The sequence below is a fragment of the Qipengyuania pelagi genome (assembly GCF_009827295.1).
Classification (GTDB): Bacteria; Pseudomonadota; Alphaproteobacteria; order Sphingomonadales; family Sphingomonadaceae; genus Qipengyuania; species Qipengyuania pelagi.
Genome location: NZ_WTYD01000001.1, coordinates 1 through 110,783, shown reverse-complemented (window position 1 = coordinate 110,783; position 110,783 = coordinate 1). Strand labels below are relative to the sequence as shown.

109 protein-coding genes and 4 pseudogenes (1 of these 113 running past the window's edge) are annotated in these 110,783 nt (G+C 63.4%); 60 read left to right on the top strand and 53 right to left on the bottom strand.

Annotated features, from left to right (window positions below):
* On the bottom strand, positions 1-777 hold the 5' portion of the coding sequence (locus tag GRI47_RS00560; RefSeq protein ID WP_160659478.1) for an isoaspartyl peptidase/L-asparaginase family protein. 312 nt of this gene lie to the left of the window's left edge; the window shows 777 of its 1,089 coding nt (coding positions 1-777); it begins with the start codon at positions 775-777; its stop codon lies off the left edge, out of view.
* A 104-nt stretch (positions 778-881) separates the two neighbouring features.
* On the opposite strand from GRI47_RS00560, the gene GRI47_RS00555 reads away from it, so the two are divergent.
* A complete protein-coding gene (locus GRI47_RS00555; protein WP_160659477.1) occupies positions 882-2,165 on the top strand; it encodes a mechanosensitive ion channel in 1,284 nt (427 codons plus the stop codon).
* A gap of 87 nt (positions 2,166-2,252) precedes the next feature.
* Here the strand turns inward: GRI47_RS00555 and GRI47_RS00550 are convergent, their stop codons facing one another.
* Entirely contained in the window at positions 2,253-3,254 is a 1,002-nt protein-coding gene (locus GRI47_RS00550) for a zinc transporter ZntB (RefSeq protein ID WP_160659476.1), read from the bottom strand.
* 44 nt (positions 3,255-3,298) lie between these two features.
* Positions 3,299-4,084 carry a hypothetical protein gene (locus tag GRI47_RS00545; RefSeq protein ID WP_160659475.1) on the bottom strand — a complete coding sequence of 262 codons (786 nt, stop codon included), beginning with the start codon at positions 4,082-4,084 and terminating at the stop codon, positions 3,299-3,301.
* Positions 4,085-4,284: 200 nt separating this feature from the next.
* Here GRI47_RS00545 and ispG point away from each other — a divergent pair, with 200 nt between their 5' ends.
* From ispG to GRI47_RS00530, 3 genes are all read left to right on the top strand, one after another.
* Entirely contained in the window at positions 4,285-5,448 is a 1,164-nt protein-coding gene (ispG, locus tag GRI47_RS00540) for a flavodoxin-dependent (E)-4-hydroxy-3-methylbut-2-enyl-diphosphate synthase (protein ID WP_160659474.1), read from the top strand.
* A gap of 45 nt (positions 5,449-5,493) precedes the next feature.
* A complete protein-coding gene (locus tag GRI47_RS00535; RefSeq protein WP_160659473.1) occupies positions 5,494-6,024 on the top strand; it encodes a retropepsin-like aspartic protease family protein in 531 nt (176 codons plus the stop codon).
* An 89-nt stretch (positions 6,025-6,113) separates the two neighbouring features.
* Entirely contained in the window at positions 6,114-6,842 is a 729-nt protein-coding gene (locus GRI47_RS00530; RefSeq protein ID WP_160659472.1) for a murein L,D-transpeptidase catalytic domain-containing protein, read from the top strand.
* Between the two features lie 28 nt (positions 6,843-6,870).
* Here GRI47_RS00530 and GRI47_RS00525 read toward each other — a convergent pair whose 3' ends face one another.
* A complete protein-coding gene (locus GRI47_RS00525) occupies positions 6,871-8,364 on the bottom strand; it encodes a L,D-transpeptidase family protein (RefSeq protein ID WP_160659471.1) in 1,494 nt (497 codons plus the stop codon).
* Between the two features lie 209 nt (positions 8,365-8,573).
* Between GRI47_RS00525 and GRI47_RS00520 the strand changes: the two genes are divergently transcribed.
* The gene (locus GRI47_RS00520) at positions 8,574-9,449 is read left to right on the top strand and encodes a DMT family transporter (protein WP_160659470.1); all 876 of its coding nucleotides are present in this window, start codon (positions 8,574-8,576) and stop codon (positions 9,447-9,449) included.
* A 154-nt stretch (positions 9,450-9,603) separates the two neighbouring features.
* The gene (gene acnA, locus GRI47_RS00515; protein ID WP_160659469.1) at positions 9,604-12,279 is read left to right on the top strand and encodes an aconitate hydratase AcnA; all 2,676 of its coding nucleotides are present in this window, start codon (positions 9,604-9,606) and stop codon (positions 12,277-12,279) included.
* A 141-nt stretch (positions 12,280-12,420) separates the two neighbouring features.
* Here acnA and GRI47_RS00510 read toward each other — a convergent pair whose 3' ends face one another.
* From GRI47_RS00510 to ruvA, 6 genes are all read right to left on the bottom strand, one after another.
* Positions 12,421-13,623 (bottom strand): MYXO-CTERM sorting domain-containing protein, encoded by a 1,203-nt coding sequence (locus tag GRI47_RS00510; protein ID WP_160659468.1) that lies wholly within the window; start codon positions 13,621-13,623, stop codon positions 12,421-12,423.
* Between the two features lie 221 nt (positions 13,624-13,844).
* Positions 13,845-14,882, bottom strand: a complete 1,038-nt coding sequence (gene ruvB / locus GRI47_RS00505; protein WP_160659467.1) for a Holliday junction branch migration DNA helicase RuvB — start codon at positions 14,880-14,882, stop codon at positions 13,845-13,847.
* Positions 14,872-15,174 (bottom strand): type II toxin-antitoxin system RelE/ParE family toxin, encoded by a 303-nt coding sequence (locus GRI47_RS00500; RefSeq protein ID WP_160659466.1) that lies wholly within the window; start codon positions 15,172-15,174, stop codon positions 14,872-14,874. The genes ruvB and GRI47_RS00500 overlap by 11 nt, the downstream gene beginning before the upstream one ends.
* On the bottom strand, positions 15,167-15,427 hold the full coding sequence (locus GRI47_RS00495) for a type II toxin-antitoxin system ParD family antitoxin (RefSeq protein ID WP_160659465.1): 261 nt from the start codon (positions 15,425-15,427) through the stop codon (positions 15,167-15,169). Before GRI47_RS00495 ends, GRI47_RS00500 begins: the two co-directional genes overlap by 8 nt.
* A 48-nt stretch (positions 15,428-15,475) precedes the next feature.
* Complete coding sequence (locus tag GRI47_RS00490; protein WP_202387121.1) at positions 15,476-15,985, bottom strand: DsrE family protein; 510 nt, start codon at positions 15,983-15,985, stop codon at positions 15,476-15,478.
* A gap of 11 nt (positions 15,986-15,996) precedes the next feature.
* Positions 15,997-16,596: a Holliday junction branch migration protein RuvA gene (ruvA, locus tag GRI47_RS00485; RefSeq protein ID WP_160659464.1), complete on the bottom strand. Its 600-nt coding sequence runs from the start codon at positions 16,594-16,596 to the stop codon at positions 15,997-15,999.
* A gap of 541 nt (positions 16,597-17,137) precedes the next feature.
* Here ruvA and GRI47_RS00480 point away from each other — a divergent pair.
* The 3 genes from GRI47_RS00480 (at position 17,138) to GRI47_RS00470 (ending at position 19,213) form a co-directional block, all read left to right on the top strand.
* Positions 17,138-17,443, top strand: a complete 306-nt coding sequence (locus GRI47_RS00480; RefSeq protein WP_160659463.1) for a hypothetical protein — start codon at positions 17,138-17,140, stop codon at positions 17,441-17,443.
* Positions 17,444-17,561: 118 nt separating this feature from the next.
* Positions 17,562-18,629, top strand: coding sequence for a chorismate synthase (aroC, locus tag GRI47_RS00475; RefSeq protein WP_160661219.1), 1,068 nt, complete (start codon positions 17,562-17,564; stop codon positions 18,627-18,629).
* Entirely contained in the window at positions 18,620-19,213 is a 594-nt protein-coding gene (locus GRI47_RS00470) for a ferric reductase-like transmembrane domain-containing protein (RefSeq protein WP_160659462.1), read from the top strand. The genes aroC and GRI47_RS00470 overlap by 10 nt, the downstream gene beginning before the upstream one ends.
* Here GRI47_RS00470 and GRI47_RS00465 read toward each other — a convergent pair.
* Positions 19,203-19,718: a ComEA family DNA-binding protein gene (locus tag GRI47_RS00465; RefSeq protein ID WP_160659461.1), complete on the bottom strand. Its 516-nt coding sequence runs from the start codon at positions 19,716-19,718 to the stop codon at positions 19,203-19,205. The two genes, GRI47_RS00470 and GRI47_RS00465, sit on opposite strands and share 11 nt — an antisense overlap.
* A gap of 243 nt (positions 19,719-19,961) precedes the next feature.
* Here GRI47_RS00465 and ahpC point away from each other — a divergent pair, with 243 nt between their 5' ends.
* From ahpC to GRI47_RS00445, 4 genes are all read left to right on the top strand, one after another.
* Complete coding sequence (gene ahpC, locus GRI47_RS00460) at positions 19,962-20,528, top strand: alkyl hydroperoxide reductase subunit C (RefSeq protein ID WP_160659460.1); 567 nt, start codon at positions 19,962-19,964, stop codon at positions 20,526-20,528.
* 278 nt (positions 20,529-20,806) lie between these two features.
* Positions 20,807-22,396, top strand: a complete 1,590-nt coding sequence (gene ahpF / locus GRI47_RS00455; RefSeq protein ID WP_160659459.1) for an alkyl hydroperoxide reductase subunit F — start codon at positions 20,807-20,809, stop codon at positions 22,394-22,396.
* 296 nt (positions 22,397-22,692) lie between these two features.
* The gene (katG, locus tag GRI47_RS00450) at positions 22,693-24,924 is read left to right on the top strand and encodes a catalase/peroxidase HPI (RefSeq protein WP_160659458.1); all 2,232 of its coding nucleotides are present in this window, start codon (positions 22,693-22,695) and stop codon (positions 24,922-24,924) included.
* 165 nt (positions 24,925-25,089) lie between these two features.
* Positions 25,090-26,670: a catalase gene (locus GRI47_RS00445; protein WP_160659457.1), complete on the top strand. Its 1,581-nt coding sequence runs from the start codon at positions 25,090-25,092 to the stop codon at positions 26,668-26,670.
* A gap of 60 nt (positions 26,671-26,730) precedes the next feature.
* On the opposite strand, the gene GRI47_RS00440 is transcribed toward GRI47_RS00445, so the two are convergent.
* From GRI47_RS00440 to GRI47_RS00425, 4 genes are all read right to left on the bottom strand, one after another.
* Positions 26,731-28,488 (bottom strand): methyl-accepting chemotaxis protein, encoded by a 1,758-nt coding sequence (locus tag GRI47_RS00440; protein ID WP_160659456.1) that lies wholly within the window; start codon positions 28,486-28,488, stop codon positions 26,731-26,733.
* 126 nt (positions 28,489-28,614) lie between these two features.
* Positions 28,615-29,190, bottom strand: a complete 576-nt coding sequence (locus GRI47_RS00435; RefSeq protein WP_160659455.1) for a Smr/MutS family protein — start codon at positions 29,188-29,190, stop codon at positions 28,615-28,617.
* A complete protein-coding gene (gene mltA, locus GRI47_RS00430; protein ID WP_160659454.1) occupies positions 29,187-30,398 on the bottom strand; it encodes a murein transglycosylase A in 1,212 nt (403 codons plus the stop codon). Before mltA ends, GRI47_RS00435 begins: the two co-directional genes overlap by 4 nt.
* Before the next feature lie 49 nt (positions 30,399-30,447).
* On the bottom strand, positions 30,448-31,101 hold the full coding sequence (locus GRI47_RS00425; protein ID WP_160659453.1) for a Tim44/TimA family putative adaptor protein: 654 nt from the start codon (positions 31,099-31,101) through the stop codon (positions 30,448-30,450).
* 297 nt (positions 31,102-31,398) lie between these two features.
* Here GRI47_RS00425 and secB point away from each other — a divergent pair, with 297 nt between their 5' ends.
* From secB to GRI47_RS00405, 4 genes are all read left to right on the top strand, one after another.
* Positions 31,399-31,932 (top strand): protein-export chaperone SecB, encoded by a 534-nt coding sequence (gene secB, locus GRI47_RS00420; protein WP_160661218.1) that lies wholly within the window; start codon positions 31,399-31,401, stop codon positions 31,930-31,932.
* A 64-nt stretch (positions 31,933-31,996) separates the two neighbouring features.
* A complete protein-coding gene (gene murJ, locus GRI47_RS00415) occupies positions 31,997-33,583 on the top strand; it encodes a murein biosynthesis integral membrane protein MurJ (protein WP_160659452.1) in 1,587 nt (528 codons plus the stop codon).
* Positions 33,584-33,592: 9 nt separating this feature from the next.
* Complete coding sequence (gene trpS / locus GRI47_RS00410) at positions 33,593-34,609, top strand: tryptophan--tRNA ligase (RefSeq protein ID WP_160659451.1); 1,017 nt, start codon at positions 33,593-33,595, stop codon at positions 34,607-34,609.
* Between the two features lie 183 nt (positions 34,610-34,792).
* Complete coding sequence (locus tag GRI47_RS00405) at positions 34,793-35,479, top strand: DUF4136 domain-containing protein (RefSeq protein ID WP_160659450.1); 687 nt, start codon at positions 34,793-34,795, stop codon at positions 35,477-35,479.
* Between the two features lie 54 nt (positions 35,480-35,533).
* Here GRI47_RS00405 and GRI47_RS00400 read toward each other — a convergent pair whose 3' ends face one another.
* Positions 35,534-36,583, bottom strand: a complete 1,050-nt coding sequence (locus GRI47_RS00400) for a winged helix-turn-helix domain-containing protein (RefSeq protein ID WP_160659449.1) — start codon at positions 36,581-36,583, stop codon at positions 35,534-35,536.
* Between the two features lie 147 nt (positions 36,584-36,730).
* Here GRI47_RS00400 and GRI47_RS00395 point away from each other — a divergent pair, with 147 nt between their 5' ends.
* On the top strand, positions 36,731-37,312 hold the full coding sequence (locus GRI47_RS00395; protein WP_160659448.1) for a hypothetical protein: 582 nt from the start codon (positions 36,731-36,733) through the stop codon (positions 37,310-37,312).
* On the opposite strand, the gene dut is transcribed toward GRI47_RS00395, so the two are convergent.
* On the bottom strand, positions 37,309-37,770 hold the full coding sequence (gene dut / locus GRI47_RS00390) for a dUTP diphosphatase (protein ID WP_160659447.1): 462 nt from the start codon (positions 37,768-37,770) through the stop codon (positions 37,309-37,311). The genes GRI47_RS00395 and dut overlap by 4 nt on opposite strands.
* Positions 37,763-39,403, bottom strand: coding sequence for a bifunctional phosphopantothenoylcysteine decarboxylase/phosphopantothenate synthase (locus GRI47_RS00385; protein ID WP_160659446.1), 1,641 nt, complete (start codon positions 39,401-39,403; stop codon positions 37,763-37,765). The genes dut and GRI47_RS00385 overlap by 8 nt, the downstream gene beginning before the upstream one ends.
* A 169-nt stretch (positions 39,404-39,572) precedes the next feature.
* On the opposite strand from GRI47_RS00385, the gene GRI47_RS00380 reads away from it, so the two are divergent.
* Positions 39,573-39,983 (top strand): hypothetical protein, encoded by a 411-nt coding sequence (locus GRI47_RS00380; RefSeq protein WP_160659445.1) that lies wholly within the window; start codon positions 39,573-39,575, stop codon positions 39,981-39,983.
* Here the strand turns inward: GRI47_RS00380 and GRI47_RS00375 are convergent.
* Genes GRI47_RS00375 through GRI47_RS00365 form a run of 3 tightly spaced genes read right to left on the bottom strand, consistent with a single transcriptional unit; the run spans position 39,934 to position 43,341 of the window.
* Positions 39,934-41,070: a hypothetical protein gene (locus GRI47_RS00375; RefSeq protein ID WP_160659444.1), complete on the bottom strand. Its 1,137-nt coding sequence runs from the start codon at positions 41,068-41,070 to the stop codon at positions 39,934-39,936. The genes GRI47_RS00380 and GRI47_RS00375 overlap by 50 nt on opposite strands.
* A complete protein-coding gene (gene ubiB, locus GRI47_RS00370) occupies positions 41,037-42,593 on the bottom strand; it encodes a 2-polyprenylphenol 6-hydroxylase (protein WP_160659443.1) in 1,557 nt (518 codons plus the stop codon). The genes GRI47_RS00375 and ubiB overlap by 34 nt, the downstream gene beginning before the upstream one ends.
* 4 nt (positions 42,594-42,597) lie before the next feature.
* Positions 42,598-43,341 carry a class I SAM-dependent methyltransferase gene (locus tag GRI47_RS00365; protein WP_160659442.1) on the bottom strand — a complete coding sequence of 248 codons (744 nt, stop codon included), beginning with the start codon at positions 43,339-43,341 and terminating at the stop codon, positions 42,598-42,600.
* Positions 43,342-43,397: 56 nt separating this feature from the next.
* On the opposite strand from GRI47_RS00365, the gene mutM reads away from it, so the two are divergent.
* The 6 genes from mutM to GRI47_RS00335 all read left to right on the top strand — a co-directional run bounded on the left by mutM (position 43,398) and on the right by GRI47_RS00335 (position 48,428).
* Positions 43,398-44,213 carry a bifunctional DNA-formamidopyrimidine glycosylase/DNA-(apurinic or apyrimidinic site) lyase gene (mutM, locus tag GRI47_RS00360; RefSeq protein WP_160659441.1) on the top strand — a complete coding sequence of 272 codons (816 nt, stop codon included), beginning with the start codon at positions 43,398-43,400 and terminating at the stop codon, positions 44,211-44,213.
* Positions 44,214-44,369: 156 nt separating this feature from the next.
* Positions 44,370-44,630 carry a 30S ribosomal protein S20 gene (rpsT, locus tag GRI47_RS00355; protein ID WP_160659440.1) on the top strand — a complete coding sequence of 87 codons (261 nt, stop codon included), beginning with the start codon at positions 44,370-44,372 and terminating at the stop codon, positions 44,628-44,630.
* A 544-nt stretch (positions 44,631-45,174) separates the two neighbouring features.
* Positions 45,175-46,587 (top strand): chromosomal replication initiator protein DnaA, encoded by a 1,413-nt coding sequence (gene dnaA / locus GRI47_RS00350; RefSeq protein ID WP_160661217.1) that lies wholly within the window; start codon positions 45,175-45,177, stop codon positions 46,585-46,587.
* Between the two features lie 82 nt (positions 46,588-46,669).
* On the top strand, positions 46,670-47,083 hold the full coding sequence (locus tag GRI47_RS00345; protein ID WP_160659439.1) for a DUF983 domain-containing protein: 414 nt from the start codon (positions 46,670-46,672) through the stop codon (positions 47,081-47,083).
* Positions 47,080-47,865: a HesA/MoeB/ThiF family protein gene (locus GRI47_RS00340; protein WP_160659438.1), complete on the top strand. Its 786-nt coding sequence runs from the start codon at positions 47,080-47,082 to the stop codon at positions 47,863-47,865. The genes GRI47_RS00345 and GRI47_RS00340 overlap by 4 nt, the downstream gene beginning before the upstream one ends.
* Entirely contained in the window at positions 47,862-48,428 is a 567-nt protein-coding gene (locus tag GRI47_RS00335) for a DedA family protein (RefSeq protein ID WP_160659437.1), read from the top strand. The genes GRI47_RS00340 and GRI47_RS00335 overlap by 4 nt, the downstream gene beginning before the upstream one ends.
* A gap of 22 nt (positions 48,429-48,450) precedes the next feature.
* Here GRI47_RS00335 and GRI47_RS00330 read toward each other — a convergent pair whose 3' ends face one another.
* Complete coding sequence (locus GRI47_RS00330; protein ID WP_160659436.1) at positions 48,451-49,158, bottom strand: NAD-dependent deacylase; 708 nt, start codon at positions 49,156-49,158, stop codon at positions 48,451-48,453.
* Between the two features lie 35 nt (positions 49,159-49,193).
* On the opposite strand from GRI47_RS00330, the gene dapB reads away from it, so the two are divergent.
* Genes dapB through GRI47_RS00315 form a run of 3 tightly spaced genes read left to right on the top strand, consistent with a single transcriptional unit; the run spans position 49,194 to position 51,028 of the window.
* Positions 49,194-49,922, top strand: coding sequence for a 4-hydroxy-tetrahydrodipicolinate reductase (dapB, locus tag GRI47_RS00325; RefSeq protein WP_160659435.1), 729 nt, complete (start codon positions 49,194-49,196; stop codon positions 49,920-49,922).
* Between the two features lie 3 nt (positions 49,923-49,925).
* Positions 49,926-50,591, top strand: coding sequence for an endonuclease III (gene nth / locus GRI47_RS00320; protein ID WP_160659434.1), 666 nt, complete (start codon positions 49,926-49,928; stop codon positions 50,589-50,591).
* 26 nt (positions 50,592-50,617) lie between these two features.
* On the top strand, positions 50,618-51,028 hold the full coding sequence (locus tag GRI47_RS00315; protein WP_160659433.1) for a hypothetical protein: 411 nt from the start codon (positions 50,618-50,620) through the stop codon (positions 51,026-51,028).
* 3 nt (positions 51,029-51,031) lie between these two features.
* Here the strand turns inward: GRI47_RS00315 and GRI47_RS00310 are convergent, their stop codons facing one another.
* Entirely contained in the window at positions 51,032-52,288 is a 1,257-nt protein-coding gene (locus GRI47_RS00310; protein WP_160659432.1) for a dicarboxylate/amino acid:cation symporter, read from the bottom strand.
* A gap of 95 nt (positions 52,289-52,383) precedes the next feature.
* Positions 52,384-53,517, bottom strand: coding sequence for a succinyl-diaminopimelate desuccinylase (gene dapE / locus GRI47_RS00305; RefSeq protein ID WP_160659431.1), 1,134 nt, complete (start codon positions 53,515-53,517; stop codon positions 52,384-52,386).
* Positions 53,518-53,546: 29 nt separating this feature from the next.
* Here dapE and GRI47_RS00300 point away from each other — a divergent pair, with 29 nt between their 5' ends.
* On the top strand, positions 53,547-54,014 hold the full coding sequence (locus GRI47_RS00300; RefSeq protein WP_160659430.1) for a cupin domain-containing protein: 468 nt from the start codon (positions 53,547-53,549) through the stop codon (positions 54,012-54,014).
* 8 nt (positions 54,015-54,022) lie between these two features.
* Here GRI47_RS00300 and GRI47_RS00295 read toward each other — a convergent pair whose 3' ends face one another.
* Entirely contained in the window at positions 54,023-54,889 is an 867-nt protein-coding gene (locus GRI47_RS00295) for a S1/P1 nuclease (protein WP_160659429.1), read from the bottom strand.
* Positions 54,889-55,557 (bottom strand): glutathione S-transferase family protein, encoded by a 669-nt coding sequence (locus GRI47_RS00290; protein WP_160659428.1) that lies wholly within the window; start codon positions 55,555-55,557, stop codon positions 54,889-54,891. Before GRI47_RS00290 ends, GRI47_RS00295 begins: the two co-directional genes overlap by 1 nt.
* A gap of 103 nt (positions 55,558-55,660) precedes the next feature.
* Between GRI47_RS00290 and GRI47_RS00285 the strand changes: the two genes are divergently transcribed.
* A complete protein-coding gene (locus GRI47_RS00285; RefSeq protein WP_160659427.1) occupies positions 55,661-56,077 on the top strand; it encodes a VOC family protein in 417 nt (138 codons plus the stop codon).
* Between the two features lie 136 nt (positions 56,078-56,213).
* On the opposite strand, the gene GRI47_RS00280 is transcribed toward GRI47_RS00285, so the two are convergent.
* Positions 56,214-56,918 carry an IclR family transcriptional regulator gene (locus GRI47_RS00280; RefSeq protein WP_160659426.1) on the bottom strand — a complete coding sequence of 235 codons (705 nt, stop codon included), beginning with the start codon at positions 56,916-56,918 and terminating at the stop codon, positions 56,214-56,216.
* A gap of 121 nt (positions 56,919-57,039) precedes the next feature.
* Here GRI47_RS00280 and GRI47_RS00275 point away from each other — a divergent pair, with 121 nt between their 5' ends.
* Both GRI47_RS00275 and GRI47_RS00270 read left to right on the top strand, forming a co-directional pair.
* A complete protein-coding gene (locus tag GRI47_RS00275) occupies positions 57,040-57,873 on the top strand; it encodes an antibiotic biosynthesis monooxygenase (protein ID WP_160659425.1) in 834 nt (277 codons plus the stop codon).
* 33 nt (positions 57,874-57,906) lie between these two features.
* The gene (locus GRI47_RS00270) at positions 57,907-58,257 is read left to right on the top strand and encodes an EthD domain-containing protein (protein ID WP_160659424.1); all 351 of its coding nucleotides are present in this window, start codon (positions 57,907-57,909) and stop codon (positions 58,255-58,257) included.
* A 161-nt stretch (positions 58,258-58,418) separates the two neighbouring features.
* Here the strand turns inward: GRI47_RS00270 and yihA are convergent, their stop codons facing one another.
* From yihA to GRI47_RS00240, 6 genes are all read right to left on the bottom strand, one after another.
* Positions 58,419-59,075 carry a ribosome biogenesis GTP-binding protein YihA/YsxC gene (yihA, locus tag GRI47_RS00265; protein ID WP_160659423.1) on the bottom strand — a complete coding sequence of 219 codons (657 nt, stop codon included), beginning with the start codon at positions 59,073-59,075 and terminating at the stop codon, positions 58,419-58,421.
* Positions 59,076-59,166: 91 nt separating this feature from the next.
* Positions 59,167-60,939: a membrane protein insertase YidC gene (gene yidC / locus GRI47_RS00260; RefSeq protein ID WP_160659422.1), complete on the bottom strand. Its 1,773-nt coding sequence runs from the start codon at positions 60,937-60,939 to the stop codon at positions 59,167-59,169.
* 97 nt (positions 60,940-61,036) lie between these two features.
* Positions 61,037-61,246 carry a membrane protein insertion efficiency factor YidD gene (gene yidD / locus GRI47_RS00255; RefSeq protein WP_160659421.1) on the bottom strand — a complete coding sequence of 70 codons (210 nt, stop codon included), beginning with the start codon at positions 61,244-61,246 and terminating at the stop codon, positions 61,037-61,039.
* Positions 61,247-61,248: 2 nt separating this feature from the next.
* On the bottom strand, positions 61,249-61,665 hold the full coding sequence (gene rnpA, locus GRI47_RS00250; protein ID WP_160659420.1) for a ribonuclease P protein component: 417 nt from the start codon (positions 61,663-61,665) through the stop codon (positions 61,249-61,251).
* Between the two features lie 288 nt (positions 61,666-61,953).
* On the bottom strand, positions 61,954-62,088 hold the full coding sequence (gene rpmH / locus GRI47_RS00245; RefSeq protein WP_067678623.1) for a 50S ribosomal protein L34: 135 nt from the start codon (positions 62,086-62,088) through the stop codon (positions 61,954-61,956).
* Positions 62,089-62,219: 131 nt separating this feature from the next.
* Complete coding sequence (locus GRI47_RS00240) at positions 62,220-63,137, bottom strand: alpha/beta hydrolase (RefSeq protein ID WP_160659419.1); 918 nt, start codon at positions 63,135-63,137, stop codon at positions 62,220-62,222.
* Positions 63,138-63,303: 166 nt separating this feature from the next.
* Here GRI47_RS00240 and GRI47_RS00235 point away from each other — a divergent pair.
* A pseudogene (locus GRI47_RS00235) lies at positions 63,304-63,939 on the top strand (magnesium chelatase domain-containing protein); the annotation flags it as partial.
* Positions 63,940-63,993: 54 nt separating this feature from the next.
* Positions 63,994-64,359: a recombinase family protein gene (locus GRI47_RS00230; protein WP_160659418.1), complete on the top strand. Its 366-nt coding sequence runs from the start codon at positions 63,994-63,996 to the stop codon at positions 64,357-64,359.
* Here the strand turns inward: GRI47_RS00230 and GRI47_RS00225 are convergent.
* The gene (locus GRI47_RS00225; RefSeq protein WP_160659417.1) at positions 64,341-64,562 is read right to left on the bottom strand and encodes a hypothetical protein; all 222 of its coding nucleotides are present in this window, start codon (positions 64,560-64,562) and stop codon (positions 64,341-64,343) included. The two genes, GRI47_RS00230 and GRI47_RS00225, sit on opposite strands and share 19 nt — an antisense overlap.
* A 140-nt stretch (positions 64,563-64,702) precedes the next feature.
* Between GRI47_RS00225 and GRI47_RS00220 the strand changes: the two genes are divergently transcribed.
* Positions 64,703-66,274 carry a hypothetical protein gene (locus GRI47_RS00220; RefSeq protein ID WP_160659416.1) on the top strand — a complete coding sequence of 524 codons (1,572 nt, stop codon included), beginning with the start codon at positions 64,703-64,705 and terminating at the stop codon, positions 66,272-66,274.
* A 121-nt stretch (positions 66,275-66,395) separates the two neighbouring features.
* Here the strand turns inward: GRI47_RS00220 and GRI47_RS00215 are convergent, their stop codons facing one another.
* Positions 66,396-66,947 (bottom strand): hypothetical protein, encoded by a 552-nt coding sequence (locus tag GRI47_RS00215; protein WP_160659415.1) that lies wholly within the window; start codon positions 66,945-66,947, stop codon positions 66,396-66,398.
* 413 nt (positions 66,948-67,360) lie between these two features.
* Here GRI47_RS00215 and GRI47_RS00210 point away from each other — a divergent pair, with 413 nt between their 5' ends.
* Entirely contained in the window at positions 67,361-67,651 is a 291-nt protein-coding gene (locus tag GRI47_RS00210; RefSeq protein ID WP_160659414.1) for a helix-turn-helix domain-containing protein, read from the top strand.
* Here GRI47_RS00210 and GRI47_RS15140 read toward each other — a convergent pair.
* The 3 genes from GRI47_RS15140 to GRI47_RS00195 all read right to left on the bottom strand — a co-directional run bounded on the left by GRI47_RS15140 (position 67,634) and on the right by GRI47_RS00195 (position 70,493).
* Positions 67,634-68,230, bottom strand: coding sequence for a LysR family transcriptional regulator (locus GRI47_RS15140; protein ID WP_160659413.1), 597 nt, complete (start codon positions 68,228-68,230; stop codon positions 67,634-67,636). The genes GRI47_RS00210 and GRI47_RS15140 overlap by 18 nt on opposite strands.
* A gap of 333 nt (positions 68,231-68,563) precedes the next feature.
* Positions 68,564-69,172 carry a hypothetical protein gene (locus GRI47_RS00200; RefSeq protein ID WP_160659412.1) on the bottom strand — a complete coding sequence of 203 codons (609 nt, stop codon included), beginning with the start codon at positions 69,170-69,172 and terminating at the stop codon, positions 68,564-68,566.
* A gap of 406 nt (positions 69,173-69,578) precedes the next feature.
* Positions 69,579-70,493, bottom strand: coding sequence for a LysR family transcriptional regulator (locus GRI47_RS00195; protein ID WP_237452580.1), 915 nt, complete (start codon positions 70,491-70,493; stop codon positions 69,579-69,581).
* A 174-nt stretch (positions 70,494-70,667) separates the two neighbouring features.
* Here GRI47_RS00195 and GRI47_RS00190 point away from each other — a divergent pair, with 174 nt between their 5' ends.
* From GRI47_RS00190 to GRI47_RS00155, 8 genes are all read left to right on the top strand, one after another.
* Positions 70,668-71,363, top strand: coding sequence for a type 1 glutamine amidotransferase domain-containing protein (locus GRI47_RS00190; RefSeq protein ID WP_160659411.1), 696 nt, complete (start codon positions 70,668-70,670; stop codon positions 71,361-71,363).
* Positions 71,364-71,365: 2 nt separating this feature from the next.
* Entirely contained in the window at positions 71,366-71,821 is a 456-nt protein-coding gene (locus GRI47_RS00185; RefSeq protein ID WP_160659410.1) for a VOC family protein, read from the top strand.
* Positions 71,821-72,927 carry an NADH:flavin oxidoreductase/NADH oxidase gene (locus tag GRI47_RS00180; protein ID WP_160659409.1) on the top strand — a complete coding sequence of 369 codons (1,107 nt, stop codon included), beginning with the start codon at positions 71,821-71,823 and terminating at the stop codon, positions 72,925-72,927. Before GRI47_RS00185 ends, GRI47_RS00180 begins: the two co-directional genes overlap by 1 nt.
* The gene (locus tag GRI47_RS00175; RefSeq protein ID WP_160659408.1) at positions 72,924-74,075 is read left to right on the top strand and encodes an L-dopachrome tautomerase-related protein; all 1,152 of its coding nucleotides are present in this window, start codon (positions 72,924-72,926) and stop codon (positions 74,073-74,075) included. The genes GRI47_RS00180 and GRI47_RS00175 overlap by 4 nt, the downstream gene beginning before the upstream one ends.
* A 76-nt stretch (positions 74,076-74,151) precedes the next feature.
* The gene (locus GRI47_RS00170; RefSeq protein ID WP_062344848.1) at positions 74,152-74,892 is read left to right on the top strand and encodes an SDR family oxidoreductase; all 741 of its coding nucleotides are present in this window, start codon (positions 74,152-74,154) and stop codon (positions 74,890-74,892) included.
* 111 nt (positions 74,893-75,003) lie between these two features.
* Entirely contained in the window at positions 75,004-75,297 is a 294-nt protein-coding gene (locus GRI47_RS00165; RefSeq protein ID WP_160659407.1) for a putative quinol monooxygenase, read from the top strand.
* Between the two features lie 453 nt (positions 75,298-75,750).
* The gene (locus tag GRI47_RS15225; RefSeq protein WP_160659406.1) at positions 75,751-76,890 is read left to right on the top strand and encodes an alcohol dehydrogenase catalytic domain-containing protein; all 1,140 of its coding nucleotides are present in this window, start codon (positions 75,751-75,753) and stop codon (positions 76,888-76,890) included.
* A 31-nt stretch (positions 76,891-76,921) separates the two neighbouring features.
* Entirely contained in the window at positions 76,922-77,467 is a 546-nt protein-coding gene (locus GRI47_RS00155) for a type 1 glutamine amidotransferase domain-containing protein (protein ID WP_160659405.1), read from the top strand.
* Between the two features lie 256 nt (positions 77,468-77,723).
* On the opposite strand, the gene GRI47_RS14880 is transcribed toward GRI47_RS00155, so the two are convergent.
* The 3 genes from GRI47_RS14880 to GRI47_RS00140 all read right to left on the bottom strand — a co-directional run bounded on the left by GRI47_RS14880 (position 77,724) and on the right by GRI47_RS00140 (position 82,730).
* Entirely contained in the window at positions 77,724-80,384 is a 2,661-nt protein-coding gene (locus tag GRI47_RS14880) for an excinuclease ABC subunit UvrA (RefSeq protein WP_425568487.1), read from the bottom strand.
* Positions 80,385-80,561: 177 nt separating this feature from the next.
* The gene (locus GRI47_RS00145) at positions 80,562-81,671 is read right to left on the bottom strand and encodes an S-(hydroxymethyl)glutathione dehydrogenase/class III alcohol dehydrogenase (RefSeq protein WP_067679738.1); all 1,110 of its coding nucleotides are present in this window, start codon (positions 81,669-81,671) and stop codon (positions 80,562-80,564) included.
* A 69-nt stretch (positions 81,672-81,740) separates the two neighbouring features.
* Positions 81,741-82,730, bottom strand: a complete 990-nt coding sequence (locus GRI47_RS00140) for a zinc-dependent alcohol dehydrogenase family protein (RefSeq protein ID WP_160659404.1) — start codon at positions 82,728-82,730, stop codon at positions 81,741-81,743.
* A 138-nt stretch (positions 82,731-82,868) separates the two neighbouring features.
* Here GRI47_RS00140 and GRI47_RS00135 point away from each other — a divergent pair, with 138 nt between their 5' ends.
* The 3 genes from GRI47_RS00135 (at position 82,869) to ygiD (ending at position 85,355) form a co-directional block, all read left to right on the top strand.
* Positions 82,869-83,447, top strand: a complete 579-nt coding sequence (locus GRI47_RS00135) for a TetR/AcrR family transcriptional regulator (RefSeq protein WP_229735549.1) — start codon at positions 82,869-82,871, stop codon at positions 83,445-83,447.
* Between the two features lie 138 nt (positions 83,448-83,585).
* Entirely contained in the window at positions 83,586-84,353 is a 768-nt protein-coding gene (locus GRI47_RS00130) for an aldo/keto reductase (RefSeq protein WP_160659403.1), read from the top strand.
* Positions 84,354-84,503: 150 nt separating this feature from the next.
* The gene (gene ygiD, locus GRI47_RS00125) at positions 84,504-85,355 is read left to right on the top strand and encodes a 4,5-DOPA-extradiol-dioxygenase (RefSeq protein ID WP_160659402.1); all 852 of its coding nucleotides are present in this window, start codon (positions 84,504-84,506) and stop codon (positions 85,353-85,355) included.
* 149 nt (positions 85,356-85,504) lie between these two features.
* Here ygiD and GRI47_RS00120 read toward each other — a convergent pair whose 3' ends face one another.
* Positions 85,505-85,723 carry a hypothetical protein gene (locus GRI47_RS00120; protein ID WP_156501971.1) on the bottom strand — a complete coding sequence of 73 codons (219 nt, stop codon included), beginning with the start codon at positions 85,721-85,723 and terminating at the stop codon, positions 85,505-85,507.
* 2 nt (positions 85,724-85,725) lie between these two features.
* Positions 85,726-86,232: a Rossmann-fold NAD(P)-binding domain-containing protein gene (locus tag GRI47_RS00115; RefSeq protein ID WP_067679723.1), complete on the bottom strand. Its 507-nt coding sequence runs from the start codon at positions 86,230-86,232 to the stop codon at positions 85,726-85,728.
* 404 nt (positions 86,233-86,636) lie between these two features.
* On the opposite strand from GRI47_RS00115, the gene GRI47_RS15125 reads away from it, so the two are divergent.
* A complete protein-coding gene (locus GRI47_RS15125; protein WP_272916488.1) occupies positions 86,637-86,765 on the top strand; it encodes a hypothetical protein in 129 nt (42 codons plus the stop codon).
* A gap of 79 nt (positions 86,766-86,844) precedes the next feature.
* On the opposite strand, the gene GRI47_RS00110 is transcribed toward GRI47_RS15125, so the two are convergent.
* From GRI47_RS00110 to GRI47_RS00085, 6 genes are all read right to left on the bottom strand, one after another.
* Complete coding sequence (locus GRI47_RS00110) at positions 86,845-88,026, bottom strand: zinc-dependent alcohol dehydrogenase (protein WP_160659401.1); 1,182 nt, start codon at positions 88,024-88,026, stop codon at positions 86,845-86,847.
* A gap of 1,518 nt (positions 88,027-89,544) precedes the next feature.
* On the bottom strand, positions 89,545-90,567 hold the full coding sequence (locus GRI47_RS00105) for a hypothetical protein (protein WP_160659400.1): 1,023 nt from the start codon (positions 90,565-90,567) through the stop codon (positions 89,545-89,547).
* Positions 90,568-90,884: 317 nt separating this feature from the next.
* Entirely contained in the window at positions 90,885-92,021 is a 1,137-nt protein-coding gene (locus GRI47_RS00100) for a hybrid sensor histidine kinase/response regulator (protein ID WP_160659399.1), read from the bottom strand.
* Complete coding sequence (locus GRI47_RS00095; protein ID WP_160659398.1) at positions 92,018-92,584, bottom strand: chemotaxis protein CheB; 567 nt, start codon at positions 92,582-92,584, stop codon at positions 92,018-92,020. Before GRI47_RS00095 ends, GRI47_RS00100 begins: the two co-directional genes overlap by 4 nt.
* Positions 92,581-93,405, bottom strand: a complete 825-nt coding sequence (locus tag GRI47_RS00090) for a CheR family methyltransferase (RefSeq protein ID WP_160659397.1) — start codon at positions 93,403-93,405, stop codon at positions 92,581-92,583. The genes GRI47_RS00095 and GRI47_RS00090 overlap by 4 nt, the downstream gene beginning before the upstream one ends.
* Complete coding sequence (locus GRI47_RS00085) at positions 93,405-96,848, bottom strand: response regulator (protein WP_419956990.1); 3,444 nt, start codon at positions 96,846-96,848, stop codon at positions 93,405-93,407. Before GRI47_RS00085 ends, GRI47_RS00090 begins: the two co-directional genes overlap by 1 nt.
* Positions 96,849-97,024: 176 nt before the next feature.
* On the opposite strand from GRI47_RS00085, the gene GRI47_RS00080 reads away from it, so the two are divergent.
* The 3 genes and pseudogenes from GRI47_RS00080 to arsC form a co-directional block, all read left to right on the top strand.
* Complete coding sequence (locus GRI47_RS00080; protein ID WP_160659396.1) at positions 97,025-97,366, top strand: ArsR/SmtB family transcription factor; 342 nt, start codon at positions 97,025-97,027, stop codon at positions 97,364-97,366.
* Positions 97,367-97,396: 30 nt separating this feature from the next.
* Positions 97,397-97,918 carry an arsenate reductase ArsC gene (locus GRI47_RS00075; RefSeq protein WP_160659395.1) on the top strand — a complete coding sequence of 174 codons (522 nt, stop codon included), beginning with the start codon at positions 97,397-97,399 and terminating at the stop codon, positions 97,916-97,918.
* A pseudogene (gene arsC, locus GRI47_RS14870) lies at positions 97,915-98,292 on the top strand (arsenate reductase (glutaredoxin)); the annotation flags it as partial. The gene GRI47_RS00075 and the pseudogene arsC, both read left to right, overlap by 4 nt.
* On the opposite strand, the pseudogene htpX reads toward arsC, so the two are convergent.
* A pseudogene (gene htpX, locus GRI47_RS00065) lies at positions 98,196-99,131 on the bottom strand (zinc metalloprotease HtpX); the annotation flags it as partial. The pseudogenes arsC and htpX sit on opposite strands and share 97 nt — an antisense overlap.
* 251 nt (positions 99,132-99,382) lie before the next feature.
* On the opposite strand from htpX, the gene groES reads away from it, so the two are divergent.
* The 5 genes from groES to GRI47_RS00040 all read left to right on the top strand — a co-directional run bounded on the left by groES (position 99,383) and on the right by GRI47_RS00040 (position 103,335).
* Positions 99,383-99,697 carry a co-chaperone GroES gene (gene groES / locus GRI47_RS00060; protein ID WP_160659394.1) on the top strand — a complete coding sequence of 105 codons (315 nt, stop codon included), beginning with the start codon at positions 99,383-99,385 and terminating at the stop codon, positions 99,695-99,697.
* Between the two features lie 52 nt (positions 99,698-99,749).
* Positions 99,750-101,369 (top strand): chaperonin GroEL, encoded by a 1,620-nt coding sequence (groL, locus tag GRI47_RS00055; RefSeq protein ID WP_160659393.1) that lies wholly within the window; start codon positions 99,750-99,752, stop codon positions 101,367-101,369.
* A 240-nt stretch (positions 101,370-101,609) separates the two neighbouring features.
* Positions 101,610-102,104 (top strand): Hsp20 family protein, encoded by a 495-nt coding sequence (locus tag GRI47_RS00050; RefSeq protein WP_190788892.1) that lies wholly within the window; start codon positions 101,610-101,612, stop codon positions 102,102-102,104.
* 220 nt (positions 102,105-102,324) lie between these two features.
* Positions 102,325-102,762, top strand: coding sequence for a hypothetical protein (locus GRI47_RS00045; protein ID WP_160659392.1), 438 nt, complete (start codon positions 102,325-102,327; stop codon positions 102,760-102,762).
* A 72-nt stretch (positions 102,763-102,834) separates the two neighbouring features.
* Complete coding sequence (locus GRI47_RS00040; RefSeq protein ID WP_160659391.1) at positions 102,835-103,335, top strand: Hsp20/alpha crystallin family protein; 501 nt, start codon at positions 102,835-102,837, stop codon at positions 103,333-103,335.
* Positions 103,336-103,410: 75 nt separating this feature from the next.
* Here GRI47_RS00040 and GRI47_RS00035 read toward each other — a convergent pair whose 3' ends face one another.
* Positions 103,411-103,725, bottom strand: coding sequence for an NADH dehydrogenase ubiquinone Fe-S protein 4 (locus GRI47_RS00035; protein ID WP_160659390.1), 315 nt, complete (start codon positions 103,723-103,725; stop codon positions 103,411-103,413).
* Positions 103,726-103,830: 105 nt separating this feature from the next.
* On the opposite strand from GRI47_RS00035, the gene GRI47_RS00030 reads away from it, so the two are divergent.
* A complete protein-coding gene (locus tag GRI47_RS00030; protein WP_160659389.1) occupies positions 103,831-105,624 on the top strand; it encodes an SLC13 family permease in 1,794 nt (597 codons plus the stop codon).
* A 10-nt stretch (positions 105,625-105,634) separates the two neighbouring features.
* The gene (locus GRI47_RS00025) at positions 105,635-106,870 is read left to right on the top strand and encodes a cation:proton antiporter domain-containing protein (RefSeq protein ID WP_160659388.1); all 1,236 of its coding nucleotides are present in this window, start codon (positions 105,635-105,637) and stop codon (positions 106,868-106,870) included.
* Positions 106,871-107,227: 357 nt separating this feature from the next.
* Here GRI47_RS00025 and GRI47_RS00020 read toward each other — a convergent pair whose 3' ends face one another.
* Together GRI47_RS00020 and GRI47_RS00015 are read right to left on the bottom strand one after the other, a co-directional pair.
* Positions 107,228-108,814 carry an ABC1 kinase family protein gene (locus GRI47_RS00020; protein WP_160659387.1) on the bottom strand — a complete coding sequence of 529 codons (1,587 nt, stop codon included), beginning with the start codon at positions 108,812-108,814 and terminating at the stop codon, positions 107,228-107,230.
* Between the two features lie 4 nt (positions 108,815-108,818).
* Positions 108,819-109,310, bottom strand: coding sequence for a MarR family winged helix-turn-helix transcriptional regulator (locus GRI47_RS00015; protein ID WP_160659386.1), 492 nt, complete (start codon positions 109,308-109,310; stop codon positions 108,819-108,821).
* Positions 109,311-109,435: 125 nt separating this feature from the next.
* Here GRI47_RS00015 and GRI47_RS00010 point away from each other — a divergent pair, with 125 nt between their 5' ends.
* Both GRI47_RS00010 and GRI47_RS00005 read left to right on the top strand, forming a co-directional pair.
* On the top strand, positions 109,436-110,563 hold the full coding sequence (locus tag GRI47_RS00010) for an HlyD family secretion protein (RefSeq protein WP_160659385.1): 1,128 nt from the start codon (positions 109,436-109,438) through the stop codon (positions 110,561-110,563).
* Positions 110,560-110,783, top strand: a pseudogene (locus tag GRI47_RS00005) (EmrB/QacA family drug resistance transporter); the annotation flags it as partial. The gene GRI47_RS00010 and the pseudogene GRI47_RS00005, both read left to right, overlap by 4 nt.

Here is a 110,783-nt window from a genome sequence, read left to right as displayed (position 1 = left end):
GCCCCAGCCGGTGGCGGAGACCGCGCAGCTGCGATTGTCGGCATAGGTGCCCGCGCCGATCACCGGGGCATCGCCGATCCGACCCCAGCGCTTGCCGGTCATGCCGCCCGTGGAGGTGCCCGCGGCGAGATTGCCCGCCATGTCGAGCGCGACGGCCCCGACCGTGCCGAACTTGCGGTCCACATCCAGCGCGGAGACCTGCTCCGCCTTCATCCGCTCCAGCGCCTCGCGCCGCGCATCGGTGGCGAACCATTCGGGGCCTGCAGTCTCCAGCGCATGGTCGCGAGCGAACTGCTCCGCGCCCGCCCCGCTCAGAAAGACATGGCGGCCATCGGCCATCACTTCGCGCGCCAGCCGGATCGGGTTCTTCACGCTGGTGACCCCCGTCACCGCGCCCGCCGAACGATCGCGTCCGTCCATGACCGCCGCATCCAGCTCGTTGCGCCCATCCCAGGTGAACACCGCGCCGCGCCCGGCATTGAACTTGGGATCGTCCTCCAGCCGCACGATCACCGCCTCGACCGCATCCATCGCCGCGCCGCCATTACGCAAAACCTGCGCGCCAGCATCGAGAGCGGCCTGCAAGGCTGCTTCATACTCCGCCTCGCGCTCGGGCGTCATCGCATCGCGGGTCAGCGTGCCCGCACCGCCATGGATTGCCAGCGACCAGCGCGGCTCGGGCGAAGACGCATCCTGCGCGACAAGTGGCGGAGATAATGCACAGAACGCGAGAAGGGCGGTGAGCGAGGCGGCGATGCGGGCGGGCGTTCGGGTCATTCCTGTCGGATAGCACGCGGAACCGTGCGGTGCATCCGCGCATTTCAAATCCGGGGATCGAGGCGAAAAACGCACGTCCTCGCATGAAAATCAGGGGAACAGCCATGCAAGTCGGAAGATACCGCTACGATCAGGACGTCGCGATGATGCTGCTCGAAAGAGTTGGTCTTGCGCTCGTCGTATTACTCGTCACCTGGGCCTTGGCGAAAGCTGCCAAATGGGCCTTCGCCAAGCTAGTCGACAATATCGGTTTCTTCCAGCGTGGGACCGGAACCGGATCTTCGCTGGGTGAATCGCTCGGCAAGATCGTAGGCCTCGTCATCTGGCTGTTCGGCCTGCTCATCATCCTCACCGTCCTCGGCCTCGGCTCCGTCGCCGGACCGATCGACAGCCTGCTCGAAAACTTCATCGAATTCGTTCCGCGCCTGGTCGGTGCGGGCCTGATCTTCTTCATCGGCATGATGGTGGCGCGCATCGTTCGCGACATCGTGCAGACGACGTTGCAGACTGTCGATTTCGACAAATGGGCCAATCGCGGCGGCGTCGAAACCGTCACCGGCAACCACGCCATAAGCAAGACAATCGCCACGATAGTCTATGCGCTGATCGTGATCTTCGTCGCGATCATGGCCCTCGACGTGCTGGACATCCGGGCGATCAGCGAACCGGCTTCGGACATGCTGCGCATGATCTTCAACGCCATTCCGAACATCATCGGCGCCGCGATCCTGCTCGGCATCGGCTATCTCATCAGCAAGTTCGTGGTTCAGATCCTGAAGGAAGTGCTGCCCGGCCTCGGCGTCGACCGGGCGCTGGCGGAAACGGGCATGGTCGGATCGTCCACCACCGCTTCGGGCATCATCGCCCGCGTGGTGCAGGTCGCGATCATCCTGTTCTTCGCGATCGCGGCGACGCGGCTGCTGGGCTTTGCCGAACTGACCCGCATCCTCGACCAATTGCTCGAACTGGGCGGACGCGTGATCTTCGGCGCGGTGGTGATCGCCTTCGGCTTCTTCATCGCCAATCTGCTGGCACGCCTCATCGCCGGGGACAGCCGCAACGAGAGCGGCGAGGGCACTGCGGCGCTGATCGTCAAATGGGCGACCATCGTGCTGTTCGTGTTCATGGGCCTCCAGTTCACCGGCATCGGCGGAATGATCCCCGGCACCGCGCTGACGATCCTGATCGCGGGCGTATCGGTGGCCTTCGCTCTCGCCTTCGGGCTCGGCGGGCGCCAATGGGCGGCGCGAAAGCTCGAGGAGATGGACGACAGCATCGCCAATGCCTCGGCGGGCGAAACGTCGGTCACCTCGACGAAGACCGGCAGCGCGGCCAGCAGGCCCGCCGCCGCGCCGACCGACGACGATCCCCTGCCCCCCGGCGCGTGATCGTCCTGACACGACACGAAGCGGCGCGCAGGCTCGACCTTCGCGCCGCTTTTCTTTCAGGCGATAGTCTCGTCCCCGTCCCGCCCGCTACAGCCAGCGCAGGCGCCGGAACACGGCGATCAGCCCCACCATCAGCAGGACGCACCCTGCGACCACGACCCAGAAGGCGCGCGGATCGTCCATGCCCGGCATCCCGCCGACATTGATGCCCAACAGGCCCGTCAGGAAGCCCAGCGGAAGGAAGATTCCCGCGACGATGGTCAGCATATAGGTCGCGTGCTCGCTCGATGCGGCGCTGCGCGAGCGGATCTCGTCCTGCAGGACCACGGCGCTTTCCTTGCTGATATCGATATCGTCGAGATAGCGACGCAGCCGCGCGATGCTCTCGGCGATCTCGCGGCGGTCATGGTCTTCGAACCAGCGGGGCGCATCGCGGCTGATCTGCTCCAGCGCCTCGTGCTGCGGCGCCATGTGGCGCTTGAGGCCGAGGCAGTTGCGCCGGATCATCGAGATCTGCTTCAGCATCGATTCGGCCATCTCCTCGGGATCGGTCTCTTCCAGCTGGTCGAGCACCTCGTTCATGTCGACGATCGACTGGCTCATCCGCCCGATCAGCAGTTCGGCGAGCAGCGTGATGGTGGCACCAGCGTCCGGCGGCCCGCTGCCCCGGTCGATCTGCGCCAGCACCTCGCGCGGCGTCTGCAAGGGGTGGCGCCGCAAGGTTATCAGGCGGTCTCCATCCGACCAGGCCTGCATCGAGATCATGTCTTCCGGCTCGGCACCGGGGTTGAAATTGATGCCTCGCAACGTCGCGACCAGCGTATTGCCTTCACGAAACGCGCGCGGCCGCGTCTCGTCGCTGGTCAGCAGTTCGGCGGTCGGTTCGGGAATCTCGAGCGCGCTTTCGAGCCATTCCTGAACGCCCGGACGGTTGCGGCACAGATGCAGCCACAGGACTTCGCCCGGCGCGGCCTTCCGCCATGTCTTCGCCTCGGCCCACAGGATCGGGCGCCCGCCCCCTTTCCCGTCGAGGACGCGGCCGAACAGCAGCGGGGTATCGGTTTCGGTATCGTCGGTCTGAACAGGCATTTGCCGGTCATGACGCGGATCGCCGCGTTTGGGAATGGGTTCGCTCAGGCGGTGCGGGCAACGGGCATCAAAGCGGGGCTGTCGGCGCGCGTTTCGCGAGCGCCCGCTCCGGCACCGGCCTCTGCCCGCCAGCGCCGCCGCGCCGCGTCGTAGATCGCCACGGTGAACAGGAAGGCGAGGATGATCATGGCGAATTCGCCCGCGTCCTCGATAAACGCTTCCGCTTCGATCATCACATCGCTGTGCGTTCCGTAGCTCACCACCGCATCCTCGACCACGCCGAACATCGCGGTCGCGCCGATGCAGCCGACGATGATCAGCGAATTGAGCATCGAATCGATCCGCGCCCCGCGCAGCGCCAGGCCCAGCCCGGCGAGCCACAGCGTGCCGATCCCGGCGAACATCAGGGGTTCGCCCAGATGGTGCGCCGCGATCGGCAGGCTCTGCGGCAGGATCGGCGCTACCCAGAACCCGAAGGCTTCGTGGATTTCCAGCGCGTTATCCAGCGTCAGGATCACGAACAGGATCGCGTTGACGAGATAGAGAAGGGACCCGTCACGCCGCCACATGCGCAGCAGCATCACCGCCATCGCGATCATCAGCGCGTATTCGAGATATTCCCCGAAGCTGCGATCCTGCGAAAGCATGAAATCGCGCGGCAACAATGCCCCCGTCAGCTCGCCATAGCGGGTCGCGATGTCGAGCCCCACCAGCAGGCCGGCATAGGGCAGGATGAGCAGCGCGGCATGACGAAAGGCGGGCGAGCAGACCAGATCGCGCACCAAAGTCACGAAGTGGCGGGAGTGGCGGACGAGGTCGGAGTGCGTCATGGCGGAGCCTGCGTGTCGGGATATGCGGTCAAGCGATCGATCCGCCTGCCTAGCCCGATCGGGGCCGCAGCCCAGCCCGAATAGCGGCGTCTTTCCAATTCGGGACACACTGCGCGACAAGTCTTACCACCGTGCCGCGTCCCGCCACGCCATGCGATCCACGCCTTTAGTTCCGCCGCGATCCACCCTATAAGGGGCCCATGTCCTCTATCCGTCCCTGGCGCACCATAGAGCGCCGCCAATCGCGCCAGATCATGGTCGGCAATGTCGCCGTGGGCGGCGATGCGCCGATTTCGGTCCAGACCATGACCAACACGCCGACCGAAGATGTCGGCGCCACGCTCGACCAGATTCGCCGCTGCGAGGATGCGGGGGCGGATATCATCCGCGTCTCCTGCCCGACCGCAGAATCGACCGAACATTTCGACAGGATCACCAAGGCCGCGAAGGTCCCGATCGTCGCGGACATCCATTTCCACTACAAACGCGCGCTCGAAGCCGCCGACAAGGGCGCGGCGTGCCTGCGCATCAATCCTGGCAATATCGGCGACAGCAAGCGCGTGGCCGAAGTGGTGCGCGCCGCCAAGGCGAACGGGTGTGCCATCCGCATCGGCGTCAATGCCGGCAGCCTCGAAAAGGACCTGCTCGAAAAATACGGCGAGCCCTGCCCCGAGGCGCTGATCGAAAGCGCGCTCGACCATATCAAGCTTTTGCAGGACCACGATTTTCACGAATACAAGGTGGCGGTGAAGGCCAGCGACGTGTTCCTCGCGGTCGCCGCCTATCACGGCCTTGCCGAGGCAGTCGATTGCCCGCTCCATCTCGGCATCACCGAAGCGGGGGGATTGATCGGCGGGACGGTCAAAAGCTCGATCGGCCTCGGCAGCCTGCTCTGGGCCGGGATCGGTGACACGATCCGCGTCTCGCTCTCGGCAGAGCCCGAACGCGAGGTGAAGGTCGGCTTCGAAATCCTGAAAGCGCTCGGCCTCAGGACGCGCGGCGTGCGCGTGGTCTCCTGCCCCAGCTGTTCGCGCCAGGGTTTCGACGTGATCCGCACGGTCGAGGCGCTGGAAGCGCGGCTCGAACACATCAAGACGCCGATGAGCCTTTCGGTCCTTGGCTGCGTGGTCAACGGGCCGGGCGAAGCGCGCGAGACCGATATCGGGATCACCGGCGGCGGAGCGGGCAAGCACATGGTCTATCTGTCGGGCGTGACCGACCACCACGTCCAGTCCGACGACATGCTCGACCACATCGTCAGACTGGTCGAGGAAAAGGCCGCTCTGATCGAGGCGGGCGAGGCGAGCGCCTTCGATCCTCATGCCGGGCCCCAGGCCGCAAACCAACGCGAAGCCGCGGAATAACATCCTTAACGGCCTGCTAACCATGTCGGACTATACCCGGCAGTCATGCGGGAATCTGCCCTCCTCATAGTCGCGATAGCGGCCTTCATCGCCTCGGCCTTCGTGCCGGGCGGGCCGGTCGATACGGCGACGCATACGGAAGCCAGCGTCCCGGTCCCTGACGCGAACCTCGTCGGCGAACCCTCGCCGACACCGACCTATCTCGCACCGGGCGAAATCGCCGTGCCGCGCGCTGCCGACGGGCAATTCTACGCCGATGCGCGCGTCAACGATCGCGCGGTCCGCTTTCTGGTCGATACCGGAGCGACCGGCGTGGCGCTGACCGGTGACGATGCCCGCAATGCCGGTATCTTCTGGTCGCCGACCGATCTGCGGATCGTCGCCCATGGGGCCAGCGGCCCGGTCGAAGGCGTCAGAGTCGAGATCGAGAGGATTGCGCTGGGCGATCACGAGATCCGGGATCTGGAGGCGGTGATCGTCCCACAAGGCCTTCCGGTTTCCCTCCTGGGCCAGAGCTTCCTCACCGAAATGGGCGCGATGCGGATCGAAGGCGATCGCATGGTCCTGGGCGATTGAGCGCGTTTTCCCGGCGTTTCATCCGCATCTGTCGCGCCACACCCGGATCGTTCATGGCCCGGCCACGCCGAGGCTGCTAGGACACAAGCATGGCCCGAACACTTGATCGTCGCACCCTCATCAAGACCGCCGTCGCCGCCAGCGCGGCCTTCGCCGCGCCCGCTGCCCTCTCGGCCCAGACCGGCGGGACGGGCGAGCGCGATCGCAGACTGCTCGCGCTGGCACGCGAGGAGGTCGCGCGCGCGCTTGCGGGCGGTCATATCCCATGGCGTCGCGACATCGTGGGAATCGCCGATTTCGGCCTTCATTCCTCGCAGCGCCGCTTCCATTTCGTCGATATCGAGAACGATCGCGTGGCGAGCTATCACGTCAGCCACGGGACCGGCTCCGACAGCGAACATGACGGCTGGCTCAAGCGCTATTCGAATGTCGAAGGGTCCGAAGCGACCAGTCGCGGCGCCTATCTCACGCGCAGCTGGTATACCGGCCGCTACGGCACGTCGCTCAGGCTCGACGGCCTCGACCCGACCAATTCCAACGCCCTGCCGCGCGCGATCGTGATGCATCAGGCCAATTACGCGACGCCCGAACATGTCGAGCGTTGGGGGCGCCTGGGCCGCTCCAACGGGTGCCTCGCCATGGGGCCGGAACAGTTCGACCGCGCGCTGATCGACCTGTCGGGCGGCAGGCTCGTGGTGGCGGGAAGCTACGGTTTCGCGGAGGATGGCAGCATCGTCAGACCGCCGGTTATCCAGACCGATCTGCTGCGCAATGATCGCGGCGGCACCTTCGAACGGACCAATCCGGGCGTTTTCTAGCCCAGCCGGGTTCGCCGAGCGCCTGGGGTCAGGCCCCCGGCGCCTCGATCGGAATCACCTCTTCATCCTGCACCCGGCTGCGATTCGCCTTGCGCGGCGCATCGAAGCTGGCGAGCACGGCATCGTCGCGGCCGTAAATATCCTTGAAGGTCGCCATCTTCCCGTCGACGTCGCGCGCCATGGTGAAATAGGTGATGTAGACCGGCCATTGATTGCTGATCGGATAGGACGTGTATTCGCCCGAAGCGGCGATGTCCTGGACCTCCTGCTGGATGCCGGGAATGTCGTCCTTGCTCTGCATATTGCCGAGGATCGCCATCGTCATCGCCAGTTCGCGCGCACCCTGCACGCGGATGCACCCATGGCTGAGCGCACGCGCGTCCTGCGCGAACAAATGCCGCGAAGGGGTGTCGTGGAGGAAGATCGCGTGCCGGTTCGGCATGTCGAGCTTCATCAGGCCGAGCGAATTGGTCGGCCCCGGCTGCTGCACCACGGTCACGAAGCCGTTTTCGGCGCGTGTCGCCTTGTACCCGTTCTGGCGCGCCCAGGCCGGGTTGCCGAGCACGCGCGCGCCCAGCCCTTCGCCCTTCACGATCGATTGCGGCACCGTCCAGGTCGGGTTGAAGATCACGCCCTCGACCATTTCTGCCAGCTGCGGCGTCGCCGTGCTGCCCGGCTTGCCGACGATGGTGCGGTAATTCTTGATGATCTTGTCGTTCACCGTCAGCCGCAGCTGATATTCGGGGACATTGGTCATCAGATATTTCTTGCCGAGATCTTGCGGCAGCCAGCGCCAGCGATCCATGTTCGCCATGATCAGCTTGCGCTTCGCCGCGTTCGTCGCCGGAGTCTTGGCGAGTTCGGCCTTCAGCAGCGCGTAATCGGGATGCACCGGATCGAGCGCAGTCAGCGTGCCCGCGATGTCCCCGCTGGCGAGCGCACGTTCGAGCAGGATATGCGTCGGCATCCGGTCCGCATCGGGGTCCATCGCGAACCATTGCTTGCGCCCGTCCATCGGGGTGCGTCCGTCGCGCATATCCTCGACCAGCCAGACGAAGCGTTCGCTGGCGATCTGATTCAGCGCCGGGCCTTCTCCCTGCGCGATCGCGGCGGCCAGCGCCTCGCGCCCGTAATCCTTGGGCATCAGGCCTTCCGCGCCGATCCCGTCGATGAATTTCGCGAGCGCCTGTGCCTCGGCCAGCGACCATTCGCCGACCAGCGAGGGCACTTCCTGCACGACCTCGCCCGAAACCATCCGAACGTCGCCGAAGCTGTCGGCCACGCTCGGCTGCGCGGATGTGGGTTTGGGGGCGGGCGCCGGAGCGGGCGCAACCGGGCGCGGCTGCTTGGCCTGCAATTCGGTATAGTCGGGCAAGGCGCGCTCGACCTTGGCGGGTTCGGGAGGAAGCAGGTTTTCCGGCCCGCTCGACTGCACGCCATTCGACTGCGCAACCGCGCCATTCGACGCGACGGCGAACGCCGCCAGGGCGATTCCCGCCGCACCTGCCTTCAGACCACGCATACCCATCATCTTCACCACGTCTTCACCACCGTATCCTGTGCCCCGGCCCCATCAGCCCCCAGCGTCTTTCGACAAAGAAGCGACTGTTCAGCCCGGGCATTGCGCAACAACGCCTTATAGCTCGTTTCTCCGCTTCTCTCCACTGTCATGGCTTTCTGGCGGCTGAATTCGGACTTGCCCGGCCCGGCCATCGGTCCCATCGGCGGCTCATGTCGTCCCCCCCTTCCATTCGCCCGATCCTGGCGGCGCTGCTGGGGGTTGCGGCGTTTTCGCTGATGGACGCTTTCATGAAGGGGGCCTCGCTCGCGATCGGTGCCTACAGCGCGGCCCTGCTGCGGTCGGCACTGGGAGTGTGCCTGATCGCGCCGGTCTGGCTCGCGCGGGGCGGACGCTGGCCTGCGCCTCGGGCGCTGCGCTTCCATCTGGTGCGCGGTGTCGTCTCCGCCTTCATGGCGCTCAGCTTCTTCTTCGCGCTGACCCGGCTTCCGCTCGCCGAGACCATCGCGATCTCCTTCTTCGCGCCGATCCTCTCGCTCTATCTGGCGGCGATCGTCCTCAAGGAGACCATCCGCCCCGGCGCCATCGTGGCCGGCCTGTTCGGATTGGCGGGGACATTGGTGATCGTGGGCGGCAGGATCGGACGCGAGGCGCTGGATGACGGGGCGGCGGCAGGCCTCGCGGCGATCCTGTTTTCCGCGCTCCTCTACGCCTACAATCTGATCCTCGCGCGGCAGCAGGCGCAACATGCGGGGCCGCTCGAGATCGCGAGCTTTCACAGCGGCGTCGGCGCGCTGGTGCTGGCAGTTGCGGCCCCGTGGCTGCTCGTCCTGCCGGATATGCCGACGCTCGGCGCGATCGGTGCCGCATCGCTCCTGACCGTGATAGCGGCCGCCCTGCTGGGCTGGGCCAATGCGCGCGAGGAGGCGCAGGTCCTCGTCGCGATGGAATATTCGGGATTTCTATGGGCCGCCCTGTTCGGCTGGCTGTTCTTTGCCGAAACCGTCACGCCGACCGTGCTTATGGGCACACTGCTGATCGTGATCGGCTGCGCGATCGCGACGCGGCGATCCCCGCGGCCTCGTTGATGTCCCGGCCCAAAATTCGTCCCGATGGTGGTGATCGGGACTTTGCCCCGTCGCGCGCTTGCATTTTCGCCGCTTTTCGCCCACCTGCGCCATACATTTCCGCCTCCCCGCCCGATGGCCGGGTGAAGGCTCCGCACAGAAAGGATCAGCCCGCATGACCCAGGTCGGCAAGGACACGCTCGATACCCGCACAACCCTCACCGTCGGTGGCAAGGAATACGCCTATTATTCCTTCGACAAGGCGGCGGAGAAACTGGGCGACGTGTCGCGCCTGCCCTTCAGCCTGAAAGTGCTGCTCGAAAACATGCTGCGGTTCGAAGATGGCGGCTTCACCGTCTCGACCGACGATGCGCAGGCGATCGCGGACTGGCAGAAGAACCCGGTCACCGGCAAGGAAATCCAGTACCGCCCGGCGCGCGTCCTCCTGCAGGATTTCACCGGCGTTCCCTGCGTGGTCGATCTCGCCGCGATGCGCGATGCGATTGCAAAGCTCGGCGGGGATACCGCCAAGATCAATCCGCAGGTTCCGGTCAACCTCGTCATCGACCACTCGGTGATGGTGGACGAATTCGGCCATCCCAAGGCGATGGAACAGAACATGGAACTCGAATACGCCCGCAATGCGGAGCGGTACGACTTCCTCAAATGGGGCTCGAAGAGCTTCGAGAACTTCTCCGCCGTGCCTCCGGGCACGGGCATCTGCCACCAGGTGAACCTGGAATATATCGGCAAGGGCGTCTGGTCGACCAACGATCCCGATGGCAACGCCGTCGCCTATCCCGACACCTGCGTCGGGACCGACAGCCACACCACCATGATCAACGGGTTGGGTGTGCTCGGCTGGGGCGTCGGCGGGATCGAGGCGGAAGCGGCCATGCTCGGCCAGCCGATCTCGATGCTGATCCCCGAAGTCGTCGGCTTCAAGCTGGAAGGCGCGCTGGCCGAAGGCGTGACCGCGACCGACCTCGTGCTGACCTGCGTGCAGATGCTGCGCGAAGTGGGCGTGGTGGGCCGCTTCGTCGAATTCTACGGTCCGGGCGTCTCCAACCTGAGCCTCGCCGATCGCGCCACCATCGCTAATATGGCGCCCGAATACGGCGCGACCTGCGGCTTCTTCGGCATCGATGAGAAGACGCTGGAATATATGCGCCTGACCGGCCGTGACGAAAGCACGATCGAGCTGGTCGAAGCCTATTCCAAGGCGCAGGGTATGTGGTTCACGCCCGAGAACGAGCCGATCTTCACCGACACGCTCGAACTCGACATGGCCAAGGTCGTCCCCAGCCTCGCCGGGCCCAAGCGCCCGCAGGACAAGGTCGCGCTTCCCCAGGTCGACGAGCTGTTCAACAGCGATCTCAAGAGCGTCTACGGCAAGGACGAGCCGCGCCGCGTCGCGGTCGAGGGCAAGGACCACGATGTCGGCGATGGCGACGTGGTAATCGCCGCGATCACCAGCTGCACCAACACCTCCAACCCCGACGTGCTGATCGCCGCCGGTCTGGTGGCGCAGAAGGCCAATGCCAAGGGCCTGAAGCCCAAGCCCTGGGTCAAGACCAGCCTCGCGCCGGGATCGCAGGTGGTCACCGACTACCTCGTCAAGTCCGGCCTCCAGACCGATCTCGACGCGCTCGGCTTCGACCTCGTCGGATACGGCTGCACCACCTGTATCGGCAATTCCGGCCCGCTCGCCACGCCGATCAGCCAGGCGATCAACGGCAACGATCTCGTCGCCGCCAGCGTCCTGTCGGGCAACCGCAATTTCGAAGGCCGCGTCTCGCCCGACGTGCGCGCCAACTTCCTCGCCTCGCCCCCGCTCGTGGTCGCCTATGCGCTCAAGGGCACGGTGACCGAGGACATCACCACGACCCCGATCGGCCAGGACCGTGAAGGCAATGACGTGATGCTGGCCGATCTGTGGCCCACGAATCAGGAAGTGGCCGACCATCGCGCCGCCAATATCGATCGCGAGATGTTCGTGAGCCGCTATGCCAATGTGTACGAGGGCGACGAGCACTGGAAGGCGGTCAAGGTCGAGGCGTCGGACACCTATCGCTGGAACCCGACCAGCACCTATGTCGCCAGCCCGCCCTATTTCGACGGCATGAGCATGACGCCCGCGCCGGTCACCGACATCGTGGATGCGAAGCCGCTGGCGATCCTGGGCGATTCCACCACGACCGACCACATCAGCCCGGCCGGTTCGATCAAGGAAGACAGCCCGGCGGGCACCTATCTGCGCGAGCATCAGGTCGCGAAGGCGGACTTCAACAGCTACGGTTCGCGCCGCGGCAACCACGAAGTGATGATGCGCGGCACCTTTGCCAATATCCGCATCCGCAACGAGATGGTCCCCGGCGTCGAAGGCGGTGTGACGACCTATAACGGCGAACAGATGTCGATCTACGACGCGGCGATGAAGCACAAGGAAGACGGCACGCCGCTGGTCGTCATCGCCGGCAAGGAATACGGCACCGGCTCCAGCCGCGACTGGGCGGCGAAGGGCACGATCCTTCTGGGCGTGCGCGCGGTCGTGGTCGAAAGCTACGAGCGTATCCACCGCTCCAACCTCATCGGCATGGGCGTCCTCCCGCTCCAGTTCGCAGCAGGCGATACCCGCAAGACGCTGGGCCTCGGCTCTGACGACAGCTTCACGGTCAAGGGCCTCGCCGATCTGACGCCGGGCCAGGATGTCGAGGTCGAAGTGACGCGCGCCAATGGCGAGACCTTCACCTTCACCGCCAAGTGCCGGATCGATACCGCGAACGAAATGGAATATTACCGCAATGGCGGTATCCTCCATTACGTGCTGCGCAAGCTCGCCGCCGACTAAGCCAAACAAGACGGCCCGCCCTCGTATCGGGGGCGGGCCGGTCCAAACCGATCGCGATTAGAGATACGAAAAGGGCGGCCTTTCCAGATCGGAAAGGCCGCCCTTTTGGCGTCCCTGCGGGACGAGCGCGGGGTTAGCGGATCAGGCCGCGGCCTTCTTCGGCGCAATCTTGCGGCGGCGCAGCAGGGCGGCGGCAGCCAGACCGAACAGGACCATCATCGGCGGCGCGGGCACTTCGATGCCGCTGGTCGAGGTGGTGCTGCTGTTCGTGCTTGTATTGTCGCAATTGTCGTAGCCGTTGCAGCCGCTGGTCGAGGACGAGCTCGACGAGGATGTCGAGGAACTGGTCGAAGAGCTCGTGGACGAACTCGTCGAAGAGCTGGTGCTCGACGTGATGTCACCGGAGGTCGAGGTGCTTGTCGACGTCGATGTTGTGCTCGACTGATTCTGGTTCTGCTCCTGCCCCTGGTTCTGTCCCTGACCCTGGTTCTGATTCTGGTTCTGGTTGATATCACCCGAGCTGGTGACATTGCCGGAACTCGTCGAGGTCGAGGACGAGGTCGACACCTGTCCGGTGGAGGTCGACACCTGCCCGGTGGAGGTGGAAACCTGGCCGGTCGAGGTCGAGACCTGACCCGTCGAAGTCGACACCTGCCCCGTCGAGGTGGATGTGCTGGTCGAGACCTGGCCGGTCGAGGTCGAATTGTCGTTCGAATTCGAATTGTCGATATCGATGTTGATATCGCCGTCGAACCCGCTGGTCGACGTGGTCGTGGTCGTCGTGGTGGTGCTGCCCGGCTGATTGGTGCCGTCCTGCCCCTGATCCTGGCCTTGACCCTGATCCTGGTTCTGCGCGAGATTCACGACGACGCTCGTGCTGCCGCCACCGCTGGAGCCGAAGAACCCACCGAAGAAGCCGCCGCCGAAGCCGCCACCGCCGAAACCGCCTCCGACCGCCGGGATCGACCGGGCGGCGGTGCCGCCACCGGTCGCCAGCGGGCGCGCTTCAGGAAGCGGGGGGACGGGAACCGGGGCCAGCGCGGCGCGATAGACCGGCGGGCAGACATTCGCGCCCTGATAGGTCGCCTGCGGCGAGGTGGCGGGAACGCATTCGACCTGGCGCGGAATGACGCGGGCGGCACGCGGCGGCGGGGCCGGACGCGGAGCGCGTGGCGTTGCCTTGGCCTGCTTGATCATCCGGGGCTGCGTCTTCGCGCCCTTGATCGATTTGTAGCTGGGTGCGTCGGTCACCGGCTTTTCCGCGACATGCACCGCACCGCCGGCCAGCAGAGCACCGCCCGCGGCGGTGGCTGAGAGTTTCGCAAGAGCTGCTTTGACCGACATAGTTGTTTTCCTGCTCGCTTCCGGCTGGATCACCCATTCTGCGGGGCGGCCGGATCATTCGTGGATTCGCGTAATAGTAGTCGTACAAACTAAATGTAAATTTTCATTGCGAAAGCGAGTCCTGTCCCTGCCTCGTCCCGAAACGGGACCGGGACGAGCGAAGGTCTTAATCCCGCGCGCCCCCACACCGCATATCGCCGGCAACACCGCGCCGCCGCTACCTATCCTTCGTCATCGAACATATCGCCCTGCGATCGCTGGCCCGCCACCGGCGGCGTGAGCCCGAGATGCGCCCAGCCGCCATCGTTGAGGCAGCGCCCGCGCGCCGTGCGGGCGATCAGGCCGAGCTGGATGAGGTAGGGCTCGATCACCTCTTCCACCGTATCGCGCGGCTCGCTCAGTCCGGCGGCCAGCGTCTCCACCCCCACCGGCCCACCCTTGTAGGTCGTGCCGATCATGGTGAGATAGCGCCGGTCCATCGCATCGAGGCCGAGCGAATCGACCTCCAGCCGGGTCAGCGCATCGTCCGCGACCTGCGTTGTCACGGTATCCTCGCCGAGCACGTGGGCGAAATCGCGCACGCGGCGCATCAAGCGCCCTGCGACGCGCGGAGTTCCACGCGAACGGCGGGCGATCTCGCGCGCGCCGCCCTCGTCTATCCCCATGCCGAGCAGCCCCGCCCCGCGCGTGACGACGCGCAGCAGCTCGTCCTCGGTGTAGAAATTGAGCCTGACCGGAATGCCGAAGCGATCGCGCAGGGGAGTCGTCAGAAGGCCCTGCCGCGTGGTCGCGCCGACGAGGGTGAAAGGCGGCAGGTCGATCCGAACGCTGCGCGCAGACGGCCCCTCGCCGATGATGATGTCGAGGGCGCGGTCCTCCATCGCTGGATAGAGCACCTCCTCGACCACCGGATTGAGGCGATGGATCTCGTCGATGAAGAGGACGTCATTGGGTTCGAGGTTGGTCAGCAATGCGGCCAGATCGCCCGCCTTGGCGATGACCGGGCCGGAGGTGGCGCGAAATCCGACGCCCAATTCCTTTGCGACGATCTGCGCCAGCGTGGTCTTGCCGAGCCCCGGAGGCCCGAAGAACAGCACATGGTCCATCGCCTCCCCCCGCGCCTTCGCCGCCTCGACGAACACGCGCAGATTCTCGCGCGCCGCCTTCTGCCCGACGAATTCGGCGAGCGATTTGGGGCGCAGGGCCGCGTCCGGGTCTTCCGGTTGGCGGGTGGGGGACAGATCGGGATTAGTCGCCATGAACCATGCTCCGGCGGACCTGGCGCGCGTAATGAAGAATGCGCTGGATCAGCACTTCGTCCTCCGATGCACGATAATATATGCGATGGCTTCCATAGCGGTAGGATCGTGATCCGGCTCTCAAATCGTCGCGGACCACGCCGATGCCGGGATGTTCTCCCAAGCGTACGAACGCCTCCCGCAACCCCGCGAGATATTTGGACGTCTGCTCTCTTCCGAATGTTGCGAAGCTGAATTCCTCGATCGCCAGCAAATCCTGTAACGCCAATTCGGTCAGACGTATCTCAACCACCGGCAGTCTGGCGCTGCGATATCAGCCTGTCGATCAGATCAAGCGCATTGACGTCCGACACGCCGGACGCTTCGCCCGCTTCGATGGCCGAACGCAGCTTCGCGGTATCTTCCTCCCACCGCAAAGCCGAATCCTGATCCCGCCTGATCAGATCGCGAACGTAATCTGCCGCATCGGCATGGCGTCCTTCGGCCAGCCGCGTTTCGATCCAGTTCTCCAGATCGGGAGGGAAGGTGAAGTTCATTTCGCCCATAGATGCACTCTAATTCAATTTAAGGCCTCGACCAAGCCGACACGCCTCTCAAAACGGGTTCACCGTATAGCCGCGCTGTTGCAGCAGGGCGTGGGCGGTCATGGCGGAGAGGGCCATTTCGACGCCGGGGATCAGGTCTTCCTGCGCGATGCCCTGCCCCGCCGCGCTCTGGCCGCAGACGATGAAGCGCACCCCGTAATCCAGCAAGTGTTCGACCATCGCGCGCGAGGGATTGTCCGCGCTCGCCAGCAGGTCCTTCACCGCGCCGCCATGGACCACCACGGCGATGCGGATATTCTCCGGATCCACGCCTAGCGATGCGTGCATGTTGATGAAGCGCGCGGCGCTTTCGAAGCCGCGATTGCGGGTATCGTCATCCGCCGGTCTCGCCACATCGAAGGCGACTGCGAATTCCGCGTCCTGCGGCACATGGTCGATCCCCTCGACCGGATAATGCGGGCCGAACTCCTCGAAGATCGGGCCGTAGCGGACCTCAGGTTCCTGCGCGGCGAGGGGCGCCGCCAGCATCGCGCCCAGAATTGCCAGCATCATACGCATATCGCCACTCCTCACCCTGCCGCTTTCTTCAACGCAACCCGGATCAATTCGCCCTCGCCCGCATCATCACCCAACTCGCCCTGGGCCAGCGCCACCGCACGGGCCGCGACCGCGGGCTTGAAGCCGAGATTTTCAAGCGCGCTGACGGCATCGGCGCTGGCGCCGCCCTTCGGCGCGGCAACCGCCCCGCCCGCTCCGCCGCCCGGCAGCGCCCCGGCCTTGTCCTTCAGCTCGTTGACGATCCGCCCGGCTAGCTTCGGCCCGACCCCGTTCGCGCGCGCCACCATCGCCGCATCGCCATTGGCGCAGGCCGATTGCAATTCGCCTGCCGAGAGCGCCGACAGGATCGCGAGCGCCACCTTGCTCCCCACGCCCTGAACCTGCGTCAGAAGCCGGAACCAGTCCCGCTCCGCCCCGTCGGCGAAACCCAAGAGCCGCATATCGTTCTCGCTGACCTGTAGATCGGTAAAAACCGTGCAGGCCTCGCCCCGCTCACCCAGCTGGCTGAGCGTGCGCGCCGAACAATGGACGAGATAGCCGACGCCGCCGACATCGATGACCGCCCAGTCGGCGCCGGTCTCGTCGAGGAGTCCTTTCAATTTGGCAATCATGGCGTGTGCTTGCCCGAGCGAGAACCCCTTGGGAAGCCTACAGCTGGCCGTATTCGAGAAACAGCTTCTCCTCTCCCGCCGATGCGTGGGTTGCGCGAGCGAGCCCCAAATCCTAGCTCAAAGACATGGCGCGCCTGTTTCCCCTCACCTTCCGAATGGCCATCCTGGCTGTTTTGGCGGTCATCGGACTTCAGGCGATGCCGGAGCGCCCGCTCCCCGTAACGCCTTATGACGGGTCCGCTTTCAGTGCCGATACGGCGCAGGTCACGCTTTCACCGCGCGCTGGCGTGGGAAGCGAATTGCGTGCTCTGCCCGCGCCGACACCGCCGGTCGAGCCGGTTTCAGGTGTCCTCGCACGACTGGCACCCACGATTGTCACGGCCCGGCCTCTCGACCATTTTTACCGCGCCACGGCACCGCCGCCCCCTTCGAGGATAGCGCTTGGCGACCCCTCTCCGCGTGGGCCTCCCCTTCCATCCTGACCAATCTCATCGTGTCCGCGTTGGCGGACGCTTCTCGTTGTTGTTTCAGGATTTTTCAAATGTCAGACACTGCCTACGATCCCGTGGCCCGCGGGACCGATCGTTTCGATGCGATCGAATGCCTCCTCGCGCGTTACCCCGATATCGACGGTTCGGAACAGGCGCAGCTCGAATTGTGGTTTCGCCGCGAAGCAAGCGCCTTCGAGATCGCCAGCATGGCGAGCAAGGACTCGGTGGCGGAAGGGTACCGCCGCTTTCGCGCCGATCACATCGATCGCTTCAAGCCAGTCGAACTCGTCGCGATCTTCGTGGTCTGCACTTTGGCCCTTTGCGGCCTGATCGCAGCGCTGGAGATTGGCGCATAATTTTGTGATGATTGGTCGATCGCCCCGTCTTGCTCGCACCCGGAAACGAAACCTTCTCTTTGCAAGCGCAAAGCTGCCGGGCGTGGACTTGACGCGGGCGATCGGCGACAGGGAAAGCATGAGCTGGAACACTTTCGGGCGCGTCTTGCGCTTCACGACCTGGGGCGAAAGCCATGGGCCCATGATCGGCGCCGTGGTGGACGGGTGCCCGCCGGGCCTCGCGCTGTCGGAAGCGGACATCCAACCCTTTCTCGACGCGCGCAAGCCGGGGCAGAACAAGTTCACCACGCAGCGGCAGGAGGCCGATCTGGTCCGCATCCTGTCGGGCGTGTTCGAGGGCAGGACGACCGGCACGCCCCTTTCCCTGATGATCGAGAACACCGATCAGCGGTCGAAGGATTATTCCGAGATCGCAAATACCTATCGCCCCGGCCATGCCGATTACGCCTATGACGCCAAATACGGTTTCCGCGACTATCGCGGTGGCGGGCGGTCGAGCGCGCGGGAAACTGCCAGCCGGGTCGCGGCGGGCGCGGTGGCGCGGCTGGTGATCCCCGAAGTGACGATCATTGCCTATGTCGCGGAAATCGGCGGGGATGCCGTGGACCCCGATAATTTCGACGCGGCGGAGATCCAGCGCAATCCTTTCTGGTGCCCCGATGCGGCAGCGGCGAAGCGTTGGGAGGGCTTGGTGGACGAGGCCCGCAAGTCCGGCTCCTCGTTCGGCGCGGTGGTCGAATGCGTGGCGACGGGTGTGCCCGCAGGCTGGGGCGCGCCGCTCTATGCCAAGCTCGACGCCGACCTCGCCGCCGGCATGATGGGGATCAACGCGGTCAAGGGCGTGGAGATCGGTGACGGGTTTGCCGCCGCGCGCCTGACGGGTGAAGAAAATGCCGATCCGATGCGGCCCGCCGAGGGCGGGACCGAATTCCTCGCCAATCACGCAGGGGGCATCGCGGGCGGCATTTCGACCGGCCAGCCGGTGCTGTGCCGCGTCGCCTTCAAGCCGACCAGTTCGATCCTGACCCCGGTCGACAGCGTGACGCGCGATGGAGAGGCGACGCAGGTTCGCACCAAGGGCCGTCACGACCCTTGCGTGGGCATTCGCGGCACGCCCGTGGTCGAAGCGATGATGGCGCTGGTGCTGGCCGATCACAAATTGCTCCACCGCGCGCAATGCGGATGACGCGCGGACGGCTGCTGTTATGGCTTGCGCTCGCCCTGCCTGGCCTGTGGTTCGGTTGGCAGTGGATCGCCACGCCCGAGAGCTACGGGTTCGGCCATGCGATCAAGGACAGCGGAGACTGGGCCGCGTGGCTATTGTTGCTGACGCTGGCGGTGACGCCGCTGCGATTGGCTTTCCGCCGTGCGCGCTGGACGCTGTGGCTGATGAAGCGGCGACGCGATTTCGGCGTGGCGAGCTTCGCCTATGCCGCGATCCACACTGCGATCTATCTCGTGGACAAGGCGTCCCTCACCGTCATTCTCGATCAGGCGACGGGGTGGGATCTCCTGACCGGCTGGCTCGCGCTGGCGATCTTCCTCCCCCTGGCGATCACCTCGAACGATCAATCGATGCGGGCGATGAAGCGCGGGTGGAAGCGGTTGCACAGGCTGGTGCATCCCGCCGCCGTGCTGGTGTTCGCGCACTGGGCGCTGACGGCGTTCGATCCGGTCACCGCCTATATCCATATCGGGATACTGGCCGCGATCGAGATCGCCGGATGGACGCTCAAGCGGCGCCCATCCGGCTCTCGCATTACAGCGTGACGTATTGGCGCAGGCGCGCGACTTCCGCCTCGTCGACATATTTGCCGATCTCGCGATCGAATTCCGCCATGTCGGCGTAGGGGCGATATTCCTCGAATTCGTGGATCATCCGGTCGGTCATGCCGGGGATCAGCGCGATATCCTCTTCGCTGGCGGTGTTCAGATTGATCGGCACGAAAACGCGCTCGCGGACCTGCGCGGCCTGCTCGGCAGACAGCGACTGCATCAGCACGGTGTTGAAGGCGGTGGCGCTGGCATAGGGCTGGCCGGCCACGACGGCTTGGGCGAGGTCCGGCGTCATCCCGGGAAGCGCGGCGAGCTGCTCGGCCGTGGCAGTGCTCGCATCGAGCACGGCGGCATCGGCAGGCGCTTCGGCGGTGGCAGGCTCCATCGCGGCGGGATCGGCTTCGGCCGTGGTCGCTGCGGTGTCTTCCGCCGGTTCTGAACAGGCGGCGAGCGAGAGCATGGATGCGGAAAGGGCGAGAGTGGCGAAAACTATGCGCATGGCGATTCCTTTTTTGCGAATGCCTCGCACTAGCGCCTAAATCGCGTGAACGAAACCGCTAATGGAGCGAATTTTTCGGGAGACTGTCCGCTTCCGCCCGCTCGCCGCCGTTGTTTTCGAAAGTTCCGGCTTGGTGATAGAAAATTTCGATGTTCGCAATCGCACATAATCGCTTTTGTGCGCTGCAACAGCGCCTATCTCTAACCCGTCAGTTTCACCCCAAACCATCAATGGAGAAGCCCAATGGGTATCATCGGAACCGAAATCAAACCGTTTACCGCCACCGCGTTCAAGGCCGGTGAGGATTTCTACGACGTCACGGATCAGGACGTGCGCGGCAAGTGGGCCGTGTTCTTCTTCTACCCGGCGGACTTCACTTTCGTCTGCCCGACCGAGCTGGAAGACCTCGGCGAGCATTACGAGATGCTTCAGAAGATCGACGTGGAAGTCTATGGCGTCAGCACGGACACGCATTTCAGCCACAAGGCCTGGCACGACACCAGCGAGAAGATCGGCAAGCTGAAATTCCCGTTCCTGGGTGACCAGAATCACAACCTCGCGCGCAATTTCGACGTGCTGCGCGAAGGCGTCGGCCTTGCCGACCGGGCGACCTTCGTGGTCGATCCCGATGGTGTGATCCAGCTTGTCGAACAGACCTGCGAAGGCGTTGGCCGCAATGCCAACGAACTGGTCCGCAAGATTCGCGCCGCCCAGTATGTCCGCGCCAATCCCGGCCAGGTCTGCCCCGCCGCGTGGGAAGAAGGCAAGGACACGCTCGCACCGTCGCTGGACCTTGTCGGCAAGATCTGAGTTGACGTTATAACCGCGCCCGCCCTTCCTCCGGCGGAGCGCGGACAGAGCCCGAGCCCTGCTCGGGTCGCTGGAAGGCCCGGGGCTCCCTCCCCCCTTCGCCCCGGGCCTTTTTCCATCCTCAACTCTTCTTCCTTCGCCCCCTCCGTCCTCGTCATTGCGAGGAGCCGAAGGCGACGAAGCAATCCAGGGCCGTAAAGGCCAACCCGGCCGTGGATTGCTTCGTCGCCCCCGAAGGGGCTCCTCGCAATGACGCCCATCCAGGAAGGTATCCCGCCATGCTCGACGCCACGATGACGCAGCAGCTTTCGACCTATCTCGCCAATCTGCGCGAGCCGATCGAACTCGTCGCTTCACTCGACGACAGCGCGAAATCGGACCAGACACGCGAACTGCTCAAGGAAATCGCCGCGCTCCATGACATGGTGAGCGCGCATTTCGACGGGACCGACGATCGCAAGCCGAGCTTCATCGTGCGCCGCGCCAGCGATGCGGAGAAATGGGTCCGCTTTGCTGGCCTGCCGATGGGCCACGAATTCACCTCGCTGGTGCTGGCCCTGCTCTGGGCGGGCGGCCATCCGCCCAAGGTCGATGCCGACCTGCTGGAACAGGTCCGCGGCCTCGAAGGCGATTTCCATTTCGAAATGTATTTCTCGCTTTCGTGCCACAACTGCCCGGATGTGGTACAGGCGCTGACGCTGATGGCGCTCGAAAATTCGCGCATCACCGCGACGCTGATCGAGGGCAGCACGTTCAAGGACGAGGTCGAGCGGCGTGAGATCATGGCGGTGCCCGCGACCTTCCTGAATGGCGAACCGTTCTATAACGGCAAGATGGAACTGGCCGAGATCCTCGCCAAGCTCGACACGGGCAGCGAGAAGAAGGCGGCAGACAAGATGTCCGCCAAGGAGCCGTTCGAGGTTCTGGTGGTCGGCGGCGGGCCTGCCGGTGCCGCGACCTCGATTTACACCGCCCGCAAGGGGTTCCGCACCGGCGTCGCGGCGGAACGCTTCGGCGGGCAGCTGCACGATACGCTCGGGATCGAGAACCTGCCCGGCACGCCCTATACCGAAGGGCCGAAACTCGCTGGCGAGCTGGAGCGCCATGTCGGCGAATACGATATCGACGTGATGAACCTCGCCAAGGCGGTGAAGCTGGTGCCCGCGAAAGAAGAGGGCGGCCTCCACACGGTCGAATTCGGCAATGGCGCCAAGCTCAAGACGCGCAGCCTCGTCCTTTCGACCGGAGCGCGCTGGCGCAATCTGGGGGTTCCGGGCGAAGCGGAATATCGCAACAAGGGCGTTGCCTATTGCCCCCATTGTGACGGCCCGCTGTTCAAGGGCAAGCGCATCGCGGTGATCGGCGGCGGCAATTCGGGTGTGGAAGCGGCGATCGACCTCGCCAAGATCGTCGGCCACGTGACGCTGATCGAATACGATTCGAAACTGCGCGCCGACGAGGTGTTGCAGAAGAAGCTCCGCAGCCTGTCCAATGTCGAGATCGTGACGAACGGCCAGACGACCGAAATCACCGGCGCGAACGGCAAGGTCGATGGTCTGGTGGTCAAGGACCGCGCCAGCGGCGAGGAGCGCCGCGTGGAGCTGGAAGGCGTCTTCATCCAAATCGGTCTCGTCCCCAACACCGAATGGCTGACGGATAGCGGGCTCGACCTTACGAAATTCGGCGAGATCGCGGTGGACGAGGAAGGCCGCACCAATATCCCCGGCGTGTTCGCGGCAGGCGACGTCACGACCGTTCCCTACAAGCAGATCGTCGTCGCCATGGGCGATGGCTCGAAAGCGGGCCTTTCCGCCTTCGACTATCTGATCCGCACCGAGCCTGTCGAAGACATCGCGCAGGCGGCGTGATCGGCCTCGCGCGTGCGGCTTCTGGATTGCCGCGGCGACTGCGTCGCCTCGCAATGACGAAATAGGAGGGAAACACCCCGTCTCGTCATTGCGAGCGGCGAAGCCGCGCGGCAATCCATAGCGATGCGCCGGAGGCTTTCGCGGCACCGCTCGCCTCACCCCACGATCGGCACAGCCAATCAATCCGACGCAATTAATCGATTGGACCCATCACGGGGTTCGGTGCATTCTTTTATCAGATGCTCGCGCCCACGCGTTGCGAGCTCGATTTTGCATCTGAGAGAGGATACCCCACGATGGACGCCAAGACCGGAGATATCAGCGGCTGCCCCTTCCACGGCGATGGAGGCTTTCGCGGCCTGCTCGGCCGGACCAATCGCGATTGGTGGCCCGACAGCCTCGATCTGCACATCCTGACCCAGGGCGGCACCTCGCCCGATCCGATGGGCGAGGATTTCGATTATTGCGAAGCGTTCAACGCGGTCGATTACGCAGGCCTCAAGGCCGACATCAAGGCGTTGATGACCGACAGCCAGGATTGGTGGCCGGCGGATTACGGGCATTACGGCCCGTTCTTCATCCGCATGGCCTGGCACGCGGCGGGCACCTATCGCACCGGCGACGGGCGCGGCGGAGCCTCTTCGGGCCAGCAGCGGTTCGCTCCGCTCAACTCCTGGCCGGATAACGGCAATCTCGACAAGGCGCGCCGCCTGTTGTGGCCGATCAAGCAGAAATACGGCAAGCATATCAGCTGGGCCGATCTGTTCGTGCTCACCGGCAATGTCGCCATCGAATCGATGGGCGGCCCGGTGTTCGGCTTTGGCGGCGGCCGCAAGGACGTCTACGAGCCGGAACAGGACGTTTATTGGGGCACTGAGGAAGAGTGGGTCGATACCGGCGCGGAAACGCGCATCATTCCCGATGAGGGCAAGGCTCTCGAAAACCCGCTCGCCGCGATCCAGATGGGCCTGATCTACGTCAATCCCGAAGGTCCGGGCGGCAATCCGCACGATCCCGAAGGCATGGCGCGCGACATGAAGGAAACCTTCGCGCGCATGGCCATGAACGACGAGGAAACCGTCGCGTTGACCGCGGGCGGCCACGCCTTCGGCAAGTGTCATGGCGCCAAGCCGTCCGACACGTTCGGCAAGGCGCCCGAGGCCGAAGGCATGGTCGCGATGGGCTTCGGCTGGATGACCGACCCCGAAGAGATCGGGAAGGGCCACATCACCACGTCGGGCATCGAAGGCGCGTGGACGCCCAATCCCACCGAGTGGGGTAACGACTATTTCCGGCTGCTGTTCAAATACGAATACGAGCTGACCCAGTCGCCTGCCGGTGCCAATCAGTGGACGCCGATCAACCCTGAAGAGGCCGACATGGCGCCCGATGCGCGGGACCCTTCCAAGAAGGTGCCCACCATCATGACCACCGCCGACATGGCGCTGAAGCGTGACCCGGCCTATCGCAAGATTTCCGAGCGTTTCCGTGACGATCAGGCCGCGCTGGACGATGCCTTCGCGCGCGCCTGGTTCAAGCTGACCCACCGCGACATGGGGCCCAAGATCCGTTATCTCGGCCCGGATGTGCCCGCCGAAGACCTGATCTGGCAGGACCCTATCCCTGCTGGAAGCAAGCCTTCGGACAGTGCCGTATCGGACTTCAAGCAGGCCGTCCTCGACAGCGGGCTGACGGTGGCCGAACTGGTCAAGGCGGCGTGGGCGTCGGCCAGCACCTATCGCAAGTCCGACCATCGCGGCGGCGCCAATGGCGCGCATATCCGCTTCGATGCGCTGCGCAATTGGAAAGCCAACGACCCGGAAGAACTGACCAAGGTCCTTAATAAGCTCGACGAGCTGCGCGCCAAGGTTTCGGGAGGCATTTCGATGGCGGACGCCATCGTGCTCGGCGGCGCGGCGGCTATCGAGAAGGCGGCGAAGGATGGCGGCTTCGACGTCTCCGTTCCGGTCACCACCGGACGCGGCGATGCGACCGAGGACCAGTTCGACGCCGAAAGCTGGGAGCCGCTGGAGCCCTTCGCCGACGGGTTCCGCAACTACCTCAAGACCAAGGCTTCGGTGAAGACCGAGGACATGCTGATCGACCGGGCCAACCTGCTCGGCCTGTCGATCCCCGAAATGACCGTGCTGGTCGGCGGGATGCGCGCCCTCGGGGCCGTTGCCACCCATACCGAGCATGGCAACAGCATCGGCGTCCTCACCGACAAGCCCGGCACGCTGTCGAACGATTTCTTCGTCAACCTGCTCCATATGGGCACGGTCTGGGAAGTGGTTGACGAGAGCGGTGACGAGGAATTTGTCGGCAAATGCCGCCTCGAGGGCCACGAGAAATGGCGCGCCACGCGCACCGATCTCGTCTTCGGTTCGAACTCGCAGCTGCGCTCGGTCGCGGAAGTCTATGCCGAGAACGGGAACGAAGAGAAGTTCGCCAGGGACTTCGTGAAGGCCTGGACCAAGGTGATGGACGCGGACCGCTTCGACCTCACCTATGAGCAATACCACTCGTAAGGGGAAACCCCTTCGGGACGCGGGAAGCCTCCGGTGCGCAAACACCGGGGGCTTCTTCGTGTGGGACGATCAGACGGATCGGTTTATTGCGGCGAACGGATGGAACGAGGTCGCCAAACGGGGCGTTCAACCCACGTATCCTCCGAAAAACCGAAAGGCGTCGCCATGGCCGACCGTACCGCTCCCTCCGCCACCACCCCACCCACAACGACGGATGCGGGTATTCCCGTCCAGAGCGACGAGCATTCGCTGACCCTTGGCCGCGACGGGCCGATCGTGCTCAACGATCACTACCTGATCGAGCAGATGGCGAACTTCAATCGCGAGCGCATTCCCGAGCGCCAGCCCCACGCCAAGGGGTCGGGCGCCTTCGGCTATTTCGAGACGACCGCCGATGTGTCGAAATACACCAAGGCCAAGGTGTTCCAGAAGGGCGTGAAGACCGACACCGCCATGCGCTTCAGCACGGTGGCGGGCGAACGCGGCAGCCCCGACACCTGGCGCGATCCGCGCGGCTTCTCGGTCAAATTCTACACTGAGGACGGCAATTTCGACATGGTCGGCAACAACACGCCGATCTTCTTCATCCGCGATCCGCTGAAATTCCAGCACTTCATCCGCAGCCAGAAGCGCCGCGCCGATAACGGCCTGCGCGATCACGACATGATGTGGGATTTCTGGACGCTTTCACCGGAGAGCGCGCATCAGGTCACCTATCTGATGGGCGATCGCGGCGTGCCCAAGAACTGGCGCGAGATGAACGGCTATTCGAGCCACACCTACATGCTCATCAACGAAGAGGGCGAGAAGTTCTGGGTCAAGTTCCACTTCCACACCGACGTCGGCGACGAGAGCGGCAACGCTCACCTGACGCAGGACGAAGCGGTCAAGACAGCGGGCGAAGACAGCGACTATCATCGTCGCGACCTGTTCGATGCGATCCACGAGGGTAATTTCCCGAGCTGGACGCTCAAATGGCAGATCATGCCGTATGAGGATGCGAAAACCTATCGCATCAATCCCTTCGACCTGACAAAGACCTGGCCGCATTTCGATTATCCGCTGATCGAGGTCGGCAAGCTGGTACTGAACGAAAATCCGGTCGATTGGGACACGCAGATCGAACAGCTCGCCTTCGAACCCAACAACATGGTCCCCGGTATCGGCCTCAGCCCCGACAAGATGCTTCTGGCGCGCGGGTTCTCCTATGCCGATGCGCACCGCCACCGGCTGGGCGTCAATTACAAGCAGATCCCGGTCAACGCGCCGAAAAACGCCGAGCAGGTCAATTCCTATTCCCGCGCGGGTGCTATGCGGACGGTCAATGCGGTCGATCCGGTCTATGCGCCGAACAGCTATGGCGGCCCGGCTGCCCAGCCGCAGGTCGGCGGGGAGGCGACGTGGTATGCCGATGGCGACATGGTGCGCCAGGCCTATACCCTGCGCGAGGATGACGACGACTGGAGCCAGGCGCGCGCCCTCGTCACCGAGGTGATGGACGATGCGCAGCGCGATCGTTTCGTCGGCAACGTCTCGGGCCATCTGGCCGACGGCGTCAGCGAAAAGGTGCTGGTCCGCGCCTTCGAATACTGGCGCAATGTGGATCAGGCGATCGGTGAGCGAATCGAGACGAAGGTCCGCGAGATGATCGGTGGGAAATCGAGTGCGCCCGGTATGGCCAGCGCCAAGTCGATTTCGGGCGGAGAGCGTGAAAGCGCCGAACCGCAGCGCGAAGCCGCCGAGTAAATACGGTAGCGGGAGGGGACGGCGTTCCGCCCCCTCCCGTCAGTCATTGCGCAGTCGGGTTTACGCGGCGAACCGTGTCACGTTCTGGTGAGGGGCTTGCCACTGGTCCGTGGTCGTATCGTCGCGCAGGCGGAACCTTTCGACATCGGCCTGCATTTCGCGCGTCCGATTGGCGAGCTCCTGGATCGCAGCATTGCTCTCTTCCGAGAAGGCTGCGTTTTCCTGCGTGATGCTATCGATATCGGAAATCGCGATATTGATCTGGCCCATCGTGTCCGCCTGTTCGCGCGTCGATTTGGCGATGGTGGAAATCAGCCCGGTAATGGCGTGGACGCTGTCCGCGATCGCCTGAAGCGATTCCTCGCTTTCACTCACGAGGCTCACTCCTTCCTCGACCTGCGCGGCGCTGGCGAGAATGCGGCGCTTGACGTCCGTGGCCGCTTCCGCCGACCGCTGGGCGAGCGTTCGCACTTCGTGGGCGACGACCGCGAAGCCCTTGCCGGCATCCCCGGCACGCGCGGCCTCGACACCGGCATTGAGCGCCAGCAGGTTGGTCTGGAAGGCAATCCCGTCGATGACGGAGATGATATCGAGGATCTCCTTCGAGGAACGGTCGATCTGGGCCATCGCAGTGTTGGTGCGCTGCGCCACGTCCTGGCCATCGGTCGCCCGCTCCATGGCGGTCTCCACGAGGGCGGCGGCATTGCCCGCGTTCGCCGCGGTCTCGCCGAAGCTCGCGCTCATCTCTTCGATGGCTGCTGCGGTCTCTTCGAGATTGGCGGCCTGGCGTTCGGCCCTGAGCGAAAGATCGTTCGAACCGGTGGTGATCTCGTTGGCGGTGCTGTCGATCTCCCGCGCGTTGGTCGCCACTCTCCCCAGTGCGTTGGACAGGCCCAGCAGCGCCTCGTTGAAATCGGACTGCAATTTGGCATAACCCGTCGGGAAGTTCGACAATTCCGTCGACAGATCGCCGTCACTGACCTTTTCGAGCGCGGTGGCGAGCTTCCGAACGACCTCCTCCTGCTCGGCATCGGCACGCGCCTTGGCGAGCGCCGCTTCACGGAAGACGACCAGGCCGTGGGCGAGGGTGCCAAGCTCGTCGCCACGTCCCTCATGCGGCACCTGGACATTGTTCTGGCCCTGCGCGAGCGATTCCATCACGGAGGTCAGATCGACGATCGGACGAGCAAGCTGGCGGCTGAGCAGGCGCGAAAAGGCGATAGCGATCGCCAGCATGATGGCGCCACCCACGATCAGCGACCACAAGCCGACCTTGAGGGCAAAGGCATGGGCGGCCTGGCTGGCCACCAGCCGTTCCTGCGCGGAGGCCTTGAGCTCACGCAGCGGGGCAAGGACCTCCATCAGGCGGATCTTGTCACCGGCATTGCGGATATAGGCCTGCACGCCCGCCGCATCGCCCTGGCGAACACGCTCGATCAGAACATCGGCCTTGTTCTCGCGCCAGTCCTGGGCAAGCGCCGCCGATTGGCTGGCAAGATCGCGCTCCGTGGCGGTGGGAAGGATTTTCTCGAGCTCCGCGGCCGCAGCGATCGAACGCTCCTGCCCGTCGTAATATTGTTCGAGATATTTCTCGTCGGCAGTTATCGAGAAACCGCGCATCTGGCTGTTCATCCGCAACAGCTGCATCTCCATCTCGGTAGCCTGCTGCACGACCGCATTGTCCCGATCGACATTATCGGCGGAACTGGCGATATTACGGTTCGCCATGAGGATGACGACGGTCATCACCAAGGTGGTGACCAGGATGCACGCGAATGACAGTGCGATCTTTTTGGGTATCTGCAAATTGGTGAACATCTCGAAACAATCCCTGGATGGAGGCCGTCCACGTGGGACAACGCAATCTCTCCTGGCCAGCTTCGTAGGATGAATAGCTTAATTTTAGGTTGTGTATTTCGCAATTTACGCGACTACTGAAAAATTCTATCGCCTTTTCAATATGATATAAAGCGCGCCTTCGCCGCCATGCCTGCGATGGGCGGAGCGGACGGCGGCGATCGCGGAATGGTGGCTCGATGCCGCCAGCCAATCCAGCACCTTGGCACGGATCGCCCCCCTGCTCGATCCGCGATCGGCGGCAGCCACCGGGCGCGGCCTGCCCGTCACCAGCAGGATCGTGCGCGCCTCCATCGCCCGCGCCTGGGCAACCCCGCTCATCAAACGCGAATAGGCCGCATCGAGGCCGTGGCCGTGCAGGTCGAGCGTGAAATCGGGCGCCAGCGTGCCGCCCTTGAGGCGTCGCTCCCAATGCGAATCCAGCCCCGTCTGGCGGGTCTGCGTCGGAGGGGTGTTCGCTACAGGATCGGCGCGTTGCTGTAATTTCCGCTTCGGCGCGGCGGTGGCTTTGGGCGGCGCGGCGTTGGTTTCGGGTTGAGACGAGACAGCGTGGAGTCGCTTCGTCGGCGCCGCTATGGGCTGCGGATCGAGCGGCTTGACCGTCGCGGCGACCTTCTCCCACGCAGCTGCCTCCTCCGCACTGAGGCCGCGCGGATGGCTCATCGCGCCTGCTGGCGGCGCGCGAGCGTTCCCTTGGGCAGCAGTACCAGCGCCTGTCCGCGCCCGCTCATCCCGCCCGCGATCTCGCGCGCCTGCGGGCCATTGCCCCAGAAGGTGTCGAAGCGATTGGCACCCTTGATTGCGCCGCCCGTGTCCTGCGCGATCCACAACCCGTCCGCCACGTCGCGGTCGAGATCGAGCCAGACGGGCGCGCCCAGCGGGACATAGGCGGGGTCCGCCGCGACCGAGGATCCGCGCCTGACCGGAACCTCGAGCGCGCCCAGCGGCCCGTCGGTCGTCAATTCGCGGAAGAAGATCCAGCTCTTGTTGAGCCGCATCAGATCCGCGCCCGCTTCCGGGTAATCGCGCAGATACTGGACGATGCCCTGCATCGATCCGGCATATTGGCCCGGCCCATCCCCCAGCAGCCCGCGCTCGCGCATGACCGATCCGATGCCGACATATTCGCGCCCATTCTGGCCTGCATAGCCGATCCGCATCAGCGATCCGTCGGGCAGGCGAAGGAGGCCGGAACCCTGGATCTGCAGGAAGAAGAACTCGATCGGGTCGGCGGCCCAGGCGATTTCGAGATTGCGGCCCGCCAACGCGCCCCGCTCGATCTCGGCGCGTTCGTAATAGGGGACGTGGTTGCCGCTCGCATCCTTGCGCCCCAAAGGCGCGCGTCCGGTGCGTTCGCTCATCGCCATATCTGCGGGCCAGTCACGCACGAGGTCGGGCGGCAGACGATAGACCGGCACGTCATAGCCGGGGCGGCGCGTACGGCTCCCGAGGATCTCCGGCTCGAAATAGCCGGTGGCGAAGGCTTTCCCGTCGCCGATCCGCACGCTTTCGAAATAGGTGGTGAAGAACCGCAGCGCGTCGCTGGCGGGCCAGGTGCGCGCCGCATCGCAGGCGGGGCGCCAGTCCTCGCGATTGGTCAGCCCGCTCAGGTCGTTGCGCGAAACCAGCTTGGGGCAGGATTCGGAAAAACTGGCAAGCGCGGTGCCCGCATCGCCCGACTGAATGCCGAGCGATCCGATATTCGGCCCGGCGGAAAGCCCGGAAAAGGCCGCGCTTTCGACCTTGGGGACGATCGGAGGCAGCGGAGTCGCGGTGCGCGGCGCCTCGGCCTTCGGCACTGTCTGGCATCCGGCGAGCGCGAGGCTGGCGGAGAGGAACAGGGCGGCAAGGCCCGGTTTGCGAAAACCCATAATCCCTCCCCGATGCCCTGACCCGCTCGCGTCGGGTCGAACGGCGATGTCAGCCCTGGTCGGTCTCGTCGAGGACCCAGTTCGGGTCCGTCGCGTCGACATTGCGCATGAAGGTCCAGATATCGCGGCTCTCGACCGCGTCGTCCAGCGAACCCGCGATGGCTTTTCCGTCCCTGTCGCGCGTGATCGCCGCGATGTCGGACACGAACAGCACGGCGATACGCGCCACGCGGCCATCCATTTCGGCAGACTTGATCGTCGCATCCTCGATACGGATCAGGCGGTTCTCGACCGTTTCGCCAGCTTCGGTGCGCGCGTCGATCGCGCCTGCGAAGCTTTCATAGACATCATCGTCGCACAATTCGCGCAGCGTCTCCTTGTCGCCTTCCCAGAACGCTTCGAGCACCATCGCATAGGCGCCCTTCGCCCCTTCGAGGAAACCGAGCACGTCGAAGCGCGGGTCCGCCGCGGCGATCGCGCGCACGCCGCTTTCGGTCCCTGCGGGCAGATCGGCCTGGCGCAAGGTCACGTCCGGCTGGACGCGGCGCGCGCGATCATCGCCGCGCGGCGGCATCGCGTCGGGCCGCTCGAACCGCTGGGGTGCGTGCTCCTCCTCATGCTCGGCCCGGCGGCCCAGCACCGAATAGAGGCGCAGCCCGAGAAAGGCGGCGATGGCGGCGAGGATGACGATTTCCAGAATCACTATGCTTGCACCTGCGGCTTTGCGTGCGCGCCGTGTCATTACGCGGGGAAATGGCGGCGCGCCGGATATTCGGTCGTAACCTGCCCTACATAGGCGCGAATTACAATTCGACAACGCAGTTGGGCGGGAGCTGTGCCCACTCCGGCTCCTATCGAAAGGAGTTGGCGGATTGCTACCACCGAGAGGCCACCGGCTCGGTTGCCGGGGCCACGGGCAGGTGCTAGGCGCGCGGGCGAACCGGTGCGCGCCCTTTCCCGGCACGTCGCCCGTCACAACATCGAACCGAAAGTGCGCGCAATGGCCGACGAAGGCGACATCCTTACCGATCTGAACATGGACCCGAACGCCAAGCCGAACGGAGCCGACAATCGCCCGGCGGCCGGCATCGTGACGCAATATATCAAGGATCTCTCGGTCGAGAACCCGAACGCGCCCGATTGCTTCCAGTGGAACGAGCAGCCGCAGATCGACCTTCAGGTCAATATCGGCGCCAACACGGTCAATCAGGAACTGTCCGAGGTCGAGCTGAAGGTGAACGTCACCGCCAAGGGCGAGAAGGGCGATTTCTACCTGATCGAGCTGTCCTATTGCGGCCTTGTCGGGATGCGCAACCTGCCCGACGAGCAGGCGCACGCCTTCCTCTTCGCCGAAGCGCCGCGCATCCTGTTCCCCTTCGTGCGCCGCGTGATCGCGGATGCCAGCCGCGATGCGGGCTTCCCGCCGCTGATGATGGACCCGATGGATTTCGGCGCCCTCTACCAGCAGCAGCTCGCCGCGCGCGCCCAGCAGCAAGGCCAGTCGGGCGATGCCATGCCCACCGGCGAGAACTGATCGGGCGCTGCCGCCTCGGCCCGGCGTAAATGTGTGACATGATCGCCGGGGAAGGACGAAGCCGATGAAACTGGCCAAGGCGCTCGGCTCGATCGGGTCGCTGACGCTTGTCAGCCGGGTGCTGGCCTTGGTGCGCGATGCTTTGCAGGCGCGCTATGTCGGCGCAGGCTTCGCGTCCGACGCCTTCCTCGTCGCCTTCCGCCTGCCGAATATGTTCCGCGCCCTGTTCGCGGAAGGGGCGTTCTCCGCCGCCTTCATCCCGATGTTCAATCGCCAGGTCGCCGAAGGCGGGGGAAAGCCCGCAGGGGTCGATTTCGCGGAACGGGCGCTGGCGGTGCTGCTGCCGGTGCTGATCCTCGTCACCATAATACTGATGATCGCGGCCTGGCCGCTGACCTATGCGCTGTCGGGCGGGTTCAACGATCCGACGCCGGAGCAGTTTTCCTACGCGGTGATGCTGTCGCGGATCACCCTGCCCTATCTGTTGATGATCTCGCTGGTCTCGCTGCTGGGCGGGATTTTGAACTCGCTCGAAAGATATTGGGTCAACGCCGCCGCGCCGATCCTGCTCAACATCGCGATGGTCGCCGGACTGGTCCTGTTCCACGGCGAGGACCCTTACGAGACCGCGACCGTGCAGGCTTTATCGGTGACGGCAGGGGGCGCCTTGCAGCTTCTATTCCTGATCTGGGGCTGCCGCCGCGCGGGCATCAAATTGAAACTGCGCCTGCCCCGGATCGACAAGGACATCAAACGCCTCATGCACCTCATCCTGCCCGCGGCGGCGGGCGCCGGGGCGACGCAGATCAACCTTCTCATCTCGACCGCGCTGGCGGGCGCGCTGCTGGCACCAGGCGCGATCAGCTTTATCTATTATGCGGACCGGCTGAACCAGCTTCCGCTCGGCCTGATCGGGATCGGCCTCGGCACGATCCTGCTGCCCACGCTTTCCCGCCTGCTGAGCAACGATCGGGTGGACGAAGCGTTGGACATGCAGAACCGCGGCATAGAACTGGCGCTGTTCCTGACGCTGCCCGCCACCGCCGCTTTCCTGACGATTTCCGAACCGATCGTGCGCGGATTGTTCGAATATGGCGCCTTCAGTGCCGAGGATACGCGGGCGACCGCACTGGTGCTGGCCGCCTTCTCACTGGGCCTGCCTGCCTATATCCTGATCAAGGTGCTGACGCCGGGCTATTACGCGCGATCCGACACGCGCACGCCGGTGCGTTTCGCGCTCGTCGCGATCGCGGTGAATATCGTGGGCAATGTCGCGCTGATCCCGACGATCGGATATCTCGGCCCGCCGGTCGCAACCGCCGTCTCCGCCGCGATCAACGCCGCGCTGCTGTTCTGGACCTTGCGCAAGCGCGGCCAGTTCAAGGCCGATGCGCGGCTGTTGCGCAGGCTTCCCCGTTTGGCGCTGGCCGCCGCGATCATGGGCGGGGCGCTGGCCCTCGCCCTGCCGCTGATCCGCCCCTTCATGGCGGGCGACATGGTCCAGCGCGGCGTGACCCTGGCCGTCCTCGTCGCGGCGGGCGGCGCGGTCTATATCGCCGCGAGTTTCCTCACCGGCGCTTTCCGGCTAAGCGACCTCAAGGCGCTGCGCCGCCGCGCCCCTCAACCCACCCCTTCAGAACCCGAGCAATAGGCCTTTTTCATGCGCGTCGTTTCCGGCATCCAGCCCACCGGCAATCTCCACCTCGGAAATTATCTCGGGGCGATCCGCAATTGGGTGCGGATGCAGGATGAGTTGCCGGAAGGGAGCGAGGCCCTCTATTTTCTCGCCGATCTGCACGCGATTTCCATGCCACACGATCCGGCCCAACTGCGGCAGGGCACGCTGGAAATGGCCGCCGCTCTCGTCGCCTGCGGGATCGATCCCGAACGCTCGATCCTGTTCAACCAGGCGCAGGTGCCCCAGCACGCGGAGCTGCAATGGCTCTTGAACGGCACGGCGCGGATGGGTTGGCTGAACCGCATGACCCAGTGGAAGGACAAGGCGGGCAAGAACCGCGAGGGCGCGAGCGTGGCGCTGTTCGCCTATCCCGTGCTCCAGGCCGCCGACGTGCTGCTCTATCAGGCGAGCCACGTTCCCGTGGGCGAGGACCAGAAGCAGCATCTCGAACTCGCGCGCGACATCGCGCAGAAGTTCAATCACGATTTCGCATCTGACGATGCGCCCGTCTTCACTCTCCCCGATCCGATTGTGCCGCCCGATGCCGCGCGCATCATGAGCCTGCGCGACGGGACGAAGAAGATGTCGAAATCCGATCCCAGCGACATGAGCCGCATCAACCTCGCCGACGATGCCGACGAGGTGATGAAGAAGGTCAAGAAGGCCAAGACCGATCCCGAGCCGCTCCCGTCCGAACGTGCGGGGCTGGAGGACCGGGCCGAAGCGCTCAATCTCGTGACGATCTACGCCGCGCTGACCGATACGAGCGTAGATGCCGTTCTCGCCGAACACGGCGGACAAGGATTCGGCCATTTCAAGCCGCTGCTGGGCGAAGCGCTGGTGGAGACGCTCAAACCCATCTCGGCGCGGTTCACCCACCTGCTCGACGATCGCGAGGCGCTCGACGCCATTCTCGCGCGCGGCGCGGCACAGGCGCGCGATCGGGCGGTGCCGACGCTCGATTCGGCCTATCGCGCACTCGGGCTGGTGCGCGGCTGACGGGAACCGAAGGCGCGTTTTCGCGCTTTTCGGGCAAGACGTTATCATTCAATCCGGGTTCAGCCCGGATACGATAGACCGTGCTTATTCGCTGACAGATTGGCCGCCGATCGACCCGTGACAGGTAGTGACAGGCAGGGGAAAGGGCCCGCGCAGCGCGATCGAACTTCGAAAGGACTATCTATGACCTTCGCATCGCAAGGTTGGGGGCGCATCGCCAGAAAGGCCTCCGTACCTCTACTTCTCGCCAGTCTCGCGGCGTGCGCCACGCCTTCGTTCAAGGCGGACGTGTCGCGTTTCCAGACGCAATTGCCCGCGCCGACGGGCGAAAGCTTCTATGTCGTCGCCGACGATCCCGCTCTGGCGGGCGGCCTCGAATTCGCGCTCTATGCCGACGAGGTCGAGGAAGAGATGCGGCGTCTGGGCTACGCCCAGGCCGCCTCGCCCGAAGCCGCCAGCCTCCTCGTGCGCTTCGATTACGGAGTCGATAATGGGCGCGAGCGGGTTCGCAGCACCGGCTTCAGCGATCCGTTCTACGATCCCTGGTATCGCTACAGCCCCTATCGCTCGCGCCTCGCCTATCGCGGGTTTTACGGGCGGCCCTGGGGCTACGGGTTCTACGATCCGTGGTTCGGCGGCTCCGACATCCGCAGCTACACCGTCTATACCAGCGGCATCGACCTGAAGATCGACCGCGCGGCGACGGGCGAGCGTCTGTTCGAAGGCAAGGCCGAAGCGGTCTCGACCTCGGACCGGCTGCAATATCTGGTGCCGAACCTGGTGGAAGCGATGTTCACCGATTTCCCCGGCAATTCGGGCGAGACGGTGCGCATTTCGATCGCACCGGAAAAGACCGCCGCGCGCCGGTAAACAGCCGAATATTTGACGAGAAGGCGGCATCGCGAGGTGCCGCCTTTTTCGTGTCTATTGCGGACCTGTCCTTCCCCGAAAGGCCAGCATCACCGCGCAGACCGTCGCAGCGGCCAGAATCGCGGCTTCGGTGACGGTCGCGGCCATCAGAGTGCGCGGACCGAAGCCGCTTTCTCCGAACACCGCCCCCAGCGTTTCGAGATGCAGGCGCGTATCGCCAAGGCCCAGCTGCAAGGCGTAAAGCGAGCCGCCCAGCAGGCGCCCCCCGGCAAGGTCGACCAGCAGACCGCCGAACGCGCCGAAGGTAAGCGCCAGGATCGCGCCCGCTGCGATCCCGCGGCGCCGTTTCCACGCCAGCCACAGCGCCGCGCCGATCGCGCCGCCCATGATCAGCCCTTCGACAAGGCCTGCCACGGCTCCGATCGATTGCGAGGTCAGGAGGCCGACACCGTCCCGGCCCAGCGTCCCGCCCAGCGCCCCCACCGCCATGCCGCCGAGCATGGCACCGCGGATCAGCGCACCATCGACCCGCCCGCGCCAGGCGAGCGCGCTTGCCATGCCGAGTCCGATGCCCGCGCCCGCCAGCGTCCCCAGAAGCGCGACCAGCGCCGCGAGGACGAGCATGGTCGACGCTCCGCCCGATGCCGCCGCGATCCCGTAGAACAGGCCACCGACCACGCCGGTCGCGGCCCCGCCCAGCGTGCTCGCCGCAGCGAGACGGCCGGGACCGGCTGGGCGTGGAAGCTCGGCCCTCCCTTCGCCACCGGCGGCCGGTTCGCTCAGGGTTTCGACCTCCGACAGGAAGCGATAGCCGTGCTTGGGCACGGTCTGGATGAAACGCGGATTGCCCGCATCGTCGCCCAGCGCCCGGCGCAAAGTGCGGATGCATTGGGTCAGGGCCTCATCCGTTACAGGGATGCCGCGCCAGACCTCGTCCATGAAGCGATCTTTGGAAACGAGGCCCCCCCGCGCTTCGACGAGCAGGACCAGCGCATCGAAATAGCGGCTGCCCAGCTCCACCGGCGCGCCATCGCGGCACACCTTCCGGTCGGTACGGTCGAGCGTATATTCGGCAAAGCGCAGAATGGAATTTTCCTCGGACATGCTCCCCTCTTCGTGGCCAGGCCTATGCGATGGGGGCGGGAACGGGAAGGGTTTCAGGCAATGCTCGGCCATTGCTCAGGAATTGCTCATGCCGCTCAGGCGCAAGATGGGGCATGGATCGTCCATCGAAACCACAGGAAAAAGCCCATGACCGACACGATCCCAGCGCCCTCCACAGCATCCCCCACAGCAACCCGGCGCCCCCGCTTCCTCAATGGCTGGCGCATCGCCGGGTGGAGCGCCGCGCTGGCGCTGGTGCTGCTGCCCGCCATCGCGATGGGCTTCACCGACGAGGTGGACTGGACTGCAATCGACTTCGTCTTCGCCGGTGTCCTGATTTTCTCGCTCGGGATCGGGATCGAAATCGCGGTCCGGGTCGGGCGCAGCGGCGTGCACTCGCTCGGCCTCGGCATCGCGGCCATCGCGGGGTTCCTCACCTTGTGGGCCAATGCCGCGGTGGGCTTTATCGGCGCGGAGGGCGAACCGGTGAATATCGCGATCAGCCTGATGGTCGTCGCCGCCGCGATTCTGACGCTCGCGGCGCGGTTTCGCCCGAATGTCCTGCGCTATGTCTTCGCTGCCGTCGCCCTGGGGCAGATCGCTGCGGGGCTGTATGCGACCAGCGCCATGCCCGGCCATGCGGTCGAATGGGGCGTCCTGATCGTCTTCGCAGGGATCTGGAGCGCGGCGGCTCTCTGTTTCCACCGCGCCGCGACGCGGCCCGCCTAGGCCAATCTGGCGTGCCCGCCGGTGGAGCCGAACCCACCGCTTCCGCGATCGGTCTCGTCCAGCTCCTCCACCTCGCTCCAGACCGCCTGCGTGACGGGTGCGAGGACGAGCTGGGCGATCCGGTCGCCCCTTGCGATGGCAAAATCCTCGCTGCCGTGATTGATCAGGATCACCTTCAATTCGCCGCGATAATCGGAATCGATCGTCCCCGGCGTGTTCGGAACGGTGATCCCGTGCTTGAGCGCAAGCCCCGAACGCGGGCGCACCTGGATCTCGTAATATTGCGGGATCGCGAGCGCGAAGCCGGTGGCGACCGCGTGGCGCGCACCCGGCGCGATCGTGCAATCCTCCGCCGCGACCACGTCCATCCCCGCCGCCCCCGCCGTCGCATAGGCAGGCAAAGCGAGCCCCGCGCCATGGGGTAGGCGCTTGATCGCCACGCCAATCCGATCAGTCATTCGCATCCTCCAGCGCCCGGGCCGCCCGGCGCACCAATTCGCGCGCGACATCCTGCTTGGGCATATCCTCCAGCGTCTCCACGCCCGCATCGGTCAGGATATGGACCCGGTTGCGGTCCCCGCCCATGACCGAGCCTTCCCCACTATCGGCGACATCGTTGGCGACGATCCAGTCCGCCCCCTTGCGCCCGCGCTTGGCCTTCGCGTTGTCGAGGACATCCTGCGTTTCCGCCGCGAAGCCGATCAGCAGACCGGGCCGCTGCTCCGACCGGGCGAGCCCTGCGAGGATATCGGGATTTTCCGCGAGTTCGAGCGGAGGCGGCGCGGAACCGGACTTCTTGATCTTCTGACCGGCGGGAAGCCGCGCCTTCCAGTCCGCGACGGCGGCGACCATGAAGGCGGCATCGGCGGGCAGCGCCTGTCGCACCGCTTCCGCCATCTCGTCCGCGCTTTCGACATCGACGCGATCGACGCCGAGCGGAGTCGGCAGATGCACCGGCCCTGCCACGAGAGTGACTCGTGCCCCCGCCGCCGCCGCCATGGCAGCAATGGCGAAACCCTGTTTTCCCGAACTGCGATTGGCGATGTAGCGCACGGGATCGATCGCCTCGTGCGTCGGCCCTGCGGTGACGAGCACGTGCCGCCCGAACAGGGGCCGGTGATCCGGGTCGGTGTCGAATTCCGCCTGCCCGTCGAGTGGGTCCGGCTCGGGTTCCGGCAGGGGAGTCCGCTGCGCGCCGACCTCGTGATTGATCGCCTCGCGATCGGTCGGCGGGGCGGCAGCGGCCTTGCCCTTCGTCGCCAGCAGCGGGCCTACGCGGGGCGCCGGATCCGCTGCGGCGAATTCAAACGGATCGTCCGGCATCGCCTCGTCCAGATCGGGCAGGGCATCGAGCTCGCTTTCCAGATCCTCGTGACTCTTTCGCGGGGTGCTGCGCGGGATGATCGCCGAAAGGAGCGAGCCGAGACCGCCGCCACGCGACGCGACCGGACTGCTTTCGGCTTCCGCTTCATCCTCGCTTTCGTCCAGCCATTCGCCGCCGCGCCCGGGTGACGCGATTGCGGGCGCTGCGGGAGCCGGCATCTCCAGCTCCCAGCCGAGCTGCGCCGCGATGGCCTGCATGATCGCTGGCGGTTCCGGCAGGCGACCGGGGCCGAATTCGCCGCAGGCCATCGGCCCTTCGTCAGGGTCGACGACCATAACGCCCGCCTGCCGCAGCCATTCGGCATTGCGCTGCGTCGCGGCGTGTTCCCACATCCTGACATTCATCGCGGGCACGGCCAGCACGGGCTTGTCGGTGGCGAGGATCAGCGTGGTCGCCAGATCGTCGGCGATCCCTGCCGCCATCTTGGCCATCATATTGGCGGTCGCCGGACACACCACGATCAGGTCCGCCTCGCGCGACAATTGGATATGGCCCATCTCGACCTCGTCCTTGAGATCGAAGAGGGAAGTATAGACCTTGTTCTCGCTCAGCGCGGCGAGCGCCATGGGCGTGACGAATTGCGCCCCGCCCTCGGTCAGCACGCAGGTCACGCTGCCGCCCGCCTTGCGGATCAGGCGTACCAGTTCGCACGATTTATAGGCTGCGATGCCGCCGCCGATCACCAGCAGGATGCGCGGGGCCCTCATCGCCGCGCGCCTTTACGCTGCGCTCGTCGAACCGCTGCCACGCGCTGCCGCTTTGCCCGATACCTCATCGCCTCGCCTGCTAGCGCGCCCGGAACGCGAATGCCAGCGGGGTTGCGGAGCATGGGGGCAGAGGCCTATCGCGGGACACGAAGGATCGGGAGAGAAAAGAATGCATTTCGTCTTGAGCGCCATCATCGCCTTGCTGGCTCTGCTCGACCTGATGCTGGGCGTTGGCTTTCTGGTGAACCCGGCGGCATCGGGCGCGGATTTCGGCCTGTCTGCGGGGTCGGCGGCGGCAGAAGGCCTGTCGGCGATGCGAGCGGATTTCGCCGCCTTTTTCCTGGTCGCGGCGGGTTTCATGGCGCTGGGCGCGTGGCGACGGCGGGGCGATGTGCTGACCGTGCCCCTCGCCCTGTTCGCAATCGCCTTTACCGGGCGGCTGATAAACCTGCTGGTCGTCGGCAGTTACGAAGGCTGGTGGCTGCCGATGCTGGTCGAACTCGGCCATGTCGCCGCGCTCGGCCTGGCGATCAGGGTGTGGCCGTGGCGGCGGCGGCGCTCGAAATTTCGCGTCGGCTGAGCGCGTCCCCGATGGCGCGCGGCACGAAAACGAGGCCGACGCCATAGGCGGGCACGACGAGACCCATCCAGTAGAAATTGTCGAGCCGCGCGAACAGGGCGACGAACAGGCCGAAGCCCAGGAACCAGCCGAATGCCAGCGTTCCCATCCGCCCTCCCAAGGCTGCCCAGCCCAATAGCGGCAAAACGCCGAGCGGTCCGGCGAGCCAGACGGGCAGTTCCTGGAGGATGGTCAGCAGATTGACCCCGTAGAGCGGCAGCGCCGGTCCGATCAGCGCCTGCCACCCGTCCGAGACGAGATCGCCCGGCAGGCGTGCCGCGGCCACCGCATGGGCGTGGAAAGCGATTCCGATCGCAAGAAGGATCACGGCAGCTCCAAGCGCCACGGCCCGCCGCCAGCGCCGCTGGAGCAGGCTGAGCGCGCCCCACAAAAGCAGGAACGGCAGCGCCAAAAGGCGCAGCGCCGATGCGGCGAAGGCGATGATCAGCGCCGCCGCGAAGAACCGCTCCGACAAGGCCAGCGCCAGGGAGAGCGCCAGTCCGGCCAGCGCCTCGTGGCTGGTCGCGATTTCGGGGATCAGGGCGACGAGGCCGAACAGCGCGACGATCAGCGCCGCGCCCATCCGCTCGAACCGCGATCCGCGCTTCGCCAGCGCCGCGTGCCAGGCGAGGATATTCGCGACCCACAGGAGGATCGCGATCCCCCGCCATCCTTCCGCTCCCCATAAAGCCGTGGTCCAGGCCAGCACCGGCGTGCGCACGGTTACGAAGGGAGCGGTCGGATAATTGGTGCGCCGATGCTCGTCGGTGGCGACCGCATAATACCCCTCACCCGCCGCCACCCGCGCATTGATCGTGCGGTACAGGTCCATGTCGGCGCGCGCTCCGCTCTCGCTGCGGACGGCGTTCTGGCTTTCGAGGCGCTGGTCGAGCGTTTGCAGGCTCGCAATATTGGCGATGCAGGCGATGGCCGTGAGGATCAGCAGGGCGATCCCCAGCCAGCGCGGCAGGAGGCGCAGCGGCCGCTCGGGCAGCGCGCCGAACCGGGCGGGACCTAGCCGATCCAGCCCTGCGCCGCTGCCAGCCATGCCAGACCCCCTCCCCCCAGAGCCGCGACGAGATAGCCGAGCCAACCACTCTCGCGAGAATGCCTCTCACCGATCAGTTCGATTGCGGGCAAAGGCGGCGGTTCGGGCGCCCCGCCGCGCGGGGGATACATTTCCTCCAGCCGCCGGATCAGCGCGGGCACGCGCAGCAGCGTCTCGGTATCCTCGCGAATGCGGTCAGCCAGCGCGGCTTCCGGCCCCAGCTCGTCGCGAATCCATTCGCGCACGAACGGGGCGCTGACATCCCACATATTGATGCTGGGATTGAGCTGGGTGGCGATGCCTTCGACCATTACCATCGTCTTCTGAAGCAGAAGGAGATGCGGCTGGGTCTGCATGTCGAAATCCCGCGTGATCGCGAACAGCCCGTCGAGCATCTGGCCGACGCTCAACTCGCTCACCGGCTTGCCGCGCATCGGTTCGCCCACCGCCCGCAGCGCGGTCGCGAATTCGTCGACCGAATGGTGAGAAGGCACGTATTGCGCCTCGAAATGGATCTCGGCGACGCGGCGATAATCGCCCGTGGTCAGCCCGTAGAGGATTTCCGCCAGCCATTGCCGCGCCTGCCGGTCGATCCGGCCCATAATGCCGAAATCGATCGCCGCGATCGTTCCGTCCGCTTTCACGAACAGATTGCCCTGATGCATGTCGGCGTGAAAATAGCCGTAGCTGATCGCCTGCTTGAGGAAGGCCAGCACCAGCCGCTCCGCCAGATCGGCGAGATCGTGGCCTTGCGCGAGCAGATCCTCGGTGCGCGAGATCTTGATCCCGTCGATCCATTCGATCGTCATCACCCGGCCGTTGGTGCGATCCCAATCGACCTGAGGAATCATATAGCGCGCCGTGCCGCGCATCGCTTCGGCAAGTTCGGACGCGCTCGCCGCCTCGCGCCGCAGATCGAGTTCGCGCAAGGTCCAGCGCTTGAAATTGGCGATCGTCAGCGCGGGCCGCAGCCGGCGCGCCTCGGGCGAGCCCATCGCTTCCAGGTGTGCGGCGGCCCATTCATAGGTCTGGATGTCGCGCGCGAAGCGTTCGCGGATGCCGGGGCGCAGCACCTTGATGGCGACGGTGCGTCCGTCGGTCGTCACCCCGCGATGGACCTGCGCGATCGAGGCCGCGCCAACCGGATCGGGCTCGATACTGGCGAACAGCGTGTCGAGCTTCTGACCGTAAGCCGCCTCCATCGCCGCCTCGATCTCGGCGAAGGGCACGGGCGGGAGGCTGTCCTGCAAGCCCAGCAGGTTACGCGCCGCATCATCGCCGACGAGATCGGGCCGGGTCGCCAGCGTCTGGCCGAGCTTGATCGCGGCGGGACCGATCGCCTGGAAGGCTCCGGCATAATCGGGCTCTTTGGGCTGGATCGTGCCGAAGCGCGCCAGCCGCGCCAGTCGCTTCACCTGAACGGGCGTGTTCGGATCGCGCTCGATCCCGCGCAGCGCCCCGTGCCGCGCGAGGGTGCGGCCCCATTTCAGGAGCCGCCAGATATGCGTGGAAGGTCTGGTCAAATCCTCAGACCTTCCAGCCCGAATGGATCGCGACCAATCCGCCCATGATCGGCTCCACCCGCGTGTTTTCGAAGCCCGCATCGCGGATCATGCGTTCGAATTCGGGCATGGGCGGGAAGCGGCGGATCGATTCGATCAGATAGCGATAGCTGTCCTCGTCACCCGCCACCATCTTGCCGATCTGCGGCACAAGCTTGTGCGAGTAGAAATCATAGGCTTCCTTGAAACCCGGCCATTCGACGGTCGAGAATTCGAGGCAGAAGAACCGCCCGCCATATTTGAGGACGCGATGCGCTTCCTTCAGCGCCTGATCGATCCGGGTCACATTGCGGATCCCGAAGGCGATCGTATAGGCGTCGAACTGGCGCGAGGGATAGGTCAGCTCCTCCGCATTCTGGCACGACCACGACAGGCCGGTGATCCCGCGCTCCATCGCGCGTTCGATTCCGACGTCGAGCATATCCTGATTGATGTCCGCCACGGTCACTTCCGCCCCGCGCGCCGCCATGCGGAAGGCGATGTCGCCCGTGCCGCCCGCCATGTCCAGCACCGCTTCGCCATATTGCGGTTTCACCCGGCTGACGAAACGGTCCTTCCACAGGCGGTGCATCCCCCCCGACATGGCATCGTTCATGATGTCGTATTTGCTCGCGACATTGGAGAAGACGGCGCCGACGCGGGCGGTCTTCTCGTCTGGGGCGATGTCTTCGTATCCGAAGGAGACGGTATCGTGATCGGCGTGGGTCATGGGGCAAGGCCTTAGGGGGAATTGCCGGGAGGGCAAAGGGGTGTCAGAGGCCCCGGATGCCGGAACTTCCCGAAGTCGAAACCACGGTGCGCGGTCTGGCGCGATTCCTCGACGGGGCGACGATCACGCGCGTCACGGTCAATCGGCCCGATCTGCGCCGCCCCTTCCCGCCCGGCCTCGTCCAGGCGCTGACGGGCGCGCAGGTCTCCGGCCTGTCGCGGCGGGCGAAATACGGGCTGATCCATACGAATCGCGATCACGTGATGGTGTTCCATCTCGGTATGAGCGGGCGCTGGCGGATCGATCCCGAACGGGACGAAACGCACGACCATCTGGTGATCGAGACCGCCCATCACCGCTTCGCCCTGAACGATCCGCGCCGCTTCGGATCGGTCGACCTGCTGCTCGCGCCCGAACTCGACCGCTGGAAACCCTTCGCCGCGCTCGGCCCAGAACCGCTCGGCGACGCACTGACGGCCGTCCATTTGCGTGATGCGACCAAGGGGCGCAAACCCGCGATCAAGCTCCTGCTCCTCGATCAGCGCGTCGTCGCGGGGCTCGGCAATATCTATGTCTGCGAGGCCTTGTGGCGGGCGCGGATCGATCCGCGAAAGGCGGGCGCGAAAGTCACCCGACCCCAGCTCGAGCGGCTCGTCCCCGCGATCCGCGACGCGCTCGAACAATCGATTCGCGATGGCGGATCGACCCTGCGCGATTTCGCGCAGCCCGACGGCGAACTCGGCTATTTCGCGACTCGCTTCGACGTGTATGGGCGCGAGGGACAGGCCTGCCACCGTGAAGATGGCGGCACGATCCGCCGCATCGTCCAGGGCGGGCGCAGCACCTGGTTCTGCCCTGTCTGCCAGCGCTGATTTCGACACCTGGCAATTTCCTTGACGATTCGCGCCCACCTGCGTATGTGCGCCGCTTTCCGGCGGTAACGCGCCGTCTCTTAATCCGAGATTCGATCAACCACCGCGCCGCTCCATCAGGCAGGCGCCAAAGCTACGAGCCAGACAAGGACCGACATGGCCAATACGCCGCAAGCCAAGAAGCGCATCCGCCGCAACGAGCGCCGGGCCGAAGTGAACACCGCCCGCATGAGCCGCATCCGCACGCACCTCAAGAAGGTCGAGAGCGCGGTTGCCGAAGGCGACAAGCAGGCCGCGACCGACGCCCTCAAGGCAGCCCAGCCCGAACTGGCGCGCGGCGTTTCGCGCGGCGTGCTTCACAAGAACACCGCCTCGCGCAAGATGAGCCGTCTGTCGAAGCGCGTCGCTGCTCTCTAAGACCGGCTACGCGCTGGCCCCAACCGGGTCGGCAGGGCACTCTATTCGAAAAGGCCGTCGCGGGCGATCGCGGCGGCCTTTTGACGTTCGGATCACATCCGTCGCGTGACGTCGTAAGGCCGTAACCACGCCGTAACATTAGCTCCGGGCAAGCTTCGGTAATGTCATGATTCGCAGGATCCGAAATCGGCAAGATCGAGCGATTTCATAGGCTTGAACGGCGCTCTGCGGGTCTTGGCCGGTCAAGCGCTTTATTTCAGATTTTTTGCCTTGTCCCCACTTGCGACTCGCTCCGAGACCGACTTAGAACAATCCCACGCCGAGCGAATGCACAGCGCCCGGCTTCACAATCTGATCGAGCGGGGGAGCCTGCGGGACAGCGATTCCGCAGCGGTGCGAAGCTTTGTCGAAACGCCTTTAGGGGGGCTTGAACGCCGGAAGCGAGCGCGCTTCCGGTGACGGGACGGGTGCGGGTACGATGGGTAGAACAAGTGACGGCGCGCAGCAGCGTCGACTGGAACGGCAGAAGGGTCGGGACGAATACATGGAAGACCTCGAAGCTATCAATCTTGCGGCGGACTGGGGCGATATCAGCCAGGGCCTGCGCAAGGATCTCGGTCACCAATTGCACAGCCAGTGGATCAAGCCGATCCAGGTCGGCGGCATCGACCGTGACACGGGGACGCTCGACCTGTTCCTGCCCACCGAATTCGCCGCCAAATGGGTGCAGGACCGCTTTGCCGACCGCCTGTCGCTGGCATGGAAGATCGCCTGCGCGGACGTGCGCAATGTGCGGATCAGCGTGCATCCCGGCCGTCGCAAGGTCGCCGACCTGCACGTCCACACCGATGGCCGCCGCGCCGCCAATGACGGCGCCGATACCGGGATGATGGCGATCGCCGCCGATACGATCGGCGATACCGGCTTCACCTCCAGCGTCGGGCTCGACCCGATGTTGACCTTCGCCGCCTTCGTCACGGGCGAAGCGAATATCCTCGCCTGCAACGCGGCGCAGCGCATGGCCGCGCCCGAACGGCCCCAGTTCAGCCCGCTCTATCTCAAGGCGGGGACCGGCCAGGGCAAGACCCACCTCCTGCACGCCATCGGCCACAGCTTCCTCAAGGCCCATCCGCGCAGCCGCATCTTCTATTGCAGCGCCGAACGCTTCATGGTCGAATTCGTCCAGGCGCTGAAGCAGAATCAGATGATCGAGTTCAAGGCGCGCCTGCGCAGCTTCGATCTGCTGCTCGTCGACGATATCCAGTTCATCATCGGCAAGGCTTCAGCGCAGGAGGAACTGCTCTACACGATCGATGCGCTCCTGGCCGAGGGCAAGCGCCTGGTCTTCGCCGCCGACCGCGCGCCGCAGGCGCTGGACGGGGTCGAACCGCGCCTCCTCAGCCGCCTTTCCATGGGTCTCGTCGCGGATATGCAGCCCGCCGATATCGAGCTCAGGAAGTCGATCCTCGAATCCAAGCTGACCAAGTTCGCCCCGCTCGAAGTTCCGGGCGATGTGATCGATTTCCTCGCCCGCACCATCACGCGTAACGTCCGCGAGCTGGTCGGCGGCCTCAACAAGCTGATCGCCTATGCCCAATTGACGGGGCAGGAAGTGTCCTTGCAGCTGGCCGAGGAGCAGCTGACCGACATTCTCTCGGCCAATCGCCGCCGGATCACGATCGACGAAATCCAGCGCACCGTCTGCCAGTTCTACCGCATCGACCGCAGCGAGATGTCGAGCAAGCGCCGCGCCCGCGCGGTGGTGCGCCCGCGTCAGGTGGCGATGTATCTGTCGAAGGTGCTGACGCCGCGCAGCTATCCCGAGATCGGCCGCAAGTTCGGCGGGCGCGACCATTCCACCGTGATCCACGCCGTGCGCCTGATCGAGGACCTGCGCCAGCGCGACGCCGACATGGACGGCGACGTGCGCAGCCTGCTGCGGCAGCTGGAGAACTGAGGCGACGGAGTCCGTTTCTCGCGGGCTCCAGCAAGGTCGAAAAGTGGTTCCGAGCCGGGCTGGAAGCGCCTAGGGATTTCGCATGGCCCCTCCCCCTCTACCTTACGAATTGCCACAGAATTTTCCGGCAGCGCTGCTGCGCGGGTTTCTCGGCAAATGCCCGCGCTGCGGCGAGGGAAAACTGTTCCGCGCCTGGCTCAAGCCGAAGGATCACTGCCCGTGCTGCGCGCTCGACCTGCGCGAGCAGCGATCGGACGATTTTCCCGCCTATGTCGCGATCTTCATCACCGGGCACGTGCTCGCCCCGATCCTCATCATGCTGGTGCTCGATTTCGACCTGTCGATCCTCGCCCTCACCGCGATCGTCTTCGCTCTGGCGGTGGCGATGTTGCTGGCGCTGATCCAGCCGTCCAAGGGCGCGGTGATCGCGCTGCAATGGTGGAACGGGATGCATGGCTTCAGGAAAGAGCGCGTTGCCGAGGACAGCGAGGCATGACGGCTGCCCCTACCCTATCCGAAGCGCGCCTCGATCGGTTCGCACGCCATATCGTCCTGCCCGAGATCGGGGGCGCAGGCCAGGTCGCGCTGGCGCGCAGGCATCTGGTCCTGATCGGGCTCGGCGGGATCGGCAGCCCGGCGCTCCAGTATCTGGCGGCGGCGGGTATCGGGAAACTGACTTTGGTGGACGACGACCGGGTCGAATTGTCCAATCTCCAGCGCCAGACGCTCTACACCACGCGCGATATCGGCCATGGCAAGGCGGTGATCGCGAAGCGCTGGATCACCGGTTTCGACCCCGAGCTCGACGTGACGATCAGCGATCGCCGGATCGATGCGGCCAATGCCGAAGCGCTGGTGAGGGACGCAGATCTCGTCCTCGACGGGACGGACACCTTCGCCACGCGCCTCGCCGTGTCGGATGCCTGTGTGCGGACGGGCATCCCCCTGATGGCCGCCGCGGTGGGGCGTTTCCAGGGCCAGGTCGGCGCCTTTGCCGGGCACCGCGCCGACCAAGCCTGCTATCGTTGTTTCGTCGGCGATGCTTTCGATGCGGATGATTGCGACACCTGTGCCGAAGATGGGATGCTGGGCGCGATGGCGGGCTGGACCGCCAGCTTCGCCGCCATGCAGTCGATCCGCGCCCTGCTCGACGGCGTGACCGATTACGGCGGCGCCCAATGGGGAACGGTGCATCTCATGGACGGGATGGCCCCCGCGATGCGCAGCTTCCGCATCTCGAAGGACCCGGCCTGCCGGGGGTGCGGATCGCGAGGATGACCATTGAGGCGCTGATCGCGCGCTTTGGCATTCTGGCGGTGTTCGTGGGTGCTGCGGTCGAGGGCGAAACGGCGGTCGCCACGGGAGGATTGTTCGCGCATCGCGGCCTCCTCGCGCTCCCGCTGGTCATCGCCGCCGCAGCGACCGGGTCGTTTCTCGCCGATCAGATATTCTTCCTGATCGGGCGCCGCTATCGCCATCATCCGCGCCTCACCCGCTGGACCGCGAAGCCCGCCTTCGCCCGCGCGCTCGCCGCGATCGCGCGGCATCCGACCGGCTTCATCCTGATCTTCCGCTTTCTCTGGGGCCTGCGCACGGTCAGCCCGATCGCGATCGGCACGACCAGGATCAGCTGGCGGCGCTTTGCCGCGCTGAACGCGCTGGCGGCGCTGCTCTGGGCGAGCCTGGTCAGCATGGTCGGATACAGCCTCGCAGCCACGCTGGCGGGCCTCGGCGCGCGGCTGGAACGGGTGCCGCATTATCTCCTCGCCATCGCCGGCCTCGCCCTGTTCTTCGCGGGTCTGGGATGGTGGCTGCGACGCCGCTGGCGCCTCTCGCGCTGAACCGATTGCCCCGGCGCGATCGTCAGCCGAGCATCTCCTCCACCCATTCGGGCACCAGAACGCTCGCAGGGCCGTGGCGGGATTCGGCGAACCAGTGCGAACCCTGGCTGGCTTCGAGATTGAGCTCCAGCGTCGCCACCCCCAGATCGCGCGCATTCCGCACGAAACCGGCGGCGGGATAGACCGCGCCCGACGTGCCGATCGATACGAACAGATCCGCCTCACGCAATGCGCCGAAAATCCGGTCCATCTCGTAAGGCATCTCGCCGAACCAGACGACATCGGGTCGCAGCGCCTTTTCGCCGCATTCGGGGCAGGCGGGCCGGTCGATCAGCGTGCCACGCCACGGGCTGCGCGCGTCGCAGGCAGTGCACCAGGCGTTGAGATGGGTGCCGTGCATATGGAGCACGCGCTTCGCCCCGGCGCGTTCGTGCAGGTCGTCGACATTCTGCGTCACGATCAGCAGCTCGCCCTTCCATTCGCGGTCGAGCCTCGCCAGCGCCTGATGCGCGGGGTTCGGATGCTTGGTCTGGATGGCTTCGCGCCGCATGTCGTAGAAGCGCAACACCAGCTCGGGATCGCGTTCGAACGCTCCGGGCGTGGCGACATCCTCGACCCGATGCTGCTCCCACAAGCCACCTTCGGCGCGGAAGGTGTCGATGCCGCTTTCCGCGCTGACGCCCGCACCGGTGAGAATGACGATATTGCGTATGTCGGATCGGTCGGCCATGCGGGCGTTGAAGCACAGGCGAGCGGGGAGTGGCAATGGCGCGCATCGGCATCATCGGCAGCGGAGGAGCGATGGGCGCGGCCCTGATCTCCGTCGTGGAGCGATCGGACCACGAGCTGTCGGGCGGGATCGATCGCGGGGGCGATCCGGCGGGCCTTGCCGACCGGTCGGACGTGCTGGTCGACTTCTCGGCGCCCCAGGCGCTCGAGGCCAATATCCATGCCGCCATCGGAGCGGGCATCCCGCTGGTGATCGGCACGACCGGGCTGGAGGCGCGCCACCATCTGGCGATCGACAACGCCGCGCGCGCGGTGCCCGTGCTTCAGACGGGCAATACGTCGCTGGGCGTAACCCTCCTCGCCCATCTCGTGCGCGAGGCGGCGCAGCGTTTGGGCCCGGACTGGGATATCGAGATCCTCGAAATGCACCATCGACGCAAGGTCGATGCCCCCAGCGGCACCGCGATTCTTCTCGGCGAGGCCGCCGCCGAAGGGCGCGGCATTGCGTTTGCGGACAACACGGAGCGGGGCCGCGACGGCCAGACCGGCGCGCGGGCGCAGGGCGCCATCGGCTTTGCCAGCCTTCGCGGCGGCACGGTGGCGGGCGAGCACAGCGTGATCCTGGCGGGCGAGGAAGAGCGCATCACTCTGTCCCACAGTGCGGAAAACCGCTCGATCTTCGCCCGCGGCGCTATCCGCGCGGCGGAGTGGCTGGTCGGGCGCGAGGCAGGGCGCTATCGGATGGACGACGTCCTCGGCCTCTGACGCATGACCAGGGACCAGATCTTCGAATTCTTCCGCCGCCTCGCCGAGGACAATCCGGCGCCCGAAACCGAACTCGAATACGGCAATGCCTACCAGCTCGTCGTGGCGGTGGCGCTCTCGGCGCAGGCGACCGATGTGGGCGTCAACAAGGCGACGCGGGCGCTGTTCGCCATGGTCGAAACGCCTCAGCAGATGCTCGACCTCGGCGAGGAGGCGCTGAAGCAGCACATCAAGACGATCGGCCTGTTCAATTCCAAGGCCAAGAACGTGATCGCGCTTTCGCAGCTGCTGGTCGACGAATACAGGGGCGAAGTACCCGACACGCGCGACGATCTCGTCCGCCTCCCCGGCGTGGGGCGCAAGACCGCCAATGTCGTGCTCAATTGCTGGTTCGGGCAGGAGACCTTCGCGGTCGACACACACATCTTTCGCGTCGGCAACCGCACCGGCCTCGCCAAGGGCAAGACGCCCGATCAGGTCGAGGCCAAGCTGGAACGCCGCGTCCCCCAGCCCTTCCGCCTGCACGCGCATCACTGGCTGATCCTGCACGGCCGCTATATCTGCAAGGCGCGCACGCCCGAATGCTGGCGCTGTTCGGTGGCGGATCTGTGCAGCTACAGGAAGAAGGTGCCGGAACCGCAGCGCAAGGCACCGGTTCGAAAGGCATAGTCCCTGCGCTTTCGAGGAGACGACCGATGCTCCGCCCCATCCTGATTGCCATGCCGCTGACGCTGGTAGCAGCCTGCGCCCCGCTCGACACCGGCCGCGATTTCGTGAGCGATGCGCGCCCCGCCGCTGCGGTGGGGGAGGCTCAGCGTTGCATCAACACCTCGCTGATATCGCGCCAGACGGTGCAGGACGACCGCACGATCGATTTCCGACTGGGCGCGACGATCTATCGCAACACGCTGCCCTCGCCCTGCCCGCGCCTCGGATCGCTGCGATCGATCGCCTACGAGCCGCTGGCCGGACAATTATGCGCCAATCAGACCGTCCGCGTGATCGACCCGATCGGCGGCGGGGCGTCGCAAGGCGCTGTGTGCGGGTTGGGCGAATTCGTGCCGGTCGAATATGTCGATCGGACGAAAGACACGATGGGCTCCTGATTCCTACACATCGTCCGCCGAGATCATCTCCGCGCGGTCGAGCTCTCCCGTCATGCTCGCCACCGTCACGGCCACCGCCGCATCGCCCGACACGTTCGTCGTGGTGCGCATCATGTCCATGATCCGGTCGATCCCCGCGACCAGCGCGATGGTTTCGAGCGGTACGCCGACCGCGCCGAACACCAGCACCATCATGATCAGGCCCGCCCCCGGAATGCCCGCCGCGCCGATCGCACCCAGCGTGCCGAGGATGGAGATCAGGAAATAATCGTTCCAGGTCAGGTCCACACCGAAGGCCTGCGCGCCGAAGATCGTGGCGAGGCCGAGATACATGGCCGTGCCGTTCATGTTGATCGTCGCGCCCAGTGAGATCACGAAGGCGGCGACCGAGTTCGACACGCCCAGATTGCGCTCCGCACAGCGCAAGGTGACAGGCAAGGTCGCATTGGAGCTGGCGGTGGAATAGCTCACCGCCATCGCATCGGTGATCCCGCGGAAGAAATCGATCACCGGCAGCTTCGCCACGAACTTGATCATCCCGGCATAGATCAACCCGATGATGAGCAGGCAGCCGAGATAGTTCAGCGCGACGAGGATGCCGAGCGCCTGCAACGCCTCGAGCCCCAGAGTGCCGGCCACCCACGCCATCAGCGCGAACACGCCGAACGGGGTGAGTTCCATCACGATCATGGTGACCTTCTGCATCACCACCGATCCGCTTTCGAAGATGGCCAGCACGGGCTTGCCCTCTTCCTTCGCCATCAGGATGCCGATGCCGATCAGCAGCGAAAAGACGATCAGCGGCAGGACGTTGACGTCCGCCATCACCTGAACCGGGCTGTCGGGCACGACCTCCAGGATCATGTCGCGGAAGCCCACCGCCTGTTCCTGGCGCGCCTGCGCGTTTTCGAGCGCGCTCTGATCGAGCGCCATCGTACTGCCGTCGATCCGCGAACCGGGTGTGAAGAAGCTGCCGATGGCGAGCCCCAACCAGACCGCCATCTGCCCGGTCACGACGAACAGGAGCAGCGCCCGCCAGCCGACGCTGCCGAGCTTCCGCAAGTCGCCGATACTGGCGACGCCCGCGACGAGGCTGAAGAAGATCAGCGGGACGACCAGCATCTTGATGAAGGCGATGAAGATATCGCCGATGATCTTGATGCTCTCCGCGCCCGGCCCCCATATGAAGCCGACGATCACGCCGAGGATCAGCGCGGCGATGACCCGCTCCCAGAGCGGAATGGCGAACCAGGTTCTCATGTTTTGGCTTCCCTACCCGAATTTCGCGCGAAGCTACGCAAAGCGGTGGCGGAAGGGAAGCGTGCTCGTACGTATCCTCCCCGAAACGGGAAAGATCAGGCCAGGGCCGCCTTCACGATGCGGGCGTAGATCCGGGCCAGGACGCGCAGATCCTCCACCGCCACGGCCTCGTCGCGCTTGTGCATGGTCGCGTTGACCAGCCCGAATTCGATCACCGGACACACGGCGCGCAGGAAGCGCGCATCGGACGTGCCTCCGGTGGTGGATGGCTCGGGATCGACGCCCGTCTCGGCTTTCACCGCCTCGGCGATGATCGCGGAAAACGCGCCCGGCGGGGTCAGGAAGGGCTCGCCCGACACGATCGGCAACGCGGTGCCGCCATGCTTCTTCGCGATGGCGACCACTTTTTCGGAAAGCGACGCGCCCGAATGGGTGTCGTTGAAGCGGATCGAGATGCGCGCCTTGGCCATGGCGGGGATGACGTTGTGTGCGGTGTTGCCGACCTCCAGATCGGTGATCTCGAGATTGGAGGGCTGGAACCAGTCGGTCCCTTCGTCGAGCACCAGCGCGTCGAGTTCCGCCAGCATGGCGACCAGCTTGGGAATCGGATTGTCGGCCAAGTGGGGATAGGCGACGTGGCCCTGCGTCCCCTCGACCTCCAGCCAGATATTGACCGAGCCCCGGCGGCCGATCTTCATCATGTCGCCCAGCCGATTCACGCTGGTGGGTTCTCCCACGAGGCAGAGGTCCGGCTGTTCGCCATGATCGCGCATCCAGTCGATCAGCGCGCGCGTGCCATGGAGCGCGGGGCCTTCCTCGTCGCCCGTGATGATGAAACTGACCGTCCCCGCATCCTCCGGCACATCGGCCACCGCCGCCGCCATGCAGGCGATCGCGCCCTTCATGTCGACCGCGCCGCGCCCGTAGAGCAGGTCGCCTCTGATCTCCGGCTCGAACGCGCCGCTCGCCCAGCCCTCGCCCGGAGGGACCACGTCGAGATGACCGGCGAAAGCGAAATGCTTCGATCCCGGAGGGCCGCGGCGTATGGCGAAGAGGTTCTCGACCGGAGCCTCGGGCGTTCCCGTCTCGCCATCGCCGCGCGTGAAGCGCGTGACTGTGAAGCCCAGCGGGACGAGCAGCTCTTCCATCGCGTCGAACACCGCGCCGGTGGCGGGGGTGACGCTGGGCGCGGCGATCAGGCGCTTGGCGAAGTCGAGAACATCGGTCATTCTCAGCCCGCTAGCAGGAGTGTGCGCCCATGCCCAAGCTCGATCTCGATGCGATCCCGCAGACCAATCTCACCGGCTACCCGGCTCCGTACGATGCGGACGTACAAGGCCGCTGGTATCGCCGCCTCGCGCCGGTTGCGGGGCTTACCAGACTGGGCGCGAGTCATGTAACGCTGGAACCGGGTGCGTTCTCCTCTCAGCGCCACTGGCATCGCGGGCAGGACGAGCTGGTAGTGATGCTCGAAGGCGAAGCGGTGCTGATCGAGGATGCGGGCGAGATGGTCGTACGCCCCGGCGACGTGCTCGCCTGGCCGGCCGGTGTGGAGAACGGGCACCGGCTCCACAATCGCAGCGGCGAACCATGCGTGTTCGTGGCGATCAGCGGTGGGGACAGGAACGAGGATTCGGGCGAATATCCCGACATCGACATGGTATTCGACGCGGCAGGCTATGCCCGCAAGGACGGCACCCGCTACGACGCGGAACGCCCGGCCTAACGCCAGGCCTAACGTTCGTCCGTCGCTAGCGGCCCCGGTGCGAAGGCAGCGTCGAGCGCTTCGGCGATCCTCAACCCGGCCTGAAGTACGCGCCGCCGCGCGATCGGGATGGCGCGATCGATCGCCTGCTGGTCGAGGACGGTGCGTTCCGCCAAATCGCCGGTGCACGGATCGCAGCCATAGGCGTTGGGATAGACGAAATCGCGCGACAGCTGCCAGCTCTCGCGGCCCCAATCCGCCGGGCCGCCACCTGCCAGTTCGGCGCGCTCGGCATCGGTGTAGCGGCGTACCACCGGCGGATTGCCGCTGATCGCGCGCTCGGCCAAGGGGCCGTCCCAGATCCAATGGAGGTTCAATTCCGACACGATCCCGTAATCGACCACCCGATCGTTGCCCCCACGATCGTCGTGATCGCCCGAATGGAGCGGCATGTGGATGTCGCCCGCGAAGTGGACGAGGAAGGCGAGCGCCTCCAGCCGGACATTGGCGGGCAGGCTCTCATCGGCGAGGACGCGCTGGTTGCGCGTAATCTGTGCGCTGACGCAGGACCCGCCCGAGCAGTTCTTGCGGTCGCTGTATTCCTCGGTGATCGGTTCGGTCTGGTAATGCCAGGGGAAGGTATAGGCCCAGCGCCAGCCTTCGCCACGCAAGCAATCGGGCCAGACCGACGCATCCTGGATCGTCGCCAGCGGACAGTCGGGCGTGCCGATCTGATCCTCGGCCCGCATCAGCCGCTCGATCGCGCGACGCGTCTCGGGCTTCACATTCGCTTCGGCGATGTCGGCGGTGATGGTGTGGGCGTAGAACCCCCAGGCCGACGCCGCTTGCGGAACGGCCATCGCCAGAGCGGCGACGAAAATCGTAAGAAGGCGCATCAGGCTTCTCCGGGCGCGGTTTCGTATTGTTCGATCACCCATTCCTCGTTGTCGGAGGCCGCGATCCAGCTCTGCATCCAGTCATGCTCCCACACCGCTTCCATATAGGTCGCGGCGAAACCGGGCACGCCGATTCCGTAGCTGATGAAGCGGCTGACCACGGGGGCGTAGAACACGTCCGCCGCGCCGAACGTGCCGAACAGGAACGGCCCCCCATCACCGAAACGCGCCCGCGCCTCCGCCCACAGGCCGAGAATGCGGACGATGTCGTGCTTGCAGGCATCGGTGAGGTGAACGCCCTGGAAGCGCTTGCGGATGTTCATCGGGCATTCGCTGCGCAACGCTCCGTAGCTCGAATGCATCTCTGCAACCATCGCGCGGGCCATGCCTCGCGCGGTATCGTCCTTGGGCCAGAAGCGGTCGCGCCCGACCTTGTCGGCGCAATATTCGAGAATGGCGAGGCTGTCCCAGATCACCGTCTCCCCATCCCACAGGATCGGCACCTTGCCCGACGAGGCCTGGAAGCCGTCCTGCTGTTTGGCGCTTTCCCATTGTTCGCCGAACATCGGCACGGTGATTTCCTCGAAGGAGAGGCCCGATTGCTTGACCGCGAGCCAGGCGCGCAGCGACCAGCTGGAATAGTTCTTGTTGCCGATGATCAGTTTCATGGGATGCCCCGCTTGGTTGGATGCGCGGTAGAGGCTCTGCCGAGGGCTGTCGAGGCGGATGCGGGCTCTAGGCGCGTCGCTCGGCCAGCGATATGAAAGCATCATGACATTGCGCCCCTTCCACCTCGCCTTCCCCGTCCGCGATCTTTCGGAGGCGCGCGCCTTCTACGGCGACCTGCTCGGCTGTTCGGAGGGGCGCAGTTCGGCGGAATGGGTCGATTTCGAATTCTTCGGCCACCAATTGGTCGCCCATCTGGGCGGAAATGCAGGAGATCGCGCCAGCAACGAGGTCGATGGCCATGACGTGCCCGTCCCGCATTTCGGCGTACTGCTGGAGATGGGGGACTGGCAGAAACTGGCGGACAGGCTGATCGCGGCAGGCACGGATTTCGCCATGGAGCCGACCATCCGCTTCAAGGGCCAGCCGGGCGAACAGGCCACCATGTTCTTTCGCGACCCCAGCGGCAATGCGCTGGAATTCAAGGCATTTGCGGACGACGCGATGATCTTTGCGAGATAGAACGACTCAGTGAGTGTTCGCGGGCCATTGAATCTATGACTAGCGGGTTGTCAGTAAACGGCCTCGATTTCGGTCGTTGGGACACCTTCGCGTCTTTCTTACAAGCCGCCACATGATTGCTTTCGCGAAACGCTACTCAGCCGCTTGAACTCTTCCGCGCCATGTCCGCGATCGCCACCGCTATCCCCTCGAGCTTCGTTTGCGGCAATCGACTGGCCGCGCCGTTCAAGCACAAGCCGGCGACGGTTTCTCCATCCCGACGCAGTGGAACCGCAACGCAGTGCAGGCCGGACTGGTAATCGCCCTGCTCGATGGCGAAACCGCGCCGGCGAACCATATCGAGCGCTAAGAGCGCTTCGTCGCCCTGCGTCGCTTCCAGCGAACGGGCCACGCCCGGCATAAAGGCGGCAAGCACCAGGCCGATGGCCGAGCCGGACAGGGATTCGCGCTGCCCCAATCGGCTGTGCGCGGTCGGATTGTTCGCTTTCTCGATACCGTCGAGATAGTAGAGTTCGTCTCCGCTGGGTACGATCAGGTAGGTCGACTCGCCGAACCGCTCCGCCGCATCATGGACCAAGGGTCTGAATTGCCGCCGCAAATCGTCGTCATCGGCTGCGATCCGAGCGAGGTTCAGAATGCGGCTCCCCAAACGATAGTCCGATCCCGCAGCGGGTCGCTGAATATAGCCGAGCGCAGAAAGCGTGGCGAGGATGTTATGTGCGGTGGATGCTCTGATCCCCGCCTCGGCTGCAATCTTGCTCAGTTTTGCAGCGCCATCGGCGCGGGCAATGATTTCGAGCATACGCATCGCGCGCTCCACGGATTGGATCGGCTTGTTCATCCGCGCAAACTTTCAACCATGTTGAACTTATGCACTTCACCTCGCTTTCTGGCCAGCTTCGCGGAACGCGACTTACCGCGCGGCAATTGGAAAGGTGAGTCCGACACAAGGAGACCAACTTATGCCGCATATCATGATGGCCCAATGCACCGGCCTGCCGGGGCGCGAGGACGAACTGGCATCCCACATCGCCGAACTCGCCTCCGCCGTTCGCAGGGAAGCGGGCAACGAAGCCTTCGAGGTGTTCGCCAAACCGAATAGCGAACGAGGCTGGCTGATGATCGAGCGCTATCGCGACAAGGCGGCGTTCGAGCGGCACCTCGACATGAGCCACACCAAGGCTTTTAACGCGGCGCTGGAGGAGCTTGTCGAAGGCGGCGCCTCGGATGTGACCGAGCTTTCTCCAACCGCCGAGCCTGACGATGCCGCTCCGGGCGTTCGCGGGATCGATCATGTCGGTGTGACCGTGCCCGATATCGATGCCGCCTCGCACTTCCTCAAACTGACCTTCGGAGCCCGCACGCTTTATGACGTACTGCCCGCCGATGCCGATCCAATGGAAGGCCAAGAGGTGGAGCACCAGCTCGGCCTTCCCGAAGGTGCGCGAGTGGAGCACATGCGTCTGATGCGGATCGGCCATTCCGCCAATATCGAGATGTTCCGTATAGAGAACGCCGAACAGGCCGACGCTGCGGGCCTGGCCGATTACGGTCTCCAGCATATCGCGCTTTACGTGGACGATATGGACGATGCCGTCACACGCCTGAAGGATGCGGGCGGCGCGCTGCTCTCCGATCCCCACCCGCTTGCAGGGGTCGAGGATGGGAATGGAAATTCGGGCGTCTACGCCCGCGCACCATGGGGCATGTTGATCGAGCTGATCTCGACACCCGATGGTATCGATTACCCGGAGGATTGCCCGATGCCGCGATGGAAGCCGCAGCCCAGTCTCTGACCCTTATCAAGGAAAGACCGTTCTATGATCAAGATGACCATGTTCCTGAAACGCAAGGATGACCTCAGCCATGAGGAATTCGTGAAGCACCATATCGAAGTGCATGGACCAAAATTCCGCTCCATTCCGGAGGCGGCAACCCATTGCCTGCGCTACATCCAAACCCACCCCATCGAACTGAAGACCGACGCCGCGCAGAACGCCGATTTCGACGGGACCGCCGAATTATGGTTCGACAGCGAGGACGGCATGGAAAAGGTATTGACCTCGGACACGTACAAGAACACCGTCTTCCCCGACGAAAAGACCTTTCTCGACCATGACAACACGTTGATTCTGGTCGGAGAACAGGTCGAGATCATCGACGCGTACCGCGAGCGATGAGGACAAACGCTTCCGGGACGGGGCCGGCAAAGCAAGAGTAATGTCGGAGCCCCTGTAGGCGCGAATGGCAGGTTTCTACATTGGCTTTCTGAAAACCGACAGTCGGCAACGCACCTTAAAATCGGACATTCAATTCGCAGCAGCAAACCGCCGAAAGCCGCCTAGACCCCCGCGTCGCTCAGCACTGCCGCCCTTAGTTCGTCGATCCCCATGCCCTTCTCGCTGCTCGTCACGTGGATGTGCGGATAGGCGGCGACGTGCTTCTTGGCTTCGGCTTCGGTGGCGGCGACGACCTTGGCGAGGTCGCTTGCCTTGATCTTGTCGGCCTTGGTCAGGACCACGCGATAGCCGACCGCCGCCTCGTCGAGCATTTTCATCATCTCGCGGTCGACATCCTTCAGCCCGTGGCGGCTGTCGACGAGGACCAGATTGCGCGCCAGCACCTGCCGCCCGCGCAGATAGGTGCGGACCAACTTGCGCCATTTCTCGACCACCGCGACCGGCGCCTTGGCGAACCCGTAGCCAGGCATGTCGACGAGGCGGAACAGCGTCGGCTCGCCCACCTCGAAGAAGTTCAGCTCCTGCGTGCGCCCCGGCGTCACCGAGGTACGCGCGATCGCGCGGCGGCCTGTCAGCGCGTTCAGCAGCGAGCTCTTGCCGACGTTTGAGCGACCGCAGAACGCGATTTCCGGCACGTCAGGATCGGGCAGGAATTTGAGCTGGGGCGCGGACAGGAGGAAATCCACCCGGCCCGAGAACAATTTGCCTGCGCGCCGGATCAAGTCCGCCTGTTCGGCTTCTTCCCGATCGTTCGTCATTGCGAGCGACCGAAGGACGCGCGGCAATCCACGTCGTGACGCGCGACCGCGATGCATTGCTTCGCTGCGCTCGCAATGACGAGGAGGATACTCACCCGTTCGCCTTCGCTGCCGCCGCAGCGGCCTTTTCCGCGCGTTCCTTCTCCGCCGCTGCGCGCAGCTGCGGGTTCTTGGAATAGAGATATTTCTGCTGCGCCAGCGTCAGGATGTTGCTGGTGTTCCAGTAGAGCAGCAGGCCGGCGGCGAAGGGCGCCATCACGAACATCAGGATCCAGGGCATGATCGAGAAGATCTGCTGCTGGACCGGGTCCATCGCGCTGGGGTTCATCTTGAACGTCAGCCACATGGTGAAGCCGAGCAGCAGAGCGAGCACGCCGATCCCGAACACGATCATCAGGTAGCTCGGCACTTCGATACCCAAGGCCGCCAATCCATTGGCGAGGTTCCACGGATCGGGCGCGGACAGGTCGTGGACCCACAGGAACTTCTCGTGCCGCATCTCGATCGCCAGGATCAGCACCTTGTAGAGCGCGAAGAAGATCGGAATTTGGAGGATCAGCGGCAGGCACCCGGCAAGCGGATTGACGCCTTCGTCCTTGAACAGCTTCTGGATTTCCTGCTGCTGCTTAGTCCGGTCGTCCTTATATTTTTCCTGCACCGCCTTCATCTTCGGCTGGATCGCCTTCATCGCGGCCATCGAGGAAAACTGCTTCTGCGCGACCGGGAACATCAGCCCGCGGACCACCACCGTCAGCAGGATGATCGCGACGCCGAAATTGCCGACCACCCCGTTGAAGAAACGCAGCAGCCACAGGAGCGGCTTTTCGAACCAGCGGAACCAGCCCCAGTCGATCGCAAGCCCGAACTGCGTGATGCCCGAATCCTGATAGGCGTCGAGCACGGCGCTTTCCTTCGCGCCCGCGAACAGGCGGGTGCTGCTGGAAGTCTGCTGGCCTCCCGCAAGAGTCACCGGATCGTGGATCAGGTCGGCGCGGAAGAGATCGTTGCCGAGGCTGCGGAAATCGGCGCGGAACTCGGCGGTCTGAACCGGGACCAGCGCGGAAAGCCAGTAGATGTCCGTAAAGCCCAGCCACGCCGCGCGGCCGGGCGCGGCCACGCTGCCCGCTTCGGCGACATCGTCGTAATCAAAGTCGTAATCCGCCGATCCGTCGAACACGCCGATCGGCCCCGAATGGGCGATCCACATATCCTTCGTCGCGGTGTCGCTGGTGCGCGCGATGTAGGAGAACGGCTGGATGACCGCGCCACTCTGGCCCGGATTGCCGACCGTCTGCTGCGCCGTGATCATGTATTCATCGTCGATCGACAGTGCGATCCGATAGCGCAGGCCATCCTCGCCCGTGCGCGTTAGGACGACCGGGCTGTCGGGCGACAGCACGTCGCCATCGGCCGTCCAGGTCGCGCCCATGCCAGCGCGCTGCCCGTTGGCGAGGAAGCCGAATTCGGCCCATTGCTGGGTCTCGGTCCCCTCGGGCGCGAACAGGCGAACGTAATCCGCCCCCGGCTCGGTCGATTCGCGGTAATCCTTGAGCACCAGATCGTCGATCCGCGCACCTTCGAGATTGATCGATCCCTGCACGCGCGGCGCATCGATCCGCACCCGGTTGCCGCCCCGCAGTGCGGTGGCGAGATCGACCGTGGGGGCCACCGGCCCGGCACCGACAGTGCCGCCGTTATTGGTCCCGCTATTGGTAAGGGCCGCGTTTTCGGCGGGCGTGTCCACCTTCTCGGCCTGCTGGACCTCCACCGGTTGGGGATACAGCCAGCCCATGGCAGCGTCCCAGCCGAATAACAGCAATGCCGAGAGCACCACCGCAAGGATCAGGTTGCGCGAATTGTTCAAGGTCGGTCCCGTTCGTCGATTGCCTGCCGGAGAGAATGGGATCCGCCAGGTGTATTATCAAGATATGGCAGCATGGTTCGAAACAAGTGCACGCCCCTCAAGGCACCGGATCGTGGCCATGGCCACCCCATGGGTGGCAGCGCACTATACGCTTCAGCGCGAGCCATCCACCCCTGATTGCACCATGCTTGTCGAGCGCCTGCACCGCATATTCGCTGCATGAGGGGGCAAAGCGGCAAGTCGGCGGCAGAATGCGGCTCGGCCCCCACTGCCAGGCCCTCGCGATCCAGATAAGCGGGTACTTCATCTTCAGGCCTTCGCTCCCCCGGCCTTGCCGCGCCCCAGAGAACGAGAGGCCCGCGAGCGATGGGGCGGCCTCCGCCTGTCGCCCTTGCCCGCAGCGGCGCGGGCGAGGGCTTCGTCCAGCTCGGCGGCCAGCGCAGCGAAATCGCGCTCGATCCCGCCATCGCGCCCGATAAGAATGTGATCGTGATCGGCCAGCCCCCGCTCCGGCAAAGCCGCGCGCAGCAATTCGCGAAAGCGCCGCTTCATCCGGTTGCGGATGACGGCATTGCCGACCTTTTTCGTCACGGTGATGCCGAAGCGCTTGCCCCGTCCGTCATTCGGGTGCGCCAGCAGCACGAAGCCCGGTCGCGCCACGCGCAGCCCGCGATTCGCCGCGAGAAAGTCCGCGCGCTTGCGGATGGTTGAAAGGGGAGCGGTCATGCCGGGAGGATAGCTTGGAGGGGAGAGAGAGTCTTTGGTTTTGCACAAGCGCGTCCGCGCTCGCGATGTCCTCGCGCCTGGCGGCGCTGCGGGCGGGCGGTCGCCCTTGCGATCCGCTGGTCGCGGATCGGGCTACAACCAGGCAATTGCCTGCCGATATCGCTCTGCCACAAAAAATCTGACACGCGCACGAAAACGGGCTCCGTAAGGAGCCCGCAAGGCCGATTGGCCGCCCTCAACGCCGTCAGGCGCGAGGAGAAGGCACCCGCCTAAACGGGTGCGCTCAATTTACGCGCAGAGGTTCTTGCGGCCGCGCTTGCGGCGGGCGCGCAGGACCTTGCGGCCACCGGGAGTCGCCTTGCGGGCGAAGAAACCGTGGCGACGGGCGCGTACGAGGTTCGAAGGCTGGAAAGTCCGCTTCATCGGATCGTCCTCAAGAATATAGATCGGAGGTGCGGACAGGCCGCACCAATAAAAAGGGCCGCCCGTTCAGGCGACCGCTGACAGGAGGCGCGCTTAGAGTAGCCCTGCGCCTCCGTCAAGCGGATTTGGGATCACGACACCTCGAGCGAGAGATAGGCGATCCGCGGGTTCTGCGCCCGCTGGACCGGCATCGGGCTGCGCTCGACCATAGGCCGTTCGACAGGCGCGCGATAGCCCACCCATTCGCGCATCTCGCCCGCGCGCATCCAGCGGGCGCGATGATGCGGGACCGAATTGGTCATGGCGTAGAAAGCGCGGGCCTGCCCCTCATCCATGCCCATCTCGCGGTAATAGTCGAGATAGGTGCGGTTCTGCGGCGCCTCCATGGAGAAATCGCTAGCTTCGCGCCCGTATTCGTCGCGCCAGCTATGGACCGCGAACTCGGCGCCATTGTCGATTCGGCGCTCCACGCCCGCAAGAAAGAGTTCGACCGCGCCGGATCGCACCGAGCCGTTGGCCGGCACCACTGTCGACAGCCTGGCGCGGCGGATCATGCGGCCGAGTTCGAGATTGGCCCGATCGTCCAGCGTGCCGGGGCATTCCACCATTTCGAGCCGCGCCAGACCGGGATGGTCGCGCAGGAGTCGCGCGAAATGCGCCGGACTACGCGAATCGGTCTCGCCCAAGAGAGCGACGGTCTGCCCGTCGATGACCCGGAACGGTCCGTATTCGACCGCCCCGTAGGTGGGGCGAACGCGATGCGATTCGACGAAGCGCTGCGTCTGCGCGCGCCCAACGGAGGTCTGGACCGAATGCGATGGGCTCCATGCCGGAAGGTCCGTCGGGGCCACGGCATAAACCAACGCCTGCCCGGGGATCACCGCGCTCGGCATGACGTAGGGCAGTTTCGGATGATGCGCTTCCAGAACCAGCGGCTGGCTGGGAAGATGGATCACGCCGAGCGACTGCGCCGCAGCGGGCGCGGCGCCGACCAGGGAAGCGGCGCAGGTTGCGAGAGCGGCGAACGCGAAGGGAGCGAGTCGGGTCATGAGACCGGTATCGCCGCGCGAACTTGCAGAGCTCCCAACGGCTTTCCCTAACAGGCCCTTCATGTCCGTTTACGCGATCCGCGCTTTTCAGCCGCCTTCGCACTCGACAGGCGGCGCTTCTCCCCGCAAAGAACGGTTAACGGCGGGGACATTTCGGGGGTTTGGTTTGGTCGCACTGGTTCGCACGGTGGCCTATCTCGGCCTGGAGGCGCGCGCCGTGGAGGTGCAGTGCCAGGTCGCGCCCGGCCTGCCGCGTTTCATGGTCGTCGGCCTGCCCGACAAGGCGGTGGGCGAGAGCCGCGAACGCGTGCAGGCGGCCCTGTCCGCCATGGGCCTGGCCCTGCCGCCCAAGCGGATCACGGTGAACCTGTCCCCCGCCGATCTCCCCAAGGAAGGGTCGCATTACGACCTGCCGATCGCGCTGGCCCTGCTCGCGGCGATGGGCGTCACCGATGCCGAACAGCTGACCGAATATATCGCGGTCGGCGAACTCGCACTCGATGCCCGCATCGTCCCCTCGCCCGGCGTGTTGCTCGCGGCGATCCATGCGAGCGAGCAGGAATGCGGTCTGATCTGTCCGCGCGCGCAGGGCTCGGAAGCGAAATGGGCGAGCGAGGTTCCGGTGGTGGCAGCGCCCGATCTCGCCAGCCTGCTCAATCATCTGAAGGGCACTCAACGCCTTCCCGAACCGCAACCGGGCGTAGTCGAAGCCGCCCCGCCCGGCCCCGATCTCAAGCGCGTGAAGGGGCAGGAGACCGCCAAGCGCGCGCTGGAGATCGCCGCGGCGGGCGGGCATAATCTTTTCAGGTAAGATACGGCTACACCTAAATCGATATTTCCGATAAGTGAGCTTCCGATGGACTGCGTGATCTATATTCGTTGGTCGAGCGCTGAACAGGGGAAGGGATCGAGTCTCCAGCGACAGAGAGACGACTGCCGTCGTCATGCTGCCGAGAACGGTTGGGCGGTGATCGACGAACTGGTCGATGATGGCATCAGCGCTTTCAAGGGCGAACACGCATCGACAGGGTCGCTTGGTCACTTTGTGAGGGATGTCGAAGCAGGGCGCTACCCGGACGGGGTCATTCTTCTCTGCGAGAAACTCGACCGTCTTTCGCGTCAGGAACCGGGCCGTGTGTTCATGTGGATGATGAACCTCACCGAGGCCGGAGTTGCTGTAGCTACCGTCGATGGCTCGCGTCTCTATAGGAACCCCTGCTGAAGTCGGTACCACAGTATCGCTGTCTCCCCGACGATCCGATCCGGCAGCAGGTCCAGGCCGGAATGCTTCAGGTAGGCGCGTGTCACGAGGGCGAAACACTCGTCGGAGACCTTCGCCGCGTCGAGCGCGTTTTCCGGATCGGCATGCGCCATTCGGATGTTCACCGCGGACCTGAATCCGGCGAACCGGTCGCGGTCTTCCATCACCCTGTCGAGAGCGCCGCGATCGACCAGACCGGGAGGCAGGCTCGTCTGCGAGTAACTGGAGAGTTCCCCGATCCAGACGCAGAGCGAAGGGGCGCGATCTGTCGCTGGACGACGACGAATTGAGGCGACGCGTCCAATTGTACGAGGCGAAGGTCGAGCGTCAGGACCGGGATTTCACGCGTTCGCAGGATGCCAGAAGCAAGTACTGGAAGAAGGTGCCCCCACCGGCGAGGTCTTGCCCGATCTTCAACGAGGTCGAACAGATAGTCGCACACAAGAGCGCGATCGATCCCGAACTCGAGAGGAGCCCCAACGGCGCCTGGGAGAAGGACTCGGCGAAGATATTTCGAAGGCACATCGAACGCTTCGCCCGGTATGCATGCGCGTCTGCGGAACTGGGTGGGCTCGGTCTGGAACCGGACCGGGTTTCGTTGGCCCTCCTCCTCAACAGGAAGGTGGTATTAGCCTATATCGACTTCTGCTCGCGGCTCCGCGTCGATCCCGACGAGGACGTGCCGCTTCAGCCGCTGTTGACGGCCTATGATCTAAACTTCGTGCATTTCATCAGGATGCTGATGCATCCGCGCTACGGGTTCATCACGCAGCGAAGCGACATCTTCTTGCCCATGATACAGGCCGACGAGCGCCCCTTGGGATCATGCGAGGGCCTCGACAGCATCAGGGCGCGCAAATTCACGTTCGAGGATTTCGACCGTGAGGAGGACGCGACCAGGTATTCGAAGACGCCCGAGGAATTCGGTTCGCTCGGCCCGCTCGTTCCGGACGACCTTCGCGCGAGGGCGGAAGACGACTGGCTGCGTCTCGTGATTGATACGAATGCGCGCCTCGGGAACATGTATTCGTACATGAAGCGGCTTGTCGAGAAATCGCGTGATCCGTTCGAACCTGTCCAGGAGATACTGGAAGCCGAAAGACCTTTGGACCACGTTACCGCGATGATCGAACACGCCTATGGTGCCCTGCCGAAGCAGGAAGCGCAACCGATGCTTCATGCGATCGCGGTCCGCAACCTGCTCGTTTTCCTTCTGCTCTGTGTCACATGCCTCCGATCGCAGAACATCCGGGAGCTCCTCTACAGATCGGGCGATGGCGGTCAGATCGTCCTTGATCGCGATGGCGATACCCCCATCGGGCTGAGACTCCATATCCCTTGGGAATCCTTCAAGAACTTCTCGCAGGTCGATTTCTTCGGAACCCCCGATACCAAGCGTGACTACGAGCGCTACTGCCACGACTGGTGGGGCTTGGCCCATCTCTTCGATCACTACGTCGAAAACTGCCTTCCTCTCCTGTCCGACCGCGCGATCCGCAAGGGCAAGCGGGTGTATTCGGTGCTGTTCCCCGACTCCAATGGTACAGCGATGACCTACGACGCACTCGGTCAGATCATCAGGGACTTTACACGGTTAAATTGGGTCATCGATCCGCTGACCGGACTACCGGTCGAGGGCCGCATGGCCTTCGGACCACATGCAATAAGGGACATTCTAGCCACGCACATCGTACGTACTGCGACCGACGAGGGAAGATGGGAACGAGCGGCCAATCTGCTCCAGACCTCCGTCGCGATGGTGAAGGCGCGATACGCGTTCGAGAAGACCCTCGAGCGCGCGGCTAAGTCCGACCCGATCTTCGATCAGCAGCAGGCAGGCTTCGATCGCAGGCTGGTGCTCGGGCTAGCCCGATGAGAAACCAACATGTCTGTTCCGGTGGGAACTGCATGACTGCAGGTCGGATAGTCGGTGCTCCGAACGGTCCTACCTCAGGAGGGGGCCGTCCGCGCTGGGTTGTTCCGCGACTACCTGCCGCTCACTCGAGTTCCGCGAACAATGGAGTATTCTCGGCTAGCCCGTCGACGACGCCGGACATTCCCTTGACCAGTCGCTCCGCCAAGTCATCGAGATCGACAAGGATGAGCGGTCCCGGCTGACCCTTTTTCCTTTCGTCGGGCCAGCGGATCACGACGTCCATCACTGGCGCCTGCTTCTTGGAACCCTTACCGAGCGACCCGAGAGCGTTCGCCCGGAATGTGGCCAGAGCGCCAACCCGGCCCTTGCCGCGGGCACCTTCGCGCAGCGCCTCGGCCAGCAGCTTCCATTCCTTCAGAACGGTATTCACCGCCACATCGGGGGACACGAAAGATGAGGTGAGACTGAGCACAAGCCCGAGCATGGCCACCTCACGGGGGCCGTACGCGACACGGCCCAGTCGACCCAGGTTGACGCCGGGTGGAAAATTCTTGGCTTGCAGGTTCTTCAGCCTGGCCCGGAGCGCCTTCTCTCCCTGCTCGGGGACCCCAAAGACGGTAACGAGAAGTTTTACGAGCTGTGAATACCCTATCTGCGGACCGCTGGAGTTCATCGCCGCAGGCTAAGACGCCGGGTCGCCGCTGCCAAGTCCTCCGGCGGTGGATATGCACGAAGGACGGCGTGGAGCGTCGCTCGGGGATGCTTTCCCGCCGCTAGCACAAGACTTCCCGGCGCCGTGCTGGGGCGAAGACGCGTGATGCGCCCCTGGATCGCAACCGGTGTCGCTGTAGCGTCTGAAGGAGACGGGCTGATAACGGGGTAGCCATCTGGTCGCCTTTAGTCGCTGCAACTTAAGCATCGGTAAGTGCGATCGAACGGGCAGAATCCGTCTTGGCCCTGTTTGCGATGAGGTCCCTGATTTCGTCGTCAAGAAGGCACTCGTGTTGCAGTCGTGACGATGACTTTCGGGGAGAACAAGCGTCGCGCCGATGGCCCGAAGGAAGGGTCGGGTGTATGCTGGCGACGATGACGAAGCCGCGAGACGATACTGGAAGTGCTGACGACCGCCTTGCGCGAAGCCTGGGCGAGCGCCTGCGCCTGTTGCGCCAGGATGCCGGTATCGACGGCACGCAGCTGGCCGAACGGTGCGGGATGCGGCAGGCCTATATCTGGCGGCTGGAAGCGGGTCGGACGTTGCCCAGCTTACGAAATCTCGCTCGACTGGCGGTCGGACTGCAGGTTCCGCTCACTCACCTCCTCGAGAACGTGGAATACGAGGACGTCGAACTGCGCCCGCGATCATACGATAGGGATTGAAGAAGGGCCCTTTCCGTTTCCCGGTCTGACGCGTCTTCTCCCGCCATGGTCGGGTCTGGGAACCCGCGGCAGGAGAACGCGCGCGATGTGGTCGCCACTCTGGAGTCTCGTCGCGAACTCTCCGCCAACATCGCGGACGATCCGCTCGATCAGGGGCGTTCCTGTTCCTCCCCCGACGAGCGGCTGCATCTCGAATGAAGGTCGGCTGATTACGCACAGCTCCACGCGCCCTCCCATGGCCCTGATGGTAACACGGATTGGAAAGTCGACGACCCGGTACTTGAGGGCGTTGGTGACGAGCTCGAACGTGACAGCTAGCGCGGCGTAGGCGAGATTTCCGCGCAAGGGCAAGCTGAGATGCGACGAGAGAAGCTCGATCTCGGGAAGTTCCGCACGGCCGCGCCCCATTGCCTGTAGCATCGCCTGCAGTTCGCTCACCTCGAGACGTTCTTCGAGGCGACGGATCGTATGGCTGAGCGCAGACGGGGAAACGTTCATGCGGACCGCGGCACGGCGGAAGCTCAACTCCTCCGCCACTGCCGCGAAGCTCATCAGTTCGGTAAGGGATCCTGCACGCATGATAATCGTCCTCGGCTCGCCAGCCCGCCCACGGCATATCCTCTTGGGATCGACTGCAGAATGTTCGTCATCGCCTCGCCCCACATATCGGAACGATAATGGACATGGAACTCAGGTGTACCTGAACACGGTCAAGAGCCTGGCTTCAGGTCTGGTCGGCGAAAGGCGTTCTGCCCACCAAGGTATCGAACATGGCCGCGCGGTTAAGCAATCCGGATGGTCTTTCGTTGAGCACCTCGATGTCGAGGTGGGGGGAGGACCGAGGCTCGCGCGACAGCGTCCGCTCGTCTCCTGCAACGGCGGAGCGGCTTGACGCCGCTCCGCTCGCATTGCTCAAGCTGCCAGACGGGTCACCAAGGCCGTCAATCGACCGTCGTCACCCTTGCTCAGCACGTTGAGCCGCGCCCCTTCGAGGTCACCGCGGTCGAAGGTCTTCGCCAGCATTCTCATCCGATGCCAAGCGCGCTTCTCTCCGGCGTCCAGCGATCCTGGCAGGCGGCGCCAGCGTTCGACGAGTCTATGCCCGCTGGCTTCGAAATGGCGCTCGGCGTCCGCTTCAGGCACTATGAGCACCCTGCCGTCATTGGCCGGTGCCCAAAGCCTGCAACGTCCATAGAAGGCCACCTCCGGCTCTTCCAGACGGACGGCTACGATTCCGGTCGGCTCTCCCATGGGATCATCGACATCGAACGTGAGGACGGCCTGATCTATCAGCAGCCTCACTGACGCCGCCATGAGGTAGTTTCGGTCGCTCTCGTCCATGGTGAAGCAGGCGGCCGCGGTCACGTGCTTCGCACCTACCTGATCGATCGGTCGGCCCCGGAGCATCTCGCCCAAGGCTTTCGTGTAACTTGCGATGTGCACCTGCACTGCGGGGTCGGACACGCTGAGCTCTCGAAGTGCCTCGATCACCGAACGCTTTTCCCCATCTCCATCAACCATGTCTTAATCCTTTCGCTTTAACGGCGAAGCCGTAGGCTTTTCCTCCCTACGCACTTCCCGAAAGCTAGGCCCTTCAAGCAGTATGGAGCTGTACTCGCCGCCGCGATCGGCGCGCCCGAAATTCTTCCCGCTGGACGGCTGTAATCCTCGCGAAGATAGAACCCCGGCGGCCCATCGCCTAAGGCTGCGGCCGCTCTTTCCCAGCAGACATTCACAACTGGTTATGGGTTGTTTAATGCAGTCGCCAACGCAACTGACGGTCCAGAATACGTGATGTCCGCTTTGCGCCCCACATCCGGCCGTTCGGCCTTGTCGCCGACGATCCCGAAAGCCGCCATTCTTTCCGCCAGCGCTAAACCGGTTCAGACCCGACATTGCGCTCACGGCCCAACAGGCGTGGCCACCATTATGTTCGGAGTGCAGCAATCAGGGCGTCCCGAGCCATGGCGACGCGCGGATGGCGCAGCGATGAGCGCGCCCAGACGAGGTAGAAGGCGTTGCGGGGAACCGTGATCGGCGCGGGTATCTCGATCAGCGTGCAGGCAGCGCGTTCGCTGCGGATGAGATAGCCGGGCAGTACCGTCCAGCCGAGGTCCGCGCGCAATCCCGACCGTAGCACCCTCAGATCGGGTGCGGTCAAGGCGGGCTGGTTCGTCAGCTCGATCTGGTTTGCCTCGAGCCAGGTCCGCAACAGCGGCCGGTCAAGATCGTAGGCGAGGTGGGCCGTCCGGTTGAGCCCGTCGGCAAGCGGCAATTCGGCAATCCGCATGGCCACGGCGGGAGAAGCTACGGCGCGCAGGTGTTCCTCGCCCAGCGCATGAAAGGCCAGGCGCGGATCTTCGGGTTGCGAGGCGGTGACAGCCAGATGCACCTTGTCTTCGAGGAGCATGGTATAAAGCGCCTCGCGCCCGCCGATATGCAGGCGCAGGTCCAGCCCTGCTTCCAGCAGCGGAGCCAGTCGGGGCGTGATCATCTCTCCCAGCAGGTCCGACGGCGCGGCGATGTGGACCGTGCCCGAGATGCGCGACGATCGGGCCCGCGCGCTGGCCAGTGCCGATTCCGCCGTGTCGAGGCTGCTTCCGATCGAAGCCGCGAGATCGTCGGCAATTACTGTTGGTCGAACACCCCGCGAATGGCGATCAAACAAGGGACGGCCCAGTTGCGCCTCGAGCGATGCGATGTGCTGCGACGCCGCCGGTTGGGTGATGCCGATTGCCCGGGCCGCCTCGCTCAGTGAACGACGGCGGTAGACTTCGACGAAGGTGCGCAACTGCAGAAGTGACATTCCGGTTCCATAAGCGAATTTATGGCCGTCCACCATTCCCGCTGGATTTCATGATGCCGTTCCCTGCCTATCTAGGCCGCCGAAAGGAACGAGCGAATGCAAAATCGCCTCCAACTGCTGAAAGCTTTCACCGCTGCCCTTGTGGCGGGTGCGGCTGCGCCGGTTGCGTTTGCTCGTGCCCCCGACATCAATGGAAAAGGACAATTGACGATGACCCGCATTCTCATGGTGGCCACATCCGCCGACCGCATGACTCCCGGCACCGAACCGACGGGTGTCTGGCTCGAGGAACTTACCACCCCGTACTATGCCTTCCGCGATGCGGGCGCCGAGGTGACGCTGGCCTCCATCAAGGGTGGCGCCATCCCCGTCGACCAGCGCAGCGTCAACGCCGACGGTGAGAACGACACTTCGGTCGAGCGCTATCTGAAGGACGACGCCCTGAAGACCGAGGTTGCCAGCACCCCTGTATTCACAAGCATCGATCCCGCCGGCTACGACGCGCTGTTCCTGCCCGGCGGCCACGGCACCATGTTCGATTACCCCGGCAGCGACGAACTGGCCCGCCTGGTCGAACGCTTCGACCGCGAAGGCAAGATCGTTGCCGCCGTCTGCCATGGACCGGCAGGGCTGGTCTCGGCGAAGAAGGCCGATGGCACGCCCTTCGTCGCCGACCGCCGTGTCGCGGGCTTCACCGACAGCGAGGAACGCGCGGTCGGCCTCGATCAGGCGGTGCCGTTCCTGCTCGAAACGCGCCTCAAGGAACTCGGGGGCAAACACGAGGGCGGCCCCGATTTTGCCCCCTTCGCCCTACGCGACGGCAATCTGGTGACCGGGCAGAACCCCGCCAGCGCTACCCGCACGGCGGAGCTCGTGATGGAAGCCCTCAAGGACAAGGTGGCCTGACCATGCGCTATCTTCACACCTTGATCCGCGTCGCCGATCCCGAGGCGGCGATCCGGTTCTTCACGCTGCTGGGTCTCAAGGAGACCCGGCGCATGGAGAACCAGGCCGGGCGTTACACGCTGATCTACCTTGCCGCCGACGAGGATTTCCGCGGCGACAGCGAGCAGGGCGATGCCGAGGTCGAGCTGACGTACAACTGGCCGCCCGAGGACGGCAGCGCTGCGGCGACTTATACCGGGGGCCGAATCTTCGGCCACCTCGCCTTCGGGGTCGACGACATCTACGAGACGTGCGCGCGGCTGCAGGCGGGCGGCGTGACGATCAATCGCCCCCCGCGCGACGGACACATGGCGTTCGTCCGCTCGCCGGACGGGATTTCGATCGAACTGCTCCAGAAGGGCGAACACAAGGCCCCGGCCGAACCCTGGGCCTCCATGCCCAACACGGGCGCTTGGTGATGGCGCGCCTGTTCGAACCGCTCGAGGTCGCTGGGCTCCGGCTCGCCAATCGCATCGTCATCGCGCCGATGTGCCAGTATTCGGCCGAAGACGGCGCGATGACAGACTGGCACCGGATGCATCTCGGCCAGTTGGCGCTGTCGGGCGCGGGCGCGCTGACGATCGAGGCGACTGCCGTGAGTCCGGAAGGGCGCATCACCTACGGCGACGTCGGCCTGTACGACGAGCCGACCGAAGCGGCGATGCGAGGCGTGCTCGAAAGCGTTCGCCGATGGTCGGACATGCCGCTGATTATCCAGCTGGCGCATGCCGGCCGCAAGGCGAGCTGCGCCAAGCCGTGGCACGGCGGAACGCAGATCGCCCCCGATGCGGAGAATGGCTGGCAGACCGTGGCACCCAGCGCCATTCCCTTCGCTCCGGACGACAATCCCCCTGTCGAACTGGACGAGTCAGGGCTTGCCCGCATCCGGGAGGCGTTCGCGGATGCCGCCCGGCGCGCCGGCAGGTTGGGCATCGAAGCCATCCAGATCCACGCCGCGCATGGCTATCTGCTCCACGAGTTTCTTTCGCCGATCTCCAACCGGCGCGGCGACGACTACGGCGGCAGCCTCGACAACCGGATGCGGTTCCCGCTCGAAGTGTTCGATGCCGTGCGCGAAGCGTTTCCGGCCGACCGCCCAGTGACCGTCCGCGTTTCCGGTACCGACTGGGTTGAAGGCGGCTGGACGGCGGAGGAAACCGCAAGGTTCGCGCAGGAGCTGGAGCGGCGCGGTTGTTCGGCAATCCACGTCTCCGGCGGCGGCCTCGACCCGCGTCAGCAGATCCCTGTCGGCCCCGGCTATCAGGTGCCGCTGGCGCGGTCGGTCAAGGACGCGGTCGCCATGCCTGTCGTGGCGGTCGGAATGATCACCGATCCGCACCAGGCGGAGCGCATCCTCGAAGACGGGCATGCCGACGCCATAGCGATAGCCCGCGCAGCGCTGTGGGATCCGCGCTGGCCCTGGCACGCCGCCGCCGCGCTTGGCGCATCGGTAAAGGCGCCGCCGCAATACCTCCGGTCCGAGCCCCCCGAGGCGGGCCGCGTCCTCAAGGAAATGACACCATGAAAATCTCCGTCAAACTGCTTCTGGCCGCTGGCGCTGCCCTCTCGCTCGCTGCCTGCGCGACGACCCGCGAGGGTGCATCCGCGCCGCAAATCGAACAGGTCGCGACTTTCGATGGCGCGATGCCGACGGGCGTGACCGTCGCCCCCAACGGGCGCATCTTCGTCAACTTCCCGCAATGGGGCGACAACGCGCCGTTCACGGTTGCCGAGCTGGTCGACGGCAAGGCGGTGCCCTATCCCGACGCCGCGACCAACCGGCCCGATCCGGCCGACCCGGCGGGGCACTTCATCTCGGTGCAGAGCGTGGTGGCCGATGGCGCCAACCGCCTCTGGGTGCTCGACACGGCCGCGCCTAAATTTTTTCAGCCGCAGGCCGGCGGGGCAAAGCTGGTGGCGATCGATCTTGCGACCGACCGGGTGGTGAAGACGATCGTCCTGCCGCCCAGCGTGGTGCTGCCCACGACCTACCTCAACGACGTGCGCTTCGATCTGCGTCAGGGCGCCGAGGGCGTCGCCTACATCACCGACAGCAGCAACGCGGGGATCGGCGGCATCATCGTCGTCGATATTGCCAGCGGGCGTGCGATCCGGCGCCTGTCGAACCATGTGACGACCAATCCGGAGCCCGGCTTCACCCCGGTTGTCGACGGCGCGGTGCTGATGAACCGTCCGGTCGACGGCCGCGCGACGCCCCTAGCAATCGCGAGCGACGCGATTGCGCTCAGCGCCGACGGCAGCATGCTGTATTACGGTCCGCTATCGGGCCGCACGCTTCACGCGGTGCCCACGGCGTTGCTGCGCGATCCTGCGGTGACCGAGGAGGAACTGGCCCGCGCGGTACGCAGCCTGGGGCGCAAAGGCGCTTCGGACGGGATTGCCGAGGACGACAAGGGCCGCGTGTTCGCCGGCGATTACGAGAACAACGCAATCCGCGTACTCAACCAGGGCCGCTGGACGACGGTGGTCAGCGACCCCCGCATCAGCTGGCCCGACACGCTGTCGATCGGCACCGACGGCTATCTCTACTTCACTGCCAACCAGCTCCACCGCCAGCCCGGCTTTCACGGCGGACGGGATTTACGCCGTAAGCCTTACGAGCTGCTCCGCATCCGGGTGGGCGCCGGGCCCGTTCTCTTGCGATCACAGTGATCCCATCAGGCCGGGCAGGCTCGCGCGGAGCCGCGATCCGGCGAAAAATCAACAACTGACTTGAAGGAATACAGACATGACAAAGGGTATCGAAGGCAAGGTCGTTCTCATTACCGGCGGCAGCAGCGGCATCGGCGCGGAAACAGCGCGTCTTCTCGCGGAACGCGGCGCGAAGGTGGCCATCGCCGCGCGGCGCAAGGACAGGCTCGACGAGGTCGTCGCGGACATCGCCGCAAACGGTGGCACGGCACGTAGCTACGCGCTGGACGTGACCGACAAATCGGCGGTCCAGTCTGTCGTCGCCGCAATCATTGCCGACTTCGGCCGCCTCGACGTGCTGATCAACAACGCCGGGCTGATGCCGATCCGTCCGATGGCCGAGGTCAACACCGACGAGTGGGACCAGATGATCGACGTCAATCTGAAGGGTACGCTCTACGGCATCGCGGCGGCCCTTCCCGGTTTTCTCGAGCAGGGCAGCGGTCACATCATCAACCTGAGCTCGGTTGCGGGTATCAAGGTCTTCGCACCGGGCGGCACGGTCTACTCCGGCACCAAGTTTGCCGTCAGCGCGATCAGCGAAGGCTTGCGCCACGAGGTGGGGGAAAAAGTCCGGGTCACGTCAATCGAGCCTGGAGCTGTCGAAAGCGATCTGAAGTTCACGACATCCGGCACGGCTGCCGAGACGGTGCTGGACTTCTACAAGCAGGCCATTCCGGCGGCATCGGTGGCGCGTGCTATCGCGTTCGCTGTCGAACAACCTGATGACGTCGACGTCAACGCGATCGTCATCCGGCCGACCGCACAGGAGTTCTGATTTCGACCGGGAGGCGGGGCCGCGTGCGCTCCGCCTCATGGGGAACGTACCGGCCCGCTCGTCCGTTAAGTTGCCGAATAATATCTGTCCGTTTCACTTGAGGAGTCAATTATGCCCAAACTAGCCCTGTATGTACCGCTGAAGGCCAAGCCCGGAAAAGAGCGCGATGTCGCCGATTTCCTGACCTCGGCATTGCCGCTCGTTCAAGCTGAGCCGGGCACTCTGACCTGGTACGCGATCGAGGAAGGTCCCGGTGCGTACGCGATTTTCGATACGTTCGACACCGAGGAGGATCGGCAGGCTCATCTTGACGGCAAGGTTGCCGCCGCACTGATGGAGAAGGCAGAGGAACTGTTCTCTGAACCGCCGCAGATTCACAAGTTCACCCTGCTGGCCGCGAAATAGCGGAGCGGGCGGCCCAAGCTGCCGGCTGACCGCAGATTAAGGCTCGTGTTTCCATCCTGAATGGACGGCCCGACCAAACCGGGAATTGAATAAATCAATACGACAGGCCATCCGCGATAGCGGATGGCCTTGTCTTTTGAGCTCATCACACCTCTGCATTAAATGATAAGGCGCCGTTAATGTGTCGCGACGGACGGCACCATTGGTCTGCGGCTGATTCTTGCGCACATCAATTCGGCGCGTTATTCGGGCGTTCTGACCAAGTTATTCAAAATGCCGCCGTTTATCGACCCAGGATGACCCTAACGCGAAGGAACCTCTCAGGCGGCAGAAGGTTCAAGAACTGAGATCAATTCGAAGGGTGCCATGTCCTCCGCAGTTCCGATGGACCGGATCATGACCACGCTCTCGCTTTGATGACGCGTTGAGAAGAGCTGCGAAAGGAAAAGATCCGTGAAAGCTGTCGTATACAACGGGCCCAAAGATGTTTCCGTCAATACCATCGATGATCCCAAGATCGAAAAGCAGACCGATGTTATCATCCGGCTGACCACGACCAATATCTGCGGGTCGGACCTGCACATGTATGAGGGCCGTACCAGCTTCGAGAAGGGCAGGGTCTTCGGTCACGAAAACCTTGGCGAGGTCATCGAGGTCGGCTCTGCCGTAGATCGTATCAAGAAGGGCGATCGCGTGTGTATGCCGTTCAACGTCGGTTGCGGTTTCTGCGAGAATTGCGAACGCGGTTTGACGGGTTTTTGCCTCACGACCAACCCTGGCACCGCCGGCGCAGCATATGGCTTTGCCGAGATGGGTCCGTGGCAAGGTGGTCAGGCCGAATTGATGCGCGTTCCTTATGCGGACTTCAATTGTCTGAAGCTGCCTGAGGACGCTGAGGAGAAGGAGGATGACTATGTCATGCTCTCCGACATCTTCCCGACGGGTTGGCATGGCGTCGAACTGTCAGGTTTCCTGCCTGGCGAAAGCATCGCGATCTACGGCGCCGGTCCGGTCGGTTTGATGGCCGCGCACTCAGCCGAAATTCGTGGTGCTTCTCAGATCTTCGTGGTGGATTCTCACGATGACCGCCTGAAACTGGCCGAGGCGATGGGCGCTATTCCGATCGACATGCGCAAGGGCGATCCCGCCCAGCAGATCCTTGACGCGACCGGCGGCCTCGGGACCGACCGGGGGGTCGAGGCGGTCGGGTATCAGTGTTGCGATCGCCACGGCAAGGAGCGCAGCAATTACACGATGAACTGCCTCGTCAAAAGCACGAAGGCCACCGGCGGGATCGGCGTCGTCGGCGTATTCATTCCGGAAGACCCGAACGCGCCTGACGATCTCCAGAAGGAAGGCAAGATCGCTTTCGACTTCGGCGACTTCTGGTTCAAGGGCCAGAAGATCGGCACCGGCCAGTGCAACGTAAAGCACTACAACCGGCGACTGATGAAGCTTATCGAGCAAGACCGGGCCAACCCCGCCCAAATCATCTCGCACCGATTGCCGCTTGATCAGGCGCCAGACGCCTACAAGCACTTCGACGAGCGCGATGCTGGTTGGACCAAGGTCGTGCTGAAGCCGGGCACCTGACCTAAATCCTCGACGGAACAGGAAATAAACCATGACTTTGGAAGGCAAATCAGTTGCCATTCTGATCGCACCCCGCGGGACGGAAGAACCAGAATTCTCGAAGCCCAAGCAAGCTGTCGAGGACGCTGGTGGCAAAGTGACCGTGGTCAGTTTTGAACCGGGCAAGGCTCGCACAGTCAATGGCGATCTTGACGAGGGCGGCAGCTATACTATCGACAAGACGTTTTCCGATGTCAAAGCCGACGATTTCGACGGACTTGTCGTGCCCGGAGGGACCGTCGGTGCCGACAAGCTGCGCGGCAGCGACGAGGCAATCGGTTTCATCCGGGCTTTCTTCGATCAGAAAAAACCTGTCGCGGCTATATGCCATGCACCCTGGACATTGATCGAGGCGGACGTGCTCAAGGGTCGCACCTTGACGTCCTACCCGACGCTGAAGGTCGATATCGAGAACGCCGGCGGTACATGGACCGATGAGGAAGTCGTGGTCGACAACGGGCTTGTTACCAGCCGCGATCCCGATGATTTGCCCGCCTTTTGTGCCAAACTCGTCGAGGAAATCGCAGCAGGGAATTAAGACGGGGCGTTTCGACGAACCACGTGAGGGCCATCTCCATGGATAAGGTCTGCACAAAGCAAGCGTGGCGGATGGCCAGCGATTGGCCGTCCGCCACGCCGCGTATCACACGAACATGGCCCACCTCACGGGCAATCGAACCCTGAGCCGCGTCAATCCGCGGTGACACCTCGCCGGCTCTCGCATCCAGAAAAGACCCATTCCAGCGTGGGTTTGAGGTGCACCTGATCGACGTGCCTTCGACCAGATTTACGACCTACAGCGCCGCCTTGAGATAGCGGGCGGTGAGGCTGCCTTCCGCTTCCGCAACGACGTCAGGGACGCCGCTGGCAACGATACGGCCCCCATCTTCCCCGGCCCCCGGTCCAAGGTCGATGATCCAGTCCACCTGTGTGATGGCGCGCATGTCATGTTCGACGACCACGACGGTATTGCCGGCGTCTACGAGGCCCTGCAGGTGTTGCATCAGCCGGTCGCTGTCGGAGGGATGAAGCCCCGAAGTTGGCTCGTCGAGGATGTAGATGGTGTTGCCGCGTTGAGCGCGTTGCAGTTCAGTCGCCAGCTTGATGCGCTGCGCCTCCCCCCCAGACAGCTCGGTCGCCGGCTGACCGAGCCTCAGATAGCCAAGACCGATCTCTCGCAACACATCGAGGGAGCGCATCACAGATGCCTCGCCAGCGAAGAAATCGCACGCATCGTCGACCGTCAGTTCGAGCACCTGGGCGATATTGCGCCCGTTCCATTCGACTTCGAGCGTTTGCGGGTTGTAGCGAGAGCCATGACAGGTCGAGCACGGGGCAAAAACGCTCGGCAGGAACAGCAGCTCCACCATGACGTATCCCTCGCCCTCGCACACAGGGCAGCGGCCTTGCGCAACGTTGAACGAGAACCTTCCCGGGCTGTAGTGCCGCCGGCGGGCGAGCGGCGTATCAGCGAAGATCCGTCGCACATGGTCGAACATGCCGCTGTAGGTGGCCAGGTTCGAGCGCGGCGTGCGACCGATCGGTTTCTGATCGACCCGCACCAGCCTGCGAACATGCTCCATGCCTGCGACAATGCGTCCTTCAGTGTCGTTCTGCGCAACATCGAGCAGCGGATCGATAGCCTCCTCCTCGGCCACGGGGGAGCCGCCGAGGTGTTCCGTGACGAGCTCGGGCAGCGCCTGACTGACAAGACTGGATTTGCCCGATCCCGAGACGCCGGTGACAGCGGTGAAGCAGCCGATGGGAAACTTTACGTCGAGACCATGGAGATTGTTCCGCCTGATCCCTTCCAAGCGTAGCCATGCCTTGGGATCGCGCGGTGTGCGCTCACTGCGGAGCGGCTCTGCGAACAGGTAGCGGCGGGTGATCGAAGTCTCGACGTCGGCAAGCCCCTCTATCGGCCCGCTGTAGAGGACTTCACCGCCCTTTTCCCCGGCTCCTGGCCCGACATCGACAAGCCATTCCGCGCGGCGGATCACGTCGAGATCATGTTCGACGACGAACAGGGAGTTACCCGCCGCCTTGAGACGCTCGAGGATGGTGAGCAAGGCTTCGCCATCTGCCGGGTGCAACCCTGCCGAAGGCTCGTCAAGCACATAGACCACGCCGAAAAGCTGTGACGACAATTGCGTGGCAAGCCGCAAGCGCTGCAGCTCTCCGGAGGAGAGCGTCGGCGTGCTGCGGTCGAGCGAAATGTAGCCAAGGCCAAGATCGATCAGCGGATCCAGCCGCTCGATCAATTCGCAGGCAAGGCGTTGGGCGGCGACCCGCTTCTCGTCGGAGAGATTGGGCGTGCGGCGTACGTCGGGCGCAGCCTTGTGCGCCGAACCTCCTGCCGCGACTCGCCGTTCGACCGCCGCATCGCGGGCCGCCTTGCCGAGGACATGGCCCTTCGGGACCGCCGCGGCGCCCCCGTATTCGCCATGCGCGACGGGCGTGAGCAAATCCCGGAGTTTCAACACCGTCAGGTCGCCGAACTCGGCAATGTCAAGGCCCGCGAACTTCACGGACAGGGCTTCGCGCTTCAGGCGCTTGCCGTCGCAGGTCGGGCAATCGCGGCCGATGATATATTGCGAGACGCGCTTCTTCATCAGCGCGCTTTTAGTGTTGGCGAAGGTTTCCAGCACATAACGGCGCGCGCCGGTGAAGGTGCCCTGGTAGCTCGGCTCCATGCCGCGCTTGAGCGCCGTCCGGGTCTGTGCGGGCGTCAGGCCCGCATAGACCGGCACCGTCGGTGCCTCTTCAGTGAAGAGGATCCAGTCGCGATCCTTTTTCGGCAGGTCGCGCCACGGCGTATCGACGTCATAGCCGAGCGAAACGAGGATATCGCGCAGGTTCTGGCCATGCCAGGCGGTCGGCCAGGCGGCGATCGCCCGGTCGCGAATGGTGAGGCTGTCGTCAGGAACCATGGTCTCTTCGGTCGCGTCATAGACGCGCCCGATGCCGTGACAGGTCGGGCAGGCGCCGGCGACCGTGTTGGGGGAGAAATCCTCCGCATAGAGCATGGGTTGATGGCGCGGATATTCGCCGACGCGGGAATAAAGCATCCGCACCAGGCTGGAGATCGTCGTCACGCTGCCGACCGAGGATCGCGCGTTGGCCGAGCCGCGCTGCTGCTGCAACGCGACCGCAGGCGGCAAACCGTCGATCGCGTCGACCTCCGGCACGCCGGCCTGGTCGATCAGGCGACGGGCATAGGGCGCAACCGATTCCAGATAACGTCGCTGGGCTTCGGCATAAAGGGTGCCGAATGCGAGCGATGACTTGCCCGAGCCCGATATGCCGGTGAACACCACGAAGGCGTCGCGCGGTACATCGACGTCAATATTTTTGAGATTATTCTGGCGCGCGCCGCGAACCTGCACGCAATCGGGCGGCCCTGCATGCCTATGATCGGTGGCCGGCGTCGTCGCGTGAATATCCTTGCTCTTCACTTCAGTCTTCCTGCCTTATTCGCCCGTGGGCCCGTGGTTCATCACAGTCGGGTAGCAGATGAATGCATCGCGACGCGTTGCCCATTTGCCAGAGGGCGCGTCATCATGGCCGGGGTCGGGCCATGATGACGGCTGAGTTGTCGATCCGAGCGCTTCGCGCCGCTTCGGATCGGTGGGTCAGTAGTGAATGACTGAGCGGATCGACTTGCCTTCGTGCATCAGTTCGAAGGCCTCGTTGATCTCCTCCAAACCCATCGTGTGGGTTACGAACGGGGCCAGATCGATATCGCCTTTCATCGCGTCCTCGACCATGCCGGGGAGCTCTGTCCGTCCCTTGACACCGCCGAAAGCGGACCCCTTCCATACGCGGCCCGTGACGAGCTGGAATGGGCGGGTGGAGATTTCCTCGCCCGCGCCGGCAACGCCGATCACGATCGACTGACCCCAGCCACGGTGCGCTGATTCAAGCGCGGCGCGCATGACGTGGACGTTGCCGATGCACTCGAAGGTATGATCGATGCCCCAGCCCGTCATCTCGATCAGCACTTGCTGGATGGGCTTGTCATGATCCTTGGGGTTGATGCACTCGGTCGCACCGAACTGGCGTGCCAGCTCGAACTTGGACGGATTGGTGTCGATGGCAATGATGCGACCCGCCTTCGCCTGGCGCGCACCCTGAATCGCCGCGAGGCCGATGCCGCCGAGGCCGAACACGGCGACCGAGTCTCCGGGCTGGACCTTGGCGGTATTGTGGACTGCGCCGATGCCGGTCGTGACGCCGCAGCCGAGCAGGCAGACGTGTTCGGGGTTTGCCTCGGGATTGATCTTGGCGAGCGAGACTTCGGCGACGACAGTATATTCACTGAAGGTTGAACAGCCCATGTAATGATAGAGGGGCTGACCATTGTACGAGAAGCGGGTGGTCCCATCGGGCATCAAGCCCTTGCCCTGCGTTTCGCGGACAGCGACGCACAGGTTGGTCTTGCCCGACAGGCAGAAGTCGCACTTGCCGCATTCGGCGGTGTAGAGCGGAATCACGTGATCGCCCGGCACGACGCTGGTGACGCCTTCACCGACCTCGACAACGATGCCCGCGCCCTCATGGCCCAGAACCACCGGGAAAACACCCTCCGGATCACTCCCCTCCAGCGTGTACGCGTCGGTGTGGCACACACCGGTGTGAGTCACCCGTATGAGGACTTCGCCTTTTTGCGGTGGGGCGACATCGATTTCGACGATTTCGAGGGGCTTGCCGGCCTCGAAGGCAACAGCGGCGCGAGATTTCATGTTGGGATACCTTCGTTGAGTTAAACTGATTGGTGGTGCGAGTCCGTTGCGTCAGCGCCGCTATGCCGGTCAGACCGTAACGACGACCTTGCCGATCTGGTCGTTCGATTCAAGGAAGCGGTGCGCGTCCTGGATGGCGTCGAGCGGGAAGGTGCGCGCGATCCGCGGCTTGAGCGCGCCCGATTCCAGACCCGCCACGATGAACGCCTTGGCGCGATCGAGGGCGGCATCGTCCGAGACGATCTCGCTGTAGAGATACCCCTTGAGCGTGAGGCTCTTGCCCAGCACGGAGAACAACGGGAACGGCGTCGGCTCGTCGCTGAGCGCGCCATATTGGAGCAGGATGCCGCCGCGTGCCATGCTCTCGGTCAGTGGCTCGAACGACGGTCCTCCGACCGGATCGAGCACCACGCGCGCACCCTGACCATCGGTTATCTCCATCACCCTCGCTACCAGGTCCTCTTCCTCGGTCGCGACGACATGATGTGCGCCGGCATCGATCAGGGCCTGGCGCTTGGCGCCGGTACGCGTCGTCGCGATTACCGTCGCGCCGACCATCCGCGCAATCTGGAAGGCAGCAAGGCCGACGCTGCTGGAAGCAGCTGTGACGATGACGAAATCGCCCTCGCCGAGTTTCGCCTGCTCCACCAGCGCACCCCAGGCGGTGACATACTGCATCCATACGGCCGCCGCTTCCTCGAACGATAGCGCCGCCGGATGCTTGACGACGAGGCGGGCGGGCACGTTGGCGACCTCGCCATAAGTCCCCCAGCGAGCGATATCGAGCGGGGGGATGACGCTGACGGCTTCGCCTTCCGCAAACCCGGTCACGTCCGCGCCGACCGTAACGACAGTGCCGGCAGCCTCATAGCCAAGGCGGCTCGGGAACTCGGCTTCCTGAAGGTAGGCATGGTTGCGGAACATTACCTCGGCGCGGTTTATGCCAATCGCCTTCACCGCGATCTGCACCTCGTCGGCCGCGGGCGCGGGTACTGCCACATCTTCAATTTTGAGGACGTTGGCGTCGCCATATTCGTGGATACGGACGATACGGCTCATTGGAGACTCCTTGATTATTGAATGATCGTTCTGTAAGCGGGTAGACCACCAGTTTCAAGATATTATTTATCGATCGTTCCATATCGTGCACCAGAAATGACAGAGACGAAAGCCCGTCGCCGCGCAGGTCGCCCTCGAGTGTTCGACACTGACGCTGCGCTCGACAAGGCGGTGCGGCTGTTCTGGCAGCGCGGCTACGAGGCGACATCGATGGCCGATCTGGTGGCGGAGACTGGCGTCGCCGCTGCCAGTCTCTATGCAGCGTTTGACAACAAGGCGGGGCTGTTTGCGGCGGTGATCGAGCGCTACGCCGCAACGTTCAGCGTCCACCTCTATGCACCCATCAACGATCCGGCGTTGTCCACTTACGAGGCCGTCAAGGGCCTGCTGGAACGAGCGGCGTCATCATTCTCGGAACCTGGAACGCCGGCCGGCTGCTTCATGTATTCGGCAGCGGCAGCCGTTTCGCCGGCGTCCGCCGCCATCGAATGCCTGCTGCGCGACAAGCGTATCGCGGCGGAGGCCCTCCTGATCGAGCGTCTGCGACGCGGCGCCGCACAGGGCGAGCTTGCGGCCAACACCGATCCGGCCGTGCTAGGCAAATTCATCAATACGGTCATGGAAGGCATGTCCGTTCAGGCGCGCGACGGCGCTACGATCGACGAACTGCTCTCCATTGCCAAAATGGCACTCGATCGATGGCCGGCCGCGATATGATCGTTACATCATGGTCATCTGCCAATCCGCCTTCCGCGACTGAACAGCCGAACTCATCTCACAGGACGAAAGCACATGAAGCACGTGACATTGCCCGGCGGGGAAGTAATTCCTTCAATGGGTCAAGGCACCTAGAAGATGGGTGAGCGTACCGAGCGGCGATCCGATGAGATCGCCGCGCTGCGCGCCGGTGTCGAACTGGGCATGACGCTCATCGATACGGCCGAAATGTACGGCGATGGTGCGGCGGAAACGCTGATATGCAAGGCGCTGGGTAGCGTTCGCGACCAGTTGTTCCTCGTCAGCAAGACATATCCGCAGAACGCATCGCACTCCCGCCTTGCCGGTGCGTGCGAGGCGAGCCTGAAGCGGCTCGGCACCGACCGGCTGGACCTCTACCTGCTCCATTGGCGGGGATCGGTGCCGCTCGCTGAGACTGTGGAGGCAATGGAGGCGCTCAAATCGGCAGGAAAGATCCGGCACTGGGGTGTCAGCAATCTCGATACCGACGATATGGAAGAGCTTGTCGCTGCGGGCGGGGATGGCTGCGTGACCGATCAGATCCTCTACAATCTGGTCCGGCGAGGGCCCGAATTGGACCTGATGCCGTGGCTCGCCGAGCATAACATACCGGTTATGGCGTATAGTCCGGTCGAGCAGGGACGACTTTCTACTCACCCCGCTCTCGACAAAATTGCAGCCGAGGTTGGCGCAACCCCTGTGCAGGTCGCACTTTCGTGGACGTTGCGGCAAGATGGTCTCATCGCAATCCCGAAAGCGAGTTCAGTCGCCCATGTGCGGGAGAACCGCGCGGCCGCCGATATCGTTCTTTCCGACGCTCAGCTTGCGACACTCGACGCGGCATTTACCAGGCCACGCGACCGCCGTCCACTCGAGATGCTTTAGCATCAGATGACGATATTATCGCTTGAAGGAACAGAACGCAGACCGGATCGGCGGTAGAAGCAGAATTTAAACTCGTTGAGCCTGCCACTGGCGCGTGAAGTATCCTTCGCAAGCCTTCGCGCAGCAAGGTGAACCACTAGGAGTCTTTTTATGGATCGGATGCCCGCACTCTTTATCGGCCACGGAAGCCCGATGAACACGCTCGAGAGCAATGGCTACACCTCGGCCTGGCGGGCATTGGGGCCTGAGTTGCCCCGCCCCAAGGCGATCATCGTGGTTTCTGCACATTGGTATTTCGGTGCCACGGCGGTGACGGCCATGGCACGCCCTCGCACAATCCACGATTTCTACGGTTTCCCACAGGAACTGTTCGACTTTGAATATCCGGCCAAGGGCGATCCGGACCTCGCGAAAGAGATCGTTGAGCTGGTGAAGCCCGAGTGGGTGGGTCTCGACCAGGATCAGTGGGGTCTCGATCACGGAACGTGGTCGGTGCTCGCGCACCTCTACCCTGAGGCCGACATCCCGGTGGTGCAGCTCTCGATCAACGCGCTCCAGCCGCTGAGCTATCATCTCGACCTTGGCGCAAGACTGGCAGCCTTGCAGGACCGCGGCGTCCTGGTGGTCGCTAGCGGAAATGTCGTTCACAACCTTCGAGCCGTGCGCTGGAACCAGCCCGATTTTGCGTTCGACTGGGCAGAGCGTTTCGACGAAGCAGCGGTTCGCCAACTGGCAGAAAACCCGGGCGATCTGCTGCGCCTTGTGGAGCATCCCGATTATGCCGCGGCGGTTCCCACGCCCGACCATTTCGTTCCGCTGCTTTATCTTGCCGGAATGGCGGTTGCCCGCAACGAAACCCTTGATCCGCTGGTGCGCGGCTATTCGATGGGTTCACTGTCCATGACCTGTTACGGTCTTGGCACTGAAGGTTTGGCATGCTCCGAAAAAACGGGCGCGGCCAACTTGCCGAGTGATGTGCCGGCCGACCAGACGAATACATGATCCCTCGGCACACGGCGGACAGGCATGATGAAGTCAGGACGGAAGATGCGAAACGTCGGAGTTCGTCTTGATCCTTGAACACGGGAACATGTCGGAATCCTGGCTCTGCCCTCTCGGCTCGCGAAGTCGCGCCTAATGATTTTGCCTTCCTAAAGGGCGTGTTCAACCGAACTGACGAGGATCATGCCGCGGGTTTTCTCGATCATCAGCTGTGGGCGCTGCGCACAAGCCTCGACCAAGACGCAATAATCGTCCCCCTCTTTGTCGATGACGGTACGATAGACAGTTACACCCTGTAGCGACATGAGGTCGAGCACACGCAAAGGCATGTCGAGCGAGCCGACCCCGCGAATAAGAAATCGGTCCACGGTCACGCAGCGACAGCGAGTTCGTCAGGCGCGTCCAGCGAGGCTTTGGCGATCCGCTGCCGAGCCAATTGATCTGCAGCGGTTTGTGGCGCGACTCCGTGCGTTTTTCCGTGGGTGAACACGTCTGCCAGACGATCTGCGGTCGCTTCCACCCGTGCGTTCGAATCTGCTTGGGGCCAGCCCAGATATTTCGCGGCGACGTTGATGATTCCTCCTGCGTTCACGACGTAGTCAGGCGCGTAAAGAATATCGCGCTCGGCAAGACGGTCGCCGTCCTCCGTAGTGGCCAGCTGATTGTTGGCAGCCCCGCGGACCACCTTCGCCCGCAATTTGCCCGCCGCCACTTCGTCGATCACGCCGCCCAGCGCACAGGGAGCGAATATGTCCGCCTTGGCCGAGAGAATGTCGGCGGCACCAACGACGGTGCCGCCGGTTGCGATGGCAAAGCGCGCTGCCGCGGCGGCGTTGACATCGGACACCAGCAATTGCGCCACTGCCTGATGCAGCATCTGCGCGAGTGCGGCGCCAAGGTGACCGACGCCTCGAATGGGGATCGGGCAGTCGGACAGTGGCCGATGCAGCCTTCTGTGGGCGGCAAGCTACATCGAAGGAAAGACCCCCCGTGCGGTCCATGGCGATGGATCGCCGCCGACGCTATCAGCTTCCAGCGGTAACCCGGCGACATGGGCCGTATGTGTTCGCACCAGCGCCATGTCTTGGGGGGTCGTACCGACATCCTCTGCCGTGACGTACTGCCCATTCGCCGCCGCTGCCTGTTACCCTTTTCATCCTTTTACGATGCCGAAGGACCAAAGGACGCTAAAGGCCGTATCTGGTTCGACCACCCCGATGGCGACAAGCCCCTATGCACCGGTATCTAGCGCGACAGCGACGAATGGGGCGTAGCTATTCGATGACCATCACCGGCGCTTCGAAAGAGGCCTCGCGCTTCCACAGCCAGAAGCCGGTCATCCTCATGCCCACCGATCGCTCCCTCGATCACAACCGCACCGACGCCGCGGGGGCCCGCCGACCTTATTGAGACGAAATCACGATCGATCAGACGTCCGATCCTTGGCGCGAGGGTTAGCTCATTCAGTTTCAGATAACCGGTACCTGAATCATAACTCCTCCGGCTTCATGACGCACTTGATGCAGCCGTCGTGCTTGTCGCGGAAAGTCTTGTAGAAATCCGGCCCGTCCTTCAGGTCGCCGCGGTGAGTGATGATTTCCGACAGGTCGATCTCGCCCGCCTCCACCCGCTTCAGCAGTGGCGCGAGATAGCGCTGCATGTGTGTCTGTCCCGATTTCATGGTGAGCCCTTTGTTCATGAAAGGCCCGATCGGAAACGTCACCTTATCTGCATAGACGCCGGGGACGGAAAGCGTCCCGCCCTTGCGCACCGACATGACCATTTCCTGCAGCGCAAACGGCTGGTCTGACATGCCGGTGGTGTGCAGCTCGACTTTGTCCTTGATATCGCCCAGCACGCCGTGCCCGTGGGCCTCCGCGCCGACCGCGTCGATGCCTGCATCCGGTCCCCGGCCACCAGTCATCTCGTCTAGCGCCTCCTTGACGTCGGTCTGGCTGTAATCGATGGTTTCGGCCTTGCCGTAGCTCGCGGCGAGTTCAAGCCGTTCAGGCACCCGGTCGATCACGATGACCCGTTCCGCTCCCATCATCCACGCACTGCGCACTGCGAACTGGCCGACCGGTCCTGCTCCCCAGACCGCAACCGTTTTGCCCTTTTCATCGCCGATGGCGTTTTCCGCCGCCATCCAGCCGGTCGGAAAGATATCGGACAAGAACAGCACCTTGTCGTCCGGCAGGTCGTTTTCCAGCTTGATCGGACCGACATCGGCGTGGGGCACCCTGACATATTCTGCCTGACCGCCGGAATAGCCACCGGTCAGATGCGAATAGCCGAAAAGTCCGGCAGGAGCATGGCCCATGGCCGCGCGCGCGTTTTCCGCGGTGCGATTGGTCGTATCGCACAGAGAATACATTTCGCGCTGGCAGAACCAGCATTCGCCGCAGGATATAGTGAAGGGCACCACCACCCGGTCGCCGACCTTCAACCTTTTGACATCCGCACCGACCTCGACGACTTCGCCCATGAATTCGTGGCCCAAGATATCGCCCTGTTTCATCTTGGGAACGACACCATCCATCAGATGCAGGTCGGAGCCGCAGATCGCGGTCGAACTGACCTTGAGAATGCAGTCCCGGGGATCCTCGATGCGAGGATCGTCGACCGTTTCGCAGCGGATGTCGTTCGTTCCGTTCCAGACTAATGCGCGCATATTTGGGCCCTTTTCGATGAATTCGGTTATTCCTTCTACCCTTTCAAACCCCAGGAGTTCCTAGTCTGGCAGATGTTAGACGGCCATTGGGTTGGGATCGACCGAGGCGTTTTTTACGCTTTGCTTGATGCCATCGATCGAGTTGCCGAAATGGGACTGACAGCACCATCACAATTGACTGTCCTCTCAACCTGCAATGACACCAGTAGTTTGTCATCGCTTGCAAGTGCTTATGCCGGTGCCAGGCTTCTTCAATGGTAGCGTGCTTGACACACCTCGCGGCATCGGAAGCGATGACTGAAGGGCGGAAATCTAGATTATCCGGCGAATGTCTATGCTCTACGATACTGCTGCCAGGACCGAAGATCCTCTTCCGACCCAAAAAGATGGCGTGAGCGCGGAGGCGAGCTCTGCTGTGCGCTTTTTCGAATACTAACCAGCTTACCGGAGCATCATCCAGAGTCCTAGCGATCCGTGGCATCGAGAATGACGCGGATCGCTTAATCTGGTCGATCCCACATAGGGAAGTGTCCGCTGCGCTCGAACCAGTGCATTGTCGCTTCCGGGTAGGCAGCTTTCGCGCGGCTGGCCTGCTGCGGCAGACACAGGCGATCCTTGTGACCTGGCCGACGACCACCCGGGTCGACCGGGTCGCAGGGCCTTCCTGCATCTGGCCAGGGGCAAGGTCCTTCACCAACGAGTCGAACGTAGGCGTATCGGCAAACGACTGCAGTTCATTCAAGACGAAACCGGGATCGAGCACCCAAGGTCTTGCGGAAAGCTGTGGCATGGATCCAGTCCGGCCGGTGACATTTCGCGTGAGGGCGGGAAGCGCCGGTCGCAAAGCCCGTACCAGTGCAATCGATGCCGTTATGGTGGTCCAGAAGAACGTTTGCTCCCACCCTTGCCAGAAGCCGCCCGGGTCCAGGGCGACGACTGAGCCGGCGCGACCGCGCCGCGCCATCTCGAGCACAAGCCCGGCGCCCAAGGGGATACCGACCATGTCGATGCCTGTAAGGTTCTCTTTGATGAGCCAATCGTCCAAGCTCCGCGCCAGCCCTTCGAACGTACCGCTGTCGGCCTGTGTGGGAGCTTGCCCGTGGCCAGGCAGTTCCAGGATAATCACCATCCTCGCTTGGTGGAGGGCAGGCGAGATCGTATCCCAGGACCGACGGCTCCCCCCAAGCCGTGGACGAGCAGATGGGTTTTCTGCGGCCTAGTCGCGTGTGAAGGATGCTCATGCAAAGGTAACGCGTCACAAGGACTTAGGCCCCCCGCCCCGAATGTCGACATAGTCAATAAAGTCGATAAGAACGGACAGTCCGCTCTGGGGGCGGTAGCCGAACGGCTGCTTTTCCGAAATTCGACCCGATCAGCAGACAGTTTGGAATCGGCCCATTTCCTGCCATTCAGGCGCTCTTCCACAGCTAATGCCTGAGCGAGTGTAGGCATATCCAACCTGCTCATGGTCGCGCGGCCGCAAATTGCAGAATTATCACTGGAAGCTATTCTTGCCTTTCAATCGACGTGACTTGGAAAATCATTCGTGGGAATTTCGATCTCTAGTACGATGCAACCTCTGTCCGCGTGTATCTTTTTGATAGTCGCTTCGAGTTCGAACCCCTCAATCTGAAGCAGTGTGTGTAGTGGCCGTCCGACACTGGAAGAGAGGGTTGTCGCAGGTAGGTTGGAAGGGTGCGAAAGTATGACCCTTCTGCCATCGATCCAGCACCGCCCTTTGCGCATCTCGAGCGAGCACTCGAGCGTTCCTCTCGACCAATAGAACCGCCCTGCGGAAAACGGGAGAGAGCCATCGACTGATGTGAAGGGTCGATCACCATCGCCATCGAAGAGCAACGGCAGGTCGTCCGGGCTGATGCCAGTAAGCTCGAGAACGTGGGCGGCAAGGCCTGTAATCTTCCTTCGATAAGATCCCAGCTCGTCGACTGTCAGGGCACCGACGTTGCGATCATGTTCGCGAAGGTCGAAATCAATCGCCTCGATCAGCTCTTCGATATCGGAAGCGATCCGCCTCGATCGAGTGGTCGAAAAATCGTGATTGAGCCGAAGAAACTCGGCATGAAATAGCAGACCGTCATGAGGCCCCGCCGTAAAATCCAGCTTTTCCAAGGAAGCCTCCGGTCTTTTCGCAAACCTTGACTGGAGATCGCTGTGGGTATCGATCCATATCTGATCGTACATCTCCGCGTCCGCTAGCATCAGTCCGATCGACCTGGCCAATGATGCTTCAATTAAACGCTCGTCCGGATGGGATTGAAGATCTATCGGAATGAGAAGCCGAGGTCCCGATCCAGATGCCTGCTGGCAGTCGAGCACACTTAAGGCAATATTTGTGAACCCGTGACCGCTCGCTAGTTCCATGGGGAAGGATTGCTCGAAGCCCATCCGACGCAAGACCTTGCGGAAGGCATGCTCGTACCCTTGAGCGTTTGTCCAAACTGCGCGCCGGTCCATCTGATCGTTCGTAAACACGATCTTCTGGACACGGTTCGAATGCATCGACGTGTGTGAGTTGGACATAATAGCACCTCTACCGGCAAGAACTTAGAACCGGTTATAGGTCGCTCGCGACATGCAGCCCAAGCACCTCGGAGTTCAGAATCCGTGATGTCAGCTTTGCGCCCCGGTTCCGGTCATTCGGGGGTTTGGTTTTTTGTCCTGAAAGCTGCCGTCCTCAATGCGGATCCTTTCAGTCCGCGCCCTTGGCGCCGAGCGCTCAAAGAGCTTCGTCCGGATGCATGAGAATACCTGCCGCGGGCGTCTCTTATTCCGGGAGCATCTCGTCATGGATGATCGGAGAAAGGAGCTCAATCGCTCGCAAGCGGCTGCATTCGAGTTCACTCTAGCTGAGCTAGTGGCAGCCATACCTCAAACGTGCTGCCTTCTCCCGGAGCGCTCTTGACAAGGCGTATTTCCCCGCCGTGCAGTTCGACGAGTTGTTTCACCAGTGCGAGACCGATCCCCAGTCCATCACTGACGATCCCGAGACCATTATCCGATTGTTCGAACATTTCGAAAATCAGCGTTTGCTGTTCGGTCGGGATGCCTACGCCGTTATCCGACACTGTCAGGGTCGCGCGATCATTGAACTTCGCAGCAGTGACAGCGATCCGGCCACCATTGGGTGTATACCGAGCCGCGTTGCCGACGATGTTGCCAACAATCTGGATAAAGCGAGCTGGATCTACATCGAGCATGATCGGGTCTTCGGGAAGATCCACCAGAAGTTCATGACCTCCCGCCTCGATTGACGGCCCTGCGATTTCCAGTGCTTGCGGCATGAGGTCGCCGAGGAAGAGCTTTTCCTTGCGCAGCGATATCTTGCCGTGCTCGATACGGTTTATATCGAGCAGATCGTCGACAAGCCGGGTCATGTGACCGAGGTGTTGCCTGATCGATTTGTGGACGGTCTCGCGGTCCAGACCCTCTCTCGGACGTTCTAGGAAATTGAGCCCGGCCGCCAGCACCGCCAGCGGGTTGCGCAGTTCGTGGGCGAGCACTCCCAGGAAACGGTTCTTTTGCTGGTCGGCGGCTTGCAGCGCTTTGGTCAAGTTTGCCAACTCGTCCCGCTGCAAAATAATCTGCTGACGCTGGATGAACATATCGAAGAAGACGCTCGACTTGGATCGCAGGATGTCGGCTTCCATTGGCTTCTGGATGAAGTCGACCGCGCCTGCCTCGTATCCGCGGAACTTGCGCGCCGCATCCCCGCTGCCTGCGGTGAGGAAAATGATTGGAATATGCCGCGAACGCTCGTTTGCGCGCATGATTTCGGCCAATTCGAAGCCATCCATGCCAGGCATCTGCACGTCGAGCAGGGCAAGCGCATATTCGTTGCCCAGCATCAGTTCGAGAGCTTCCTCCCCGCTGTGAGCCTTGTGCAGTTCAAGATCTTCACGCGCCAGCAGCGCCTCCAGCGCAAGGAGGTTCTCCTCCAGATCGTCTACCAGCAGGAATTTGACAGTATCGGTCATCGCGCGATCATCGCCTCCAGAGCGGGAACAATTCTTTCCAATGCCATCGTCCGCGCGTCGGGACAGGCGGACAGGGCGGCCTCAGGCATGGTCGCGACTTCTGCCGTCGCGGGGATTTGCACGAGACCCTGTCCACCGGCAGCACAAACTGCCCGCAGGCCTTGTGCCCCATCGCTGTTTGCCCCGGTCATGACGATGCCGACCAATTCCGGACCAAAGGCATCGGCTGCACTTTCGAATAGCACATCGATCGCGGGGCGAGAGTGATTCACATGCTCGTCGGACGACAGAGCGATGGTCCCGCTGGCTTCGACGAGCACATGGTAATCCGGCGGAGCGAAATAGATCGTGCCGGGCGCGAGCGGTTCCTTGTCCTCCGCCTCCTTGACCGGAAGCCGACACTTTGCGGCGAACAGGTCGACGAGCGAATTGCTTAGCCTCGGCGGGACATGGACGACCACGAGAACCGGCGCGGGAAAATCCGCCGGCAGCCTGGGGAGCACCTGCGACAGCGCCTGGACGCCGCCAGCCGAAGTTCCGATCACGACGGCCTGGAGGGTCATTGCGCACTCCTCCGGTAGATTCTTTCCTCTCGGACAAATTCCGCAAACAAGTCCGCGTGTTCCGAGAAGCGCAGGCTTTCCTTCGATCCAATGCCGAGGAAACCGCCTCGCACGAGCGACTCCCCGAACAAGCCCACAACCCGGTCCTGCAACTCGCGATCGAAGTAGATCAGCACGTTGCGGCAGGAGATCAGGTGCATCTCGCCAAAGGCTGAATCGGTCACCAGGCTGTGGTCCGAAAATACAGTGCGCTCTCGCAGCGATTTGCTGAAAACGGCCCGGTCGTAGTCCGCGGTGTAATGGTCCGACAGCGAGCTATGCCCGCCCGAAAGGCGGTGGTTCTCGGTGAACAGTTGAATGCGGTCGAGCGGATATATGCCCGCCTGCGCCGCGCGGAGGGCAGCGGGGTTGATATCGGTAGCATAGAAGATCGTTCGTTCGAACAGCCCCTCTTCCGCAAAGAGAATGGCAAGGGAATAGAGCTCTTCACCGTGGCTGCACCCTGCAACCCATACCTTGAGCGAGGGGTAAGTGCGCAAATGCGGCACGACCTTCTCGCGCAGCGCGCGGAAATAGGATGGATCGCGGAACATCTCGCTGACCTGCACCGTGAGGAAATTCAGCAGTTGCGGGAGGATGTTCTCATCGTGGAGCACGGCCGACTGGATATCAGAGATGCTGTCGTATCCCCACTGGCTGCGGGCCTGCAGTAGCCGCCGCTTGATCGACGCCCGGGCGTAGTGCCGGAAATCGTAGTGATAATGGCGATAGACGGCATCCAGCAGCAGCTGGATCTCGATATCCTCGATACTTTCGCTCATCACCGGGGCATCCATACGCGCACCAGCGACAGCAGCTTGTCCACATCGATCGGCTTGGCCATGTAATCATTGGCGCCTGCATCGATGCATTTTTGCTGATCGTCGGGCATCGCCTTGGCAGTAAGCATAACGATCGGCAGCTTCTTCCAGCGCGCATCGGCGCGGATCGCGCGGGCGGCGGTAAGGCCGTCCATCACCGGCATCATCACGTCCATCAGCACGAGGTCGATGGCCTTATCGGGATCGTCCGCAGCCTCGCCGAGCGCGTCGAGCGCCTCCTGCCCGTTGCGCGCGATCTGCGTCAGCGCACCGCGCGGCTCGAGGATGCTGGTGAGAGAGTAGACATTGCGCACGTCGTCCTCGACAATCAGTATGCGCCGTCCTTCCAGCGCGGCGTCGCGATGGCGCGCCTTCTCGATCATCTGGCGCTGTTCGGGTGGAAGGTCCGATACGACCCGATGGAGGAACAGCGATACCTCGTCCAGCAGCCGCTCGGGCGACTTGGCACCCTTGATGATGATCGAACTGGAATAGCGGCGCAGGCGCTGCTCCTCGTCGGCCGACAGGTCGCGGCCGGTATAGACGATGACCGGCGGAAGGGGCCCGTCCCGTTCCTCACTCAAGGTTTCGAGCAGCGAGAACCCCGACGCATCGGGCAGAGCGAGGTCGAGAACCATGCAGTCGTATTGCCCCTCGCGCAATTCCTCGAGGCATTCGGCTGCGGTGCCGACACCCACGGTCTCGACATCCTGCGAACCGAGCAGGCTGGCCACCGCTTCGCGCTGGACCTTGTCATCCTCCACGATCAGCACGCGCCGCACGCGCGAAGCCAGTTTCTCCTGCAAGCCCGAGAGCACTTCGGCCAAACGTTCGCGCGGGGCTGGCTTTTCGAGAAAGCCGATCGCGCCGAGCGCCAGCGCGGTCTGGCTCTGGTCCGTCCCGGATATCACGTGGATCGGGATATGGCGCGTTTCTTCCTCGTGCTTGAGCCGGTCGAGCACGGTCAGGCCGGACTGATCGGGCAATCCGATATCGAGCACGATCGCGCTCGGGCGATATTCGCGGGCAAGCTCGATGGCTTCGGTCGCCGTTCCGGCAATGATGCACTGGAAGCCCAGCTCGCGCGACAGGTCGCACACGATACCGGCAAAGGTCGTGTCGTCCTCGATCACCAGCAGGAGCCGCTTGTCTTCCGAAAGGTCCTTGCGATCGTCGTCCAGCACGGGCGCACTCGCTTTTGCGGATTTTTGCCTGGCGGATGCGGACGAGGGGGGGAGCGCCGTCTCCGTCGCTACCTCGCCAGCAGAGGGAAGCTGCCTCGGTGCAACCATTGCGGGGTCATATGTGGCGGGCACACTGACGATAAAGGTGCTGCCCTTGCCCTTTTCGCTTTCGAGACGGATGCTGCCGCCAAGCAGGCGGACCAGCTCGCGCGAAATGGACAGCCCCAGTCCCGTTCCGCCGAACTTGCGGCTGATCGTGCCGTCCGCCTGGCGGAAGGCTTCGAAGATCGCCTCGCGCTGTGCTTCGTCGATGCCGATGCCGGTGTCGGCCACGGCGAAGTCGACCATATCGTTCTCGCCTGGCGATATGGTCAGGGTGACGCTTCCGTCCTCGGTAAACTTGATCGCGTTGGACAGCAGGTTTTTCAGCACCTGCTCCAGCCGCATCCGGTCGGTCTCGATCGAACGCGGCGCACCGGATTCCAGTGCGATGCTGAGCTCCAGGCCGCGCTGCTGTGCAAGCGGCTCGAAAACCTTGCGCAGATCGGAGGTCAGCCGGTCGGTCGAAACCGTGCCAGCCTCGATTTCGACATGGCCAGCCTCGATCTTCGACAGGTCGAGGATGTCGTTGATGAGGTTCAGCAGATCGTTGCCGGACGATTCTATCGTGCGGGCGAACTTGACCTGGTCGGCGGTGAGATTGCCGTCGCTGTTGTCTCCGAGCAGCTTGGACAGGATCAGCAACGAATTGAGCGGTGTGCGCAACTCGTGGCTCATGTTGGCGAGGAAATCCGACTTGTATTGGCTCGCCTGTTCCAGCTCACGCGCCTTGAGCTGCAGGGCGGCCGTAGCGCGCTTCAGTTCGTCGCGCTGGCCTTCGAGGGCCTGCGCCTGCTCTTCGAGCTGGCTGTTGGTCTGTTCCAGCTCCACTTGCTGGAGTTCAAGGCGCGCCTGGGATTCCTTCAGAGCGTTGCCCTGCTCCTCCAGCTCCTCGTTGGAAACCCGCAGTTCTTCGCTTTGGGCCTGCAATTCGGCTGCCTGCCGCTGGGTTTCCTCCAGTGCTTCCTGCAATAGTTCGCGGAAGCGCGCCGAGCGGAGCGCGACGCCAATCGAGCCGGAGACGTTGTCCAAAAGTTCGAGCACGCGATCATCCACCGCATCGAAGAATCCGAACTCGACGACTGCGTTCACCGAACCTTCGTTGAAGATCGGCGCCACGACGAGATGTCTCGGTGCTTCGCTGCCCAGCGCCGATCCGATTTTCAGATAGCCGGCAGGTATGTCCGACAGCGTGGTGGCCCGCGCATCGGCTGCCACCTTGCCGAGAAGGCCTTCGTTCAGGCCGAACGACTCCGGCACGGATGCGCTGTCCGCAACCCCAAGCGAGGCCACGCGATCGAATGTGCCGCTCTCGCCCTTGAAGAGTGCGCCGGCATTCGCGCCGGTTCTTTCGGCAAGAAAAGAAAGCACTTCGGCAGCCACCTGGGGCACCGTCTTCTCACCGCGCATAGCCTCGCTCAATTCCACCTGTGCAGCCTGTAGCCAGCCCTGCCGCTCGCGAGTTCGGTTACTTCTTGCCATGATGATGAAGATGGCGACCGTCAGGCCGATGCCGATCAGGCTGGTAATCACGGCGCCGAGGATCGCGGCACGCGAAGCCGCAGCGAGTTCTTCGACACGCTGCTGGCGCTCCCGCCCTTCTTCGACGTTCATCTGCGCGATTTGCTGTCGAATGGCGTCCATGGCGATCTTGCCCCGATCGCTGTCGATCATCTCTATGGCTGCCGCGAAGCCCTCGTCACGCCGCGCCTGGACGGAACGTTCCGCGAGGCCGAGCCGGGTTTCGACCGCGGATCGAAGTATGCCGAAGCTCTGGCCCTGAGCCTCGTTGGCCTGCGTCAGCGCTTCAAGTGAGGGGAGGCTTCGGCGAACATCTTCCACTCCCGCTCGATAGGGTTCGAGATATTCCTCCTCACCCGTAATGACGAAGCCACGCTGGCCACTTTCCACATTGAGGGTCGCGATCAGCAGCTCGTCGAGCGCCGTGAGCACCTCGTGGGTGTTGCGGATACGCGCCTCGTTCTCCCGCATCCCGATCACGTTGGAGTAGGCGGCATATGCCGTGACGAGGAAGAACCCGACGCCCACCAGCAGGCCGATGATCGACCACCGGGTGGAGGAGAGACGGATGCCCTGTTTCGTCTTCAGTTCTTGCAAAATCTATCAACCTCAAAGGACGAGCGTGCCGCCCTCAATACACGCAAATTCTGGCGAGCAACTTTTTTTCTGTCGGGGAGAATACTCGGGAGAAATACTTAATTTCGATTATACTCGAATTATCGATTGCGCCGGTGCACAGGTGCCTTATGACGCATTCAAAGCAAACGGAGATTCGCATGACACAGGGCAATCAGATCTGGGCCGTCGATGCCCTCCAAGCCCTTGGGCACGAAACGCGATTGTCGGTCTTCCGCATGCTTGTGAAGGCGGGGTCGAACGGGCTGATGGCGGGCGAGATTGCGCAGGGTTGCGGCGTTCCCGCCTCCACGATGTCGCATCACCTTGCCAACCTCGAGCGGGCAGGCCTCGCGACATCGCAGCGCGAGAGCCGGGTGATCCGCTACCGCGCGGATTACGCCGGCATGCGGCAGCTGCTCGCCTTTCTGATGGAAGATTGCTGCCAGGGGGATCCGCTGCTCTGCGCCGATTTCTCCGAGATTGCTGCCTGCAAGCCCTGATCACCAACCACCGCTCATTTCGAGGTTCCGATGTCTGACAAGGTTTACAGCGTATTGTTTCTCTGCACCGGGAATTCGGCGCGCTCGATTCTGGGCGAAGCGCTGATGAACAGGATGGGCGAAGGCCAGTTCGCTGCCTACAGCGCTGGCAGTCAGCCCAAGGGTGATGTGCATCCGATGGCGATCGAAGTGCTGGTCAACTTCGGCTATCCGACCGACGGCCTGCATTCGAAAAGCTGGGATGAATTCACGAAACCAGGTGCACCCGAGTTCGATTTCATCTTCACGGTTTGCGACAACGCCGCCGGCGAGAGCTGCCCCGTATTTCCCGGCAAACCTATCACCGCCCATTGGGGCGTGGAGGATCCCGCCGCCGTCGAAGGCGAGGATCAACGCAAGGCGTTCCTCGATGCCCTGAGCTATCTCAAGCGTCGGATCGAACTGTTCCTGATGCTGCCGATCAAGACCATCGACGAGATGGCAATGCGCAGCAAACTCGCCGAGATCGGGCGCGAGGAAGGTGCCAGCACCAAGGCCAAGGGCGCCCAATGACCTTCGACATCGTCATCTATCACAATCCCGAATGCGGGACCTCGCGCAACGCGCTCGCCATGATCCGCAATGCCAAGATCGAGCCGCACGTTGTCGAATACCTCAAGACGCCGCCGTCGCGCGCAATGCTCGAAAGCCTGATTGCGCGGGCCGGCATCACCCCTCGCGAGCTGCTGCGTGAAAAGGGCACGCCCTTTGCCGAACTCGGTCTCGACGATCTGGCCTTGTCGGACATGCAGCTCATCGACGCGATGATGGAGCATCCCATCCTTATCAACCGCCCGCTGGTGGTTTCAACGCTCGGGGTGAAGCTTTGCCGCCCGTCGGAAGAAGTGCTCGACCTCATACCTGCCGCCCAGCGAGGGGCGTTCGCTGGAAAGCTGTTCCGCCTCAGCGTGCTGCGCTTCAATTCACGCAGTGCCGAAATCCGGCGCTCGGTCGCGGGATGGGTCGAGAACAGCTCGCCCACATGCGTCGGAACGATGTAGAGTTGGGCGGCAGCTGGGTTCCGCTCGGTCACCGGGTTCGGCACCTGGCGCGCCGCGTGAGAAATCTTGCGCAGCGCCGAGGCTAGTGCATCGGGATCTCCGCAAATCTCAGCTCCCGCTCGGTCCGCACCGAACTCGCGCGTCCGACTGATTGCCATTTGCACGATCATCGCCGCGAACGGAGCGAGCAGTATCGCTCCAATCAGCGCCAGCGGGTTATTCCGGCTATCACTCGAGAAGATCATGCCGAAGTTCGCCAGCATGGAAATCGCACCAGCGATGGTCGCCACCATCGTCATGATGAGCGTATCGCGGTTCTGGATATGGCCGAGTTCGTGCGCCATTACCGCTGCGACTTCATCGCGCGACAACATGTCCAGCAAGCCCGTCGTAGCCGCGACCGCCGCGTTTTCAGGATTGCGGCCTGTTGCGAACGCGTTGGGATGTGGGCTGTCGATCACATAGACTTTCGGCATGGGAAGACCGGCGCGCTGAGCCAGGATCGCGACGATGCTGTAGAAATCGGGCGAGGTCCTCGCGTTCACCTCGCGCGCCTTGTGCATCGACAAAACGATCTTGTCTGCCTTCCAATAAGTCACGAAATTCATCGCGCCCGCGATAATGAGCGCAATGAGAGCGCCGCCGGTCCCGCCAATCATGTAGCCTGTGCCCATGAACAGCGCGGTCAGGGCAGCGAGCAGAATGAAAGTTCTCATAATGTTCACTGTTTATCCTCCAACCTAGAGAAACTTCCCAAAAACTAGTGAACAGGTCTTTCGTTTCAATATCTCTGATGCATACGAATGAATCATGTGAATGCGGCGCCAATCCATGGCGATTCATGCGTCGCCGAGCTGTGCAAATTTCTCGCCGAGAGGTTCTTGAAGCCGCTTCCGCCGGAACTAGATCGCGAAAATCTCCTGCCGAAAATGGGGGAGATTTCCGTGTTCATATTGCTTTGTAATGGAGGTTATGCATGCACTTTAAACCTTTGCACGATCGCGTGCTGGTTCGTCGCCTTGAGGCGGAAGAGAAGACCGCTGGCGGCATTATCATTCCCGACACTGCCAAAGAAAAGCCGATGGAAGGCGAAGTTGTCGCCGTTGGCCCAGGTGCGCGTGACGATGCCGGGAAGCTGGTGGAACTCGCCGTCAAGGCGGGCGACCGCATCCTGTTCGGCAAGTGGTCCGGCACCGAAGTGCGGATCGAAGGCGAGGACCTGCTCATCATGAAGGAGAGCGACATCCTCGGCATCATCGAAACCACCGCCGAGCTCAAGAAGGCGGCGTAAGCAACCAACCCGATCTTCGGTTCAATCGAAGGAAGAGAAAGGAGCAGGCCAGATGGCTGCGAAAGAAGTAAAATTTGCGTCGGATGCGCGTGATCGCATGCTCCGCGGCGTGGATACGCTTGCAAATGCGGTCAAGGTAACTCTCGGCCCCAAGGGCCGCAACGTGGTGATCGAGAAGAGCTTCGGTGCCCCTCGTATCACCAAGGACGGCGTCACCGTCGCCAAGGAAATCGAACTCAAGGACAAGTTCGAAAACATGGGCGCACAGATGCTGCGCGAAGTCGCCAGCAAGCAGAACGACAAGGCGGGTGACGGCACCACCACCGCCACCGTTCTCGCTCAAGCGATCGTTCGCGAAGGCGCGAAGGCTGTTGCTGCGGGCATGAACCCGATGGACCTTAAGCGCGGGATTGATCTTGCGGTTGGCACTGTCGTCAAGGACATCGAAAGCCACGCCAAGACGGTATCCGCCAACAGCGAAATCGCACAGGTCGCGACCATTTCCGCCAATGGCGACGAAACCGTCGGTCGCATCCTTGCCGAAGCCATGGACAAAGTCGGCAACGAAGGCGTGATCACGGTCGAGGAAGCCAAGAGCCTCGAAACCGAGCTCGAAACGGTCGAGGGCATGCAGTTCGACCGCGGCTACCTCTCGCCCTATTTCGTAACCAATGCCGAGAAGCTGAAGGTGGAACTCGAGGATCCGTACATCCTCATTCACGAGAAGAAGCTGTCGAACCTGCAGGCGCTGATCCCGCTACTCGAACAGGTCGTGCAGTCGGGCAAGCCGTTGCTGATCATCGCCGAGGACGTCGAAGGCGAAGCCCTAGCAACCCTCGTTGTCAACAAGCTGCGTGGCGGCCTGAAGGTCGCGGCAGTTAAGGCACCCGGCTTCGGCGATCGCCGCAAAGCCATGCTGGAGGATATTGCAATCCTTACCGCCGGCAATGTTGTCAGCGAGGAACTTGGTACGAAGCTCGAGAACGTCACGATTGGCATGCTCGGCCGGGCCAAGAAGGTCATCATCGACAAGGACAACACTACCATCGTCGATGGTGCCGGCAACAGGGCCGACATCGACGCCCGGGTCAGCCAGATCCGTGCCCAGATCGAGACCACGACCAGCGACTACGACCGCGAAAAGCTGCAAGAGCGCGTGGCCAAGCTCGCAGGCGGTGTGGCCGTCATCCGCGTTGGCGGCGCGACCGAGGTCGAGGTCAAGGAACGCAAGGACCGTGTCGACGATGCGCTCCATGCGACCCGTGCAGCGGTCGAAGAAGGCATCCTTCCCGGTGGCGGGATCGCTCTGCTGCGGGCGCTCAAGTCGCTCGAAGGTCTCAAGGCTGCCAATGATGACCAGCAGTCAGGCATCGACATCGTTCGCCGTGCGCTGCGCGCCCCGGCCCGCCAGATCGCGGAGAACGCAGGCGAAGACGGTGCCTACATCGTCGGCAAGCTGCTCGAAGGCGACGACTACAACCATGGCTTCAACGCCGCGACCGGTGAGTATGAAGACCTGGTGAAGTCGGGTGTGATCGATCCGGCGAAGGTCGTTCGAACGGCGCTGCAGGATGCGGCATCGGTCGCCTCACTGCTCATTACGACCGAGGCGCTCGTGGCCGAACTTCCTAAGGAAGATGCACCGGCACCGATGCCGGCAATGGACTACTGAACCGCCAGAATTCAGTCTTGGCAGACTGGCAGGCGCGCTCGAAAGGGCGCGCCTGCTTTTCTTTCAAGCATCTGAATTAAAGGCATAAAAATCTGCATTTCGACTCTTGAAACCGCTTTTGACCTTACTAAATCAGAAATTGCCGGATGCCATAATAGGTCTGGTTGGACATTAGAGCGTCAGCTCTTTCGTTCGCTGACGCTTCTCGTGCCCAGATTGCTCAACAAGGAGGATTTGGAAATGAGAACTGCATTCGATTTTACCCCCTACCGGCGCTCCACCGTCGGTTTTGACCGTCTGTTCGACGCACTCGAGCGAAGCTCTCGCGTCGATACGCAGGACGGCTATCCACCTTTCGATATCGCCCGAACAGGCGAAGAAAGCTATCGCATCACGCTCGCGGTGGCCGGCTTCAGTCCGGACGAGATCGACATCACCGCTCAGCAGAACCAGCTCATCATCTCCGGCGAAAAGGCCGAGAAGGATGAAGACGGCGTCGAGGTGATCCATCGCGGGATTGCGACGCGCGCGTTCGAGCGCCGGTTCCAGCTGGCCGACTATGTCGAAGTCCAGGATGCGAGCTACGAGAACGGTATGCTGACGCTTTCGCTCGAGCGCGTCGTTCCCGAAGCGATGAAGCCGCGCAAGATCGAAATCGGTGCAAGCGGCAACGACAACGCGCCGCAGATCACCGACGGCAAGTCGAAGGACAAGGCCGAGAAGAAAGCGGCCTAAGCCTGGATCTTCGAGCAAATCCTCGCCGGGTCGGGTGCACCAGTACTCGGGCCGGACGGGGAGGCATGGCTGGCCGGGTCGACCGGTCGGGCGACGAGTGGTGTGCGATAGACAATAAATCAGCGACCTCCGCCCTCATTGGATGACCCTGTCCGCCATGCAGCTCGAAAGAGCGTCGCACGAACGACGCTCCCTTGCAGCGAACGAAAGGAGGATAATCATGCTGCGCAAATCGAAACTCGTGGCGGCGACCGCCGCTCTTTCACTGGCCTTCCCGACTGCCGCGTGCGCTCAGGAGGCTGAGACCCAAATCGAACCGGTCAAAACCACCGAGGAAGTGGAGGCCGATGTCCAGGCGCAAACCGATGAGACACTCTCCGAGCGCCGCGCCGAGCTTCTCGCGGAAGCGACTGAAGCGTTGAGCGAGACGCAGAAAGCGATCACGGCTCATCGCAGCAGGTTATCTGATAGGTGGCTACGCGCTGTGCGCTGCTATCGTCTTGGGAGCGCTTGGTTTCCGGTTGCGCGAATATCAGCGCAGCCGGGATCAAACCGACAAGGACGAACCAAGTGGCGACAGCAATGTTGCTTCGCCCGCCTGAACGAAAGTGCGATGGCTCGACTTCAGTTTGCCGGCACTGATTGTGTCGGCATCTAACGAGGGGTGTTCGCACGACCCCCGGCGGCATCCCTCACCCTCGTTTGTAACGCAAAGTGAAAGGAGAAGAAGATGAATGTACGTGACTTGATTCCATGGTCTCGCAACGAAGAGCGTCTTCCGGTCGCTCGGCGGGACGAACGCAGCGATCCGGTCTCGACGCTGCGAAGCGATATCGACCGGCTGTTCGATCAGGCCTTCGGTTCGTTCGGCCTGCCCAGTTTCGCATCGACGCCAAGCTGGCCAAACATCGAAGTCCGCCGCAAGGACGGCGAACTGCTCGTCACAGCGGAAGTCCCGGGCATGTCGGAAGACGACATCGAGCTCTCGCTTGATGACGGTATGCTGGTCATTCGCGGGGAGCGACGCTCCGAGGACGGCGATGAGGCAAGCGGGTATTCCGAACGCTTCTACGGCCAATTCGAACGCCGGATGAGCCTGCCGCAGGGCATCCAGGAGGACAAGGTGAGCGCGGAGTTCCGCGACGGCGTCCTCAGGATCCATCTGCCGCATGATGAGCAGATGTCGCTCTCGGGGCGGCGTATTCCGATCAATCAGGAAACGCGCCACTAAGAGGCCTGAAGTGGAGCGACCGGGAAATCCGGTCGCTCCTTCCTCAACTCAAGGGCTTCGAATTGCCGGTTTGGTCTAGCGCACCTGGTAATCCCAATCCTGTCTTTCGGCAAAGGCAACTGCGCTTTCGCGGTTCGGGAAGTTCAAGCGGACATGCCGGAAAGGATCATCGTTACGTGTCCAACCGGTAAGCGGATCGGCACTCAAGGGGCGCGAAGCAGGAAATTCGAGCACCCATGGCCGTTTGCGGGAACCGCCTTGCATCACGGATTTGGGCTCTCGATAGATGCGCGCCGCCGGGATCTCGCTGACTGTAAGATTGGTGCCCGGTTGTTTCGGGTGACGGGGCGGAAGATTGTGCCCCAAGCCTGTCTTATCGGTGCGTATCATCCTCTTGTCTCTGGAGCGTTTCAGGTCCCATGATTTGACGCGCTAGGCACTGAAATTGTTCCCATGAGCGGTGCAGGATCGACAATAGTAAAGCAACAAAATCGAATGACAGCAGTGAGTGCCTTTGTAGAAAGCAACTCAGCCTGGATCGGGCTGGCGATACTGGCGCTCGTCTTTGCTGCATTCCTATCCGAGCGACTGGCGCCGGTGACAATAGCTCTGACCGGAGCGAGCGTGATGCTCGCATTCGGTTATCTGCCACGCAGCGAGCTTCAAGCGGTGTTCGGCAACCCCGCACCGGTGACGATCGGCGCGATGTTCGTCCTCTCCGCCGCGCTCGTCCGCACCGGCGTCATCGAAGCGCTTGCCAGTATCGCCACGCGGCGCGCCGAGCGCACACCCAAACGTTCGATCACCGAGCTTCTTGGCGGTACCTTTTTCGCTTCGGCGCTCGTGAACAACACACCGGTAGTCATCGTCCTTGCTCCCATCGTGCGGCGGATTGCCGCTGTCGCCGGATCGAGCGCGCAGCGACTGCTTATTCCGCTCTCCTATCTCTCGATCATGGGCGGGTCTCTGACCCTTTTGGGAAGCTCGACCAACCTTATCGTGGACGGGGTTGCGCAACGCGCGGGAGAGGCGCCGTTCGGAATATTCGAACTGACCGGTATCGGGCTCATCGCTGCGGGAGCTGGGATCGGCACCTTGCTCCTCCTCGGTCGTTGGCTTCTTCCCGATAACGACGGGCCAATGGATCGCTCTGGCGCTCGGCCGATCGAGGAGCGGTATCTGACCCGCATTCAGATAGGCGCGGCTAGCCCTTGGGTCGGACGGAGCCTTAAGAGTATTGGTGGGTTGCAGCGCTCCGGAGTTCGGCTGCTCGCCGTCAGAAGAAGTGGCCACCTCACTCGCAATCCCGATCCGACGTTCGAACTGGCCGCAGGCGATGAACTGGTTGTCGCTGCGGACCAGGCCGAACTGCTGGGGTTGAGCGAGGAACTCGGTGCCGATCTCGGTCTTGCCAAGCGCGAAATTGCCAATTCGCCCGACGATCGGGTCGTAGAAGCATCCATCGGGCCATCGCACCCTGCGATCGGCCAGCAGCTGACCGACATTCCGTTTCTCAATCGGAGCGGCGCGCGAGTTCTTGGGGTTTCACGTCCGCGGCATCTACCCGGCCCCACGCTCGAAACCGTGCGCGTCCGCCCCGCTGACCAACTCCTGATCCGCTGCCCGCCGGAAGCCGCGGCAGACATTCGCGACAACGTCAATCTCATCGATATCGATGAACCCGATATTCGCCCTTATCGTCGGTACAAGGCGCCGATTGCGATCGCGACCATGTTCGCGATCATCGCTCTCGCCGCTCTACAGGTCGCGCCCATCGACCTGCTCGCCATTCTCGGGGTCACACTCGTTCTTTTCACGCGCTGCATCGATCCGGAAGAGGCCTGGCACGCTATCGAAGGTAACGTGATCGTTCTCATCTTCGGAATGCTGGCGATCGGTCTCGGACTGCAAGGAGCCGGCACCGTCGACCTGATCGTCGACGCCGTCGAACCCGCGCTCACCATTCTCCCGATCTTCCTGGTGCTGATCCTCGTCTATGCGCTCACCTCGTTTCTGACCGAGGTGGTCACCAACAACGCGGTTGCCGTTATCATGACGCCCATCGTCATCGACCTCGCAAACAGCGTCGGGGTGGATACCCGCGCCCTGCTTCTTGTGGTCATGTTCGGCGCCTCGGCGAGCTTCGCCACTCCGATCGGGTACCAGACTAACACGATCGTTTATGCGACGGGCGGATACCGGTTCGTCGACTTCCTCAAGATCGGCCTGCCCATGAATATCGTCGTGGGCCTCGCCACATGCATCGCCATCTGGTGGATTTACGTGTGAGAGCCTGTCGATGACCGATCTGCTCACCATCGTCACAGTGCTTCTTGCGGCAAGTCTCATCGTCACACTTGTGCTGCAGCGGATCGGGGCGCCCACGCTCATCGGATACATATTGGTTGGGCTCCTGATCGGTCCAACCGGGATTGGCCTGCTCGAAGCGAGCCCGCAGCTCGAGCTGCTTGCAGAGATCGGCATCGTCTTTCTCATGTTCAATGTGGGCCTGGAATTCTCGTTGCCGGTTCTTCTGGCCTCGCGCCGCGCAGTGCTGGGGCTCGGCGGCCTGCAGGTGCTTTGTACCAGTGTGATCGTTGCCGGATTGGCATTAGCCGCAGGGGTTTCGTTCCTGGCAGCCGTTCTTCTTGGAGGCGCGGTCGCGATGTCATCGACAGCGATCACGATCCGCCAGCTCACCGACCAGGGCGAACTCGATACTCGCCACGGGCGAGCATCGGTCGGGACCCTCCTGTTTCAGGACCTGGCGACCTTACCATTCCTTGTCCTCGTTGCGGCGCTGGGCGTGGTCGGGAGCAGCCACGACGCCGGGGCCGATATCGCGACCTATGGACTGTCTACACCCGCGCAATCGATGACCGATATCGATGCGGGGGTCTGGAGCGAGCTGGGTGCAAGGCTTGGCATCGCGGTGCTCGCGTTCGGCGCAGCACTCGTTATTGGCCGACGCCTACTGTTGAGAATTGTGTCGCTGGTCCATCGCACCGGTTCGCGCGAACTCTTCATGCTTGCCATGCTCACCATTGTCATCGGAGCTGCCTGGGCGGCGCATGAGATCGGTTTATCGCCGCCCCTGGGCGCTTTTCTCGCAGGAATGATCCTTGGTGAGACCCGTTTCAAGGACGACGCCGAGACCGATATCGCGCCGTTTCGTGCAGTGCTGCTCGGCCTGTTCTTTGTCTCGGTGGGGCTGCGCGTCGATCTTTCGGTCATCGTTCCCAATGCCGGTCTGGTTGCCGGCTTCGTTACCGCGCTTATCGTTGGTAAAGGTCTAATCGTCTTTGCACTCGCACGCCTGCTGCGAGAGCCTACCGAAGTGGCCGCGCGAACCGGCGCGATATTGGCGCATGGTGGCGAGTTTGGTTTGCTGATCCTGACACTGGCACTTTCGCAGAACGTCATCTCGGAAAAGATCGGTCAGCCCCTGCTCGGTGCAATCGTCATTTCGATGATCTTCGCGGCATTTCTTATCAACGCGAATGGACGCCTTTTCGGCTCGGCAAGTCAGGGATAACTATTTTCGAAGGGCTGCAAAGAGGAATGAACCGAGGGTTCTAAAACGTCTACAGTTTAGGTCGTACGCTCAATGTCAGCTATCGCGCACCGTCGCCTCAAACCGGACCGTCCGTTTCCGGCCCACTTGCAGCCGGTCCGCAATGCGCCCTCATAGCGGCCATAAAGTCAGGCGAGGACACGCCTGAAAGCTGCCGTTCCAAAGTTTCGTCTGATTGAGGAAAATAAGCCTTCAATCGCAATAGGTCGAAAAATTTTCTTCGCGATGCGTCTTGGTCGCTGAAGTGAGGCGCATGAAATCCTCGTTAAGTTCGGCTTTGCCGTATCGTGACCGTGCACGAATTAAGTTGCTCCTTCATTATGACTTTCGGATGAGCACCACCCCAGCAATCACAAGCGCGCCGCCAGCCAGAAGCCAGGATTGATCGACAAGCAACGCGCTAGCTATGATCAATGCGGCAGCTAGAGGGCCTTTCAAGGACTGACGCTCATTGCGAAGTCCAGCGAGCTGCTCGATACTGAGCGGATCGAGCTGAACCGGCACATATCCTGACTTTGCGATCGAGTTCGCAGTGGCAAGTATGTCGGGCAAGGACGCCGACAACCCCAGCAGCTGACCGCGAAGTCTCTTCAAACCCGACCGAGCGCTGCCGAGCGAGAACCGCTCGGCGAGAAGCTCCGTCATGATCGGCCGGGTCTCTTCGGCGATGTTGTAGTCCGGTGCCAGCGATCGGACGAAGCCCTCTGCAGTCAACAAGGTACGCAGAAGAATGGCCAGATCAGGTGGCAGAACCAGTCGATAATCCCGCAACAGATCGAAAACGCGGGAAAAAATCTGCGAGAACTCGATGCCAGATAGCACGGTCCCCCTGAACTCTCCAATCAACTGATCCAGATCCACCGCGAGCGCATCGCGATCCACCTTCGGCTCCCCCGCCCATGCGAGCAGGACATCCGCGACATCGCTGGTTTCCTCACCAGCAATCGCAAGCACGAGGCGGACGATTTCGTCGCGCCTGGCCTTGGTGAGCGTCCCGACCGATCCGAAGTCGATGAAGCCGACATCCTGCTCGCCGATCAGGAAAACATTGCCGGGATGAGGGTCGCCGTGGAATTCGCCGTTCAGAATGATCATGCGCAGGACTGCGTTGGCATAGCACTTGGCGAACGCCGCCACCTCCGGATCGCCCGATGAGGCGCCCAGCGAAGACGCGGGCCTGCCGTACAGGCGTTCCTGAACGTTCACCCGCAGCCCGGTCAGTTCCCAATGGATGGCCGGGGTCCTGACGCCGATGGTTTCGAGATATGCGCCGATCCGCTCGCAGGCTCGGGATTCCGCAGCGAGGTCCATCTCCCAGGCAAGATTGCGGCCGAAGGTCCGCAGAAACTCGACTGGCCGGTAACGCGCGATGTCAGGCGAGCGTGCTTCCGCGATCTCGGCAAGACGCACAAGCAGGCGCACATCGGCTTCCATGCGCGCGGCGGTGCCCGGGCGGCGAACTTTCACGATGACCTCGCTACCGTCCCGTAGCTTGGCGGAATAGGTCTGTGCAATCGAGGCGGACGCCAGAGGCTGTTCGTCGAACTGCGCAAAGTCGTTCCGCCAGTCCTCACCCCAGCTTGAAGCAAGTACGGGCTCGATATGTGCGAAGCGCACCGGCGACACCTGATCGTGCAGGGTTGAGAATGCAGTGATCCAGTGTTCGGTAAACAGATCGCTTCGGGTGGCGAGGAGCTGCCCCAGCTTTATGCCGACTGGCCCGATGTCACGGAGGAACGCGACAACTGCGGCCGGACGAAATTCGCGAGGATCGATGACATTGCTCGAAGAGGGAATAAATCCGAGGGCTCCGGCGAGAGTCTTCGCACCGTGCCTCATTAAGATTCGGCCGATCTCCGCGGCGCGAGCGATGCTGCTGATAGGCTTTTCCGGGGGCGATGCCATGATATTACTCAGCCTCGGCCCGGAGTTGGTCCAGATTTTCCGATACCCTTGCAAGAATCTGCTGCAACGTTTGCTTCTCGTCGGCGGCAATGTCGCGCCAAAGCAGATCATGAAGCCTATCCGCGGAGCCTCTCAGTTCGGGCAGCATATCATCTAGCTGCTCCGTGAGGATGAGCTGCCACGCTCGCCGATCCGTCTCAGCTCGAAGCCTTTTCATCAGCCCGCGTGCGCAAAGACCTGCAACCGCCTGGCCGATGGTCGCCGATTCCAGTTCCAGTTTCTTGGCGATTTCAGCCTGCGTAAGGGCAGGATCGCGAAGAAGTTGTCCGATGATCCTCCACTGTGTCTGATTGAGACCGATCCTGGCGACCCTCGCATCGTACACTCTGCGCGCGCCGCGACTGATCTCGTCCATAAGATAGAGAATGCGGTCATCATCGGTGATGATCTTCTGCCGACGCTGAGACCGTGACATGGTATCTGGTTTTTCATCCATAGGGCTGTGTAGTCGGATAGCCTCGGATGCCCAAATGCAAACTGCTAAATGCCTTTACTATCTGACTCACGGCTCATAGGGCGCGAGACGCGTTCACCTTTTACTGAGGCTGCCGAAAGAGTCAGATGACCGATAACTCCAACCAACCGGAGCAGGAGGGCACAACCCCAACGAAACCGCAATCGCGGCGTAGCTTGCGCATCGTGCTAATCATCGTTGGTCTTGCCGTGCTGCTTGGCGGGATCTGGTGGTACTACCGGCACGTAACCTACGGACAGTACATGCAGTCGACCGATAACGCCTATGTCGCTGCCGACAGCGTCGTTATCTCTTCCAAGGTAGCGGGATACGTCGAAGAGGTCTTCGTAGGGGAGAACGAGCAAGTAGCTCGCGGCGGAGCCCTCGTACAACTGGATCTGCGGGATTATCAGGCGCAAGCGCAGCAGGCGCGCGCACAGATCGCTGCGACCCTGGCCGGTGCCGACACAATCCGTTCTCAGGTATCCGAACAGGATGCAGCCATTCGCCAGGCGCGGGCCCAACTCGCCGCCGCGAGCGCGGCACTGGACCTCGCGAACGACCAGGTGGCGCGATATCGGCCCCTTGCCGCGACAGGAGCCGAACCGCGGGAAAAGCTAGACCAGTATGAGGCGCAGGCGCGGCAGGCGCGGGCCGAATTCGCCGCTGCGCAGGCGGCGGTGGCTGCCGCGACCGCTCGCCGGGGGACCCTGTTCGAGCAGATCAGCCAGACCCAGGCGCAGGCGGACGCTGCTCGCGCTCAGCTGGAAACAGCCGACCTTACGGTTGAATCGACCTTGCTGCGCGCCAGCAAGGCCGGCCGAGTCGGCGATCTCTCGGTCAGGGTGGGCCAGTTCGTGCAACCGGGTCAACGTTTGATGACGGTGGTTCCGGTGAGCGCGATCTACGTGACCGCGAACTTCAAAGAAACGCAGGTCGGCCTCATCCGGGCCGGCCAGAGCGTCAGGCTCGAAGTTGACGCCCTGCCAGACCTTGAGATCGCGGGACGAGTGGACAGCATATCGCCGGGAACGGGCGCGGAATTTTCCATCCTCCCCCCCGAAAATGCCACCGGCAACTTTACCAAGATCGTTCAACGGATACCCGTCCGCATCGGTATCGATGCTCCCCCTGAAGTGCGGCGTCTGCTCGTTCCCGGCATGTCGGTAGTGGCTACGGTCGACACCCGGAATGCTGCCGGCGAATTGGAAGAGATCTCGAGTCGGACTCAATGACCGAGATACTGGCAGCGCAGGACACTTCGATCGGGCCGGCCGGGGGCCGAAAGAACGCAGACGTGACTGCCTGGGTCGCTGTGGCCGCGGGCGCGCTTGGCGCCATGCTCGCGACGCTGGACATATCAATCGTCAATTCCGCACTCCCCGTCATTCAGGGCGAGATCGGTGCCACAGGCGCCGAAGGCACCTGGATTGCTACGTCATTTCTCGTTGCTGA

What these genes read in the sequence shown, in the direction of transcription:
- groL (WP_160659393.1), top strand. Translation starts at nt 99,750, where the DNA reads ATGGCTGCGAAAGAAGTAAAATTTGCGTCGGATGCGCGTGATCGCATG.
- murJ (WP_160659452.1), top strand. Translation starts at nt 31,997, where the DNA reads ATGAAACTGGCCAAGGCGCTCGGCTCGATCGGGTCGCTGACGCTTGTC.
- rpsT (WP_160659440.1), top strand. Translation starts at nt 44,370, where the DNA reads ATGGCCAATACGCCGCAAGCCAAGAAGCGCATCCGCCGCAACGAGCGC.
- GRI47_RS00090 (WP_160659397.1), bottom strand. Translation starts at nt 93,405, where the DNA reads ATGAGCGAAAGTATCGAGGATATCGAGATCCAGCTGCTGCTGGATGCC.
- GRI47_RS00405 (WP_160659450.1), top strand. Translation starts at nt 34,793, where the DNA reads ATGACCTTCGCATCGCAAGGTTGGGGGCGCATCGCCAGAAAGGCCTCC.
- GRI47_RS15125 (WP_272916488.1), top strand. Translation starts at nt 86,637, where the DNA reads ATGACCATCACCGGCGCTTCGAAAGAGGCCTCGCGCTTCCACAGCCAG.
- ahpF (WP_160659459.1), top strand. Translation starts at nt 20,807, where the DNA reads ATGCTCGACGCCACGATGACGCAGCAGCTTTCGACCTATCTCGCCAAT.
- GRI47_RS00530 (WP_160659472.1), top strand. Translation starts at nt 6,114, where the DNA reads ATGGCCCGAACACTTGATCGTCGCACCCTCATCAAGACCGCCGTCGCC.
- GRI47_RS00395 (WP_160659448.1), top strand. Translation starts at nt 36,731, where the DNA reads ATGACCGACACGATCCCAGCGCCCTCCACAGCATCCCCCACAGCAACC.
- GRI47_RS00045 (WP_160659392.1), top strand. Translation starts at nt 102,325, where the DNA reads ATGCTGCGCAAATCGAAACTCGTGGCGGCGACCGCCGCTCTTTCACTG.
- GRI47_RS00555 (WP_160659477.1), top strand. Translation starts at nt 882, where the DNA reads ATGCAAGTCGGAAGATACCGCTACGATCAGGACGTCGCGATGATGCTG.
- GRI47_RS00110 (WP_160659401.1), bottom strand. Translation starts at nt 88,026, where the DNA reads ATGCGCGCATTAGTCTGGAACGGAACGAACGACATCCGCTGCGAAACG.
- GRI47_RS00200 (WP_160659412.1), bottom strand. Translation starts at nt 69,172, where the DNA reads ATGGTTGATGGAGATGGGGAAAAGCGTTCGGTGATCGAGGCACTTCGA.
- GRI47_RS00440 (WP_160659456.1), bottom strand. Translation starts at nt 28,488, where the DNA reads ATGTTCACCAATTTGCAGATACCCAAAAAGATCGCACTGTCATTCGCG.
- GRI47_RS00175 (WP_160659408.1), top strand. Translation starts at nt 72,924, where the DNA reads ATGAAAATCTCCGTCAAACTGCTTCTGGCCGCTGGCGCTGCCCTCTCG.
- GRI47_RS00035 (WP_160659390.1), bottom strand. Translation starts at nt 103,725, where the DNA reads ATGATACGCACCGATAAGACAGGCTTGGGGCACAATCTTCCGCCCCGT.
- rpmH (WP_067678623.1), bottom strand. Translation starts at nt 62,088, where the DNA reads ATGAAGCGGACTTTCCAGCCTTCGAACCTCGTACGCGCCCGTCGCCAC.
- ruvB (WP_160659467.1), bottom strand. Translation starts at nt 14,882, where the DNA reads ATGGCGACTAATCCCGATCTGTCCCCCACCCGCCAACCGGAAGACCCG.
- GRI47_RS00190 (WP_160659411.1), top strand. Translation starts at nt 70,668, where the DNA reads ATGACCCGCATTCTCATGGTGGCCACATCCGCCGACCGCATGACTCCC.
- GRI47_RS00400 (WP_160659449.1), bottom strand. Translation starts at nt 36,583, where the DNA reads ATGTCCGAGGAAAATTCCATTCTGCGCTTTGCCGAATATACGCTCGAC.
- GRI47_RS00330 (WP_160659436.1), bottom strand. Translation starts at nt 49,158, where the DNA reads ATGGCCGACCGATCCGACATACGCAATATCGTCATTCTCACCGGTGCG.
- GRI47_RS00310 (WP_160659432.1), bottom strand. Translation starts at nt 52,288, where the DNA reads ATGAGAACCTGGTTCGCCATTCCGCTCTGGGAGCGGGTCATCGCCGCG.
- GRI47_RS00295 (WP_160659429.1), bottom strand. Translation starts at nt 54,889, where the DNA reads ATGCGCCTTCTTACGATTTTCGTCGCCGCTCTGGCGATGGCCGTTCCG.
- GRI47_RS00210 (WP_160659414.1), top strand. Translation starts at nt 67,361, where the DNA reads ATGACGAAGCCGCGAGACGATACTGGAAGTGCTGACGACCGCCTTGCG.
- GRI47_RS00375 (WP_160659444.1), bottom strand. Translation starts at nt 41,070, where the DNA reads ATGGCTGGCAGCGGCGCAGGGCTGGATCGGCTAGGTCCCGCCCGGTTC.
- GRI47_RS00470 (WP_160659462.1), top strand. Translation starts at nt 18,620, where the DNA reads ATGCGGATGACGCGCGGACGGCTGCTGTTATGGCTTGCGCTCGCCCTG.
- mutM (WP_160659441.1), top strand. Translation starts at nt 43,398, where the DNA reads ATGCCGGAACTTCCCGAAGTCGAAACCACGGTGCGCGGTCTGGCGCGA.
- GRI47_RS00185 (WP_160659410.1), top strand. Translation starts at nt 71,366, where the DNA reads ATGCGCTATCTTCACACCTTGATCCGCGTCGCCGATCCCGAGGCGGCG.
- GRI47_RS00380 (WP_160659445.1), top strand. Translation starts at nt 39,573, where the DNA reads ATGCATTTCGTCTTGAGCGCCATCATCGCCTTGCTGGCTCTGCTCGAC.
- GRI47_RS00445 (WP_160659457.1), top strand. Translation starts at nt 25,090, where the DNA reads ATGGCCGACCGTACCGCTCCCTCCGCCACCACCCCACCCACAACGACG.
- GRI47_RS00280 (WP_160659426.1), bottom strand. Translation starts at nt 56,918, where the DNA reads ATGAACAAGCCGATCCAATCCGTGGAGCGCGCGATGCGTATGCTCGAA.
- GRI47_RS00270 (WP_160659424.1), top strand. Translation starts at nt 57,907, where the DNA reads ATGACCATGTTCCTGAAACGCAAGGATGACCTCAGCCATGAGGAATTC.
- GRI47_RS00025 (WP_160659388.1), top strand. Translation starts at nt 105,635, where the DNA reads ATGACCGATCTGCTCACCATCGTCACAGTGCTTCTTGCGGCAAGTCTC.
- GRI47_RS00480 (WP_160659463.1), top strand. Translation starts at nt 17,138, where the DNA reads ATGTCAGACACTGCCTACGATCCCGTGGCCCGCGGGACCGATCGTTTC.
- GRI47_RS00155 (WP_160659405.1), top strand. Translation starts at nt 76,922, where the DNA reads ATGACTTTGGAAGGCAAATCAGTTGCCATTCTGATCGCACCCCGCGGG.
- GRI47_RS00490 (WP_202387121.1), bottom strand. Translation starts at nt 15,985, where the DNA reads ATGCGTATGATGCTGGCAATTCTGGGCGCGATGCTGGCGGCGCCCCTC.
- GRI47_RS00170 (WP_062344848.1), top strand. Translation starts at nt 74,152, where the DNA reads ATGACAAAGGGTATCGAAGGCAAGGTCGTTCTCATTACCGGCGGCAGC.
- mltA (WP_160659454.1), bottom strand. Translation starts at nt 30,398, where the DNA reads ATGGGTTTTCGCAAACCGGGCCTTGCCGCCCTGTTCCTCTCCGCCAGC.
- groES (WP_160659394.1), top strand. Translation starts at nt 99,383, where the DNA reads ATGCACTTTAAACCTTTGCACGATCGCGTGCTGGTTCGTCGCCTTGAG.
- GRI47_RS00535 (WP_160659473.1), top strand. Translation starts at nt 5,494, where the DNA reads ATGCGGGAATCTGCCCTCCTCATAGTCGCGATAGCGGCCTTCATCGCC.
- GRI47_RS00180 (WP_160659409.1), top strand. Translation starts at nt 71,821, where the DNA reads ATGGCGCGCCTGTTCGAACCGCTCGAGGTCGCTGGGCTCCGGCTCGCC.
- dapE (WP_160659431.1), bottom strand. Translation starts at nt 53,517, where the DNA reads ATGACCGATGTTCTCGACTTCGCCAAGCGCCTGATCGCCGCGCCCAGC.
- GRI47_RS00240 (WP_160659419.1), bottom strand. Translation starts at nt 63,137, where the DNA reads ATGACCCGACTCGCTCCCTTCGCGTTCGCCGCTCTCGCAACCTGCGCC.
- GRI47_RS00010 (WP_160659385.1), top strand. Translation starts at nt 109,436, where the DNA reads ATGACCGATAACTCCAACCAACCGGAGCAGGAGGGCACAACCCCAACG.
- ispG (WP_160659474.1), top strand. Translation starts at nt 4,285, where the DNA reads ATGTCCTCTATCCGTCCCTGGCGCACCATAGAGCGCCGCCAATCGCGC.
- dnaA (WP_160661217.1), top strand. Translation starts at nt 45,175, where the DNA reads ATGGAAGACCTCGAAGCTATCAATCTTGCGGCGGACTGGGGCGATATC.
- GRI47_RS00195 (WP_237452580.1), bottom strand. Translation starts at nt 70,493, where the DNA reads ATGGTGGACGGCCATAAATTCGCTTATGGAACCGGAATGTCACTTCTG.
- GRI47_RS00520 (WP_160659470.1), top strand. Translation starts at nt 8,574, where the DNA reads ATGTCGTCCCCCCCTTCCATTCGCCCGATCCTGGCGGCGCTGCTGGGG.
- GRI47_RS00275 (WP_160659425.1), top strand. Translation starts at nt 57,040, where the DNA reads ATGCCGCATATCATGATGGCCCAATGCACCGGCCTGCCGGGGCGCGAG.
- GRI47_RS15140 (WP_160659413.1), bottom strand. Translation starts at nt 68,230, where the DNA reads ATGCGTGCAGGATCCCTTACCGAACTGATGAGCTTCGCGGCAGTGGCG.
- GRI47_RS00345 (WP_160659439.1), top strand. Translation starts at nt 46,670, where the DNA reads ATGGCCCCTCCCCCTCTACCTTACGAATTGCCACAGAATTTTCCGGCA.
- GRI47_RS00340 (WP_160659438.1), top strand. Translation starts at nt 47,080, where the DNA reads ATGACGGCTGCCCCTACCCTATCCGAAGCGCGCCTCGATCGGTTCGCA.
- GRI47_RS00230 (WP_160659418.1), top strand. Translation starts at nt 63,994, where the DNA reads ATGGACTGCGTGATCTATATTCGTTGGTCGAGCGCTGAACAGGGGAAG.
- GRI47_RS00285 (WP_160659427.1), top strand. Translation starts at nt 55,661, where the DNA reads ATGACATTGCGCCCCTTCCACCTCGCCTTCCCCGTCCGCGATCTTTCG.
- yidD (WP_160659421.1), bottom strand. Translation starts at nt 61,246, where the DNA reads ATGAAGTACCCGCTTATCTGGATCGCGAGGGCCTGGCAGTGGGGGCCG.
- nth (WP_160659434.1), top strand. Translation starts at nt 49,926, where the DNA reads ATGACCAGGGACCAGATCTTCGAATTCTTCCGCCGCCTCGCCGAGGAC.
- GRI47_RS00290 (WP_160659428.1), bottom strand. Translation starts at nt 55,557, where the DNA reads ATGAAACTGATCATCGGCAACAAGAACTATTCCAGCTGGTCGCTGCGC.
- GRI47_RS00115 (WP_067679723.1), bottom strand. Translation starts at nt 86,232, where the DNA reads ATGCTGCATCAGGCAGTGGCGCAATTGCTGGTGTCCGATGTCAACGCC.
- GRI47_RS00335 (WP_160659437.1), top strand. Translation starts at nt 47,862, where the DNA reads ATGACCATTGAGGCGCTGATCGCGCGCTTTGGCATTCTGGCGGTGTTC.
- GRI47_RS00050 (WP_190788892.1), top strand. Translation starts at nt 101,610, where the DNA reads ATGAGAACTGCATTCGATTTTACCCCCTACCGGCGCTCCACCGTCGGT.
- GRI47_RS00465 (WP_160659461.1), bottom strand. Translation starts at nt 19,718, where the DNA reads ATGCGCATAGTTTTCGCCACTCTCGCCCTTTCCGCATCCATGCTCTCG.
- GRI47_RS00130 (WP_160659403.1), top strand. Translation starts at nt 83,586, where the DNA reads ATGGGTGAGCGTACCGAGCGGCGATCCGATGAGATCGCCGCGCTGCGC.
- GRI47_RS00550 (WP_160659476.1), bottom strand. Translation starts at nt 3,254, where the DNA reads ATGCCTGTTCAGACCGACGATACCGAAACCGATACCCCGCTGCTGTTC.
- GRI47_RS00510 (WP_160659468.1), bottom strand. Translation starts at nt 13,623, where the DNA reads ATGTCGGTCAAAGCAGCTCTTGCGAAACTCTCAGCCACCGCCGCGGGC.
- ruvA (WP_160659464.1), bottom strand. Translation starts at nt 16,596, where the DNA reads ATGATTGCCAAATTGAAAGGACTCCTCGACGAGACCGGCGCCGACTGG.
- GRI47_RS00015 (WP_160659386.1), bottom strand. Translation starts at nt 109,310, where the DNA reads ATGGATGAAAAACCAGATACCATGTCACGGTCTCAGCGTCGGCAGAAG.
- ahpC (WP_160659460.1), top strand. Translation starts at nt 19,962, where the DNA reads ATGGGTATCATCGGAACCGAAATCAAACCGTTTACCGCCACCGCGTTC.
- yihA (WP_160659423.1), bottom strand. Translation starts at nt 59,075, where the DNA reads ATGACGAACGATCGGGAAGAAGCCGAACAGGCGGACTTGATCCGGCGC.
- GRI47_RS00365 (WP_160659442.1), bottom strand. Translation starts at nt 43,341, where the DNA reads ATGACCCACGCCGATCACGATACCGTCTCCTTCGGATACGAAGACATC.
- rnpA (WP_160659420.1), bottom strand. Translation starts at nt 61,665, where the DNA reads ATGACCGCTCCCCTTTCAACCATCCGCAAGCGCGCGGACTTTCTCGCG.
- ygiD (WP_160659402.1), top strand. Translation starts at nt 84,504, where the DNA reads ATGGATCGGATGCCCGCACTCTTTATCGGCCACGGAAGCCCGATGAAC.
- GRI47_RS00020 (WP_160659387.1), bottom strand. Translation starts at nt 108,814, where the DNA reads ATGGCATCGCCCCCGGAAAAGCCTATCAGCAGCATCGCTCGCGCCGCG.
- dapB (WP_160659435.1), top strand. Translation starts at nt 49,194, where the DNA reads ATGGCGCGCATCGGCATCATCGGCAGCGGAGGAGCGATGGGCGCGGCC.
- aroC (WP_160661219.1), top strand. Translation starts at nt 17,562, where the DNA reads ATGAGCTGGAACACTTTCGGGCGCGTCTTGCGCTTCACGACCTGGGGC.
- GRI47_RS00315 (WP_160659433.1), top strand. Translation starts at nt 50,618, where the DNA reads ATGCTCCGCCCCATCCTGATTGCCATGCCGCTGACGCTGGTAGCAGCC.
- GRI47_RS00495 (WP_160659465.1), bottom strand. Translation starts at nt 15,427, where the DNA reads ATGGGCGAAATGAACTTCACCTTCCCTCCCGATCTGGAGAACTGGATC.
- GRI47_RS00100 (WP_160659399.1), bottom strand. Translation starts at nt 92,021, where the DNA reads ATGACCGATACTGTCAAATTCCTGCTGGTAGACGATCTGGAGGAGAAC.
- secB (WP_160661218.1), top strand. Translation starts at nt 31,399, where the DNA reads ATGGCCGACGAAGGCGACATCCTTACCGATCTGAACATGGACCCGAAC.
- GRI47_RS00525 (WP_160659471.1), bottom strand. Translation starts at nt 8,364, where the DNA reads ATGCGTGGTCTGAAGGCAGGTGCGGCGGGAATCGCCCTGGCGGCGTTC.
- GRI47_RS00545 (WP_160659475.1), bottom strand. Translation starts at nt 4,084, where the DNA reads ATGACGCACTCCGACCTCGTCCGCCACTCCCGCCACTTCGTGACTTTG.
- GRI47_RS00030 (WP_160659389.1), top strand. Translation starts at nt 103,831, where the DNA reads ATGACAGCAGTGAGTGCCTTTGTAGAAAGCAACTCAGCCTGGATCGGG.
- GRI47_RS00215 (WP_160659415.1), bottom strand. Translation starts at nt 66,947, where the DNA reads ATGAACTCCAGCGGTCCGCAGATAGGGTATTCACAGCTCGTAAAACTT.
- GRI47_RS00385 (WP_160659446.1), bottom strand. Translation starts at nt 39,403, where the DNA reads ATGAGGGCCCCGCGCATCCTGCTGGTGATCGGCGGCGGCATCGCAGCC.
- GRI47_RS00225 (WP_160659417.1), bottom strand. Translation starts at nt 64,562, where the DNA reads ATGGAAGACCGCGACCGGTTCGCCGGATTCAGGTCCGCGGTGAACATC.
- acnA (WP_160659469.1), top strand. Translation starts at nt 9,604, where the DNA reads ATGACCCAGGTCGGCAAGGACACGCTCGATACCCGCACAACCCTCACC.
- GRI47_RS00145 (WP_067679738.1), bottom strand. Translation starts at nt 81,671, where the DNA reads ATGAAATCTCGCGCCGCTGTTGCCTTCGAGGCCGGCAAGCCCCTCGAA.
- katG (WP_160659458.1), top strand. Translation starts at nt 22,693, where the DNA reads ATGGACGCCAAGACCGGAGATATCAGCGGCTGCCCCTTCCACGGCGAT.
- GRI47_RS00140 (WP_160659404.1), bottom strand. Translation starts at nt 82,730, where the DNA reads ATGAGCCGTATCGTCCGTATCCACGAATATGGCGACGCCAACGTCCTC.
- GRI47_RS00080 (WP_160659396.1), top strand. Translation starts at nt 97,025, where the DNA reads ATGACACAGGGCAATCAGATCTGGGCCGTCGATGCCCTCCAAGCCCTT.
- dut (WP_160659447.1), bottom strand. Translation starts at nt 37,770, where the DNA reads ATGACTGATCGGATTGGCGTGGCGATCAAGCGCCTACCCCATGGCGCG.
- GRI47_RS00075 (WP_160659395.1), top strand. Translation starts at nt 97,397, where the DNA reads ATGTCTGACAAGGTTTACAGCGTATTGTTTCTCTGCACCGGGAATTCG.
- GRI47_RS00040 (WP_160659391.1), top strand. Translation starts at nt 102,835, where the DNA reads ATGAATGTACGTGACTTGATTCCATGGTCTCGCAACGAAGAGCGTCTT.
- GRI47_RS00165 (WP_160659407.1), top strand. Translation starts at nt 75,004, where the DNA reads ATGCCCAAACTAGCCCTGTATGTACCGCTGAAGGCCAAGCCCGGAAAA.
- GRI47_RS00095 (WP_160659398.1), bottom strand. Translation starts at nt 92,584, where the DNA reads ATGACCCTCCAGGCCGTCGTGATCGGAACTTCGGCTGGCGGCGTCCAG.
- trpS (WP_160659451.1), top strand. Translation starts at nt 33,593, where the DNA reads ATGCGCGTCGTTTCCGGCATCCAGCCCACCGGCAATCTCCACCTCGGA.
- GRI47_RS00300 (WP_160659430.1), top strand. Translation starts at nt 53,547, where the DNA reads ATGCCCAAGCTCGATCTCGATGCGATCCCGCAGACCAATCTCACCGGC.
- GRI47_RS00105 (WP_160659400.1), bottom strand. Translation starts at nt 90,567, where the DNA reads ATGTCCAACTCACACACGTCGATGCATTCGAACCGTGTCCAGAAGATC.
- GRI47_RS00435 (WP_160659455.1), bottom strand. Translation starts at nt 29,190, where the DNA reads ATGAGCCATCCGCGCGGCCTCAGTGCGGAGGAGGCAGCTGCGTGGGAG.